General features: G+C 55.5%; 90 protein-coding genes and 1 tRNA gene (1 of these 91 only partly in view). 49 read left to right on the top strand and 42 right to left on the bottom strand.

Annotation, left to right across the window (positions count from 1 at the left end):
- The 3 genes in view from menB to menE are tightly spaced (each overlapping or abutting the next) and all read left to right on the top strand, a layout consistent with a single transcriptional unit that may run on beyond the window.
- On the top strand, window positions 1–852 hold the 3' portion of the coding sequence (gene menB, locus GYRE_RS14940; RefSeq protein WP_006820932.1) for a 1,4-dihydroxy-2-naphthoyl-CoA synthase. 6 nt of this gene lie to the left of the window's left edge; the window shows 852 of its 858 coding nt (coding positions 7–858); its start codon lies beyond the left edge, outside the window; it ends in the stop codon at window positions 850–852.
- Window positions 852–1,817: an o-succinylbenzoate synthase gene (gene menC / locus GYRE_RS14945; protein WP_038256287.1), complete on the top strand. Its 966-nt coding sequence runs from the start codon at window positions 852–854 to the stop codon at window positions 1,815–1,817. Before menB ends, menC begins: the two co-directional genes overlap by 1 nt.
- Window positions 1,814–3,178 carry an o-succinylbenzoate--CoA ligase gene (menE, locus tag GYRE_RS14950; protein WP_038256289.1) on the top strand — a complete coding sequence of 455 codons (1,365 nt, stop codon included), beginning with the start codon at window positions 1,814–1,816 and terminating at the stop codon, window positions 3,176–3,178. The genes menC and menE overlap by 4 nt, the downstream gene beginning before the upstream one ends.
- Here the strand turns inward: menE and GYRE_RS14955 are convergent.
- Genes GYRE_RS14955 through GYRE_RS14965 form a run of 3 tightly spaced genes read right to left on the bottom strand, consistent with a single transcriptional unit; the run spans window position 3,175 to window position 6,123 of the window.
- Complete coding sequence (locus GYRE_RS14955; RefSeq protein ID WP_006820929.1) at window positions 3,175–4,689, bottom strand: tripartite tricarboxylate transporter permease; 1,515 nt, start codon at window positions 4,687–4,689, stop codon at window positions 3,175–3,177. The genes menE and GYRE_RS14955 overlap by 4 nt on opposite strands.
- Window positions 4,690–4,699: 10 nt before the next feature.
- Window positions 4,700–5,134: a tripartite tricarboxylate transporter TctB family protein gene (locus tag GYRE_RS14960; RefSeq protein ID WP_112471367.1), complete on the bottom strand. Its 435-nt coding sequence runs from the start codon at window positions 5,132–5,134 to the stop codon at window positions 4,700–4,702.
- 11 nt (window positions 5,135–5,145) lie between these two features.
- A complete protein-coding gene (locus tag GYRE_RS14965) occupies window positions 5,146–6,123 on the bottom strand; it encodes a Bug family tripartite tricarboxylate transporter substrate binding protein (protein WP_038256292.1) in 978 nt (325 codons plus the stop codon).
- A gap of 153 nt (window positions 6,124–6,276) precedes the next feature.
- Between GYRE_RS14965 and tctD the strand changes: the two genes are divergently transcribed.
- The 4 genes from tctD (at window position 6,277) to GYRE_RS14985 (ending at window position 10,328) form a co-directional block, all read left to right on the top strand.
- Window positions 6,277–6,951, top strand: coding sequence for a transcriptional regulator TctD (gene tctD / locus GYRE_RS14970; protein WP_006820926.1), 675 nt, complete (start codon window positions 6,277–6,279; stop codon window positions 6,949–6,951).
- Window positions 6,938–8,359 carry a sensor histidine kinase gene (locus tag GYRE_RS14975; RefSeq protein ID WP_038256294.1) on the top strand — a complete coding sequence of 474 codons (1,422 nt, stop codon included), beginning with the start codon at window positions 6,938–6,940 and terminating at the stop codon, window positions 8,357–8,359. The genes tctD and GYRE_RS14975 overlap by 14 nt, the downstream gene beginning before the upstream one ends.
- Window positions 8,360–8,499: 140 nt before the next feature.
- Window positions 8,500–9,042 (top strand): YfaZ family outer membrane protein, encoded by a 543-nt coding sequence (locus GYRE_RS14980; protein WP_038256296.1) that lies wholly within the window; start codon window positions 8,500–8,502, stop codon window positions 9,040–9,042.
- Window positions 9,043–9,128: 86 nt separating this feature from the next.
- On the top strand, window positions 9,129–10,328 hold the full coding sequence (locus GYRE_RS14985; RefSeq protein WP_038256298.1) for a nicotinamide mononucleotide deamidase-related protein YfaY: 1,200 nt from the start codon (window positions 9,129–9,131) through the stop codon (window positions 10,326–10,328).
- On the opposite strand, the gene glpC is transcribed toward GYRE_RS14985, so the two are convergent.
- The 3 genes from glpC to glpA are packed head-to-tail and all read right to left on the bottom strand — an operon-like array spanning window position 10,314 to window position 14,378.
- The gene (gene glpC, locus GYRE_RS14990; protein ID WP_038256300.1) at window positions 10,314–11,510 is read right to left on the bottom strand and encodes an anaerobic glycerol-3-phosphate dehydrogenase subunit GlpC; all 1,197 of its coding nucleotides are present in this window, start codon (window positions 11,508–11,510) and stop codon (window positions 10,314–10,316) included. The genes GYRE_RS14985 and glpC overlap by 15 nt on opposite strands.
- Window positions 11,507–12,766, bottom strand: coding sequence for a glycerol-3-phosphate dehydrogenase subunit GlpB (glpB, locus tag GYRE_RS14995; RefSeq protein ID WP_038256302.1), 1,260 nt, complete (start codon window positions 12,764–12,766; stop codon window positions 11,507–11,509). The genes glpC and glpB overlap by 4 nt, the downstream gene beginning before the upstream one ends.
- Window positions 12,756–14,378, bottom strand: a complete 1,623-nt coding sequence (glpA, locus tag GYRE_RS15000; protein WP_087943314.1) for an anaerobic glycerol-3-phosphate dehydrogenase subunit A — start codon at window positions 14,376–14,378, stop codon at window positions 12,756–12,758. The genes glpB and glpA overlap by 11 nt, the downstream gene beginning before the upstream one ends.
- A 276-nt stretch (window positions 14,379–14,654) precedes the next feature.
- Between glpA and glpT the strand changes: the two genes are divergently transcribed.
- Both glpT and glpQ read left to right on the top strand, forming a co-directional pair.
- Window positions 14,655–16,007, top strand: a complete 1,353-nt coding sequence (gene glpT / locus GYRE_RS15005) for a glycerol-3-phosphate transporter (protein WP_038256305.1) — start codon at window positions 14,655–14,657, stop codon at window positions 16,005–16,007.
- A gap of 12 nt (window positions 16,008–16,019) precedes the next feature.
- On the top strand, window positions 16,020–17,093 hold the full coding sequence (gene glpQ, locus GYRE_RS15010) for a glycerophosphodiester phosphodiesterase (RefSeq protein WP_038256307.1): 1,074 nt from the start codon (window positions 16,020–16,022) through the stop codon (window positions 17,091–17,093).
- A 28-nt stretch (window positions 17,094–17,121) separates the two neighbouring features.
- On the opposite strand, the gene yfaE is transcribed toward glpQ, so the two are convergent.
- The 4 genes from yfaE to ubiG form a co-directional block, all read right to left on the bottom strand.
- Entirely contained in the window at window positions 17,122–17,376 is a 255-nt protein-coding gene (yfaE, locus tag GYRE_RS15015) for a class I ribonucleotide reductase maintenance protein YfaE (protein WP_038256309.1), read from the bottom strand.
- Window positions 17,376–18,506 carry a class Ia ribonucleoside-diphosphate reductase subunit beta gene (gene nrdB / locus GYRE_RS15020; protein WP_006820915.1) on the bottom strand — a complete coding sequence of 377 codons (1,131 nt, stop codon included), beginning with the start codon at window positions 18,504–18,506 and terminating at the stop codon, window positions 17,376–17,378. Before nrdB ends, yfaE begins: the two co-directional genes overlap by 1 nt.
- A 120-nt stretch (window positions 18,507–18,626) precedes the next feature.
- Window positions 18,627–20,912 carry a class 1a ribonucleoside-diphosphate reductase subunit alpha gene (nrdA, locus tag GYRE_RS15025; protein WP_006820914.1) on the bottom strand — a complete coding sequence of 762 codons (2,286 nt, stop codon included), beginning with the start codon at window positions 20,910–20,912 and terminating at the stop codon, window positions 18,627–18,629.
- A gap of 347 nt (window positions 20,913–21,259) precedes the next feature.
- Complete coding sequence (gene ubiG / locus GYRE_RS15030; RefSeq protein ID WP_038256312.1) at window positions 21,260–21,988, bottom strand: bifunctional 2-polyprenyl-6-hydroxyphenol methylase/3-demethylubiquinol 3-O-methyltransferase UbiG; 729 nt, start codon at window positions 21,986–21,988, stop codon at window positions 21,260–21,262.
- A 147-nt stretch (window positions 21,989–22,135) separates the two neighbouring features.
- Here ubiG and gyrA point away from each other — a divergent pair, with 147 nt between their 5' ends.
- The 6 genes from gyrA to rcsC all read left to right on the top strand — a co-directional run bounded on the left by gyrA (window position 22,136) and on the right by rcsC (window position 33,189).
- A complete protein-coding gene (gene gyrA, locus GYRE_RS15035) occupies window positions 22,136–24,775 on the top strand; it encodes a DNA topoisomerase (ATP-hydrolyzing) subunit A (protein ID WP_006820912.1) in 2,640 nt (879 codons plus the stop codon).
- A gap of 262 nt (window positions 24,776–25,037) precedes the next feature.
- On the top strand, window positions 25,038–25,757 hold the full coding sequence (locus tag GYRE_RS15040) for a fimbria/pilus periplasmic chaperone (protein WP_038256399.1): 720 nt from the start codon (window positions 25,038–25,040) through the stop codon (window positions 25,755–25,757).
- A gap of 115 nt (window positions 25,758–25,872) precedes the next feature.
- Window positions 25,873–26,391, top strand: coding sequence for a CS1 type fimbrial major subunit (locus GYRE_RS15045; protein WP_038256314.1), 519 nt, complete (start codon window positions 25,873–25,875; stop codon window positions 26,389–26,391).
- Between the two features lie 71 nt (window positions 26,392–26,462).
- Window positions 26,463–29,135 (top strand): TcfC E-set like domain-containing protein, encoded by a 2,673-nt coding sequence (locus tag GYRE_RS15050; protein WP_038256316.1) that lies wholly within the window; start codon window positions 26,463–26,465, stop codon window positions 29,133–29,135.
- The gene (locus tag GYRE_RS15055; RefSeq protein WP_038256317.1) at window positions 29,135–30,250 is read left to right on the top strand and encodes a CblD like pilus biogenesis initiator family protein; all 1,116 of its coding nucleotides are present in this window, start codon (window positions 29,135–29,137) and stop codon (window positions 30,248–30,250) included. Before GYRE_RS15050 ends, GYRE_RS15055 begins: the two co-directional genes overlap by 1 nt.
- An 89-nt stretch (window positions 30,251–30,339) precedes the next feature.
- On the top strand, window positions 30,340–33,189 hold the full coding sequence (rcsC, locus tag GYRE_RS15060) for a two-component system sensor histidine kinase RcsC (RefSeq protein WP_038256401.1): 2,850 nt from the start codon (window positions 30,340–30,342) through the stop codon (window positions 33,187–33,189).
- A gap of 32 nt (window positions 33,190–33,221) precedes the next feature.
- Here the strand turns inward: rcsC and rcsB are convergent, their stop codons facing one another.
- Window positions 33,222–33,872 (bottom strand): response regulator transcription factor RcsB, encoded by a 651-nt coding sequence (gene rcsB / locus GYRE_RS15065; RefSeq protein WP_006820905.1) that lies wholly within the window; start codon window positions 33,870–33,872, stop codon window positions 33,222–33,224.
- A gap of 16 nt (window positions 33,873–33,888) precedes the next feature.
- Entirely contained in the window at window positions 33,889–36,561 is a 2,673-nt protein-coding gene (gene rcsD, locus GYRE_RS15070; protein WP_081874660.1) for a phosphotransferase RcsD, read from the bottom strand.
- 741 nt (window positions 36,562–37,302) lie between these two features.
- Between rcsD and ompC the strand changes: the two genes are divergently transcribed.
- From ompC to mgtE, 6 genes are all read left to right on the top strand, one after another.
- Window positions 37,303–38,445: a porin OmpC gene (gene ompC / locus GYRE_RS15080; RefSeq protein WP_038256320.1), complete on the top strand. Its 1,143-nt coding sequence runs from the start codon at window positions 37,303–37,305 to the stop codon at window positions 38,443–38,445.
- 104 nt (window positions 38,446–38,549) lie between these two features.
- Entirely contained in the window at window positions 38,550–39,605 is a 1,056-nt protein-coding gene (apbE, locus tag GYRE_RS15085; protein WP_038256322.1) for an FAD:protein FMN transferase ApbE, read from the top strand.
- Window positions 39,606–39,677: 72 nt separating this feature from the next.
- Window positions 39,678–40,742 (top strand): bifunctional DNA-binding transcriptional regulator/O6-methylguanine-DNA methyltransferase Ada, encoded by a 1,065-nt coding sequence (ada, locus tag GYRE_RS15090; protein WP_038256324.1) that lies wholly within the window; start codon window positions 39,678–39,680, stop codon window positions 40,740–40,742.
- Window positions 40,742–41,392, top strand: coding sequence for a DNA oxidative demethylase AlkB (gene alkB / locus GYRE_RS15095; protein ID WP_038256326.1), 651 nt, complete (start codon window positions 40,742–40,744; stop codon window positions 41,390–41,392). The genes ada and alkB overlap by 1 nt, the downstream gene beginning before the upstream one ends.
- Window positions 41,393–41,466: 74 nt before the next feature.
- Entirely contained in the window at window positions 41,467–43,110 is a 1,644-nt protein-coding gene (locus tag GYRE_RS15100; protein WP_038256328.1) for a multidrug ABC transporter permease/ATP-binding protein, read from the top strand.
- A 32-nt stretch (window positions 43,111–43,142) separates the two neighbouring features.
- The gene (mgtE, locus tag GYRE_RS15105) at window positions 43,143–44,579 is read left to right on the top strand and encodes a magnesium transporter (RefSeq protein WP_006820897.1); all 1,437 of its coding nucleotides are present in this window, start codon (window positions 43,143–43,145) and stop codon (window positions 44,577–44,579) included.
- On the opposite strand, the gene GYRE_RS15110 is transcribed toward mgtE, so the two are convergent.
- Window positions 44,542–45,783 carry a SulP family inorganic anion transporter gene (locus tag GYRE_RS15110; protein WP_038256330.1) on the bottom strand — a complete coding sequence of 414 codons (1,242 nt, stop codon included), beginning with the start codon at window positions 45,781–45,783 and terminating at the stop codon, window positions 44,542–44,544. The two genes, mgtE and GYRE_RS15110, sit on opposite strands and share 38 nt — an antisense overlap.
- Window positions 45,784–46,055: 272 nt before the next feature.
- Between GYRE_RS15110 and mqo the strand changes: the two genes are divergently transcribed.
- Complete coding sequence (mqo, locus tag GYRE_RS15115; protein WP_038256332.1) at window positions 46,056–47,708, top strand: malate dehydrogenase (quinone); 1,653 nt, start codon at window positions 46,056–46,058, stop codon at window positions 47,706–47,708.
- Between the two features lie 36 nt (window positions 47,709–47,744).
- Here mqo and eco read toward each other — a convergent pair whose 3' ends face one another.
- The 5 genes from eco to GYRE_RS15140 form a co-directional block, all read right to left on the bottom strand.
- Window positions 47,745–48,236: a serine protease inhibitor ecotin gene (gene eco, locus GYRE_RS15120; protein WP_072009078.1), complete on the bottom strand. Its 492-nt coding sequence runs from the start codon at window positions 48,234–48,236 to the stop codon at window positions 47,745–47,747.
- A gap of 150 nt (window positions 48,237–48,386) precedes the next feature.
- Window positions 48,387–49,433: an L-asparaginase 2 gene (gene ansB, locus GYRE_RS15125; RefSeq protein ID WP_038256334.1), complete on the bottom strand. Its 1,047-nt coding sequence runs from the start codon at window positions 49,431–49,433 to the stop codon at window positions 48,387–48,389.
- A 199-nt stretch (window positions 49,434–49,632) separates the two neighbouring features.
- Window positions 49,633–49,709, bottom strand: a tRNA-Pro gene (locus tag GYRE_RS15130).
- Window positions 49,710–49,780: 71 nt separating this feature from the next.
- The gene (gene yejM, locus GYRE_RS15135; RefSeq protein ID WP_006820892.1) at window positions 49,781–51,541 is read right to left on the bottom strand and encodes an LPS biosynthesis-modulating metalloenzyme YejM; all 1,761 of its coding nucleotides are present in this window, start codon (window positions 51,539–51,541) and stop codon (window positions 49,781–49,783) included.
- Between the two features lie 19 nt (window positions 51,542–51,560).
- A complete protein-coding gene (locus GYRE_RS15140; RefSeq protein ID WP_006820891.1) occupies window positions 51,561–51,788 on the bottom strand; it encodes a YejL family protein in 228 nt (75 codons plus the stop codon).
- Window positions 51,789–51,921: 133 nt separating this feature from the next.
- Between GYRE_RS15140 and yejK the strand changes: the two genes are divergently transcribed.
- Complete coding sequence (gene yejK / locus GYRE_RS15145; protein WP_006820890.1) at window positions 51,922–52,929, top strand: nucleoid-associated protein YejK; 1,008 nt, start codon at window positions 51,922–51,924, stop codon at window positions 52,927–52,929.
- Between the two features lie 52 nt (window positions 52,930–52,981).
- Here yejK and rplY read toward each other — a convergent pair whose 3' ends face one another.
- The gene (gene rplY, locus GYRE_RS15150) at window positions 52,982–53,266 is read right to left on the bottom strand and encodes a 50S ribosomal protein L25 (protein ID WP_006820889.1); all 285 of its coding nucleotides are present in this window, start codon (window positions 53,264–53,266) and stop codon (window positions 52,982–52,984) included.
- A 136-nt stretch (window positions 53,267–53,402) separates the two neighbouring features.
- Window positions 53,403–55,160, bottom strand: a complete 1,758-nt coding sequence (gene radD / locus GYRE_RS15155) for a DNA repair helicase RadD (RefSeq protein WP_038256336.1) — start codon at window positions 55,158–55,160, stop codon at window positions 53,403–53,405.
- A 151-nt stretch (window positions 55,161–55,311) separates the two neighbouring features.
- On the opposite strand from radD, the gene rsuA reads away from it, so the two are divergent.
- The 3 genes from rsuA (at window position 55,312) to GYRE_RS15170 (ending at window position 57,919) form a co-directional block, all read left to right on the top strand.
- On the top strand, window positions 55,312–56,019 hold the full coding sequence (rsuA, locus tag GYRE_RS15160) for a 16S rRNA pseudouridine(516) synthase RsuA (RefSeq protein ID WP_006820885.1): 708 nt from the start codon (window positions 55,312–55,314) through the stop codon (window positions 56,017–56,019).
- A 15-nt stretch (window positions 56,020–56,034) separates the two neighbouring features.
- Window positions 56,035–57,228: a Bcr/CflA family multidrug efflux MFS transporter gene (locus tag GYRE_RS15165; RefSeq protein WP_006820884.1), complete on the top strand. Its 1,194-nt coding sequence runs from the start codon at window positions 56,035–56,037 to the stop codon at window positions 57,226–57,228.
- A 346-nt stretch (window positions 57,229–57,574) separates the two neighbouring features.
- A complete protein-coding gene (locus GYRE_RS15170) occupies window positions 57,575–57,919 on the top strand; it encodes a YejG family protein (RefSeq protein ID WP_006820883.1) in 345 nt (114 codons plus the stop codon).
- Window positions 57,920–57,922: 3 nt separating this feature from the next.
- Here GYRE_RS15170 and yejF read toward each other — a convergent pair whose 3' ends face one another.
- From yejF to GYRE_RS15215, 9 genes are all read right to left on the bottom strand, one after another.
- Window positions 57,923–59,512, bottom strand: a complete 1,590-nt coding sequence (yejF, locus tag GYRE_RS15175) for a microcin C ABC transporter ATP-binding protein YejF (RefSeq protein WP_038256339.1) — start codon at window positions 59,510–59,512, stop codon at window positions 57,923–57,925.
- Window position 59,513: 1 nt separating this feature from the next.
- Entirely contained in the window at window positions 59,514–60,539 is a 1,026-nt protein-coding gene (locus GYRE_RS15180) for a microcin C ABC transporter permease (protein ID WP_038256341.1), read from the bottom strand.
- Window positions 60,539–61,633 carry a microcin C ABC transporter permease YejB gene (locus tag GYRE_RS15185; RefSeq protein ID WP_006820880.1) on the bottom strand — a complete coding sequence of 365 codons (1,095 nt, stop codon included), beginning with the start codon at window positions 61,631–61,633 and terminating at the stop codon, window positions 60,539–60,541. The genes GYRE_RS15180 and GYRE_RS15185 overlap by 1 nt, the downstream gene beginning before the upstream one ends.
- 8 nt (window positions 61,634–61,641) lie before the next feature.
- Window positions 61,642–63,447 carry an extracellular solute-binding protein gene (locus GYRE_RS15190; RefSeq protein ID WP_038256342.1) on the bottom strand — a complete coding sequence of 602 codons (1,806 nt, stop codon included), beginning with the start codon at window positions 63,445–63,447 and terminating at the stop codon, window positions 61,642–61,644.
- Window positions 63,448–63,508: 61 nt separating this feature from the next.
- Window positions 63,509–65,071 carry a cyclic di-GMP phosphodiesterase gene (locus GYRE_RS15195; RefSeq protein WP_038256343.1) on the bottom strand — a complete coding sequence of 521 codons (1,563 nt, stop codon included), beginning with the start codon at window positions 65,069–65,071 and terminating at the stop codon, window positions 63,509–63,511.
- A gap of 160 nt (window positions 65,072–65,231) precedes the next feature.
- A complete protein-coding gene (mepS, locus tag GYRE_RS15200) occupies window positions 65,232–65,801 on the bottom strand; it encodes a bifunctional murein DD-endopeptidase/murein LD-carboxypeptidase (RefSeq protein ID WP_006820876.1) in 570 nt (189 codons plus the stop codon).
- A 418-nt stretch (window positions 65,802–66,219) separates the two neighbouring features.
- A complete protein-coding gene (locus GYRE_RS15205) occupies window positions 66,220–66,933 on the bottom strand; it encodes a phosphatase PAP2 family protein (protein ID WP_038256345.1) in 714 nt (237 codons plus the stop codon).
- A gap of 34 nt (window positions 66,934–66,967) precedes the next feature.
- The gene (locus GYRE_RS15210) at window positions 66,968–67,945 is read right to left on the bottom strand and encodes a CobW family GTP-binding protein (RefSeq protein ID WP_038256346.1); all 978 of its coding nucleotides are present in this window, start codon (window positions 67,943–67,945) and stop codon (window positions 66,968–66,970) included.
- A 120-nt stretch (window positions 67,946–68,065) separates the two neighbouring features.
- Window positions 68,066–69,532: a mannitol dehydrogenase family protein gene (locus GYRE_RS15215; protein WP_038256348.1), complete on the bottom strand. Its 1,467-nt coding sequence runs from the start codon at window positions 69,530–69,532 to the stop codon at window positions 68,066–68,068.
- 206 nt (window positions 69,533–69,738) lie between these two features.
- Here GYRE_RS15215 and uxuA point away from each other — a divergent pair, with 206 nt between their 5' ends.
- Window positions 69,739–70,929 carry a mannonate dehydratase gene (gene uxuA / locus GYRE_RS15220; RefSeq protein WP_038256350.1) on the top strand — a complete coding sequence of 397 codons (1,191 nt, stop codon included), beginning with the start codon at window positions 69,739–69,741 and terminating at the stop codon, window positions 70,927–70,929.
- A gap of 45 nt (window positions 70,930–70,974) precedes the next feature.
- Here the strand turns inward: uxuA and yeiP are convergent, their stop codons facing one another.
- Entirely contained in the window at window positions 70,975–71,547 is a 573-nt protein-coding gene (gene yeiP, locus GYRE_RS15225) for an elongation factor P-like protein YeiP (protein WP_006820871.1), read from the bottom strand.
- Between the two features lie 135 nt (window positions 71,548–71,682).
- On the opposite strand from yeiP, the gene GYRE_RS23875 reads away from it, so the two are divergent.
- The 3 genes from GYRE_RS23875 to GYRE_RS15235 all read left to right on the top strand — a co-directional run bounded on the left by GYRE_RS23875 (window position 71,683) and on the right by GYRE_RS15235 (window position 73,814).
- On the top strand, window positions 71,683–71,934 hold the full coding sequence (locus tag GYRE_RS23875) for a YkgJ family cysteine cluster protein (RefSeq protein ID WP_006820870.1): 252 nt from the start codon (window positions 71,683–71,685) through the stop codon (window positions 71,932–71,934).
- 255 nt (window positions 71,935–72,189) lie between these two features.
- On the top strand, window positions 72,190–73,332 hold the full coding sequence (gene cfa / locus GYRE_RS15230; RefSeq protein WP_038256352.1) for a cyclopropane fatty acyl phospholipid synthase: 1,143 nt from the start codon (window positions 72,190–72,192) through the stop codon (window positions 73,330–73,332).
- A 53-nt stretch (window positions 73,333–73,385) separates the two neighbouring features.
- Window positions 73,386–73,814, top strand: coding sequence for a helix-turn-helix domain-containing protein (locus GYRE_RS15235; RefSeq protein WP_038256354.1), 429 nt, complete (start codon window positions 73,386–73,388; stop codon window positions 73,812–73,814).
- 24 nt (window positions 73,815–73,838) lie between these two features.
- Here the strand turns inward: GYRE_RS15235 and setB are convergent, their stop codons facing one another.
- Entirely contained in the window at window positions 73,839–75,020 is a 1,182-nt protein-coding gene (gene setB / locus GYRE_RS15240) for a sugar efflux transporter SetB (RefSeq protein WP_006820867.1), read from the bottom strand.
- 360 nt (window positions 75,021–75,380) lie between these two features.
- Between setB and fruB the strand changes: the two genes are divergently transcribed.
- Genes fruB through fruA form a run of 3 tightly spaced genes read left to right on the top strand, consistent with a single transcriptional unit; the run spans window position 75,381 to window position 79,151 of the window.
- Entirely contained in the window at window positions 75,381–76,511 is a 1,131-nt protein-coding gene (fruB, locus tag GYRE_RS15245; protein ID WP_038256356.1) for a fused PTS fructose transporter subunit IIA/HPr protein, read from the top strand.
- Window positions 76,511–77,449, top strand: coding sequence for a 1-phosphofructokinase (gene fruK, locus GYRE_RS15250; RefSeq protein ID WP_006820865.1), 939 nt, complete (start codon window positions 76,511–76,513; stop codon window positions 77,447–77,449). The genes fruB and fruK overlap by 1 nt, the downstream gene beginning before the upstream one ends.
- Window positions 77,450–77,465: 16 nt before the next feature.
- The gene (gene fruA, locus GYRE_RS15255; RefSeq protein ID WP_038256358.1) at window positions 77,466–79,151 is read left to right on the top strand and encodes a PTS fructose transporter subunit IIBC; all 1,686 of its coding nucleotides are present in this window, start codon (window positions 77,466–77,468) and stop codon (window positions 79,149–79,151) included.
- 65 nt (window positions 79,152–79,216) lie between these two features.
- Here the strand turns inward: fruA and nfo are convergent, their stop codons facing one another.
- Together nfo and GYRE_RS15270 are read right to left on the bottom strand one after the other, a co-directional pair.
- On the bottom strand, window positions 79,217–80,074 hold the full coding sequence (gene nfo / locus GYRE_RS15260) for a deoxyribonuclease IV (protein ID WP_006820863.1): 858 nt from the start codon (window positions 80,072–80,074) through the stop codon (window positions 79,217–79,219).
- Window positions 80,075–80,474: 400 nt separating this feature from the next.
- Window positions 80,475–81,527, bottom strand: a complete 1,053-nt coding sequence (locus GYRE_RS15270) for a YeiH family protein (protein ID WP_038256363.1) — start codon at window positions 81,525–81,527, stop codon at window positions 80,475–80,477.
- A gap of 116 nt (window positions 81,528–81,643) precedes the next feature.
- On the opposite strand from GYRE_RS15270, the gene yieE reads away from it, so the two are divergent.
- From yieE to cirA, 3 genes are all read left to right on the top strand, one after another.
- The gene (gene yieE / locus GYRE_RS15275; RefSeq protein WP_006820859.1) at window positions 81,644–82,525 is read left to right on the top strand and encodes a DNA-binding transcriptional regulator YeiE; all 882 of its coding nucleotides are present in this window, start codon (window positions 81,644–81,646) and stop codon (window positions 82,523–82,525) included.
- 133 nt (window positions 82,526–82,658) lie between these two features.
- Window positions 82,659–84,128, top strand: a complete 1,470-nt coding sequence (locus GYRE_RS15280) for an amino acid permease (protein ID WP_006820858.1) — start codon at window positions 82,659–82,661, stop codon at window positions 84,126–84,128.
- 281 nt (window positions 84,129–84,409) lie between these two features.
- Window positions 84,410–86,392 carry a catecholate siderophore receptor CirA gene (cirA, locus tag GYRE_RS15285; protein WP_038256365.1) on the top strand — a complete coding sequence of 661 codons (1,983 nt, stop codon included), beginning with the start codon at window positions 84,410–84,412 and terminating at the stop codon, window positions 86,390–86,392.
- 48 nt (window positions 86,393–86,440) lie between these two features.
- Here the strand turns inward: cirA and fghA are convergent, their stop codons facing one another.
- Window positions 86,441–87,277 carry an S-formylglutathione hydrolase gene (fghA, locus tag GYRE_RS15290; RefSeq protein ID WP_038256367.1) on the bottom strand — a complete coding sequence of 279 codons (837 nt, stop codon included), beginning with the start codon at window positions 87,275–87,277 and terminating at the stop codon, window positions 86,441–86,443.
- 142 nt (window positions 87,278–87,419) lie between these two features.
- Between fghA and GYRE_RS15295 the strand changes: the two genes are divergently transcribed.
- The 7 genes from GYRE_RS15295 (at window position 87,420) to mglC (ending at window position 95,632) form a co-directional block, all read left to right on the top strand.
- Window positions 87,420–88,547: a YbfB/YjiJ family MFS transporter gene (locus GYRE_RS15295; protein WP_038256368.1), complete on the top strand. Its 1,128-nt coding sequence runs from the start codon at window positions 87,420–87,422 to the stop codon at window positions 88,545–88,547.
- 124 nt (window positions 88,548–88,671) lie between these two features.
- Entirely contained in the window at window positions 88,672–89,340 is a 669-nt protein-coding gene (gene folE, locus GYRE_RS15300) for a GTP cyclohydrolase I FolE (protein WP_006820852.1), read from the top strand.
- 19 nt (window positions 89,341–89,359) lie between these two features.
- Window positions 89,360–90,517: a DUF418 domain-containing protein YeiB gene (gene yeiB, locus GYRE_RS15305; RefSeq protein WP_006820851.1), complete on the top strand. Its 1,158-nt coding sequence runs from the start codon at window positions 89,360–89,362 to the stop codon at window positions 90,515–90,517.
- A 154-nt stretch (window positions 90,518–90,671) separates the two neighbouring features.
- On the top strand, window positions 90,672–91,697 hold the full coding sequence (galS, locus tag GYRE_RS15310; RefSeq protein WP_006820850.1) for an HTH-type transcriptional regulator GalS: 1,026 nt from the start codon (window positions 90,672–90,674) through the stop codon (window positions 91,695–91,697).
- A 287-nt stretch (window positions 91,698–91,984) separates the two neighbouring features.
- Window positions 91,985–92,983: a galactose/glucose ABC transporter substrate-binding protein MglB gene (gene mglB, locus GYRE_RS15315; protein WP_006820848.1), complete on the top strand. Its 999-nt coding sequence runs from the start codon at window positions 91,985–91,987 to the stop codon at window positions 92,981–92,983.
- A 102-nt stretch (window positions 92,984–93,085) separates the two neighbouring features.
- Complete coding sequence (gene mglA, locus GYRE_RS15320) at window positions 93,086–94,606, top strand: galactose/methyl galactoside ABC transporter ATP-binding protein MglA (RefSeq protein WP_006820847.1); 1,521 nt, start codon at window positions 93,086–93,088, stop codon at window positions 94,604–94,606.
- 15 nt (window positions 94,607–94,621) lie between these two features.
- A complete protein-coding gene (gene mglC, locus GYRE_RS15325; protein ID WP_006820846.1) occupies window positions 94,622–95,632 on the top strand; it encodes a galactose/methyl galactoside ABC transporter permease MglC in 1,011 nt (336 codons plus the stop codon).
- Between the two features lie 47 nt (window positions 95,633–95,679).
- Here mglC and sanA read toward each other — a convergent pair whose 3' ends face one another.
- From sanA to GYRE_RS15345, 4 genes are all read right to left on the bottom strand, one after another.
- Window positions 95,680–96,393, bottom strand: a complete 714-nt coding sequence (gene sanA, locus GYRE_RS15330) for an outer membrane permeability protein SanA (RefSeq protein WP_006820845.1) — start codon at window positions 96,391–96,393, stop codon at window positions 95,680–95,682.
- 122 nt (window positions 96,394–96,515) lie between these two features.
- Complete coding sequence (cdd, locus tag GYRE_RS15335) at window positions 96,516–97,400, bottom strand: cytidine deaminase (protein ID WP_006820844.1); 885 nt, start codon at window positions 97,398–97,400, stop codon at window positions 96,516–96,518.
- Between the two features lie 127 nt (window positions 97,401–97,527).
- Window positions 97,528–98,223 carry a CidB/LrgB family autolysis modulator gene (locus GYRE_RS15340; RefSeq protein WP_006820843.1) on the bottom strand — a complete coding sequence of 232 codons (696 nt, stop codon included), beginning with the start codon at window positions 98,221–98,223 and terminating at the stop codon, window positions 97,528–97,530.
- On the bottom strand, window positions 98,220–98,621 hold the full coding sequence (locus GYRE_RS15345) for a CidA/LrgA family protein (protein WP_006820842.1): 402 nt from the start codon (window positions 98,619–98,621) through the stop codon (window positions 98,220–98,222). Before GYRE_RS15345 ends, GYRE_RS15340 begins: the two co-directional genes overlap by 4 nt.
- 229 nt (window positions 98,622–98,850) lie before the next feature.
- Between GYRE_RS15345 and dusC the strand changes: the two genes are divergently transcribed.
- Window positions 98,851–99,798, top strand: a complete 948-nt coding sequence (gene dusC, locus GYRE_RS15350; protein ID WP_038256371.1) for a tRNA dihydrouridine(16) synthase DusC — start codon at window positions 98,851–98,853, stop codon at window positions 99,796–99,798.
- A 52-nt stretch (window positions 99,799–99,850) separates the two neighbouring features.
- Here dusC and GYRE_RS15355 read toward each other — a convergent pair whose 3' ends face one another.
- On the bottom strand, window positions 99,851–100,585 hold the full coding sequence (locus GYRE_RS15355; RefSeq protein WP_038256373.1) for a class I SAM-dependent methyltransferase: 735 nt from the start codon (window positions 100,583–100,585) through the stop codon (window positions 99,851–99,853).
- Window positions 100,586–100,807: 222 nt separating this feature from the next.
- Here GYRE_RS15355 and mdtQ point away from each other — a divergent pair, with 222 nt between their 5' ends.
- Window positions 100,808–102,247: a multidrug resistance outer membrane protein MdtQ gene (gene mdtQ, locus GYRE_RS15360; RefSeq protein ID WP_038256375.1), complete on the top strand. Its 1,440-nt coding sequence runs from the start codon at window positions 100,808–100,810 to the stop codon at window positions 102,245–102,247.
- Window positions 102,248–102,276: 29 nt separating this feature from the next.
- On the opposite strand, the gene GYRE_RS15365 is transcribed toward mdtQ, so the two are convergent.
- The gene (locus GYRE_RS15365) at window positions 102,277–102,873 is read right to left on the bottom strand and encodes a DedA family protein (RefSeq protein ID WP_006820837.1); all 597 of its coding nucleotides are present in this window, start codon (window positions 102,871–102,873) and stop codon (window positions 102,277–102,279) included.
- Between the two features lie 154 nt (window positions 102,874–103,027).
- Between GYRE_RS15365 and GYRE_RS15370 the strand changes: the two genes are divergently transcribed.
- Together GYRE_RS15370 and pbpG are read left to right on the top strand one after the other, a co-directional pair.
- Window positions 103,028–103,615: a Yip1 family protein gene (locus GYRE_RS15370; RefSeq protein WP_006820836.1), complete on the top strand. Its 588-nt coding sequence runs from the start codon at window positions 103,028–103,030 to the stop codon at window positions 103,613–103,615.
- 150 nt (window positions 103,616–103,765) lie between these two features.
- On the top strand, window positions 103,766–104,713 hold the full coding sequence (gene pbpG, locus GYRE_RS15375; RefSeq protein ID WP_038256377.1) for a D-alanyl-D-alanine endopeptidase: 948 nt from the start codon (window positions 103,766–103,768) through the stop codon (window positions 104,711–104,713).
- Between the two features lies 1 nt (window position 104,714).
- On the opposite strand, the gene GYRE_RS15380 is transcribed toward pbpG, so the two are convergent.
- A complete protein-coding gene (locus tag GYRE_RS15380) occupies window positions 104,715–105,269 on the bottom strand; it encodes a GNAT family N-acetyltransferase (protein ID WP_006820833.1) in 555 nt (184 codons plus the stop codon).
- A 132-nt stretch (window positions 105,270–105,401) separates the two neighbouring features.
- Complete coding sequence (dld, locus tag GYRE_RS15385; protein ID WP_006820832.1) at window positions 105,402–107,126, bottom strand: D-lactate dehydrogenase; 1,725 nt, start codon at window positions 107,124–107,126, stop codon at window positions 105,402–105,404.
- A 197-nt stretch (window positions 107,127–107,323) separates the two neighbouring features.
- Between dld and bglX the strand changes: the two genes are divergently transcribed.
- Window positions 107,324–109,621, top strand: a complete 2,298-nt coding sequence (gene bglX / locus GYRE_RS15390) for a beta-glucosidase BglX (protein ID WP_038256379.1) — start codon at window positions 107,324–107,326, stop codon at window positions 109,619–109,621.
- Between the two features lie 168 nt (window positions 109,622–109,789).
- The coding region (locus GYRE_RS15395; protein ID WP_038256381.1) for an Hcp family type VI secretion system effector at window positions 109,790–111,474 on the top strand (1,685 nt) is incomplete at its 3' end.

A 111,474-nucleotide genomic window follows, 5' to 3' on the forward strand; every position in this document is an offset into this window, starting at 1 on the left:
TACCCTGATGAAACCATGCTTTACGCGCCGGTTGAATGGCAAGACTGCTCTGAAGGCTTCACCGACATTCGTTATCAGAAGTCGGCAGACGGCATCGCTAAAATCACCATCAACCGTCCGCAGGTGCGCAACGCCTTTCGTCCACTGACGGTTAAAGAGATGATTCAGGCGCTGGCAGACGCGCGCTACGACGATAACATCGGCGTTATCGTACTGACCGGGGAAGGCGATAAAGCATTCTGCGCCGGCGGCGATCAGAAAGTGCGCGGCGACTACGGCGGCTACCAGGACGACTCCGGCGTTCACCACCTCAACGTGCTGGACTTCCAGCGCCAGATCCGCACCTGCCCGAAACCGGTTGTGGCGATGGTGGCGGGTTACTCCATCGGCGGCGGCCACGTGCTGCACATGATGTGTGACCTGACCATTGCGGCAGAAAACGCCATCTTCGGCCAGACCGGCCCGAAAGTGGGCTCCTTCGACGGCGGCTGGGGAGCTTCTTACATGGCGCGCATCGTCGGGCAGAAGAAAGCGCGTGAAATCTGGTTCCTGTGCCGTCAGTACGATGCGAAACAGGCGCTGGATATGGGCCTCGTTAACACCGTGGTTCCGCTGGCCTCTCTGGAAAAAGAAACCATCCGCTGGTGTCGCGAAATGCTGCAAAACAGCCCGATGGCGCTGCGTTGTCTGAAAGCTGCGCTGAACGCCGACTGCGACGGTCAGGCGGGTCTGCAGGAGCTTGCCGGTAACGCCACCATGCTGTTCTACATGACCGAAGAAGGCCAGGAAGGGCGCAACGCGTTTAACGAAAAACGCCAGCCTGACTTCAGCAAATACAAACGGAATCCGTAATGCGTAGCGCACAGGTTTATCGCTGGCAGATCCCGATGGATGCGGGCGTGGTGCTGCGCGAGCGGCGCCTCAAAACCCGCGACGGGCTGTTTGTGCGCTTAACGGATGCCGGGCGCGAAGGCTGGGGGGAGATCTCCCCCTTGCCGGGCTTCAGTCTCGAGTCGCTGGACGAGGCGCAGGCTGAAACCCTTGCCTGGGTGAACGCCTGGCGCGATGGCGCGGATTTACCGCTTCCGGGAATTCCATCAGTGGCGTTTGGCCTGAGCTGTGCGCTGGCAGAACTTTCCGGTGAACTGCCGGAGGCGGCGGACTACCGTGCGGCTCCGCTGTGTACCGGCGATCCGGACGATCTGGTGCTGAAGCTGGCTGACATGCCTGGCGAGAAAGTGGCGAAGGTGAAGGTTGGGCTGTATGAAGCGGTTCGCGACGGAATGGTGGTGAACCTGCTGCTGGAGGCTATCCCGGAGCTTAAGCTGCGTCTTGACGCTAACCGCGCCTGGACGCCGCTTAAGGCGCAGCAGTTCGCGAAGTACGTTAACCCGGACTACCGCTCGCGTATTGCCTTCCTCGAAGAGCCCTGTAAAACCCGCGACGACTCACGCGCGTTCGCTCTTGAGACCGGCATTGCCATCGCCTGGGACGAAAGCCTGCGCGAAGCCGATTTCGCCTTTGTGGCGGAAGAAGGCGTTACGGCGGTGGTTATCAAGCCGACGCTCACCGGCAGTCTTGCTAAGGTGAAAGCGCAGGTCGCTGCCGCGCAGCAGCTGGGGCTCACCGTGGTTATCAGCTCGTCAATCGAATCCAGTCTGGGGTTGACCCAGCTGGCGCGGATTGCCGCGTGGCTGACTCCCGAGACCATCCCGGGCCTCGACACGCTGAGCCTGATGCAGACCCAGCTGCTTCGCTGCTGGCCGGGCAGTGAACTACCGTGCCTTGATAACAGCATGCTCGAGCCGCTGCTGTGAGGTTCACCCAGTGGCCGTGGCAGCACTGGCGTGATGTTCGGGGCGATGCCCCGGCATTGCGTCTGGATGACGCGACGTTGAGCTGGAGCGGGCTGTGCCAGCGGGTTGAACGTCTGGCCTGCGGATTTGCCGCTCAGGGTGTCAATGCGGGTGATGGTGTGATGCTGCGTGGTCGTAACAGCGGTTCGCTGCTGCTGGCCTGGCTTGCGCTACTGCAGTGCGGTGCCCGGGTGCTGCCGGTAAACCCGAAGCTGCCGCAGGCGCTGCTGGCTCAACTTATCCCGGGCCTGACCCTGCGTTTTCAACTGGATTTGCAGGGCGATGGCGCGGCGTTCTCGCTGATCCCGCTCGAACTGAGTGAAGCCGACGGGCAACCGACGCTTGCCTGGGATCCCGCCCGTCTGGCGTCGATGACGCTCACCTCCGGATCTACCGGCCTGCCGAAAGCGGCGGTGCATACCTGTGCCGCCCATCTGGCCAGCGCCGAAGGCGTACTGGCGCTGATGCCTTTCCATTCTGCTGACAGTTGGCTGCTGTCGCTGCCGCTGTTTCATGTTTCCGGCCAGGGGATCCTCTGGCGCTGGCTGTTAGCCGGAGCGCGGTTAGCGGTAAGCGATCGTCCCCTGGCGGATGCTCTGCAGGGGTGTACCCACGCCTCGCTGGTGCCTACCCAACTGTGGCGGTTGTTGAACGAGGATATTCCGTTGACGCTGAGCGCGGTGCTGCTTGGCGGCGCGGCGATCCCGGTTGAACTCACCCGGCAGGCGCAGACGAAAGGTATTCGTACCTTTTGCGGCTACGGGCTCACCGAATTTGCCTCCACGGTATGCGCCAAAGCCGCCGATGGGGCGGCAGACGTTGGAGTTCCACTACCCGGGCGCGAAGTGCGCATCGTTGATGGCGAAGTGTGGCTGCGGGCAGAAAGCATGGCTGCAGGCTACTGGCGCGACGGTAAACTGCTGCCGCTGGTAAACGACGAGGGCTGGTTTGCCACCCGCGATCGCGGCGAATGGCACGGCGGCAGGCTGACCATTGTTGGTCGTCTGGATAACCTCTTTTTCAGCGGTGGGGAAGGGATCCAGCCTGAAGACGTCGAGCGGGTTATCGCCGCCCATCCGCAGGTTCACCAGGTATTTGTGGTCCCGCTGAAAGACGCCGAGTTTGGTCATCGTCCGGTGGCGGTCGTGGACTGCGAAAATGACACCGCATTAGCGCAATTAGCGGAATGGGTGAAGGGGCGACTGGCCGGTTTCCAGCAACCAAAACACTGGCTGGCGCTGCCGGAAGAAGTGAAAAACGGCGGGATAAAAATCTCCCGCCGTGCGTTACAGACCTGGGTTAACCAACAGCTGAACCCTTAACCGACATCCACCTGCGGTTTGCTGCTGCGTTTACGGATGATGCGCAGCAGCGGTGGGATGATAATCACCGCCGCAGCCATCACCAGCAATCCTTTGGCGACCCCGCTTTCCCACAGAATCGACATGCTGCCGTTACTGATAGAGAGCGCGCGGCGCAGGTTTTGCTCCAGCATTTCACCGAGGACAAAACCGAGGATCAGCGGCGACATCGGGAAGTGCATTTTGCGCAGGATATAGCCCAGCACCCCAAGCCCCACCATCAGCACCAGGTCAAAGGTGGTGCTGTGCACCGCGTAGACGCCTACCGCCGATACTGCCGCAATCGCCGGGACAAGGAACCACAGGGGAATGGTCAGCATACGGGTGAACAGACCAATCAGCGGAATGTTCATCACCAGCAGCATGACGTTGGCGATAAGCAAAGCGGCAATCAGTCCCCAGACGATGTCCGGCTGCTCGGTGAACATCGTCGGGCCTGGGGTGATGTTATAGAGCGTCAGTGCGCCCATCATCACCGCAGTGGTGCCAGAGCCTGGTACGCCAAGCGTCAACATCGGGATGAACGAGCCGCACGCCGAGGCGTTGTTTGCCGCCTCCGGTGCCGCGACGCCGCGAATATCCCCTTTACCAAAGCTGTCGCTGTTGCCGCTGATTTTCTTCTCGGTCATGTAGGTGATAGCGCTGGCAATGGTTGCCCCCGCCCCCGGTAACACGCCGACAAAAAAGCCGATAACCGACGAGCGCAGCGTCGCGCCGATGCACTGGACCCCCTCTTTAGCGTTAAACATCATTCGCCCGGTTTTGCGCACCAGAACCTGACCGCTGCTGGTATGTTCCAGCATTAACAGGATCTCTGAGACAGAAAACAGGCCGATCACCACGACGATAAACTGCACGCCGTCGGAGAGATGTACGCTGTCGAAGGTAAAACGGTAAACCCCGGTGTTGGCATCAACGCCGACGGTCGCAAGGCCAAGACCGATCAGCGCTGCCAGAAACGATTTCAGCGGATTTTGCGCCATCATGCTGCCCAGACAGGCGATGGCAAAAACCATTAATGCGAAGTACTCTGCCGGACCAAACGCCAGCGACCACTGCGCCAGCGCCGGAGCAAACAAAATGACCCCGCCGAGGGCGATGAGCGAGCCGAAGAAGGAGCTGACGGCAGAAATAGACAGCGCCACGCCGCCGCGTCCTTGCTGGGCCATCGGATAGCCGTCGAGGGCGGTCATGATAGCCGCCGCGTCGCCCGGTACGTTCAGCAGAATCGACGAGATCCTGCCGCCGTACTCACAGCCGATGTAGACCGTAGCCAGCAGGATCAGCGCCGACTCTGCCGGCAGGTGCAGGGCAAACGCCAGCGGCAGCAGAATAGCCACGCCGTTGATCGGCCCAAGCCCCGGCAGCAGGCCAACAATGGTGCCGACGAAGCAACCAATCAGGGCGATAACCAGGTTTTCCGGCGTCATCGCCACCGCAAAACCCTGAGAGAGATAAATCCAGGTATCCATCGTAGCTCCGTTAACCCAGCCAGGTGCCGAGCGGTAAGGTGACATCCAGCAGGCGGTCGAAGGCGTACCACAGCAAAATACCGAGTACGGCGCCGGAGATGCCCGCAGCCGGAATCGTGGCGCCAAACAACATACCAATCACCAGAGTGAGAATAGCGGTGGCGATGGGGAAGCCCAGCCATTCAAAGCCCCAGGCGTACATCAGTAGCACAATCACCATCGTTAACAGCTTTTGCAGCACCCGACGATGCGGCCACTCGACAACGTCCGGGCGGCGCAGCAGCAGGGCCACGGCGCACAGCAGCATCAGGCCAATAATTCCCAGTGGAAAGGGGCGTGGGCCAACCGGTTCATAGCTGTATTCGCTGTGCAACTGCCAGGCGACGAACAGTCCCCCGATGCACAACAGCAGCCAGATCCCGGCAAAAATACGATCGCTCATCATCGCCTCCGCGCTTACTTCGCCAGACCGAAGGATTTCGCCTGTTCGCGATAGTCGGTGACCTGTTTCTTGACGTACTCGTCGAGCTGCTTGCCGGTCATATTGAACTCAAACAGACCGCGCAACTCGCGCTGCTTTTTGAAGGCGTCGGTTTGCTGAAGCTTATTGAAGGTTTCAACCCACCACTGATAGTCGGCGTCGCTGACTTTTGGTCCGACGTAGAAGCCGCGAATGATCGGCCACACCAGGTCATAACCCTGTTCTTTGGCGGTGGGGACATTGGCGAGCTGGCCCGGCAGTCGCTCACCCGAGAAGACCGCCAGCACGCGGATTTTATCGCCGGTGAGGTAGGGCACCATCTCGCTGAGATCGCCCGACACGGCCTGAACGTGATTCCCTAAGAGCGCGGTAACTGGCTCACCGCCGCCCTCGAACGCCACGTAGCGCATCTTGTGCGGGTCGACTTTCGCTTGCTGAGCCAGCAGCGCCGCTTTCATCCAGTCCTGACTGCCGATGGAGGCTCCCGCGCCAATCACCACGCTGTTAGGATCTTTCTCCATCGCCGTCAGCAGATCTTTGAGCGATTTCCACGGGGAGTCGGCGCGCACCGCAATCATGCCGTAATCGGTGCCGACGCTGGCGAGCCAGCGCACGTCGTCTACTCCGTAGCGGCCAAACTTGCCCTGCGACAGGTTCAGCAGCGAGCCGCCGGAGAAGGCCACCACGGTGCCGGGTTCTCCCGGGCGCTGGGCGACAATGGCGTTATAGGCCACCGCGCCGACGCCGCCGGGCATATAGGTGACGCGCATCGGTTTTTCGATAGCGCCGGTTTCCATCATGCTCACCTGAATCAGCTTACAGGTGAGGTCGAAGCCGCCGCCGGGTTTGGCGGGGGCAATACATTCGGTACGAGATGGGGCCTGCTCAGCCAGTACAGAGGTATTCATCAGTAAAATGCTTGCAGCAAGGGTACAAAGTAATTGTTTTTTCATTGTTTATCCTCACGCCGGATAACCGGTATTTCAGGTTCGGAACAACTTTTTTGTGATTATGTGAACCACCTTGTAGCAGTTCAGTTGCGTGATTGTTAAAACGTTAACCTTTCATTTCCCTTTCAACACCGCAGAAATTTTACAGGATGTGATATGCGTCTCTTATTAGCGGAAGATAACCGTGAGCTGGCTCACTGGCTGGAAAAAGCGCTGGTGCAAAACGGTTTTGCGGTGGATTGCGTCTCCGACGGGCTGGCGGCCGATCACCTGCTGCACAGCGAAAACTACGCGCTGGCGGTGCTTGATATCAGCATGCCGGGGCTGGATGGGCTCGACGTCGTCCAGCGGCTGCGTAAGCGCGGACAAACGCTGCCGGTACTGCTGCTGACGGCGCGTAGCGCGGTGGCAGATCGGGTGAAAGGGCTGAACGCCGGGGCAGACGACTATCTGCCAAAGCCCTTTGAGCTTGAAGAACTGGACGCCAGGCTGCGGGCGCTGCTGCGGCGTAGCGCAGGCCAGGTGCAGGAGCTACAGCAGCTTGGGGCACTGACGTTCCACGACGAAGGCTACTTTCTGCTGCACGGGCAGCCGCTGGCGTTAACCCCGCGTGAACAGGCGCTGCTGACGGTGCTGATGTACCGCCGTTCGCGCCCGGTACCGCGCCAGCAGCTGTTCGAACAGGTTTTTAGCCTCAGCGATGAGGTCAGCCCGGAGAGTATTGAACTCTATATTCACCGGCTACGAAAAAAATTGCAGGGAAGCGATGTGCGGATCACCACGCTGCGCGGGCTCGGCTACGTGCTGGAGTACTGCGATGAAGGGACTTAAACCGCAGTCGTTATACTTTCAACTGCTGTTGTTTCTCGGCCTGCCGCTGCTCCTGCTGTGGGGGCTTTCGGCATTCAATAGCTACGTCAGCGCGCTCCAGGCGGCAACCCAGGCTTACGATCGCACGCTGCTTTCGTCGGCAAGAACGGTGTCGGAGCGGCTGGAAGTCCGCAAAGGCAAGCTTGAGGTTAACGTCCCCTGGGTGGTGCTCGACAGCTTCGAGCTCAACATGAACGATCGCCTGTATTACAAGGTGGTCGACCCGGCGGGGAGGGTTATCTCAGGCTACGACGACCTGCCGGCGATGCCGCCTTCCACTTCCCGTACCACGCTCTATCCGGCGCTGGCGTGGTTTTACCACACGCAATATCGCGGTGAAGCTATTCGCGTAGCAAGGCTCCTGCAGCCGGTGAATGAAGGCGGGATTGTCGGCATGGCGGAGATCTACGTCGCTGAAACCCTGCAGTCGCGGCGCTATCTTGCCGGTCAGTTGTTGTTCTCGTCGTGGGTTTCTCAAGGGCTGCTGGTGCTGCTGACGCTTATCCTTACCGGATGGCTGCTGCGCCGGGTGCTGACCCCGATGCGCCAGCTCTCAACGCTGATGGTTCGTCGCGAACCGGGTCTGCTGACGCCGTTGCCGGAGCTGCTGCCGTGGTCGGAAACCCGGCTGCTTATCGTGGCTTTCAACCGTTATCTTGACCGCCTGCGTGGGCTGATTGCCCGCCAGGAGCGCTTTAGTGCCGACGCTTCACATCAGTTGAAAACCCCGCTGGCGGTGCTGAAAACGCAGGCCTCGGTGGCGCTGGCGAGCGACTCTCCTGCGCAGTGGCATGAAAGCCTGCGGGCGATGAGCACGACGATTGATAACACGATTCTGCTCACCGAGCGGCTGTTGCAGCTCTCCGCGGTGAAGCGTCGGGAGCAGAACGAAAGACAGTTTGTGCCAGTAAACCTTTTCGACGTCGTGCAGCAGAGCTGTTTCACCCGGCTTGCCGAAGCGCGCAGCAAAGCTATCGATCTCGGCTATGAAGGCGAACAGCAGGCGCTGTGGGTGGAGGGCGATGCGCTGCTGCTCGGCGAACTGTGCGGCAATCTGCTGGATAATGCGCTGAAGTACACCCCCACGGGCGGCATGGTGACGGCAAGTCTGGTTCGCGACGGTGAGGCCGTGGTGCTGACGGTAGAAGACAGCGGGCCGGGAATCGAAAGCGAACAAGTTCACCAGGCGCTACAGCCTTTTCATCGTCTCGATAACGTCAGTAACGTCGCCGGAGCAGGCATTGGTCTTGCGCTGGTGAATGACATTGCCCGCCTGCACCGCTCAATGCCCCAGCTCGCCCGCAGCGACACGCTGGGTGGGTTACGGGTACAGCTACGATTGTTGCTAACGCTGCCGCCGCAATCATGATAAGTGGCATGATTTTGTAGCATTAAGTAACAACTGCGCAATTTTTTCGCTTTTTTAGTGCCTTGATTCTTCGTGCTCTGGCGGTACAATCCTGCCGTTAACGGGACGTTTACTTTTAAATTTTGCTGGAATTGTCAAAAATGAATAAAAGCGCTTTAGTTGGGCTTGCGGGATTAATGCTGGTTTCTGCATCAGCAAATGCTATCAGCATCAGTGGTCAGGCGGGTAAAGATTACACTAACGTGGGAGTCGGCTTCGGGACTGAAAGCACCGGGCTTGCGTTAACCGGTAACTGGGCTCATAACGATGACGACGGCGACGTCGCAGGTCTCGGCCTCGGTCTGAACGTGCCGCTGGGCCCGTTCCTCGCCACCGTTGGCGGTAAAGGTATCTACACCAACCCGAAATCCGGCAGCGAAGGTTATGCTGCGGCCGTGGGCGGCGGGCTGCAGTGGAAAATTACCGACAGTATTGGTCTGTTTGGTGAGTACTACTACTCTCCGGATTCGCTCTCCAGCGGTATCGACAGCTATCAGGAAGCGAACGCCGGTGCGCGCTGGACCATTATGCGTCCGATTACCATCGAGGCGGGCTACCGCTATCTGAACCTGGCAGGCAAAGACGGCCACCGCGATAACACCATCGCTGATGGTCCATACGTGGGTGCCAGCGTCGGTTTCTAATCCTCGCGGCGCAGCTTTCCGCTGCGCCCGTTCTTCAGTCAGCCGTCTGCGCTATAGTTAATCGTCCTCTTGTTGTGGAGATAATAATGATCAACGTGGAGATGCTGTCCACCGGCGATGAAGTTCTGCACGGGCAAATTGTTGATACCAACGCCGCCTGGCTTGCCGATTTCTTTTTTGAACAAGGATTACCGCTGTCGCGCCGCAATACCGTGGGCGACAATCTTGATGCGCTGGTCGCCATTCTGCGCGAGCGTAGTGAACATACCGATGTGCTTATCGTCAACGGTGGCCTGGGGCCAACCAGCGACGATCTCAGTGCGCTGGCCGCCGCCACCGCCAAAGGAGAAGGGCTGGTGCTGCACGAAGCGTGGCTAGTGCAGATGGAAAAATTCTTTAGCGACCGCGGGCGGATAATGGCGCCGAGCAACCGCAAGCAGGCAGAGATCCCGGCAAGCGCTGAGCTGGTTGATAACCCGGTTGGCACCGCCTGTGGCTTTGCTTTAACACTCAATCGCTGCCTGATGTTCTTTACCCCTGGCGTTCCCTCTGAATTTAAAGTGATGGTAGAGCAGCAAATTCTGCCGCGCATCCGCCAGCGATTCACGCTGCCGGAGCCGCCGCTGTGCCTGCGTTTAACAACCTTTGGCCGCTCCGAAAGCGACCTGGCTCAGGCTCTGGATCCGCTGGTGCTGCCGGAGGGTGTGACGATGGGCTATCGCTCCTCGATGCCGATTATTGAACTCAAGCTGACCGGGCCTGCCAGCGCGCAGGATGCGATGCGGGCGCTGTGGCCGCAGGTGCGGAGTGTCGCCGGTGAGAGCCTGATTTTCGAAGGTACCGAAGGGTTGCCCGCGCAGCTGGTACGCAAGCTCCAGGAGAGGCAGCTTAGCTTAACGCTGAGCGAGCAGTTTACCGGTGGGCTTATCGCGCTACAGCTCTCAAGGGCTGATGCGCCGCTGCTGGCAAGTGAAGTGGTACCGCCTCAGCAGGAAACGCTCGCGCAAACCGCCCACTGGATAGCAGAGCGTCGGGTGAAGCACTTTGCCGGTCTTGCGCTCGCGGTAGGGGGGCTTGAGGAGAGCCATCTCAACGTTGCGCTGGCAACCCCGGATGGCACTCACGCGCTGCGGGTGAAGTTCAGCACCTCTCGCCACGGCCTGCAGACTCGCCAGGAAGTGTGCGCAATGATGGCGCTGAACATGCTGCGTCGCTGGCTGGACGGTAAGGACGTTGCCAGCGAGCACGGTTGGATCCACGTGACCGAGTCGTTATACCTCGCCTAATGCTTTTGCCAGCAACGAAATCGGGTGTTCACAGCGCTTGCTCGTGGACATCTCGATTTGCCATTTGCAGGTTTCGCAGTCGGTGATAACCAGGGAGGCTCCGCTCTCCTCAATCTGGCGGAACAGCGGGGCGCCAATGGCCTGTGAGGTCGGGTAGTTTTCCGATTTAAAGCCGTAGGTACCCGCAATCCCGCAGCACTGCGAATCCAGCACTATTAGCTCCAGTCCCGGGATCATCCGCAGCAGTTCCAGCGTGTACAGCGACCAGCCCATTTTCTCCATATGACACGGCGTGTGATAAACCACTTTCAGCGGCAGTGGCTTCAGCGGCAACGTCTGACCGGCATCGAGCTTGCGCCAGATCCAGCGGGTGGCAAGCTCGATGTGTTCCCGAAGCCCGGTATTGTCTACGTCCAGCACGTGCGGGTACTCATCGCGCAGCGTGAAGGTACAGGTGGAAGAAGTGGCAATCACCGGCAGATGCTTATCGACAATCGCCTCTTTCAGCGAGTTGACGTTGCTGACCGCCTGTTTACGCGCTTTATCGGTAAAGCCGTTGGCAATCAGCGGAACGCCGCAGCACTTCTCTTTACTCAGCAACTGCACCCCGGTGCCCATGGCGTTGAGTACGCGGATCATGTCTTTGCCAAGCTGCGGATGGTTGTAGTTCACGTAGCAGCCGTGGAAAAAGGCCACCTGATCGGCAAAGCGTTTTTGTTCAGCCGCGACGCTGCGATACCAACGGCGGAAGGTGCCGAAGCTGTATTTCGGCAACTGTCGGCGATGATCGATTTTTAAGGCGGTGTCCAGCAGCTGGCGCACCGGTTTCATCCCGGTGGTGGCGTTAATGATCGGGGCAAACGGCGTAGAGAGCGAGCCCATGAGATCGGTATAGCTCAGAATAGCATCGCGCAGTTTGGGCTTTTGCTGGCTGTACTGGGCGCGGGCGCGCTGAATGATGTCGCCAATTTTGACATCCGACGGGCAGGCCACCTCGCAACGTTTACAGTTGATGCAATATTTCAGCGCATCGTCGTACAGCGCGCCGTCTTTCAGGCGTAAACGCTCGCCGTCCGGCCCGGCCTGTTTTGGCCCCGGGTAGCGCGGATTCACCCGGCTAACCGGGCAGGCGGTGGTGCAGACGGTGCATTTAATGCAGCTTTCGAATCCGGTATCGTTCATGACTGGCCTCCTGCCAGAGCAAGGATCTGTCGGGCGACATGCTGGGCGGTGATGGCGCATACGCCACCGCCGCAGCCGAGTTGAATGGCGTCAAAACCACCAATCAGTGAGCCAATAGCGAAGAGATTGTTGAACGGAACCTGCTGGTGCGACGGGCGAAGCTGGTTGTCGGTCACCAGGCCAAAGCGCTGCCAGGGCTGGGAGGCGAAGAAATCCTGCTGATACCAGTCGCGACGGGACGCCAGCTGCGCCACGTCCAGCCCCATAATCGGTTCACGCACGCCGGTGCGCTCGGCGACCAGCCCGTTGCTGAAGAAGCTGCCGCTAGCCAGCACGGCAAAGCGCGGGCGCAGTGGAATATCACCATGATTGCGGGTCCAGATGGCGCTGATATTCCCCTCTTCATGACTGACGCGAACCACCTCATCCCCGGCAAGCCAGGTGCCGCCGCTGCGGATAAACTGACGCTGCATAGCCGCGTGCAGACGCATGCCCGGCACCGATGGTGGCAGGGTTGGCAGCAAACACACCGGGCAGGGGAGCTGCGCGTTCAGCCACTGCCACAAGCCTGCGTTTTGTAAACCGAAGCAGGCGGGCATCAGCAGCAGATCGTGGTTTTCCGCCAGCGGTTGCAGAGCCGCCAGCAGTTTCGGCCACTGGGCTTCGTCGTCCAGCACCCGGGCGATGTTCGCGGCACGGAATTCGGTCGGGTTTTCCCGCAGAACGTCGAGCTCCGGCAGATCGATTTCCAGCGTTTGCGTGTGCATGCCGTGGCGGCTTAGCGAGGCGGCGGCAAGATGCGGCTGGAAGTCGAGAAAACCGCTAATACCAATCACGCCGATACGCTTGCCAGGCAGCGGCATCACCGGCACCTCCGCCGGGCTTAGCCAGGCGCTGCGCGTGGTACCAAGCGGTGTGATACGTTGATGGGCGCGCGTCGCGCTGCCGTGCATCTCGATACCGCATTCGGCGAGAAGCTGTTCAGTAGCATGGGCATACTGCATCACCGCTTCAGCGCCGAGGCGGGTGTAAGGGTGATCCGGCATCTGAATGGCGAGCTCAGCAAGCCCGGCGGCAGTATCGGTGACCGTTTCGCCATCCGGCAATGCGGTCAGTAAATCGAGCGAGCCAGAAGAGAAGTGCAGCGCGCTCTGCCCACGGCTGACGATAGCGGTGCGCAGGCCTTGCTGGTTAAGGGTTAGCCCGCAGAGCAACCCGGCGAGGCCGCCGCCGATAATGACCGTGTCAAATTTCATCCTGATGTTCCTTCTGCAGGCCGCATAAACCGAGATATACCCAGCGAGTAAATTCGCTTTCGCGCAGCGCATCGCCCCAGGCGACCGGCTGCACACCTTTCCAGCGTTCGTTGAGGAATTGCGAAAGCTGCGTCAGCGACTGTGCGGGCGTGGTGACGTTAAAACGCTGAAGCAGCCCCGCCGCACGGCAGGCGCAGAGCTCACCCTGGCAGGTGCCCATCCCCACGCGGGTGCGGCGACGCAGGTCGATAAGGTTATTCACCGCCAGATTTTCCACCGCGTACTGCACTTCACCGGCGGTTACCGCTTCGCACTCGCAGACAACGCTGCGGGTCTGGCGGGTATTCCCCAGCCATGCCGGGGTACGATCGCCATGGCGGTATACCGCCGATCCGCGAAGTGGCGTAGGCAGCGAGATAATTTTCTTCAGCGTGGCTTCCGCCGGCTCCTGGGAGCCGGGCAGCGGACGCTCGGCGGTGGTGCAGGCGGCGGTATTACCCAGCTTGCGGCTGATGGCGTCCGTGGCCCACTCGGCCATCAGACGATAGGTCATCAGTTTGCCGCCGGTGATGGTGATGAAACCCTCCATGCCGTCACGTTTTGCGTGATCGAGCAGGACAATGCCACGGCTGACGTTACGGCCGCTTGGGTCGTCATCGCTTGCCACCAGCGGACGCACGCCGGAATAGGCGCGCAGTACGCGGGTTTGCCCCATCACAGGTGCCAGCTTCTCGCCTTCGCGCAGCAGAATATCAACCTCTTCCGGTGATACCCGGTTATCGTCGATATCTTTGTAATCAATGTGCAGTGAGGTGGTGCCGATGAGCGAGATGGTATCGCCGGGCACCAGAATATCGGCGTCGGCGGGCTTACGGCAGCGGTTGATGACGTGCTGGTTAATACGATGGTCAAGGATCAGCAGCGAGCCTTTCGCCGGGAACATGCGGATGCTGAGGTCGGCATATTCGGCGATGCGCTGTCCCCAGATCCCGGCGGCGTTAACCACCACCGCCGCGCGCAGGGTGAGCTTCTCTCCGGAGTGGTGGTTCCACAGGTGCACGCCGCACACGCGGTCGCCTTCGCGTATCAGACCAGTCACTTCGCAGCCGGTGAGGATGGTGGCGCCGTGCTCGCGGGCATCCAGCATGTTGGCGGCGGTGAGGCGGAAAGGATCGACGGTGCCATCAGGCACTTTCACCGCGCCGATGAGCGCCGGGTTCACCGCCGGTTCAATGCGGCGGGCTTCGGCCGGAGACAGCGCCTGGGCATCGATCCCGGCTTCCCGGCAGGCGTTGATGAAGGTGCTTTGAAAGGCGAGGTCATCTTCCGGCAGGGTGATAAACAGACCGTTGGTCGGCTCAACGCAGTGGCGGGCGATGCGTTTGAGGATCTGGTTTTCGGCAATACATTCGCGGGCAGATTCGTTATCGGTCACCGCGTAACGGGCACCGCTGTGCAGCAGGCCGTGGTTACGTCCGGTCGCCCCCGTGGCGATATCGAAACGCTCTACCAGCACGGCACGTAAGCCGCGCAGCGCGCAGTCGCGAGCAATCCCCGCCCCGGTGGCTCCCCCGCCAATAATAATGACATCGTTTTCACACGTCATGGGCATCATCATCGTCCTTCACCATTTTCGTTTTAGCCATTTAGCCACATAAAAAATATGGATTGTTTGATTTCGAGCATATTCGAGCAAAAAACGAAAACGGAACGTGATTTCATGCGCATTTAGGAACTTATTGTCATAATTCTGTAACAATATGTGCGATGTTTCACAGTAACGACATCGTATTTCTCATACCATCGCCGCCACAAAATAAGCCCTCTTAAATTTCCTTTTCTATTAGAGGGTTATCACGTCAGACAAAGTATGGCCACGGAGGCTAGTATGTTGAGCATTTTTAAACCCGCACCGCATAAAGCGCGAGTACCGGATGCACAGGTCGACCCGCTTTATCGCCGCATGCGTTGGCAAATTTTCCTGGGAATATTTTTTGGTTATGCCGCGTACTATCTGGTGCGCAAGAATTTTGCCCTTGCTATGCCGTACCTGGTCGAGCAAGGCTTTTCTCGTGGCGATCTCGGTTTTGCACTCTCCGGTATCTCCATTGCTTACGGATTTTCGAAATTCATCATGGGGTCGGTCTCTGACCGCTCGAATCCGCGCATTTTCCTGCCAGCGGGTCTGATTCTGGCCGCGCTGGTGATGCTGGTGATGGGCTTTGTGCCCTGGGCAACTTCCAGCATCATGATTATGTTTGCTTTACTGTTCCTCTGTGGTTGGTTCCAGGGAATGGGGTGGCCGCCGTGCGGACGTACCATGGTTCACTGGTGGTCGCAGAAGGAGCGTGGTGGGATTGTTTCGGTCTGGAACTGCGCGCACAACGTCGGTGGTGGTATTCCGCCGCTGCTGTTCCTGCTCGGTATGGCGTGGTTTAACGACTGGAAAGCGGCGCTGTACATGCCGGCCTTCGGTGCCATTCTGGTGGCGATTATTGCCTTTGCGCTGATGCGTGATACCCCGCAGTCCTGCGGTCTGCCGCCAATCGAAGAGTACAAAAACGACTACCCGGATGACTACAGCGACAAAAATGAAGAAGAACTGACCGCAAAACAGATCTTCATGCAGTACATCCTGCCGAACAAACTGCTGTGGTACATCGCGGTGGCGAACGTGTTCGTTTATCTGCTGCGTTACGGCATCCTCGACTGGTCACCGACCTACCTGAAAGAAGTGAAGCACTTCGCGCTGGATAAATCCTCCTGGGCCTATTTCCTGTATGAATATGCCGGGATCCCGGGGACGCTGCTCTGCGGCTGGATGTCGGACAAAGTGTTTAAAGGTAACCGTGGTGCCACCGGTGTGTTCTTCATGACCCTGGTGACGATTGCTACCGTGGTGTACTGGCTGAACCCGCCGGGTAATCCGAACGTCGACATGATTTGTATGATTGTGATTGGCTTCCTGATTTATGGCCCTGTCATGCTTATCGGTCTGCATGCGCTTGAACTGGCACCGAAGAAAGCGGCGGGGACAGCGGCGGGCTTTACCGGTCTGTTTGGTTATCTCGGTGGCTCGGTCGCGGCCAGCGCCATCGTGGGTTACACCGTTGACTTCTTCGGCTGGGACGGCGGTTTCATGGTGATGATTGGTGGTAGCGTACTGGCTGTTCTGCTGCTGATTGTGGTCATGCTGGGTGAAAAACGTCATCACGCTGAAATGCAGGCTAAACGCGCATAACAAGGAAAATAAATGAAAACAACGATTAGCGTATTAACCGCCAGCCTGTTGCTGGCGGGGGCTGCCGCGAGTTTCAACGCGGTAGCCGCGGAAAAAATTGTCATTGCCCACCGTGGCGCCAGCGGCTACCTGCCGGAGCATACGCTCCCGGCGAAAGCGATGGCCTACGCGCAGGGTGCTGACTACCTTGAGCAGGATCTGGTCATGACCAAGGATGACCATCTGGTGGTGCTGCATGATCACTACCTGGATCGCGTGACCGATGTTGCTGAACGTTTTCCGAATCGCGCCCGTAAGGACGGGCGTTACTACGCTATCGACTTCACGCTTGCGGAAATCAAATCGCTGAAGTTCACCGAAGGTTTCGATATCGTTGACGGTAAAAAAGTGCAGACCTATCCGGGACGTTTCCCGATGGGGAAATCTGACTTCCGCGTGCACACCTTCGAAGAAGAGATCGAATTTGTGCAGGGGCTGAACCACTCTACCGGCAAAAATATTGGTATCTACCCGGAAATTAAAGCGCCGTGGTTCCACCACCAGGAAGGCAAAGACATCGCTGCTAAAACCCTGGAAGTGCTGAAGAAATACGGTTACACCAGCAAGCAGGATAAAGTATATCTGCAGTGTTTTGATGCCGACGAACTCAAACGCATCAAGAACGAGCTGGAGCCGAAGATGGGCATGAACCTGAACCTGGTTCAGCTGATTGCCTATACCGACTGGAAAGAGACGCAGCAAAAACAGCCGGACGGTAAGTGGGTGAACTACGATTACGACTGGATGTTCAAGCCTGGCGCGATGCAGAAAATTGCGGCTTACGCTGACGGGATTGGTCCTGACTACCACATGCTGGTGGCAGAAGGTTCTAAAACCGGGAACATCAAGCTGACCGCGATGGTGAAGGACGCACACGCCAGCCACATGCAGGTGCATCCATATACCGTACGTGCAGACCAGTTGCCGGAGTACGCCACCAACGTTAACCAGCTGTACGACATTCTGTACAACAAGGCGGGCGTTGACGGGCTGTTCACCGACTTCCCGGACAAAGCCGTACAGTTTTTAAGTAAAGAACCGAAGTAAAACAAAAGGGCCGTAAGGCCCTTTTTTGTTACATCTCTATCTCGATATCTCCCTGCGCTTTACAGCAACAGGGTAGGATCTCACCGTCCTGAATAAACGCCAGCGGCTGTGTAACCCAGGTGACATCACCGGATAGCAAACGGCAGCGGCAGGAGCCGCAGTAACCTTCACGACACTGATACTCGACTTCCACCCGATGCGACTCGAGGGTAACCAGCAGAGTAGGGTGTTCTTCCTGACACACCAGCTGCGTGCCAGAACGGCTCAGGGTAATACGGCTCATCAGAGCTGGAAGCTGCTCAGATCGTCAGTGTCCACTTCAGAGTCAATCTGACCCACCAGATACGAACTCACTTCCACTTCCTGCGGTGCCACCTGAACGTTGTCGGAAACCAGCCAGGTATTGATCCACGGGATCGGGTTGGAGCGGGTCTGGAACGGCAGAGAGAGACCGACCGCCTGCATACGGATGTTGGTAATGTACTCAACATACTGGCAGAGGATATCTTTGTTGAGGCCAATCATCGAGCCGTCGCGGAACAGGTAGTCTGCCCACTCTTTCTCCTGCTGGGCCGCTTCAACAAACAGATCGTAGCACTGCTGTTTGCACTCTTCGGCAATTTCGGCCATCTCCGGATCGTCAACGCCTGAACGCAGCAGGTTCAGCATGTGCTGGGTGCCGGTCAGGTGCAGCGCTTCGTCACGGGCGATAAGGCGGATAATTTTGGCATTACCTTCCATCAGCTCGCGCTCAGCAAAGGCGAACGAGCAGGCGAAGCTAACGTAGAAACGGATGGCTTCCAGCGCGTTAACGCTCATCAGGCACAGGTACAGCTGCTTTTTCAGCGCGCGCAGGCTAACGGTCACGGTTTTACCGTTGATGGTATGCGTGCCTTCACCCAGCAGATGCCAGTAGTTGGTCATCTCGATCAGATCGTCGTAGTAGCAGGAGATGCCCTCGGCGCGCTTTTTGATCTGCTCGTTAGTCACGATATCGTCAAACACAATCGCCGGATCGTTGACGATGTTGCGGATGATATGGGTGTAGGAGCGCGAGTGAATGGTTTCGGAAAACGCCCAGGTTTCGACCCAGGTTTCCAGCTCAGGAATCGAGATGAGCGGCAGCAGCGCCACGTTCGGGCTACGGCCCTGAATGGAGTCCAGCAGCGTCTGATACTTCAGGTTGCTGATGAAGATATGTTTTTCGTGCTCCGGCAGCGCCTGGTAATCGATGCGATCGCGGGAAACGTCAACCTCTTCCGGGCGCCAGAAGAAGGACAGCTGCTTTTCGATGAGCTTTTCGAAAATGTCGTATTTTTGCTGATCGTAGCGGGCCACGTTAACCGGCTGACCAAAGAACATCGGTTCCAGAAGCTGGTCATTTTTCGTCTGTGAAAAAGTGGTGTATGCCATGAATATCTATCCTGTCAGGGGTGTAATGCCGGATGCGCTTCGCTTATCCAGCCTACAATATCGTCTCGAATGGAGCCGTAGGCCGGATAAGGCGTTTTACGCCGCATCCGGCATCATTCATCAAATCTTACATGCGCCGCTTTCGCAGCCATCATCCTGAATAGATGGCGCCAGATCGTCCTGCGCATCTTCCGCACCGTCGCGAGTGTTCTGATAGTACAGCGTTTTCACGCCAAATTTATAGGCGGTGAGCAGGTCTTTCAGCAACTGCTGCATCGGCACTTTACCTGACGGGAAGCGCGTCGGGTCGTAGTTGGTGTTGGCAGAAATAGACTGATCGATGAACTTCTGCATGATACCGACGAGCTGCAGATAGCCATCGTTGTTCGGCATTTCCCACAGTAGTTCGTAGTTGTTTTTCAGATGCTCATAGTCCGGCACGACCTGACGCAGAATACCGTCTTTAGACGCTTTGATGCTGACGTGACCGCGCGGTGGCTCGATACCGTTGGTGGCGTTCGAGATCTGCGAAGAGGTCTCAGACGGCATCAGGGCAGAGAGCGTGGAGTTACGCAGACCGTGAGTCTTAATAGACTCGCGAAGCGCTTCCCAGTCAAAGTGCAGCGGCTCGCTGGTGATAGCATCCAGGTCTTTCTTATAAGTGTCGATCGGCAGAATGCCCTGCGAATAGGTGGTTTCGTTGAACCACGGGCAGGCGCCTTGCTCAATCGCCAGCTCGTTAGACGCCTTCAGCAGGTAGTACTGAATCGCTTCGAAAGTTTTGTGCGTCAGGTTGTTGGCGCTGCCGTCGGAGTAGCGCTTACCGTTTTTCGCGAGCCAGTAGGCGAAGTTAATCACGCCGATGCCGAGGGTACGACGACCCATTGCGCCACGATGCGCGGCCTTAATCGGGTAATCCTGGTAGTCGAGCAGGGCGTCGAGTGCACGCACCGCCAGTACGGCCAGCTCTTCCAGTTCGCTCAGGTTCTCGATCGCACCGAGGTTGAACGCCGACAGCGTACACAGAGCGATTTCACCGTTTTCATCGTTAACGTCGTCCAGCGGTTTGGTCGGCAGGGCGATTTCCAGGCACAGGTTAGACTGGCGCACCGGAGCAACCACCGGGTCAAACGGGCTGTGGGTGTTGCAGTGGTCAACGTTCTGGATGTAAATACGGCCGGTAGAGGCACGTTCCTGCATCATCAGCGAGAACAGTTCAACCGCTTTCACGCGCTGTTTGCGGATGCTGTCGTCTTTCTCGTATTTGGTGTACAGACGCTCAAACTCGTCCTGATCGGCGAAGAAGGCGTCGTACAGGCCCGGGACGTCGGACGGGCTGAACAGGGTGATGTCTTCACCTTTCAGCAGACGGGTGTACATCAGTTTGTTGATCTGTACGCCGTAGTCCATGTGACGTACGCGGTTGCCTTCCACGCCACGGTTGTTTTTCAGCACCAGCAGGCTTTCAACTTCCAGATGCCACATCGGGTAGAACAGCGTCGCTGCACCACCGCGAACGCCGCCCTGGGAGCAGGATTTTACCGCAGTCTGGAAGTGCTTATAGAACGGGATACAGCCGGTGTGGAACGCTTCGCCACCACGGATCGGGCTACCCAGCGCGCGGATGCGACCGGCGTTAATACCGATACCGGCGCGCTGGGAAACGTATTTCACAATTGCGCTGGAGGTGGCGTTGATGGAGTCCAGGCTATCGCCACACTCAATCAGTACGCAGGAGCTGAACTGACGGGTAGGGGTGCGCACGCCGGACATAATCGGTGTTGGCAGAGAAATTTTAAAGGTAGAGACCGCGTCGTAGAAGCGCTTCACGTAGCTGAGACGCGTGTCACGCGGGTAGTTTGAGAACAGGCACGCCGCGACCAGAATGTACAGGAACTGGGCGCTCTCGTAGATTTCACCGGTAACGCGGTTCTGCACCAGGTATTTACCTTCCAGCTGCTTCACGGCAGCGTAGGAGAAATTCATGTCACGCCAGTGGTCGATAAAACCGTCCATCTGCTTGAACTCTTCTTCCGTGTAGTCTTCCAGCAGATGAGTGTCGTATTTGCCAAGCTCAACCATCTTCACCACGTGGTCGTACAGCGCCGGCGGCTCAAACTGACCGTAGGCTTTCTTACGCAGATGGAAAATGGCCAGGCGTGCGGCCAGGTACTGGTAATCCGGTGCTTCGCGGGAGATCAGGTCCGCTGCCGCTTTGATGATGGTCTCATGGATGTCGGCGGTTTTGATCCCGTCGTAAAACTGGATATGAGAGCGCAGTTCCACCTGAGAAATAGAGACGTTATTCAGCCCTTCTGCCGCCCAATCCAGCACTCGATGCAGTTTGTCGAGGTCGATGCGCTCAGTACGGCCATCACGCTTTGTCACCAGCAGACTCTGATTCATGTGGTTTTTACCTGTCCGTGAAATGAAAAATATCCCCCGTTTATCCACAGAGCTCCGTTGTGACTAACTCTGTGGATAAATACAAGATATAGGGGTTGTTCGATAAGATTAACGCTATATGGTGAGTATTCTAGTAAGGATTCTTTTGAGTACAAGGGTTGATTTTGACGTTAAATTGAGGTTGCGAAAGGGTAATAAACGCTAAGTCCTCGTACTGTAAGGCCTGGCGGTCATGTCAATATTTCGCAAAAAAAAATGAAAATTTGATCGAGTGCTGATTTCTTCAACGAGAAGGAAAAATTGCGCAAACCAGGCTTGCGCAATTTTAAGAAGATTATCTTATGACGTTAGTCATTTTTGGCCGTTGTGTGCAACATATAGTTAACATCTACGCCGGGGGCCAGCTTAAAGGAGTTCAGCAGCGGGTTGTAGTGCAGACCGGTCATGTGCTTCTCCTGCAGGCAGGTGTTATCCACCCAGCTTAACAGCTCCGCAGGCTTAATGAATTTTTTCACGTCGTGCGTCCCCTTCGGTACCATGCGCATCACGTATTCCGCGCCGACCACCGCCATCAGCCAGGCTTTACCGTTACGGTTGATGGTTGAGAAGAAAACGTGCCCGCCCGGTTTCACCAGCTGTGCACAAGCACGAACCACCGACTGCGGGTCCGGAACATGCTCGAGCATTTCCATGCAGGTCACCACGTCGTACTGCTGCGGGTTCTGTGCCGCGTGCTCTTCGACGGTTTTCTGGATGTACTCGACTTCAATACCGCTTTCCAGGGCATGCAGACGTGCCACCTGCAGCGGCTCAAATCCCATATCCAGCCCGGTTACCGTTGCGCCTTCCCGCGCCATGCTTTCCGCCAGAATGCCACCGCCGCAGCCGACGTCGAGCACCTTCTTGCCGAACAGACCACCGGCACGCTCGGCGATATAGCCCAGACGCAGCGGATTGATGCGGTGCAGGGGTTTAAACTCACCCTCAAGATCCCACCAGCGGGATGCCACGGCTTCAAACTTGGCGATCTCTTCATGGTCAACGTTGTGTATCACCGACGATTTTTCGGCATTCATGGGTGCATTTACTCCTTTTTTATCCATGCCCGCGAGTATATCAGGTGGTGAGCGTGAATAAAGCGTATAGGTTTACCTGTCTTTACGTGGTTGTGTTATAATTTGCGACCTTTGAACCCGGGACACAAGTAGAGGGAAAGCGGTTAGATGAGCGACCTTGCGAGAGAAATTACACCGGTTAACATCGAGGAAGAGTTAAAGAACTCTTATCTGGATTATGCGATGTCGGTGATTGTTGGCCGTGCGCTGCCGGATGTCCGCGATGGCCTTAAGCCGGTACACCGTCGCGTGCTTTACGCCATGAACGTATTGGGCAATGACTGGAACAAAGCCTATAAAAAATCTGCCCGTGTCGTTGGGGACGTTATCGGTAAATACCACCCCCACGGCGACTCTGCGGTATACGACACCATCGTGCGTATGGCCCAGCCGTTCTCACTACGCTACATGTTGGTAGATGGCCAGGGTAACTTCGGTTCTGTTGATGGCGACTCCGCGGCGGCGATGCGTTATACGGAAATCCGTATGTCGAAAATCGCGCATGAGCTGATGGCCGACCTTGAAAAAGAGACGGTAGATTTCGTAGACAACTATGACGGGACGGAAAAAATTCCGGACGTCATGCCAACCAAAATTCCTAACCTGCTGGTGAACGGTTCATCCGGTATCGCCGTAGGTATGGCGACCAACATTCCGCCGCATAACCTGACGGAAGTGATCAACGGCTGCCTGGCGTACATTGACGATGAAAACATCACCGTCGAAGGGCTGATGGAACACATCCCGGGGCCGGACTTCCCGACTGCGGCGATCATCAACGGTCGTCGTGGCATTGAAGAGGCCTATCGCACCGGTCGCGGTAAAATCTACATCCGCGCCCGCGCTGAAGTAGAAGCCGATGCGAAAACCGGTCGCGAAACCATCATCGTGCATGAAATTCCGTATCAGGTGAACAAAGCTCGCCTGATCGAGAAAATCGCCGAGCTGGTAAAAGACAAACGCGTGGAAGGTATCAGCGCGCTGCGTGATGAATCCGATAAAGACGGTATGCGTATCGTCATCGAGATCAAACGTGACGCGGTGGGCGAGGTTGTACTGAACAATCTGTACTCCCAGACCCAGCTGCAGGTCTCCTTCGGTATCAACATGGTGGCACTGCATCACGGCCAGCCGAAGATCCTGAACCTGAAAGAGATCCTGGAAGCCTTCGTTCGCCATCGCCGTGAAGTGGTGACTCGTCGTACCATCTTCGAACTGCGTAAAGCGCGCGATCGTGCCCATATCCTCGAAGCGCTGGCGGTTGCGCTGGCTAACATCGACCCGATCATCGAGCTTATTCGCCGTGCGCCGACGCCGGCTGAAGCGAAAGCAGGCCTGATTGCCCGCTCATGGGAGCTCGGTAACGTCGCTGCCATGCTGGAGCGTGCCGGTGATGATGCCGCGCGTCCGGAGTGGCTGGAGCCAGAGTTTGGCGTGCGCGATGGTCAGTACTACCTGACCGAGCAGCAGGCCCAGGCGATTCTGGATCTGCGTCTGCAGAAACTGACCGGCCTTGAGCACGAAAAACTGCTCGACGAGTACAAAGAGCTGCTGGAGCAGATTGCTGAGCTGCTGCACATCCTCGGCAGCGCCGAGCGTCTGATGGAAGTGATCCGTGAAGAGCTGGAGCTGGTCCGCGATCAGTTTGGCGATGAGCGTCGCACTGAAATCACCGCTAACAGCTCTGATATCAACATTGAAGATCTGATCAACCGCGAAGATGTGGTGGTTACCCTGTCTCACCAGGGCTATGTGAAGTATCAGCCGCTGACCGACTACGAAGCACAACGTCGTGGTGGTAAAGGCAAATCTGCAGCACGTATTAAAGAAGAAGACTTTATTGACCGCCTGCTGGTGGCCAACACCCACGATACGATCCTCTGCTTCTCCAGCCGTGGTCGTCTGTACTGGATGAAGGTTTATCAGCTGCCGGAAGCGAGCCGTGGCGCACGTGGACGTCCAATCGTCAACCTGCTGCCGCTGGAAGCGAACGAACGTATTACCGCGATCCTGCCGGTTCGTGAGTACGAAGAGGGCGTAAACGTCTTCATGGCGACCGCCAGCGGTACCGTGAAGAAAACCGCGCTGACCGAGTTCAGCCGTCCGCGTTCTGCGGGCATCATCGCCGTTAACCTCAACGAGGGTGACGAGCTGATTGGTGTGGATCTGACCTCTGGTAACGACGAAGTCATGCTGTTCTCTGCGGCCGGTAAAGTGGTGCGCTTTAAAGAGAACGCCGTCCGTGCGATGGGCCGTACCGCCACTGGCGTGCGCGGTATCAAGCTTGCGGGCGAAGACAGCGTGGTGTCGCTTATCGTTCCACGCGGTGAAGGGGCAATCCTGACCGTGACCCAGAACGGCTACGGCAAACGTACCGCCGAAACTGAGTACCCGACCAAATCTCGTGGTACCCAGGGCGTTATCTCCATCAAGGTGACCGAGCGTAACGGTTCCGTGGTGGGCGCGGTGCAGGTAGACGACTGCGATCAGATTATGATGATCACCGATGCCGGTACGCTGGTGCGTACTCGCGTGTCTGAGATTAGCGTTGTCGGTCGTAATACCCAGGGCGTGATCCTCATTCGTACCGCGGAAGATGAGAACGTAGTGGGCCTGCAGCGTGTGGCTGAGCCGGTAGACGACGAAGAGCTCGACTCTATCGACGGCAGCGCCGCAGAAGGCGACGACGACATCGCGCCGGAAACGGAAGCCGATGACGACGCTTCTGAAGACGAAGCCGACGAATAATTAACGCGATACGTTAGTAAAAAGGGGATACCGCAAGGTGTCCCCTTTTTTATTTGTTTTGTGAATCTAAATTTATTCTGAAATATGAGCAAGCTTATTGGCAGGCCTGGTTGTTATCGCTAACCTCACGCAAAATAAGAAAAGTCATTGAGATTTATTATGCTGAGACAAACTTAATTCTTGTTTTAGATAATCTAATTTTATCCCACTCCTCGCTGTATGTATTATTTGCTACATAAACATTACATTGAATAACATTATTATGAAAACACTTATTAAGAAGGTACTGCCGGTAAGCCTGGCATGTTTCTTTATCCCGGCTGCATTTGCCAATATGACCGTCTATCCGATGGCAGTCAGTATGGGCGCCAACGGTGAAGGGAGTGTCCGTGTTATTTCAAAAAGTAATGACGTGCAGTACGTCAGAACGAAAGTATTTAAAATCACGAACCCGGCAACGCCTGAAGAAAAAGAGGTCGAGGTTAGCGGGAACGATGGTACCGGCCTGGTCGTGATGCCGCCATTGTTTGCCCTTCCGGGTGGCGCCAGTAAATTAGTGCGTATGGAAGCGATGGACCCGGATCAGAAAGAGGCTATCTATCGGGTGATGTTCCAGAGCGTGCCGTCTCTTGATGACGCCAGCACGGCGAACACCAGCGCGATTTCATCAAAGCTCTCGGTTAACCTGGTCTGGGGGGTTCTGGTTTCCGTCCCACCGCAGCAGCCGGTGATTAAACTGACGCTGTCCGGCGATAAGCACCAGCTGCTTAATCAGGGAACCCAGCGCGTCAAAATTACGGATATCGCACTTTGTCGTGCGGGTCAGTCGGGGAAAAACTGTCAGCATAAAACGGATAACCGGAATATTTTCCCCGATGGTCAGTATCAGCTGCCTTCGCTTTCCGGTATTCAGCATATTGAAATTACTTACAAGGACTGGATTGCTAAAAAAAATGGAAGCCAGTCGTTTGTCGTCAATTAATCAACATGATTCTGTTTTTAGTTTTCTGCCTATAAGAATTTTACTTCCGTAATGGAAACCTCACTCATGCTCTCATAGTGAAAGCTGAGCATGCTATTAAATTAAGGAAAGACGTATGAAATTCATTATTAAACCCCTCGTGGCATTATGTTTAGTGGCCGCTGCCGGTACCTCTTTTGCTGTACAGAAAGATATTACGGTAACCGCCAACGTCGATGCTTCCCTCGACATGACCCAGGCTGACGGTAGCGCCTTACCGAAAGCGGTTGAAATGCAGTATATCCCGGGAAGCGGCCTCAGCCCGTACAGCGTCCAGAGTAAAATCTGGTCTAACGATGTGTCCTCAACCTCCGGCGACATCCACATGAAGCTGGTCTCAACGGCGCAGCTGGTCAACACCACCGGCGCCGAGGGTACCGCCGTTCCGCTGACGGTTTCCTGGGGTGATGATGCGCTGGCGACAGATAAGGATGTGGATCTCGCCGTGTCTGACATTTTCCCCGGCGGTGACAGCACTACCGGCTCCGTGGCGCGCGCGCTGACTATCGCTCAGACCACCAAGGGTGCGCTGGACAGCGGTAACTACCAGGGGGTGGTGAGCATCTATCTGTATCAGGACGCGGCTACCCAGTAAGTCATTTCCTCCCTTGTATTCACCCGCATCGTCTGATGCGGGTTTCTATCCGCCTGCAGCGATAAATAATCATGAAAAAAAGTCTGCTTTGTTTATTGATCCTGACGTCTTTTGCGTCGTATTGCGCGCCGACGGTGCCCAAAGGTTTTGAGATCCTTGCGGAAGGCGTTGAAGAGCGGGTGGACGTGGTGCTTGCCGGAAAACATGTGGGTCTGTTCGATGCGACCGTCAGCCTGGAAAGCGTCCGGTTTGATAATCCTGAAAACGTGCTGGCGGCGCTGGAGCTTCCGGTGAAGCCAGACAGCGCAGATTATCAGTCCATTCTCCAGGCGCTTTCCAAACCGCTGGCGCGCAACGGCGCGCTGGCCTGTGGTTCGAATGGCGCTCAGTCCGGATGCGGATACCTGAAAACGGACGGCGTGGCAGGGATTTATGACGACAGCGACTCGAGCATGACGCTTTTTTTCCGCGACGGCTGGATGCCGGTAGATAACCAGCAATCGATGTACCGGGCGGCGGATACCAACAGCGTTGAAAATGCGCTGGTTCATCAGCAGGATCTCAACGTTCTGAAACAGGATGATTACAGCAGCCTGTTTTTGCAGGGAGCGGACGCGCTGGGCATCAGCGATAACAGCTACATTGGCAGCAACTGGTCGCTCACCGCCTCGAAAAACGACGATGACAGCGATAACAACGTTGACGTCAGTAACCTGTATTACCGTTACGACATCGCCCGTCGCTACTATTTTCAGGCCGGAAGGATGGATAACCGCACCCTGTTCAATACGCAGGGCGGTAACTTCAGCTTTAGCTTCCTGCCGCTGGGTGCCATTGATGGCGCGCGTATGGGGAGCACCATGAGCTACCTCAACCCCGAACGTGCAGGCCAGGGTACCCCGGTGATGGTGCTGCTGACCCGCAGCTCGCGTATTGACGCCTACCGGGGCAACCAGCTCCTCGGCTCTTTCTATCTGCCTGCGGGCAACCAGTCTCTTGATACCTCTCAGTTTCCCGACGGCAGCTATACCGTGACCCTGCGTGTCTATGAAAGCAATCAGCTGGCGCGCACCGAAAGCACCTCATTTACCAAAAACGGTGGCATGAGCGATGGGCGTATTCACTGGTTTGTGCAGGGCGGGCAGATAAGCGGTGAGGATAGCGAGGCCTATCAGGCCGGTATTCGGCTTCCGCTGTTGACTATGCTTTCGCTCACCGGCGGGGCCGCCGTAGCCGACGGCATTCGCTCAGTGGAAGGCGGCATCGATTTCTCGCCGGATTTTGGCGCCGCCGGGCGACCGACCCTTTCCGCTAACCTTTACCACGATGATGCCGGCGGCCGGGGTGACAGCGAACAGCTGAGCTGGTCAGTACCCGATTTGCCGTCATTGAGCCTCTACCGCTCTTCTTCGCGCGGGCAGGAGTGTAATGACGACGCCGATGACGACCTCAGCTACAACCAGATTGGCTGTTATGAAAATATGAACGCCTCGCTGACCGCCAGCTTCTGGGGCTGGAACAACGTGCTGAGCTTCATTCGTACTGAGAATCATGATGACCACAGCACCTGGGACGATGAGCGATCGTTCAGCGATAACCTTGGTAGCCAGACCACCGCCAACGCGGTTTCCCGCACGCTGCAGCTCAGCAGCTCACGCTCCTGGAGCATCGGCAACTGGATGCTCAGCAGCACCCTGGGGGCGTTTACCCGCAACGACCAGGGCTATGACGACCGCGACAACGGTATCTATCTCTCGCTCTCGCTGTATGAAACGCCGAAGCCGGATGAGCATTTCCGCAGTCAGTCCACACGGCTTAGTGCCGATTACCGCGACAGCAAGCATGGCAATTCACAAACTTCCTACCAGGTAGAGCACGACTGGTACTGGGACGACAGCGCCCATAAAGAGCTGACGGTGCAGGCGGGCGGGATCAATACCGACACGCTGGATACCTCAGTGACCGGGCGCTACGACGGCCGCTACGGGGACATGAGTGCAACGCTCTCCGACAGCTACGACAACCAGAGTAATGAGCACACCACCGCGGCGACCGGCTCGTGGAGCACCTCGTTTGCGCTTTCCCGCCAGGGGCTGGACTGGGGCGGAGCAGGGACCAGCGATCCGGCTGCGGCGTTGCTGGTGAAGGTTGACGACGTTGACGGTTTTGAGGGCGACAGCGCGGCGCTGGTGGATGCCAGGGTCAGCGGCAACCGCCCGGTGGCGTTAAAAACCGGCAGCAAAGCGCTGTTCCCGCTGTCACCGTATGCATCTTCGCATGTTGAAATCGCCGATAGCCGGATGGCGAGTGAAGGCGCGACCACGGCGATAGTCAACGGTGCGGGCAGCAGCGACGTGATGCTGCTGCCGGGTAAAGTGCGGATGAAAACCATCACCGCCGAGCAGCGTTTTGGCTACGTCGGTACCCTCGAACTGCCCGCCGGAGCGCGCAGCAACCCGGTTATTGGCCTCAATACTCGTATGCTGCTGCTGGCGGAAGACGGCGGTTTTACCGCCCAGCTGCCGGGCAAAGCGAAGATGCTCTACCTGACCTCGGGCACGCACTACTACCAGTGTCCATTGACTGTGCAAAAACAGCGTGGCGTGGTGCGTTACGTAGGCAAGACGCTGTGCCAGAGCATTACCCCGGAGGCGCTGCCGGACAGCGTCAATAAAGATCTGCTGGCAAAACGCCGCCGCGAGCAGCAGAACCTGCAAACCTCCCAGAACCGGAACGATGAATAATGAAAATGCTATCTGCACTGTTACTCCTGCTGGCGACCGGCAGCGCCCTGGCGGGGGATGACCTGACGTTAACCCGCACCTTCGATCGTATGTCGCCGCCCGGGGCGGATATCTGGCTGTGGAATGGCGTTAACCAGGGGGTTGATAGTGATGGACACAATGCCTACGGAAATAACACCGTTGCGTGTAAAAGCTCCTCCGACTCTGTGACCGGGGCCTGCCCGACGGGCAGAAACACCTCAACGGGTTCGACGCCGACACCCATAAAACTGAGATTCACAGAAAAACGCTCTGCATTGACGGTGGATTTAACGCTACAGGGGTACAGAGTTGCATATATAAAGAATGACAGTCATTGCGCTAATCATATGACGGCACAATTCACGTTAAGCAATTTTGCTAACGTAACCTGTGCGGGGGTATATCGTGATACCTCCGATCTGTACGTCTATGTTCCGGCGGCAGAGCTGGCGAAACTCCCCGTCGGTGGTCTCTGGACTGCCCACCTTAAGTTGGTGTCTTATTGGGGGGGAGGCCCCAATAGTTCTACCGCCTGGAACGCCGACATCACTCTCAAGGTGACCGACCCGTCGCACGTTGATATCTACTTCCCGGAGTTCGGTACCGCCAGCCCGCGCGTCGATCTTGACCTGCATCCGCACGGTTCGCCGAATGAGAACCCGTGGGCGGCAGATACGGTTTCGCTCGACATGTGTCTGTACGACGGCTACAACGCCAACAGCACTCAGTACGACGTCCTGCTACATGATGAGCAAAAAGCGCACGACGGCAGAAGCGACGGCGATTTCTCCATCTACCGGGTCGGCGGCGACGCCAGCGAGACTCGCGATCGGGTGGATTATCACGTTCGTATGTATAACCCGGAAAACGACAGCATGCTGGACGTGGTCAACAATCAACAGCTCACCTGGACCCAGATAAACCAGGGGAGAGTCCGCCCGGTCAGATTACCGGCTATCCCTACGCCGGTGCTGTGTTCGCCCACGCCGTTAAAGCTTAGTGTGGCAAAATTCAGCATTGCCGATAAAAACGCGGGTTACTACCAGGGGACGCTCACCGTCGTCTTTACCCCAACTACGCCGACCGTCGATTAGCGCGGGTGCTTTTCAGCCTTGTGTACATTGCGGCAAACGTCGTTTGCCGCTACCTTAAGCACATCTTTCTGTACGCACACGGCCAAACGTTGAAATACCTTGTCTCTTTCCGCACCACTCTGAAAGTCTCCCGTTACCTGTTTCGGGCGCTGGCGCTGTTAATCTGGCTGCTGATTGCCTTCTCGTCGGTGTTCTACATCGTGAACGCCCTGCACACGAAAGAGTCAGAGATCCGCCAGGAATTTAACCTGAGCTCCGATCAGGCGCAGCGCTATATTCAGCGCACATCAGACGTGATGAAAGAGCTGAAGTACATTGCGGAAAACCGACTCACCGCCACTAACGGCGTGCTCGCATCGCGGGGAAGCAGCCAGGACACCGACGTACCGGAGTTTGTCCCGCTGTTTGACGACTCAGACTGCACCGCAACCGGCAGCAGCTGGCGCGGTTCGCTCGAGTCACTGGCGTGGTTTCTGCGCTACTGGCGCGATAATTTCTCCGCTGCCTACGATCTCAACCGTATCTTCCTGATCAGCAGCGATAATCTGTGCATGGCTAATTTCGGCCTGCGGGATATTCCCGTCGAGCGCGATCAGGCCCTGAAACTGCTGCACGAACGCATTATGAAATACCGCGATGCTCCGCAGGATGAGCGCGGTAACAACCTGTACTGGATTAGCCAGGGGCCACGCCCGGGCGTAGGGAATTTCTATGCTTTAACCCCGGTATATCTGGCTAATCGTCTGCAGGGACTGCTTGGCGTCGAGCAGACGGTACGGATGGAAAACTTTTTCACCCCGGGTAATTTACCGATGGGGGTGACGATTCTCGACGAAAACGGCCAGTCGCTGATTTCGCTCGCCGGGCCGGAGAGCAAAATTAAGGTTGAGCCACACTGGATGCAGGAACGCTCGTGGTTTGGTTACACCTCAGGCTTCCGCGAGCTGGTGCTGAAAAAAAACCTGCCGCCGTCGTCGCTCAGCGTGGTCTATTCCGTACCGGTCGATCTGGTGCTGGAACGTATTCGCATGCTGATCCTCAATGCCATTCTGCTGAACGTGCTGGTGGGCGCGGCGCTGTTTATGCTCGCGCGGATGTACGAGCGGCGGATCTTTATTCCGGCGGAAAGCGATGCCCAGCGGCTGGAGGAGCATGAGCAGTTCAACCGCAAAATTGTTGCCTCGGCGCCGGTTGGGATCTGTATTTTGCGTACTCAGGATGGCACTAACATTCTGAGCAACGAGCTCGCACACAACTACCTCAACATGCTGACCCATGAAGACCGTCAGCGGTTGACGCAAATTATCTGCGGGCAGCAGGTCAACTTTGTTGACGTACTGACCAGCAACAACACGAACTTGCAGATAAGTTTTGTGCACTCTCGCTACCGCAACGAGAACGTGGCTATCTGCGTGCTGGTTGACGTCAGCTCGCGTGTCAAAATGGAAGAGTCATTGCAGGAGATGGCGCAGGCGGCCGAGCAGGCGAGCCAGTCGAAATCGATGTTCCTCGCCACCGTCAGCCACGAGCTGCGCACCCCGCTCTACGGTATTATCGGTAACCTCGATTTGTTGCAAACTAAAGAGCTGCCGAAAGGGGTGGATCGTCTGGTGACGGCGATGAACAACTCCTCCAGCCTGCTTTTAAAAATCATCAGCGACATTCTCGATTTCTCGAAAATTGAGTCTGAGCAGTTGAAGATAGAACCGCGCGAGTTCTCCCCACGTGAGGTGATGAACCATATCACCGCAAACTATCTGCCGCTGGTCGTCCGCAAACAGCTGGGGCTGTACTGCTTTATCGAGCCAGACGTGCCGCAGCAGATGATGGGTGACCCGATGCGTCTGCAGCAGGTTATTTCAAACCTGCTGAGCAACGCGATTAAATTTACCGATATCGGCTGTATCGTGCTGCACGTGCGCGCCGTCGGGGATTATCTCAGCATCAGCGTGCGCGATACCGGCGTCGGTATTCCGGCGAAAGAAGTGGTGCGTCTGTTTGATCCATTCTTCCAGGTCGGCACCGGCGTACAGCGCAACTTCCAGGGGACCGGCCTTGGGCTTGCTATCTGCGAAAAGCTTATCAGCATGATGGATGGTGATATCTCCGTAGACACCGAGCCGGGCATGGGTAGCCAGTTTACTATCCGTATTCCGCTGTATGGCGCGCAGAATCTGCTGGCGCTTTCAAACGATGGGCTGATGCACAAACGCTGCTGGCTGGCGGTGAATAATGATTTCCTCTGCCAGTATCTTGAATCGTTGCTCGCCCTGCGGGGGATTGAGGTCCGACGCTATGAAGGGCAGCAGCCGGGAGTCGACGATACGCTGATCACCGATGGCGAGCTAACGACACCATGGGCAGGACGGGCGGCGGTGGTCTTCTGTCGTCGCCATATCGGGATCCCGGTTGAACGCTCGCCCGGCGTCTGGCTGCAAAGCGTGGCAACGCCTCATGAGCTGGTGGCGCTGCTCGGTCGCATCTACATGCTTGAATCGGAAAATGCCGATGCGCCTGACACCGCGGCCTCAGCGGATTCGGCCGCGATGAACGACGACATGATGATCCTGGTTGTGGACGATCACCCGATAAACCGTCGGCTGCTTGCCGATCAGCTCGGATCGCTTGGTTATCAGTGTAAAACGGCCAACGACGGCGTTGATGCGCTGAGCGTGCTCAGTAAGAATCACATTGATATCGTGCTGAGCGATGTGAACATGCCTAACATGGATGGTTATCGCCTGACGCAGCGGATCCGCCAGCTGGGGCTGACGCTCCCGGTAGTAGGGGTGACCGCGAACGCGCTGGCGGAAGAGAAGCAGCGCTGCCTTGAATCCGGCATGGACAGTTGTCTGTCGAAACCCGTGGTGCTGGACGTGTTGAAACAGACGCTGGCGTTCTACGTCGCGCAAGTCAGAAAGGCAAGGGATACAGCCTGATTTCCCCCCGGGGCTACCGGGGGAAGCGGGGATTAATCTTTGTCGGCGGAGCTCAGGGTGACCGAGGAGAGGTAGTTCAGCAGGGCGATGTCGTTTTCGACACCCAGCTTCATCATTGCCGATTTCTTCTGGCTGCTGATGGTCTTAATGCTGCGGTTGAGTTTCTTGGCAATCTCGGTAACCAGGAAACCTTCGGCAAACAGACGCAGCACTTCGCTCTCTTTCGGTGACAGGCGTTTGTCGCCATAACCGCCTGCGCTGATTTTTTCCAGCAGACGAGACACGCTTTCTGGCGTGAATTTTTTGCCTTTCTGCAGGGCGGCCAGTGCTTTTGGCAGGTCAGTAGGTGCGCCTTGCTTCAGGACAATCCCTTCGATATCAAGATCCAGCACCGCGCTCAGGATCGCCGGGTTATTGTTCATGGTCAGAACGATGATCGACAGCGTCGGGAAGTGACGCTTGATGTATTTAATCAGCGTAATGCCGTCACCGTATTTGTCTCCCGGCATGGAGAGATCGGTGATGAGGACGTGGGCATCCAGTTTCGGCAGATTGTTAATCAGTGCGGTGGAGTCTTCAAATTCGCCAACAACATTCACCCACTCGATTTGCTCAAGTGATTTGCGAATACCGAACAGTACAATCGGATGGTCATCGGCAATAATTACGTTCATATTGTTCATGTATAAGGCTACCTTGCTACAGCAAGCTCTTGACGTAAGCGTCAATGTCGCTGATATATTTTTCTATTCCTGGAGCATCTTTCTCACGGATCAGATGTTCCAGCGTTTCACATAACTGCTTGCCGGGTACCAGATTTAGCATGGCAAACACCCCTTTAAGTCGGTGTGCTGTCTGCGCCAGCGCGGCAAAATCATGCGCTGATGATTCAGTATACAACCTCTTAACATCGTCGGGTACCGTATCGACAAACAGCGCGTAATAGCCGCTGGCGTGGAGCTCGGCGTTTTCATTCACGCCTGTAGACGGCGCTTCCACGATCTCGTCCTGAGCCAGTTGCTCTTCGATCAGCTGCAGTACAGCTTCCTGCATTGCGTTGCTGATATTAAAGTTGACGCGCAGTTGGCCTGGGCCAATTTTGCGGATACCAGACTCATCATCGCTTAAAAGCAAGCCCGAGGCAGTAAGATTAGACGGATTATCCGTTAAAAAGAGATCATATTCTTGACTTGTTAGCCTTTCATCCGGGGAAATGCAGGTCGCCCCCCAGTTTTCAAGCAGCCGTACCACGATAGTGCGGATTTCGTTTGACGTCACATCAATCATTGCCACCACGTCATCCAGCAGACGCTCTTCGGCCTCGCTATCCTGAGCGCGGGCGGCCATTTTCACGTGCAGCGAGTAGCGGGTGCCAAGGGTATCTCGTGCTTTGATGTTGAGATGTCCACCGAGTTTGCGCGCCAGCTGATCGCACAGCCAGAAGGTCAGGGCGTTAGCTTTACCGTAGCGGTCGCCCTGAGTGTCGTTCAGGAACGGGAAATGCAGATTGTCGATTTCGCTGTTGCTGACGCCATTACCCGTATCCAGGATGCGCAGCGTCAGGCGGTCGTCGGCTGACTCATCGGTATTCACCTCAAGGGTGATTTTGCCAATTTGCGTGGTGGTGACGGCGTACTGAATCAGCAGCAGCAGGACCCGACGCAGCGCATCGCGGTCGCCGTGACGTTCATCACCCGCCGGTAGACGGTTGTTAATCAGCAGCTGCAGCCCCTTACGTTTGATAACGGGCAAAACCTCCGGCACTACCTCATCGATCAGATCCTGAATCGAGAACAGAGTAGAGGTGCCTTTCCAGCTGTCATTTTCCAGCATGTTGGCCAGTTGAATTTCATCGATCAGGCGTACCAGTACGTCGGCATTGGCGGCGAGCTTTTTCGCCTCATCGCCGCCGACATGAGCGGCTTCTTCGGCCAGCATACGAACCGGCTGCTTCAGTGCTTCACCGATATTCTGCATAAAGGCGGCGCGACCCTGCTGGTTTTTCTCATACAGCCGCTGGGCCTGCTTGAGCTTTTTATTCACCAGCACTTCCCGGTCCTGATCGCGAATGATGAAGATTTGAGTTCGCGGTGCCGCCTGGCTGCGGAACTGGCGAATTTCATACAGCTCATTGTTAATGGTGGCCTGAATAACGCCCTGATGCTGGTCGGCCATGCTGGTGATGTTCTGCAGATTCAAATGCGGCAACAGATGGTCGGCAATTTTATTGCTGAGTATCGTGCGGTTAGATTCCTGATCGTGAACCAGCAGGCCCAGCGGCAACACCGAGACGATTTCTTCATTGATGGCCCGCAGCGCACGAATTTCATTGCTCACCGCCGTTGGTGAAACTGAATCGCTCTGGTTACGGCCTGGTTGATGGCGGAAGGTGGTGTAGCCAAACAGCGCCAGCGCCAGTAAGCCAATGTTTAACAGCAACGGCAGCAGGATGTTTTGCAGCGTATCGAGCAGCAGGGTGCCAAACGGGACCTGCCACACCAGACGCATGCCGGTGCTGTTAATAGAAGAAGAGATTTCGATGCGCGAGCTGTTGAAGTTGATGCTGACGCTGTCCGCCGCCTCTTTCTCGGATGGACGCACGGCGTTTGGCGATGTGTCCTGTTCCAGACGGAAGCTATCAAGCGACATGCCCGGTGGAATAAGGTCGTTAATCGGTAAATCGAAAGCCACAACCGTCGCCAGATGGCCCGGCTGATTGAAGGTGGTGCGCAGCGTAAAGTAGTGACCATTTTGCCAGGCAAGCTTACGCAGCGACGAGAAGGTTTCACGCTCATCCAGCGTGTTGGCCTGCTGGAGCATCTCTGCGCGGCGCGAATCAACGATAGAGCCGATAGTCGATTCTTTAAAGCCGGAAGAGAGATCCTTCAGCGGCAGCGTGGAGATCAAAATCAGGCTGTTATCCTGGCCGTTCAGATAATACATCGACCACGGCACGGTTTCCGCGCCCCACAGCGTGTCGAGGTAGGTCGACATCTTCTGGGTCATGTCCAGCGTCGCACTGTCGTGAGAACCGAAAATCAGCGCTTCCGTTTTGCGTCTTGGTTTTTCCAGATAGTAGACATCTTGCTTGACTCGCGTTTCCTGCAGTCCTTCGCCGCTGGTACCCGCAGAAGCCGCAATATTGTCGTAAATCTGCCAGGTCGCGTAGCGCCAGGTATCAATACGCTTATGCAGGGCATGCGTCACATCCACTATCTGATAGCTACGATCTTTCAGCCACGCGTTGACCGCGCTTTGTACCAGAACACCCAGGGTTACCAGCAGCACCACGATCATCAGCAGGAAGAAGCGTGTGATGTTGCCTGGTATTAAGGAGAATTTGTTTGGGATCATCGTGGCAGAATGACTCATTGTCGTATCAAACAGGTAATGGCGAAGGCGCCGTATGCTGCTGGCAGTATAAAGGCTGACGCGGCAAATTCCAGACTCGAACGACGATTCCCGCCGATTTTCCTCCTTATTCCTGGTGCACAGTCTCATTTGACTAAAAGTGTACAGTTCCTGAACGGTTGTACAAATATCTGTGTCCTGGGGCAAAGGAATAGCACAAAATATCAAGAGAATATTTTCTGTATGTCTCTAAGAAAACACTGATAGTTACGGGTTGATTAGTTAATAATCGTTATCATTTCCCGCTGGTAGCACAAGAAAATTCAGCTTGCGTAAAGAAAGGTAAAAAAAACCGAATGCAGGGCATCCGGTTGAAATAGGGGTAAACAGACATTCAGAACTGAATGACGGTAATAAATAAAGTTAATGATGATAGCGTCGAGTATTTTAGTTGCGGGTGAAGGTTTTGTTTTGTCATTCAGTGCTATCACTTGTTTTGCGGTTAACTTGTTGTTTATTAATGTAGAAAATGGTTTTTTTGATTATTTGTGCTTTATTTGTTAGCTAATCGTGGCGAAAAAAAGTTCCCTAAAATTTACAAAATGAAACATCTTGTGGGCAATTTGAAACACCTTAAAAGTTTTAGTATCATATTCTTGTTGGATTATTCTGCATTTTGCAGCAAAATGAACTAGCCGACTGATTAGAACGTTAATCAGTAAGCAGTGGCATAAAAAAGGCATATAACAGAGGGTTAATAACATGAAAGTTAAAGCACTGTCCCTCCTGGTACCAGCACTGCTGGTAGCGGGCGCAGCGAATGCGGCTGAAATTTATAACAAAGACGGCAACAAATTAGATCTGTACGGTAAAGTTGATGGCCTGCACTATTTCTCTAGTGATGACGGCGCCAACGGTGACCAGTCCTACGTTCGTTTCGGCTTCAAAGGCGAAACTCAGATCAACGACCAGCTGACCGGTTACGGCCAGTGGGAATACAACGTTCAAGCGAACAACACCGAAAACTCCAGCGGCAACGCATGGACTCGTCTGGCATTCGCTGGTGTTAAATTCGGCGACTACGGCTCATTCGACTACGGTCGTAACTACGGCGTTCTGTACGACGTAGAAGGCTGGACCGATATGCTGCCAGAGTTCGGTGGCGACTCCTACACCAAGTCTGACAACTTCATGACTGGTCGTACTAACGGTGTTGCAACTTACCGTAACAACGACTTCTTCGGTCTGGTTGACGGCCTGAAGTTCGCTCTGCAGTATCAGGGTAAAAACGAGAACCCAGGTTCTGGCGAAGGTACCAACAACGGTAACCGTAGCTTCCGTAACGCTAACGGCGACGGCTTCGGTGTTTCTTCTACCTATGACATCGGCGAAGGCTTCAGCGTAGGTGCGGGTTACACCACTTCTAACCGTACCAACGATCAGAAAAACGCTAACCTGGCTAACCAGCAGTACACTGGTGGTAACAAAGCTGAAGCGTGGACTGCTGGTGCTAAGTACGACGCGAACAACGTCTACATTGCTACCATGTATGCTGAAACCCGCAACATGACTCCGTACGGCAGCACTGATAGCCTGAACGGCGGCGGTATCGCTGACAAAACTCAGAACTTCGAAATCACTGCTCAGTACCAGTTCGATTTCGGTCTGCGTCCGGCGATCTCTTACCTGCAGTCTAAAGGTAAAGGCCTGAACACCTTCGGCGGCGACTCCGACAAAGATCTGGTTAAATACGTAGATCTGGGTGCGACCTACTACTTCAACAAGAACATGTCCACCTACGTTGATTACAAAATCAACCTGCTGGACGGTAACGACGACTTCTACAAAAACAACGGTATCGGTACCGACAACGTTGTTGCACTGGGTCTGGTTTACCAGTTCTAATCTCACTGCATAGTGATACAAAGGGGCCTCTGGCCCCTTTTTTAATGTCTCAACTTGCTGAAACTGGTGTACCCTTGCGCCTTCAGCAAGAGGATAACAACGACATGGACATGACTTTTTTACGCACAGCTTTCCTGACAACCTGTGTGCTCCTGTCTGGCTGCGATTCAGCCAGCAAAACCCCGGAAGTGACAAAACCTGCCGCCACGGTGCTGGAAGGAAAAACCATGGGGACCTACTGGCGTGTCAGCGCCATCGATTTGAATGCCGCTCAGCAAAAATCTTTACGTGAAAGGGTACAGGCGCAGCTCGACGCAGACGATCAGCTGCTGACGACCTGGAAAAGTGACTCCGCGCTGATGCGTTTCAATCATTCTCAGAGCACGACACTCTGGCCAGTGACGGAAGCGATGGCCGATATCGTTACCGAGTCGCTGCGGATTGGCGCAAAAACCTACGGGGCGATGGATATTACCGTCGGGCCGTTAGTCAATCTTTGGGGTTTTGGTCCGGACAAACAACCAGTGAAAACGCCAACCCAGGCGCAGATTGACGCCGCGAAGGCGCGCACCGGTCTGCAGCATCTGACGGTGGTAAACCAGTCGGGCAAGCAATTCTTGCAGAAAGACATTCCGGATCTTTATGTCGATCTTTCGACGGTAGGTGAAGGCTATGCCGCGGATCATCTGGCACGACTGATGGAGCAGGAAGGGATCTCCCGTTACCTGGTCTCCGTGGGCGGCGCGCTGGTCAGCCGCGGGATGAACGCCGAGGGTAAGCCGTGGCGCGTGGCTATCCAGAAACCGACCGATCGTGAAAACGCGGTGCAGGCTATCGTTGATATCAACGGCCACGGGATCAGTACCTCGGGTAGCTACCGCAACTACTACGAGCTGGATGGAAAACGCATCTCTCACGTTATCGATCCGCAGAGCGGGCAACCGATTCAGCACAATCTGGTGTCGGTGACGGTGATTGCGCCGACCGCGCTGGAAGCCGACGGTTGGGACACCGGGCTGATGGTGCTGGGGCCGGAGAAAGCCAAAGAAGTGGTGCGGGAACAGGGGCTGGCGGTTTACATGATCACCAAAGAAGGTGAAAACTTTAAGACCTGGATGTCGCCGCAGTTCGCCGGATTCCTCGTCAGCGGCAAAAATTAAAAAGCAAGATTGCGGGTTTTTTCTCACCGACTGTACGGCAAAGTAGGGCTAACCTTAACCAAGGAGGCCATGATGAAACAGAACACGCTGACAACCGAAGCATCCCGCTGGCAGGCGGTGCTGAATCGCGACCCGCAGGCGGATGGTATGTTCGTGTTTGCCGTACAGACCACCGGTATTTTTTGTCGCCCATCCTGTCGTGCACGCCATGCGTTGCGCCAGAATGTGCAGTTCTTCCCGGACGCCCAGGCCGCGCTGGCGGCGGGATTCCGTGCCTGCAAACGCTGCCAGCCTGATAAGCAGGATCCCGGGCAGCAGCGGGTAGAGAAAATTGCCAAAGCCTGTCGCCTGCTGGAGCAGGACACCCCGCTCACGCTGGATGAACTGGCCGTAGCGGTTGGGATAAGCGCGTTTCACCTCCACCGTTTGTTCAAAGCCACTACCGGAATGACGCCAAAAGCCTGGCAGCAGGCCTGGCGCGCCCGTCGGCTGCGCGAGTCGTTAACGCAGGGGGAGAAAGTCACCACCTCAATGCTGGACGCCGGGTTCCCCACCAGCAGCAGCTACTATCGCAGCGCCGATGCGGTTTTGGGGATGACCGCGCGGCAGTATCGTGAGGGCGGGAAGAATACCGATATTCATTATGCGTTGGGCAATAGCGCCACTGGATTATGCCTGGTTGCCGAGAGCGAGCGGGGCGTCTGTGCGGTGCTGCTTGGCGACAGCGACAGCGTGCTGGTGGCCGAACTGCAGCAGATTTTCCCGCAGGCGAACATTCAGCCGGGCGATGACGCACTGGTGCAGCGCCTTGGCAAAGTGATTGTCTGCCTCGATGCGCAGCACGTACCTTCAACGCTGCCGCTGGATATTCGCGGTACCGCGTTCCAGCAGCGCGTCTGGCAGGCGCTGCGTGAGATCCCGGTCGGGGAAACCCGCAGCTATCGACAAATTGCGGAACATATCGGCCAGCCCAAAGCGGTGCGCGCCGTGGCGGGAGCCTGCGCGGCGAACAAGCTGGCGCTGGTGATCCCGTGTCACCGGGTGGTGCGCGATGACGGTACCCTGTCGGGGTATCGCTGGGGTGTAGCGCGTAAAGCCGAGCTTTTGCGGCGTGAAGCGAAAAGCGGAGAGGTGTAATGCTTGATCTGTTCGCCGATGAGGAACCCTGGCAGGAGGCGCTTGCCGACGGCGCGGTGATCCTGCGCCGCTTTGCCTGCGCCGAGGCCGGGGAACTTTTCACTGCCATCAGCGCGGTGGCGAGCGTATCGCCGTTTCGCCAGATGGTAACGCCCGGCGGGTATACCATGTCGGTGGCGATGACCAATTGTGGCGCGCGGGGCTGGGCCACCGATCGGCACGGCTATCTGTACGCCACGCAGGATCCGCAAACCGGCAGCCCGTGGCCTGCTATGCCTGCGCTATTTCGCGCTTTTGCTGTGCGGGCCGCGCTGGCGGCCGGTTATCCCGATTTTTGCCCGGATGCCTGTCTTATCAACCGCTACGCCCCGGCGACGAAGCTCTCGCTCCATCAGGACAAAGACGAGGCCACGCTGCTGGCGCCTATCGTTTCGGTCTCGCTTGGGCTTCCGGCCATCTTCCAGTTTGGCGGACTACGGCGCAATGATCCGTTGAAGCGGGTATTGCTGGAGCACGGTGACGTAGTGGTGTGGGGTGGAGCGTCGCGGCTTTTCTATCACGGTATTCAACCGCTCAAAGAGGGGCATCACCCGCTTACTGATGCGTTTCGCTATAACCTGACCTTCCGTACCACCGGACTTAGTGAATAAAAATAAGAATTATTCTTGATGTAGCCTGACAGCAGTTTAAACTGCTGGCTGCTTTTTCTCGTCCGGGTTGTGTTATGGAACTTCTCCTGCTTGTCTGGCGCCAGTACCGCTGGCCATTTATCGCTGTGATGGCGTTGAGTCTGCTGAGCGCCGCGCTTGGCATTGGGCTGATTGCTTACATCAATATGCGCCTTATCACCGTCGTTGATACCTCGTTAAGCGTTCTGCCGGAGTTCCTGGGCTTACTGCTGCTGTTGATGGCGGTCACGCTCGGCTCTCAGCTGGCGTTAACCGTGCTGGGACATCACTTCGTTTATCGCCTGCGTAGCGAATTCATCAAACGTATCCTCGACACGCAGATAGAACGCATTGAGAAGCTCGGTAGCGCCTCGCTGCTGGCGGGGTTAACCAGCGACGTGCGCAATATCACTATCGCTTTCGTGCGCCTGCCGGAGCTGGTACAGGGCATTATTCTGACCTTTGGCTCTGCGGCCTATCTGGCGTGGTTGTCCAGCAAAATGCTGCTGGTCACGGCGGTGTGGGTGGCGATAACTATCTGGGTCGGCTTTATTCTGGTGGCGCGGGTGTACGCGCACATGGCGACCCTGCGTGAAACCGAAGACAAGCTCTATCAGGACTACCAGACGGTGCTGGAAGGGCGTAAAGAGCTGACCCTCAACCGTGAACGCGCCGAATACATCTACAACCAGCTGTATATTCCGGATGCCCGCGAGTACCGCCACCATATTATCCGTTCCGATACCTTCCACCTGAGCGCGGTAAACTGGTCGAACATTATGATGCTTGGCGCTATCGGGCTGGTGTTCTGGATGGCGAACGGCCTCGGTTGGGCGAATACCAGCGTGGCGGCCACTTATTCTCTGACGCTATTGTTCCTGCGCACGCCGCTGCTGTCGGCGGTGGGGGCATTGCCGACGCTGCTCAGCGCCCAGGTAGCATTCAGGAAGCTGAAACAATTTGAACTGGCGCCTTACCGACCGGAGTTCCCGGTGCCGGAAGCGAACCGTCAGTGGCAGACCCTTGAGCTGCGCGACGTCACGTTCCACTATCAGGATCAGAAGTTTGCCGTCGGGCCAATTAACCTGACGCTGAACCGCGGCGAAATGGTGTTCCTGATTGGCGGTAACGGCAGTGGAAAATCGACTCTGGCGATGCTGCTGACGGGGTTGTATCAACCGATTTCCGGGCAAATCCTGCTTGACGGCGAACCGCTGGCAGCGGAAAAACCGGAAGATTATCGCAAGCTCTTTTCTGCCGTGTTTACCGACGTCTGGCTGTTCGACAGGCTGCTTGGCCCCGAGGGGCAACAGGCCTCCCCTGAGCTGGTGGAGAAGTGGCTGCAGCAGCTGAAAATGGCGCATAAGCTTGAGCTGGAAAACGGTAAAATCCTTAACCTGCAGCTGTCGAAAGGACAGAAAAAACGCGTGGCGCTGCTGCTGGCGCTGGCAGAAGAGCGTGACATTATTCTGCTCGATGAGTGGGCCGCGGATCAGGATCCGCATTTCCGCCGCGAGTTTTACCAGGTCCTGCTACCGCTTATTCAACAGATGGGCAAAACGGTGTTTGCGATAAGCCACGATGACCACTATTTTATTCATGCAGACCGTCTGCTGGAAATGCGCAACGGCCAGTTAAGCGAGCTCGTCGGAGAAGAGCGTGATGCCGCCTCACGAGATGCGGTGGCGCGAACCGCCTGATGATTTTTACCCTTTTCAAGGATTGCTGACAGATGTCCGTAATAAGTAGTAACAGCGCCCAGCTGCGTGACCAGGAACGTGCGCGTCTGATATGGATGTTAACCACCGACAAGACGATAACGGCGGCCCTGCTCGGTAAAATCCCTCCAGAACAACAGTACGATACCGGCACGTTAGCGCGGGATATCGCCGAAGTAGGTGCGCTCACCGCGCACCTGCCCGCACCGGATCTCGCGGATACCCTGGAAGCGCTGCCTACTGATGAACGCCATGCCCTGTGGAATGTGGTGGAGGACGACAAGCGCGGTAAGGTTCTGCTGGAAGCCTCAGAAAACGTCTGGGAAGACCTGATTGAAGGCATGAGCGACCGCGCGCTACTCGATGCCCTTGAAACCCTCGATATCGACGAACAGATTTATCTCGTCCAGCACCTGCCGCGTAACCTGACCGGCCGTCTGGTTGCCTCGCTACCGGCGGAAGAGCGGGCGCGTGTACGACAAGTGATTAATTACGCCCGCAACAGCGTCGGCGCGATCATGGAGTTCGAGATAATCACCATTCGCCCGGACGTGACGCTCGGGGTGGTGCAACGTTTTCTGCGCATTCGCGGCAAAATGCCGGAGAACACCGATAAGCTGTTCGTGATTTCCCGCGACAAGCATCTGCTCGGCGAACTGGAGCTGAAAACTATTCTGCTGAACCCGGCGCATCGTATGGTGGCCGAAGTGATGGAAGCAGAACCGGTGACCTTCCACCCGGAAGAAGACGCCGAGAAGGTGGCACGCACCTTCGAACGTGACAACCTGGTCAGTGCCGCGGTGGTTGATGCCGACGGCAAGCTGATGGGGCGTTTGACCATCGATGAAATTGTTGATGTGGTTTACGAAGAGACCGACAACGATATTCGTCAGATGAGCGGTCTTAGCAACGACGAGGACGTTTTTGCCCCGGTCAGCAAAGCGATAAAAACCCGCTGGGCCTGGCTTGCTATCAATTTATGCACCGCGTTTATTGCTTCGCGAGTGATTGACGGCTTTGAGCACACGATTTCTCAACTGGTGGCGCTGGCTTCACTGATGCCGATTGTCGCCGGTATTGGCGGGAACACGGGTAACCAGACGATTACGATGATTGTGCGGGCGCTTGCCCTGCAGCACATCCAGCCAGGTAACTTCTCGTTCCTGATCCTGCGCGAAATGGGCGTGGCGCTGATTAACGGCCTGGTGTGGGGCGGGATTATGGGGGGCGTCACCTGGTGGCTGTATGACGATCCTCAGCTCGGCGGCGTAATGATGCTGGCAATGGTGCTGAACCTGCTGGTTGCTTCGCTGATGGGGGTGTTGATCCCGATGATTATGACTCGTCTGGGGCGTGACCCGGCTATCGGTTCTAGCGTGATGATAACCGCTATCACCGACACCGGCGGATTCTTTATTTTCCTCGGTCTGGCGACGCTGTTTCTGACTTAACGTCGTGCTTCTGGCGAAGGTGGCGCGGAATGAGCCACATCGCCACCATCCCCGCTAACACACCTACTGCCAGATTGCTGGTGGTAAGTGTTCCCACAACGGTTATTACCATCACGAGGGTGGCAGACCACGGTGTGGTTTTAAGCGTTGCCGGCTGAATGCTGTGCCAACTGACGGTTTTCACCGCCACAATCACCATGATCCCGGCAAGCACTGACATCGGTATTTTTGCCATCACTTCGCTGAGTATGGTCACCAACAGCAGCAGGACAAGCGCTGCGGCAAGTGTGGATATCCGGCTGCGACCTTTGCCCATCTCCACGTTGACAATCGTCTGACCTATCATCGCGCAACCGCCAATGCCGCCGTAGCTGGCTGCGAGGATATTGGCGATGCCGAGCCCGGTGCTTTCCCGCGATTTACTGGAAGGCGTTGCGGTAATGTCATCGACCAGCCGTGCGGTTAAAAGCGATTCGAGCAGGCCAACAAACGCCACACTTAGCGCACAGGGCCAGATGATGGCCAGCGTTTCGAGATTCAGCGGCACCTGCAGTTGCGTAAAGCCCGGAAGCCCTTTGCTCATTTCGCCTGCATCGCCGACGGTAGGCAGTATTTGACCGGTGGTGACGGTAAACAGGGTGAGCAGCACGATGGCGATAAGTGGGGAAGGGATGCTTTTGATGACTTTCGGCGCCCACAGCACAATAAGGAGCGTGGCAACAAACAGTGCGACAATGAGCGGGCTACGGCTCCAGAAATGCGGCACCTGGGCAAAGAAAATCAGCACTCCCAGCGCGTTGACAAAGCCGGTCATCACCGATGATGGAACATGGCGCATCAGCTTTGCCATACCAAACATACCGAACAGGATTTGGATGAATCCGGCCAGGATAACCGCGGGCAGAATGTAGCCTACGCCGTACTGGTGCACCATAGGGCCAATCACCAGCGCGACAGAGCCTGCGGCGGCGGTCACCATGGCAGGACGTCCACCCAGCACCGACATCGCCAGACAGAGCACCACAGAGGCAATCAGGCTGACCTTAGGGTCGACGCCGGCAATCACCGAAAATGAGATAACCTCCGGGATTAACGCAAGGGCGGTTATCACCCCGGCCAGGGTTTCACGGGTGAGCAGTGCGGGAGAGCGCAGTATGTGCTTAATAGTCGCCTGATGTGGCGCAGAGATCTGAGATTCGGGCATAAGTTTTCGCACGTGAGAATGATGATAGTACAGACGCTGGCTTCCGTGCGCTTCATCACAAAACGGGTGATAATAGCGCGCCAGCTCACACTCTGCCAGCCCTAATCATCAGTTTGGTGATACATTTTTTTAGCAATTTTCTAACAGATCTCAAAACTAAACTTAAAGTTTAAACAATATTTAAATTTTTCATCGTCAGTGATAACTTGAACTTACCGAATCGTTTCACCTGCGCTAAAAACAAACGCGAGTTCATGTAAGGCTCTAATACGATGAAAAAAACGTTGGCCGTACCCAGCTCACAGGTGTCTGTTCCCGATGCAGCCGCAACTGCCGCCCGAACCCACACCCGCACTGAGCAAGAGACGGATGTATTGCTGATTGGCGGTGGCATTATGAGCGCGACGCTCGGCACCTGGCTTCAGGAGCTGGAGCCAGACTGGTCAATCACCATGGTTGAACAGATGGACGGCGTGGCACAAGAGAGTTCTAACGGCTGGAATAATGCGGGGACCGGTCACGCCGCACTGATGGAGCTCAACTACACGCCACAAAAAGCTGATGGCACTATCAACATCGACAAAGCTATCGCGATTAACGAATCTTTCCAGATATCCCGCCAGTTCTGGGCCCATCAGGTTATCCGTGGCGCGCTGCGTCAGCCAAAATCCTTTATCAACACCGTACCGCACATGAGCTTTGTCTGGGGCAACGACAACGTGAATTTCCTGCGCGCGCGTTATCGTGCGCTGCAGCAGTGCGATCTGTTCCGTGGTATGCGCTACTCAGAGGATCACGAGCAGATCAAAGCCTGGGCGCCGCTGGTGATGGAGGGACGCCATCCGGGCCAGAAGGTTGCCGCAACGCGCACCGAAGTGGGTACCGACGTCAATTACGGTGAAATCACCCGTCAGCTGATTAAATCTCTGCAGCGCCAGGAGAACTTCTCCCTGCAGGTCGGAACGGTAGTGCAGCGTTTTAAACGCAACACGGATAACAGCTGGACGGTGACGGTGTGCGACGCTAAACAGCGCCATGCCAGACGTACCATCAGGGCGAAATTTATCTTTATTGGTGCCGGCGGGGCTGCGCTCAAGCTTTTGCAAAAAACCGGGATCCCGCAGGCAGCCGATTACGCTGGCTTCCCGGTCGGTGGGCAGTTCCTGGTGACCGAGAATCCGGAGGTGGTGAACCAGCATCTGGCAAAAGTGTACGGCCAGGCTTCTGTTGGTGCACCGCCAATGTCGGTGCCGCATATTGATACCCGCATCATCGACGGTAAACGCGTGCTGCTGTTCGGGCCGTTTGCCACGTTCTCGACAAAGTTTCTCAAGAACGGATCGCTCTGGGATCTGCTGGCCTCGACCAACACGTCCAATATTCTGCCGATGATCAATGTCGGGCTGGATAATTTTGATCTGATCAAATACCTGATAAGCCAGGTGATGCAGAAAGAGGGCGATCGCTATGCGGCGCTGGCTGATTACTACCCGCAGGCGGAGAAAGGCGACTGGCGGCTATGGCAGGCCGGTCAGCGGGTGCAGATAATCAAACGTTCTGCCAGCAAAGGCGGCGAACTACGCCTGGGAACGGAGGTGGTCTGCGATGATGAAGGCACCGTTGCCGCACTGCTTGGCGCATCACCCGGGGCTTCTACCGCCGCACCTGAGATGCTCAAACTGCTGGAACGTGTCTTCAAAGCGCGAGTGCAAACGCCTTCCTGGCAGGCAAAGATCAAGGAAATCACCCCGACGTGGGGCATGAAGCTTAAGGATAATCCGGCGCTCATCGAGCAGGCGCTGGCCTATACCAGTGATGTGCTTGAGCTACATTACGAGCCGCAGGCCGGTTTCGATCCGGTACCGAAGGCGCAGCCGGTTGTGCAGGATACTACGGTGAAAGAGATGGCGGATATCGCGCTCTGAAGCAAAAACCCCCGGCTCATCACCGGGGGGGTTGTTTTAGCGAACAACCGCGTTGTTGACGGTCTCTTCGGCTTTCCAGATACGGTATTTCACGTCGACGTTATCCGGTGTGTAAATCACGATTGGCAGTTTACTGTTATAACGGATCATGCCGTTATCACCCAGGCCTGCGGTAATGAATTTCTTCTCTTTCTTACCGTCCGGGCAGGCCATCATGGTGGACATCGGTCCGTTCACTTTATCGAAGACATAGTAGTCGTAGCCCCAGCCTTCCAGCGTTTTGCTTTCAAGCTCACCGCCCAGACGGTGCTGGTTGCAGTCAACTTCCAGGGTTTTGCCGATCAACAGCTCGACTTTGTAATCGCCTTCATTCTTCTGCTCTGGCAGCTGAATGACCTGGCGCTTCATGCCTTTCTCCGCTTTCGGATAAGGGGCAACTTTTTCCAGTGGTTGCTCGCCGGCGAAGGCGCTGCCGGAGACGCAGGCAGCAGCCAGCATGGATGCGATGAGTAAACGAGAATTTTTCACTGTTAATCCTTTTTATCAGTTTAATACCGGAATAGCGTAGCACTGATACGGCTAATGATAAGCGGAATTTACTGATTTTTTCATTTCATCCAGCTATATGTGCTAAAAAGCCAGCCGAATGGCTGGCTTGAATGCTGGCAGGAAAAACGATCAATACTCGTTAAAGTACTGCTGAATCTTCTGCGGATCGCGGGTTTGCGTCAGCGCCAGCTGCAGCAGTATGCGCGCTTTTTGCGGGTTCAACGTACCTGAGGCGACAAACCCGTAGCGAGCGTCGTCTACTTCGGCGTCACGGGTGGTCGCGCCGGTTGGTACGCGGGAAGAACGCACGACTACCACCCCTTTTTCGGCTGCGGTGGCAAGGGTATCAAAGATGGTTTTATAGAGGTTCCCGTTACCCACCCCGGCGCTGATGATGCCCTGATAACCATCCTGAATCAGCGCCTTCGCCGGTAAATCGGAGGCGTTGGCGTAGTTGTACACGATACCCACTTTTGGCAGCGTGGTCAGATTGCTGACGTCGAACGGTGTGGCGGTGGTGTGCTTCAGGGCAGGAGAGCGCTGGTACTCGATTTTGCCGTTATGAATATACCCGAGCGGACCGTAGTTCACCGCTTTAAAGGTGGCGACGTCGGTCGTATTGGTTTTCGCAACGTCGCGGGCATCCATCACCGTATCGTTCATGGTGACTAAGACGCCGCGGCGGGCCGATGCCGGATCGGCGGCAGTCACCACGGCGTTATACAGGTTGAAAGGGCCATCGGCACTCATGGCGGTGGAAGGACGCATGGCCCCGGTCAGCACCACGGGCTTATCGCATTTTACCGTCAGGTCGAGGAAATAGGCGGTTTCCTCCATGGTGTCTGTCCCGTGGGTAATGACAAAACCGTCGGTTTTACTGCATTCAGCGTTGATCTTTTTAGCAAGCGTCAGCCATACCGCATCGTTCATATCCTGCGAACCGATATTCACTACCTGCTCGCCTTTGATGACCGCAATGTCCTTGAGCTGCGGAACGGCTTTTACCAGGCTTTCAACCCCGACTTTACCGGCAGTGTAGGAGGACTGTGTGGCGGATTCCCCCCCTCCGGCAATGGTACCGCCGGTGGCGAGAATCGTGACCTGAGGGAGCGCCATTGCCGTGCTGCTGCAGCCAAGAACGAGCAATGCGACTGCTGAGAGTGTCAAACGGGACATGCGTCAATCTCCTTATGAATGAGTTGCTGGGATTATCCTTATACCCACATGAAAAACAGTGACTTATTCCATGTTTACGCAATGACCTGAGCGGTTACAGCCGGTTATTTTTGGATTTTGCTATAGAGATATTCGAAGGATGTTCTTTGTTGCAGGCATAAAAAAACCAACCGCGAGGGTTGGTTTTCTTTGGGAATTTTGGTCGGCACGAGAGGATTTGAACCTCCGACCCCTGACACCCCATGACAGTGCGCTACCAGGCTGCGCTACGTGCCGATACGTGGGCTAATACTACCCGTTTCTGTTTTGAATGCAAGCAAGCCCTCTGCTAACTGATTCATAATTAATCAGTTAGCGATGAAGCGCTTCTCATCCGTCAGAACCTGCAGCAGCAGACTGAGCTGCGGTTTCTGATCCTTCAGCTTGTCACCTTTTCGATCCCAGGTGGTGTATCTACCGTTGTTTTCGAGCACGACGGTGATTTCCGGCGCGGTGATGGCAAGGGTATTGGTATCCGCCGAGGTCACCCAATACTGGCGGCGAGTGGCGCTGAACAGATCCTGACCCTGAGAATATTCATTCGCCGGGGTGCTGACATGTAGCAGACGCTGCATCAGCGTGGTCATCACGTCTTTGTGACCGGTCAGCGTATTAATGCGTTGCGCTGGCGTGCCCGGCCAGTGGATAACCAACGGCACCTGCAGGGCAGGGCGTGACCAGTCGAAACCATTACGCTGAGCGTCCAGCGGAATACCGTGGGCCGCCGTGATGATAACCACCGTGCTGTCCATCTTGCCTGAAGCCTGCAGCGCGTTCAGCACGCGGCCAATTTGTGCATCAACGTCGCCTGCTGCCTGGCTGTAACGGCGGGTAAAGCTCTGCTGCTGGCCGTCATCGATAGTGGTACCGTTCAGTGCCACCCACGAGAACCAGCGGTTATCGTTCTCAGCGTCGTGCTCGAGCCAGTTAATCCACTGGCTGGCAGTTTGTTCATCGCTCTGATCTTTTGCCGGTGGCAATGAGAAATCGGAGAGCAACGCCTGGCGATACATCGGGCTCTGGAAACCATCAGACGAGAACAGCCCCAGCTGGTAACCCTGCTGATTTAGCGCCGTCACCAGCGCCGCTGGCGTGCGCGTCGACAGAATGCCGTCCATGTAGCCTGCGGAAACACCGTAGAACAGGCCGAAGATGCCGCCATCGACGGTGTTACCAGAGCTCATGTGCTGGGTGAAGGTCACGTTTTTCTGCGCGAAGCTTGCCAGTTCCGGCATCAGCTTCTCGTAGCGCGAGTAATTCAGCCCATCAACCGTAATAAGCAGGACGTTCTGGCCCGGCCCCATATCACGGAAGTGCAGATCGCTCAGCGGATACTGAACGGAAACGGCTTCCGGGTCGCCTTGCTCAATCAAACGACGCTGGAAGTCCTGCGCATCAAGCAGACCATGCTTCTCCAGAAACCGACGGGCGGTCATGGGGTAGGAGAGGGGCAGGTTGGCGCGCTGCATGGTGATCGGCCGATAGAAATTGGCATCCGCCCAGATGTACATCAAATGGGAGGAGATAAAGGAGATAAAGAACAACCACGCGACCGGCACCGCATAGCGGCGGCGACGGGTAAGGCTGCGCAGCTTTTGCCAGCTCCAGGTGGCGAACAGCATCTCAAGCAGCAAAATAACCGGTACGCTGATAAACATCAGCTGCCAGTCTCGCGCGACTTCGTTCTGGTCCGGGTTAATCACCAGTTCCCAGACGAAGGGATTAAGATGGAGGTGGAAGCGGGTAAAGACTTCGGTGTCGATGAGCAGGAGCGTCATTCCGGCGGTGGCGAGGATCGCCGACAGGAAGCGCATCAACCGCTGCGACATGACGATAAACGTCAGTGGAAACAGGATCAGTACGTAGGTGGTAAACACCAGAAAGCTAAAGTGCCCGACAACACTCACCCAGGAGTAAAGTCTCCCGGCAAGCGTTGTCGGCCAGTCGGCGACAAAAAGATAGCGGCTACCGAGAACCATGGCCAACAGCATGTTGAACAGGGCGAACCAGTGCCCCCAGCTAACCATCTGGGAGACTTTTTCTCGGTAAGACTGACGGTAAGTCACCATATGCTGTTGTACGTGTTCCTTAGTGAGCCTTGTCGTCGCTGACGGAAGACTGAAGCGCCTGGGCGAACGAACGGGCAATCGCCTGACGCTGGGCCGGAGCGACGCTGGTATTAATCAGGTTAGTCACCATATTACCCAGCACCATCAGCGACAGGTCGGTCGGCGACTTATGTTTTTCCAGTACGTTGAGCAGTTCACTCAGCAGTTGTTCAACGTGTTCATCACTATAGCGGGAGAGTTGCGGCATAAATCAAAATCTGTTTGTTCATGAAAGGGCAACATATTAACGTAGCACCAGCTTTTTTTCCGCTTTTTTTCTACTCTTGCACAGTCGCGCCGGGGGTGATTGAATACCGCCCGGTCTAAAAGGAGAGTTTAACATGAGTCTGGACATCAACCAGATTGCCCTGCACCAGCTTATCAAGCGTGATGAACAGAACCTTGAGCTGGTGTTGCGCGATACCCTGCTGGAGCCGACGGCAACCGTCGAAGAGATGATGGCGGAGCTGCATCGCGTCTACAGCGCCAAAAATAAAGCTTACGGCATGTTCAATGACGACAGCGAGCTGGCACAAACCCTGCGCCTGAATCGTCAGGGCGAAGAGGACTTTCTGGCGTTCAGCCGCGCGGCCACCGGTCGCCTGCGCGATGAGCTGGCGAAATACCCGTTTGCCGAAGGCGGCATTGTCCTGTTCTGCCATTACCGCTACCTGGCGGTAGAGTACCTGCTGGTTGCAGTGCTGAATAACCTGAACAGCATGCGCGTGAATGAACAGCTGGATATCAGCGCGACGCATTATCTGGATATTAATCACGCCGACATCGTGGCGCGTATCGATCTCACCGAGTGGGAAACCAATCCGGACTCTTCCCGCTACCTGACATTCCTGAAAGGGCGCGTGGGTCGCAAAGTGGCCGATTTCTTTATGGATTTCCTCGGCGCCAGCGAAGGGTTGAATGCGAAAGCGCAAAACCGTGGTCTGCTGCAGGCGGTAGACGACTTTACGGCAGAAGCGCAGCTCGATAAGTCCGAGCGTCAGAATGTGCGCCAGCAGGTCTACACCTACTGCAACGAACAACTGCAGGCGGGAGAAGAGATTGAGCTGGAATCACTCTCTAAGGAGCTTGCGGGCGTTAGCGAAGTGAGTTTCCAGGAATTCACCGCGGAGAAAGGCTATGAGCTGGAAGAGAGTTTCCCGGCGGACCGCAGTACCCTGCGCCAGCTGACTAAATATGCCGGCAGCGGCGGCGGCCTGACGATTAATTTCGATGCCATGCTGCTCGGGGAACGGATCTTCTGGGATCCGGCAACCGATACGCTGACCATCAAAGGTACACCGCCGAACCTGCGTGACCAGCTGCAGCGCCGTACTTCCGGCGGTAAATGACAGCCATAAAAAAACCCCGCAATGCGGGGTTTTTTTGACTTGTCAGCGACGATTACGCGCGAACGAAGTCCATGTGAGACAGTTTGGCTTTGAACGCGTGACGCTGTACAGCCTGAACCTTCACTTTTTCTTCTTTGCCGTCGACAACCAGAGTCAGAACTTCGCTGTAGAATTCAGGTTTGTTCTGCATGTTCCACAGTTTGTCGTGATCCAGTTCGATTGCAACCGGAGCAGCTTCGCCACCATAGATGATAGCCGGGAACTTGTTAGCTGCGCGCAGGCGGCGGCTCGCACCCTTACCCTGCTCTTTACGTGCTTCTACGTTGATAGTAAACATTGATATCTCTCTTACTTAATGTAATTCCTGCTACAGGCGACCCAGCAGCAGGTAAGTGATCTGCTTTGCATATGGAATGCAAAAGCGGGCGGCATTATAGCCGCGAAAGCATTTCGCATCAATGGAAAAGCGACATTCAGCGCAACTCATTGGCCCGACGGAAGCGTCCCTCGTAGTCGAAGACCTTTTCACGGACCTGCCAGAACTGGCCTTTCTTACGCGCCACAACGAAATCGGGATGGCGCAGCAGAGGTTCCTGCGCCACGATATCAGCGGCCGTTATCCAGCGCAGTGGAATGCCTGGCGTGCGGGTGTGCGGGCGGATAAATAGCTGTTCGAACGCTGTACGCTGGGCAGGGGTGTGCAGACGAAAACGCTCGCTCACGTCCGCACCGTCTTCGTCGAAATAGGTGATTTTCAGCCATTCGCCTTTCTCATCCGCCCCGTGCTGCAGCTGCATGCCGCTGCAGCGTAACACCAGCGCGTCTTTGAGCTTCAGCGCCGCTTTCAGCATATCGTCCGGGTCAACCAGCACGGTATCGCACTCGCGGCAGCGGCGGGCGGCAATATCGTTTTCGGCATTACATTGTGGGCAGTTTTTAAAGCGGAAGCGATAATCGCACTGTTCGCGGTTGCCGTCGTCATCCTCAAGCCACCCCTGGCAGCGACGACCGAAGTGTTCAATCAGCGTACCGTCGGCGGTAGTTTTCCCCCAGAAGGTATTGGCAAAGCCGCATCCTGGGCAGAAAACCTGTACCGGGACGTTGTCACTTTTTCCTTTTGGTGCCCCCACTTCCGGGGTGTAAAGGTCGTGTGGATTACCGGCATAGTCGAGGATCAGGCAGTCGGTCTTCCCCGGGGAGAGGCGCAGTCCACGCCCCACAATCTGCTGATACAGGCTAACGGACTCGGTCGGGCGCAGAATCGCAATCAGGTCGATATGCGGAGCATCAAATCCGGTGGTTAGTACCGCGACGTTGACCAGAAAACGAAACTGCTGCGCTTTGAAGGCGGTTATCAGCTCATCGCGCTGCGGGCCCGGGGTTTCGCCGGTAATCAGGGCCGCATCGTCTGCGGGCAGCAGGCCGGTGATTTCCCGAGCGTGTTCGACGGTGGCGGCAAAAATCATCACCCCTTTGCGCGCTTCGGCGAACTCAATTATCTGGCTGATGATGTGCGGCGTCACGCGTTGCTGTTTTTTCAGCTCGCGGTTGAGGTCTGCCTCACTGAAAAGACCATTGCTCTGCGCCTGCAGACGGCTGAAATCGTACTGCACCACCGGCATATCGAGCCGCTCCGGCGGCGTCAGATAACCGTGCTTTATCATATAGCGCAGCGGGAGCTCATAGATGCAGTCGCGAAACAGGGCTTTCTCGGTACCGCGCACCATGCCGTGGTAGTGGAATTGATAGATCCAGCCTTTACCCAGACGAAAAGGCGTAGCAGTGAGCCCGAGCAGACGCAGGTGAGGGTTTACCCCGGTCAGATGATTAAGGATTTGCTGGTACTGGCTCTCTTCGTCGTCGCCAATGCGGTGGCATTCATCGACAATCAGCAGCGAAAACTCGGCCTGGAAATGGTCAAGATTACGGGCGACCGATTGAACGCTGCCAAACACGACTTTGCCGTGGCTCTCTTTGCGCTTAAGCCCGGCGGCGTAGATATCGGCATCGAGGCCAAGGGCACAATATTTAGCATGGTTCTGCGCGACCAGCTCTTTGACATGCGCCAGTACAAGCACGCGGCCACGCGCGAGCCTTGCCAGCTCGGCAATGACGAGGCTTTTTCCGGCACCGGTGGGCAGCACTATCACTGCCGGTTCGCGGTGACGACGAAAGTGGGCGAGGGTGGCGTCGACGGCTTCCTGCTGGTAGGGACGAAGGGTAAAAGTCATAACTCAATGATATCCATTAACAGCCACATAGTATGCCACGAATCTTTTTCCTTGAGTGCCGGAAGGAGCCCGTTATACTGGTTTCTGTTATTACTTCTTTTTTCGGGATCTGTGCCCGACCTCCGGCATTATTACAGGCTAAAAAAACCTCATGCGACTTGATAAGTTTATCGCTCAGCAACTCGGCGTCAGCCGTGCTATTGCCGGGCGCGAGATCCGCGGCAGCCGCGTTACCGTGGATGGCGACATTGTTAAAAACACCGCGTTTAAACTCGAGCCAGAGCACCATGTTGAATACGATGGTAACGCGCTGACTCAGCAGAACGGGCCACGCTACTTCATGCTTAATAAGCCGCAGGGCTACGTGTGCTCCACTGATGATCCGGATCATCCAACGGTGCTGTACTTCCTTGATGAACCTGTTGCACACAAACTGCATGCAGCGGGGCGTCTGGATATTGACACCACGGGGCTGGTACTGATGACCGACGACGGTCAGTGGTCGCACCGTATTACGTCGCCAAAACACCACTGCGAAAAAACCTATCTGGTGAACCTGGAATCGCCGGTAAGCGACGATACCGCTGAACAGTTTGAGAAAGGCGTTCAGCTGCACAATGAAAAATCGCTGACCAAACCGGCGGTGCTTGAAGTGATTACGCCAACGGAAGTGCGCCTGACGATTAGCGAAGGTCGTTATCATCAGGTCAAACGTATGTTTGCAGCGGTGGGGAATCGCGTTGTCGGACTGCATCGTGAGCGCATTGGCGATATCACGCTCGACCCGAGCCTTGAGCCCGGAGAATACCGCCCGTTGACGGCAGAAGAGATTGCCTCCGTCGGTGCGCCGTCCAGTTAACTTCAGGAGTGATGCGTGACGACCAGGAAACACTCTTCGCTGGGCATTATTTTGATCCTTGGCCTGCTGGCCATGCTGATGCCGCTGTCTATCGATATGTACTTGCCTGCGCTGCCGGTTATCTCCGCGCAGTTTGGCGTACCGGCAGGCAGTGCGCAGATGACCCTGAGTACCTATATTCTGGGCTTTGCGGTCGGGCAGCTGTTGTATGGCCCGATGGCCGACAGTATCGGGCGTAAACCCGTTATCCTCGGCGGTACGCTGGTGTTCGCGGCGGCGGCGGTGGCCTGTGCGCTGTCGCAGACTATCGATCAGCTGATTATCATGCGCTTCTTCCATGGCCTGGCGGCCGCGGCGGCGAGCGTGGTGATCAACGCCCTGATGCGCGATATTTATCCGAAGGAAGAGTTCTCCCGCATGATGTCCTTCGTCATGCTGGTGACGACCATTGCGCCGCTGGTGGCACCGATGGTGGGGGGCGCGGTGCTGGTGTGGTTTAGCTGGCACACCATCTTCTGGATCCTCGCCGTTGCCGCGCTGCTCGCCTCAACGATGATCTTCTTTTTCATCAGCGAGACGCTGCCGGTGGAGCGGCGACAGAAGTTCCACATTCGTACCACGCTGGGCAACTTTGCTACGCTGTTCCGTCATAAGCGGGTGCTGAGCTACATGCTGGCAAGCGGTTTCAGCTTTGCCGGGATGTTCTCCTTCTTAAGCGCCGGGCCGTTTGTTTACATCGAGCTTAACCACGTGGCGCCGCAGCACTTTGGCTATTATTTTGCGCTGAACATCGTCTTTTTGTTCATTATGACGATTATTAATAGCCGCTTTGTGCGGCGCATCGGGGCGCTCAACATGTTCCGCGCCGGGCTTTGGATCCAGTTCGCGATGGCGATATGGATGGTGGTGTGCGGTCTGCTGGGCGTTGGCTTCTGGTCGCTGGTGATCGGCGTGGCGGCATTTGTTGGCTGTATCTCGATGATTTCGTCAAACGCGATGGCGGTGATCCTTGATGAGTTTCCGCACATGGCGGGAACCGCATCGTCGCTTGCCGGGACATTCCGTTTTGGTATTGGGGCAATCGTGGGGGCACTGCTGTCGCTGGCGACCTTTACTTCCGCCTGGCCGATGCTGATTTCTATCGCGCTCTGCGCAACGCTTTCGATCCTTTTCTACCTTTACGCCAGCCGTCCGCGCAAAGCTGGGTAAAAATTCAGCATTTATCATTAAAAACAGGGGCTAAATCAGCCCCTTTTTTGACGCATATCAACGGAAATCCGCTTCTGATTAGAGATATATGTTTCCTCTATGTAAAATCAATTTATGTAAAAAGTCACATCGTTGTAGACAAAAAGGTTGTTTTAGATCACAGAAACGGGTACATATAGCGCCAAAATGCATTCGTGAACGTTTTGTAAAACACAAGATAATAAGTCGTTAAGCCGCACCGGGTGCGGGTTTCCGTGTTTCTGTTTGGTATGCAGGACTAAATGTCAACGATGTGTTAAAATGGATGTGAATAAATTGTGAAGCATTTTGCTTCCGGGGAAATATCGTGAATACTATCCAGCTTTCTATTGTCCACCGCCTACCCCAGAGCTATCGCTGGTCGGCCGGTTTTGCAGGTTCCAGAGTTGAACCGATTCCGCAAAACGGCCCACAGAACGATAACTGCCTGGTCGGCCTGAAATTGCTGAGTCCGGATGGCGAAAAAGCCTGGCCGGTAATGCATACGCTCAGCCAGGCGCTGACCGATATCGAAGTCGCCTGTTCCGTACTGGAGTGCGAGGGTGAGCCGTGCCTGTTCGTCGAACGACAGGACGAATTTGCTGCCACCTGCCGACTGAAGAATTTTGGCGTGGCTATCGCCGAACCTTTTTCTGGCAACAACCCGTTCTGAACGTCAGCTAAGCGACAATAGCTGGCGGGTATATTCCTGCTGCGGTGCGGCAAATACGCGCTGACATTCTCCCTGCTCCACGACTTCTCCCTGACGCAATACAATCACCTGATGGCACAGTGAACGCACTACGTGCAGATCGTGGCTGATAAAAATATACGCCAGACGATACTTCTCCTGCAGTGCTTTCAGCAGGGTGAGGATTTGCGCCTGTACGGTTCTGTCGAGCGACGACGTCGGCTCATCCAGCACGATAAGCTCTGGTTTTAAGATAAGCGCACGGGCAATGGCGATACGCTGCCGTTGGCCACCGGAAAAGGCGGCCGGATAACGCAAGCGGCTGTCAGGCTCTAATCCCACCTCCTGCATCACCCGGATCACTTCCTGCTCACGCTGTTCTGCGCTGAGGGTGGGCTGGTGAACGCGTAAACCTTCCTCGATGATCTGCTGGACGTTAAAACGCGGGTTAAGCGATGAATTCGGATCCTGAAACACCACCTGAATCCGATGGCGCAGCGGTAAGAGCTGTTTGCGGTTGCGCCCCTGAAGCGCCTGGCCGTCAAAGACGATGTTGCCTTCAGAGGCGATAAGACGCAGCAGCGCCAGCCCGGTGGTGCTTTTCCCGGAGCCCGATTCCCCCACCAGTCCCAGCGTTTCTCCGGCGTGCAGCGTAAAGCTTACGTTGCGCACCACCTGATTGTTATCCACCACCTTGCGCAGAATGCCTTTTCGCACCGGGAAAGCCACGCTGAGGTTCTCAACGCTGAGCAGCGGGCGGTTTTCTTCCCGCAGCGGCACCGGGTTACCGGAAGGCTCGCTGTTGAGCAACCGGCGGGTGTAGGGGTGTTGAGGCGCGAGGAAAAGGGCCGCGGCACGGTTTTGCTCGACGCAGCGACCGTTTTGCATCACCGCGACGTTATCCGCCAGTTTACGCACAATGCTCAGGTTGTGGGTGATGAACAGCAGACCCATATTGAGCTCGTTGCGCAGTTCGCGCAGCAGTTGCAGAATTTGCGCCTGAACGGAGACGTCGAGCGCGGTAGTGGGCTCGTCGGCAATCAGCAGCTCAGGTTTGGTGAGTAACGCCATGGCAATCATCACCCGCTGGCGTTCACCGCCGGAGAGCTGATGCGGGTAGTCGGCAAGGCGTTTTGCGGCGTTGCGAATACCGACTCTGTCGAGACAGTCGAGGATCTCGGCGCGCGCCGGGATTTTGCGCATCCCGCGATGCAGCGAAAGCACCTCATACAGCTGTTTCTCGAGAGTATGCAGCGGGTTGAGCGAGACCATCGGCTCCTGGAATATCATCGCGATACGGTTACCGCGTACTCCGCGCAGGGTGCGCTCGTCGGCATGCAGCAGCGACTGGTTGTGAAACAGGATGTCACCGGTGGGGTAGCTTACCGGCGGCTGGGGCAGCAGGCGCAGTACCGACAGCGCCGAGACGCTTTTTCCGGAACCGGATTCCCCGACCAGCGCCAGCGTTTCACCGGCCGCTATCTGCAGCGATAACTCGCTGACCACCGTGCGGCTTTTTCCTCTGTCGGTGAAGGCGATGGAGAGATTATCAATCTGTAGTAAGGGCGCACTCATGCTACACCGCCTTGTTCGGGTCGAAGGCATCGCGCACGGCTTCGCCTATAAAAATCAGCAGTGATAGCAGCACTGCCACCGAGAGAAACGCGGTGATACCGAGCCACGGTGCCTGCAGGTTGTTTTTGCCCTGTAGCAACAGCTCGCCAAGCGACGGCGAACCCAGCGGCAGACCAAAGCCAAGGAAATCCAGCGAGGTCAGCGTGGTGATAGAGCTGCACAAAATAAAGGGCAGGAAGGTGAGGGTGGCCACCATCGCGTTTGGCAGCATATGGCGAAAGATAATGCCGCGATCGTTAACGCCCATTGCCTGGGCGGCGCGGATATAGTCAAAGTTACGCGTGCGCAGAAACTCCGCGCGCACAACGCCTACCAGCGCCATCCAGCCAAAAATAACGGTAATGGCCAGCAGCCACCAGAAGTTGGGTTGCACAACGCTTGAGAGCAGGATGATGAGAAACAGCGTCGGCATTCCTGACCACACTTCGATAAAACGCTGGCACCACAGGTCAATCTTACCGCCGTAATAACCCTGAATCGCCCCGGCAAATACGCCCATTACGCTTGAGCACAGCGTCAGCATCAGGCCGAACAGCACCGAAATACGCGTGCCGTAGAGAATGCGCGCCAGCACGTCACTCCCGTTGGCATCGGTACCCAGCCAGTTGGTGGCCGACGGCGGGGAAGGGAAGGGCTGATCGGTGGCAAAGTTAATACTGCTGGCGCCAAAGCGAATCGGTGCCCAGATAACCCAGCCGTTCTCTGTTAACTGCTTTTGCAGCCAGGGATCCTGGTAATCGGCGTTGGTCGCGAAATCACCGCCAAACTGGGCTTCGGTGTAGTCTTTAATAAACGGTACATACAGGCTACCGCGGTATTCGACCAGCAGCGGCTTGTCGTTTGCCAGCAGTTCGGAGAACAGGCTGCAGGTAAACAGGATGAGGAACAGCCATAGCGACCAGTAACCGCGACGGTTGTGGCGAAAGCGAGCCCAGCGGGCTTCGTTGACGGGGTTTAAACGCAACATCAGCGGCCCTCGAAATCAATGCGCGGATCCACCAGCGTATAGCTGATGTCGCTCAGAATGTTCAGCAGCAGGCCAATCAGGGTGAAGATATACAGCGTGCCGAACATCACCGGGTAGTCGCGCGAGATAGTGGCTTCATAGCCCAAAAGCCCCAGGCCGTTAAGTGAGAACATCACTTCAATCAACAGCGAGCCGGTAAAAAACATACTGATGAAGGTAGCGGGGAACCCGGCGATAACCAGCAGCATGGCGTTACGAAAGATATGCTTCCACAGAATGTTCTTCTCACTGACGCCTTTGGCCCTGGCGGTCACTACGTACTGTTTACGGATCTCATCGAGAAATGAGTTTTTGGTCAGCATTGTCAGTGCCGCAAAACCCCCTATCACCGTCGCCAGCACCGGCAGGGTGATATGCCACAGGTAGTCCGTCACCTGTTTATACCAGGGCAGGCTATCGAAATTCGCGGAGGTCAGCCCGCGCAGCGGGAAAAGATCGTACCAGGTGCCGCCCGCGAAAATCACAATCAGCAGAATGGCGAACAGAAAGGCTGGAATGGCGTAGCCGATGATGATGAACGCGCTGCTCCAGGTATCAAAACGGCTGCCGTTATGCACCGCTTTACGGATCCCAAGCGGGATCGACACCAGATAGATAATGAGCGTACTCCACAGCCCCAGTGATGCAGAGACCGGCAGGCTCTCTTTGATGAGCTGTAGCACCGAGGCGCTGCGGAACAGGCTGTTACCGAAATCGAAACGCAGATAGTCGCCTAGCATCTTGAAATAGCGTTCGTGAATAGGCTTATCGAAGCCGTAGCGATGGGTTATCTCGGCAATGACTTCAGGATCCAGGCCGCGGCCACCGCGATAGTGGCTGTCGCTAATGTTGCTCACCCCGGTACGGGCATGGCTTGCCCCCATTCCCTCGCCGCCGCCGCCCGGCATCGCGCCGCGATCGCCAAACTGAATGGCGGCAATCGCCTGATCTACAGGGCCACCTGGAGCAATCTGTACAATGAAAAAATTAATGGTGATGATGGCCCACAGCGTGGGGATCACCAGCAATAATCGGCGGATCAGATACGCACCCATACTACTCCTTAACGTCGGTCCGCAGGCAGCTTCGCCGCTTTGTTAACGTCATACCACCAGGTGTCGAACCCGAGGGAATATACCGGACGCACCGCCGGATGAGAGAATTTATCCCAGTAGGCTATTCGGTCTTCAGCCATATACCACATCGGTAACTGGTAGTAGTTCCACGTCAGTACACGATCCAGGGCTCTGCCCAGCGGCAGGAGCTTTTGCTTATTGCCCTGCCAGCGGATGATGTCGGCGATAAGTTTATCGACGACCGGGTTTTTGACGCCCGGCGCATTGTAGGTGGAATCAATGTACTCCGAGGCCCAGGCAATCCGCAGGCTGGAGCTCGGCCAGGGGGTTGCCTGCCAGAGTACCGGCATCATGTCATAGTCGCGGCTGCGCAGACGGTTATTCAACTGGGCGTTATCAATCTGGCGGATATCCAGCGTCACCCCGATACGGCTGAGACTGTGCTGGAACGGCAGCACCCACTGGTTGTTGCCTCCGGCGCTCAGCAGCAGCTCAAAGCGCAGGGGTTGGCCGGTTTGTGCATTCACGCGCTGCTTGCCTTTCAGCGGCCAGCCTGCGGCATCCAGCAGCTGGTTGGCCTTCAGCAGATTTTCACGGTCGAAGCCATCGCCGTTTGAAACCGGTGGTTGATAAATCGAGGTAAACACCTCCGGCGGCAGCTCATTTTTCATCGGCGCCAGCAGGGTGAGCTCGTCGGCATCCGGGTAGTTGCGCGCCGCGTATTCGGTATTCTGGAAATAGCTGTTTGCCCGACTGTAGGCCGAGTAAAACAACGCTTTATTCATCCATTCAAAGTCAAAGGCGAGCGTCACCGCCTCACGCACGCGGCGGTCGGCAAACACCGGACGCTGAATATTAAAGGCCAGCCAGCGGGTATCCTGAGCCGAGGTATTCTTCTGTTCATCCTTCACAATGTTGTGATTGGCGAAGTTCTTGCCGATGTAGCGGGTTGCCCAGTTTTTGGCGCTGCTCTCCACGCGCATATCGAAGGCCCCGGCTTTGAAGGCTTCGAACGCGACGTTGTCATCAAGGTAATAATCGTAGCGGATGGTGTCGAAATTCCAGCGTCCACGGTTTACCGGCAGGTTTGCCGCCCAGTAGTCTTTCACCCGCGAGTAAACAATATACTGGCCCATTTTCCACTGGGTTATTTTGTAGGGACCGCTTGCCGGAGGTGGGGTAGAGAGCGGATCGCTGAGCTTATGGTTGCGCCAGAAATTCTCCGGCATGATGGGCAAAGAGAGCAGGCTGAGCATGTTTTCTTTGTCGGGCTTGGCAAGCTCAATGCGTACGGTCAGCGGTGCAATGGCCTTAACCGTGGTGCCCTTATAAATCAGGCGGAACTGTGGCACCCCTTCGGTCATAAATTTGTTGAAGGTGGAGGCCACATCCTTAGCGGTGATGGGGGAGCCGTCGTGATAGCGCGCGCGGGGATTAATGGTAATTTCAGCCCACGAGAAGTCAGCAGCGTAGCGGGCCATGTCGGCAACCAGCGGATAGTAGCTTCCCGGTTCGTCATCGGAGGTGGTAAACAGGGTGTCGTACAGCGATTCGGTGCGCACGCCTGCTTTGCCGCGCAGGGCATAACGGTTGAAGTTATCGAAGGTGCCGAGCTCGGCGAGGGTAACGGAACCCCCTTTTGGGGCCGCCGGATTAACGTAGTCAAAATGATGAAAATCAACGGCATACTTCGGTTCACCAATGACGGAAAACGCGTAGCTTTCTTTTATAGCCTGGGCGTGGCTCTGTATGCAGAACAGGGTCAACATCAGGATTAACAGGCGTACAATCATCACCAGACGGCGTCCTCCCAGGTTAGCTAACGTTCTGTCTCAGAAGAATAATAAGAGACCCTTAGTCGGTTGTGAAATAATTTGCAGGGAGTGAGTGCGCCTTGACGAACTGCTCTAAGGTTAGCGGCCGGCTAATCCAGTACCCCTGCAGGAAATTCACCCCATGATCGCGCAGCCAGTGCGCCTGTTCCTGCGTCTCCACGCCTTCGGCAACCGTGACCAGTTTCATCTTTCTGGCAAGCGTCAGCACGGTATCAAGCACCGGTGAGGTGACGGTCTCCGTCCCGATAGCGTTAATAAAGCCGCGATCGATTTTCAGGTAGTCAAAAGCGTAGCGCTCGAGATAAATCAGCGCGCTGTGGCCGGTACCAAAATCGTCGATAGCCACCTCAAAGCCCTCGTGGTGTAGCCATTCAAAGGCCTGCATCGCATTTTTATGGTGCAGCGTATCGCGCTCGGTAATTTCCAGTACCACCTGGAAGTAGTTCGGCGGCAGCGAGGCGCTAAAGGTGCGCATATCGTCGCGGAAGCTCTCGGCATGAAGATGGCCCGGCGCAATATTTATTCCAAGCTTTGCCCCCGGTGGCAGCAGTTTTTGCAGCGTGGCGGCGTCGTCGGCAATGAGCTCAAACAGATGGCGGGTGAGGGGGACGATAAGCTGCTGCGCTTCAGCAAAATTAATGAACGCGTCCGGTGGGATCTCGCCTGCCACCGGATGATTCCAGCGCATCAGTACTTCGACCCCACGAATTTTCATATCTTCGGTGGAGACTACCGGCTGGTAAACCACATAGAACTGGTTACGTTTAATCGCCGAGAGGATCTCTTTACCGGGGCTGATGCGAATACTGAGAATGTAGTAACACAAGAGGCCAGTCACCAGGCCTACCACCAGCAGCAGCAGCAGGGCGTATTGTACATCATCCCGGGTCCAGAACTGTCCATAGAGGTAAATTTGCACCGGTAAATCGTTGAGGCTGGCGGTCCGCACCGGTTTCTGCGGCAGGGTAGCCGGGTCTATCAGATGTTGAGTGAAGGAGGTCAGCGCCAGGTGATTGACCACCAGTGCGATGCCGGAGAAGTTGTTCTGTTCACCAGAGTAGAGAATAAACGGCGTCAGGTTGGCATTAACAGAGGCAAAGACCCCACGGTTTTTCATTAACGGGCTACGTACCCACAGCGCAAAGGCTGGGCTTGACGGCAGCATCGGGGTACCAGGCAGGATAGTCATATCCATCGCTTTACTGAGATCGATCTGCGGGACCAGCTCTTCGAAGGGGGCGTTCATGGGCCCGGTGGCCGACGAGCACACGGCGCGCTTATCCGTCACCAGTAAAAAGGCCCGAACGTTAACGCTAAAAGCGGCACGGGCGGTAAGCTCTTGCTGGATCTGTTCGCAAGGGCTCATCGTTAGTGGTTGCAGGTAATCGACGGTGCTGCGTAGATCGGAGAAGTAGCCGTTCAGGTAGTTTTGCAGGTCCTTAATGACCGTATCGAACTGCTCGGAACGTTTGTGGTGGATCACCGAAAACTGAATACCTCCGGCCAGTATAGCGGCAACCAGTCCAACCAGAATACTGGTGAACAGGATCTTACGGCCAACGGAGAAGTAGCGGGTGAACATAGATGGACATTATCCCTGAGCGTAAAGCGTGATGATATGATATTGGCCGCTTGCCGCATCCGTGTCATGGCGAGGGCGCAAAAAAGCAAAAAAAAACACTGCCGCAGCAGTGTTTTCCTGTTCATGCCTGCCGGCCAAGGGTAACCGACATGCAGAGAATTTACGAACGGCTCAGAACCCGGCGCGCTTCGTTGTAGCGTTTATTCCAGTATGGCTCGTTCATGCTGGAGATAGTTACGCCGCTGCTGGTGGAGGCGTGAACAAACTGGTTGTTGCCGATATAAATCCCGACATGACGACCCGTTGAGCCTGCACGGAACAGAACTAAATCACCGGTACGCAGCTGATTGCGCTTAATTGATTTACCGGTTTCCTGTTGCTCCCAGGTGGAGCGAGGTAACTCGAGGCCGAACTGCTCGCGGAATGTACGCTGTACAAAGGACGAACAATCTACGCCACGTTTGGTTTCGCCACCCAGACGGTAACGAACACCTTTCCAGCTTGCGTATTGATCCATCAGACGGGTTTTCACGTCGAGGTTACGCACCATGGTTTCAAATTCATCCTGAGAGGCTTGCAGTGACGAGGCATCTTCTATGCCCACAGCACGCGTCTCAGGATGCATATTCTTGGCGGTATTACTGGTACTACATGCGGAGAGAAGGACCGCGACTGCTACGGCGGGGATAGCCCGCAACACATATCTCAAAATCGGCTGAGATTTGACCATTTCGTTTATTTTCCCTTGAAGTCCTTAACGAAAAAATCGTTATAAAAAATGCCAAACGTGTCGAGACTAAATACCTGCCGGCAATGAGACAATTCTTTATCTACAAAACTGTGGGCTACCGCACAAAATTATTCAAAATGTGAATAATTGAGGTCTGTACAGCAAAACGAGATTGAGGTTACCTCATCAGGGTGACCATTGCGAGCGCTTTTGCCGCTTTTTTTATAAGAAAATGTGATACAGAAAGTGACAAAATAGCATAGCGCAAAATAGCAGCAATTTCGGATAAAAATTATCCAATTCGCTCATTTATAAGCGCTTTATTGTGACGAGAAGATGACAAAATTGAATAAAAAAACGGCAGTCAATTATCAAGGATCGAAAACGATCCTTGATAATGAGCGTTAATTAATTCGGATTAGTGATGGCTATTTTGCGGTGGCCATGTGGGTAAATAACGTTCAAAAAAGCCAACGACCTTGTCGCTGAGCGGAGTCATCAGTACCCAGGGCAGGCCAATCAGAACGGCAGAAAGCGATCCGACGGCAATATCGCTGAACCAGTGGGCGCCAATCATGACGCGTGGGAAGGCAAAAACCACGGTAATTATCAGGGAAATTAACAATGCTTTCACACCGAAATAACGCCACATAAAACCGCTGAATATGAGCAGCATCATCCCATGATCGCCGGGAAAACTGGCTTTTGAGGCATCTTTGGTGGGGAAAGATATTATGTCACTGACCCGATAAATATCCTTAAACCACAGCGTTGGGCTCATGCGCTTAACCGGTAGCAGATGCTGTGCCAGCTGGTTAATAGTCACTGCCGCCAACAGCATGGTCAGCCCGATGGCGATAATGCGGCGTTTGCCGTGGGCATCGCTTGAAAACCAGTAGCAGAGCATCAGGCAACCCATCGCCAGCAGGGAGCAGGCGTCAAAGGCGCGGGTATTGGTGATGGCAAGGAACCAGGCCCAGGTGCGGCTGGCACCCAGACCCTGGTTAAAGAAGTGGAAAATGGTGGAGTCCAGCGGTAACCAGTAGCCATGACTGACCGGCAGGTACCAGGATAAAAACAGCGCCGCACCTGCAGCGCTTAAGAGTAGATTCAAAGAAAGTCGGGTATTCATCACTGTACTATTTAAAACGAGAAGCAAAACGTCGCTAACGGATACGGAGCTTTAAAAGCGCACTCTGGAGGCTGTTCCAGTCGGCGTCTGACTCATTGATAAGCTCAATGCGGCTATCGGGAGGTGCTACGCTCTGCGTTTCAATATGCAGATCCAGCCCTTGGCGGTTGATACGCACCAGACCCTCCGGGATACGCATTACCCCTTTTACGCGGGTGACCGGGGCGAGCCGCGCCCACTCCAGTAAACCAATGGTATCAAACTCGGTGTCAGGGTCAAAAATCCAGCCGCAGGCGTGGTAACCCTGACCGCTGTTCGCACTGCGCCGCCAGCGCTGGTTCTCCGGCAAACTCAGGGCGGCAAGCCCTTTGCGTGAGGCGTGACTGTGAGCATGCTCGGCGCTCTCCGGCAGCGGGGTAAGGTTGCTACGCGGGAGATCCAGCAATCTTTGCGGCAGATTGCCCTGAGTGGCGATATAGCGCTCTCGGCCTTCGCCGTGTTGTTGCCACCACTGCTCCAGGGCCTGCTGGCTCTCAACGGTTGCGCGGTCAGCTTTGTTAGCGATAACCACGTCCGCCGCCGCCAGCTGGTCGCGGAAGTTTTCGTTGTTCAGCACTTTGTCGTCCAGGAGCTGACGAGGGTCAAGCAGGCACAGGGTGGCGCGCAAATCTATCCACGGCTCATAAACCGGAGCGGTCAGAATATCGAGGATTTGTTTTGGGTGCCCAAGGCCGGTGGGCTCAATAAGCAGGCGGTCGGGTTTTCCTTGTCGCAGCAGCGTGTTCAACCCCACCTGCATCGGCAGACCGTTGACGCAGCACATGCAGCCACCAGGGATCTCTTTTAACAGCGCACCGCTATCAGCGAGCAGGGCGCCATCTATACCCACTTCGCCAAATTCGTTAACCAGTACGGCCCACTTTTCGTCAGCGGGCTTATTCGCCAGCAGGTGCAGAATAGACGTGGTTTTGCCGCTACCGAGAAACCCGGTAATGAGGTTTGTTTTCGTCACGTTCGCTCCAGGAGGTCACTATTGTAATGTTGTAACAGTTCTATCCTGACGAAAAAAAGGCGAAAAGAGAAGGTTTGCGGCGGGCAGATTGCCTCTCTGCCCGCTAAATAGCAGAAACTGTTAAAGATTCAGGGTGGAAATGAGCGCCTGACGAGCACCGAGAGTACAGAGTTTTTGCCAGGTGTGATCCACGGCGGCGACAAACTGAGTATTTCGCGGCAGGTCTGCACCAAAAATTTCGCTGAGGGTCAGCAGTGCCGAAACGCGGTCTGATTCGGTGGAGTTGTCCACCAGAGTACGAATTTTATCCGCCAGCGGATCGCGCACGTCGATAGCCTGCCCCGCGTCGTCCGTCCCGCTGACGTAGCGCATCCAGCCGGCAACGCCCAGCGCCAGCAGCGGCCAGTTGGTGTGGCGGGCCAGATGAATGCGGATACCGTCGAGCATCCGCTGCGGTAGTTTCTGACTGCCGTCCATCGCTATCTGCCAGGTGCGGTGCTTCAGCGCCGGATTACTAAAACGTTCTGTCAGGCTGTCGGCATAGGCATTCAGATCAACGCCGGTGATGCTGAGCGTAGGGGCTTGCTCTTCAAGCATCAGGCGTCTGGCGGCATGACGATATGCCTCATCCTGCATGCAGTCGCTGATGTGCTGAAAACCGGCGAGATAACCCAGCCAGGCGAGGAACGAGTGGCTGCCGTTGAGCATCCTGAGCTTCATCTGTTCCCAGGGGAGTACGTTTTCCACCATCTGCACGCCCGCGGCTTCCCACTCCGGACGACCGGCAACAAAATTATCCTCCACCACCCACTGGATAAACGGTTCGCAGCTAATGGCGCAAGGATCGGCCACCCCGAGCACCACCTCGATTTCGGCGAGCGATTCATCGGTTGCCGCAGGCACGATGCGGTCTACCATCGTACCGGGGAAACTCACGTTGTCTGCAATCCAGGTTGCCAGTTCAGGTGAGCGCTTGCTGGCCATCCCGAGGACCGCGTGCTTCACCACGTGGCCATTGTCGGGAATATTGTCACATGACAGCACCGTGAAAGGAGAGAGACCACGCTCGCGGCGGCGGTGGAGCGCTTCCACCAGAATGCCCGGCGCTGAGTGCGGTTCCGTCGGATTTTCCAGGTCGTGAATGATACGCGGTTGGTTGACGTCAAGGCTGCCGGTTGCCGGGTCGATGCAGTAACCCTTCTCGGTGATGGTCAATGAAACAATCGCCACCTGCGGCTCGCAGAATTTCTCGATAATCGCGGCCAGTGAATCGAGACGCGCGTTAAGACACTCGTGTACCGCGCCAACAACAATGGCCTGATTGCCCTCAGCGCCTTTCTCCAGCACCGTAAACAGGTGATCCTGCTCGCGAAGCTGTGCCATCAGAACGTCGCCGCTGAACAGGCTTATTTCGCAAATACCCCAGTCACCACCGCGGGCGTTAAGCACCCGGTCAGTCAGTAACGCCTGGTGTGCCCGGTGGAAGGCACCAAAGCCAAAGTGCACGATCCGCGAGCGCAGAGCCTGCCGGTCATAGGTGGGGAGCTGCACGCTGTCAGGCAGGGCGGCGGTGGCGATGTTCTTCATTATATATACACCTGGATAACTAATGGTTAACAATTGCCAGTGTAAAGTTATATGACAGCAATTGAAATTGGTGTGCCGTATTTCTCTGTGGATTGTGAGCTGGATCAATCAACCTGGCGCGTTATGTTGATCATTTTGCTTAAGCCTGTATGGTAGTCGTCATTCAGCTTTCCATTATTGGTATAACAACTTGAGAGGGTGAGACAATGGAGCAAACCTGGCGTTGGTATGGACCGAACGATCCGGTATCGCTTGATGATGTGCGCCAGGCGGGCGCCACCGGTGTTGTGACCGCACTGCACCACATTCCGAATGGCCAGGTCTGGCCGATTGAAGATATTCAGAAGCGTCAGGCGATGCTGGCTGAAAAAGGACTGACCTGGTCGGTGGTTGAGAGCATCCCGGTCCACGAAGATATCAAAACCCACAGCGGCGAATACGCGACCTGGATTGCTAACTATCAGCAGAGCATCCGTAACCTCGCGGCCTGCGGTATTGATACCGTCTGCTACAACTTCATGCCTATCCTCGACTGGACCCGTACCGACCTCGAGTATCAGCTGCCGGACGGCTCCCGTGCTCTGCGTTTTGACCAGATTGCTTTCGCTGCCTTTGAACTGCATATCCTCAAACGTGAAGGCGCGCAAGCGGACTACAGCGAAGAAGAGCAGCGCCAGGCGCAAGCCTACTTCAACGCGATGAGTGCTGCAGAAATTGAAAAACTAACCCGCAATATTATCGCGGGGCTGCCGGGCGCCGAAGAGGGCTATACCCTCGATCAGTTCCGCGCACGTCTGGCGGAGTATGACAACATCAGCAAAGCTCAGCTGCGTGACAATATGGCCGTGTTCCTGCGGGCGATTGTGCCGGTAGCGGAAGAGGTGGGCGTACGTCTGGCGGTTCACCCTGACGATCCGCCGCGCCCGATCCTCGGTCTGCCGCGCATTGTTTCCACTATTGAAGATATGCAGTGGCTGAAAGAGACCGTCGACAGCATCAACAACGGCTTCACCATGTGTACCGGCTCTTATGGCGTGCGCGCCGATAACGACCTGGTGAAGATGATTGAAACCTTTGGCGATCGTATCCACTTCACCCACCTGCGTTCCACCTGCCGGGAAGAGAACCCAAAAACCTTCCACGAAGCGGCGCATTTGCACGGCGACGTCAATATGGTGGCGGTCGTTGATGCGATTCTGGGCGAAGAGCAGCGACGTAAGAAAGCGGGCGATCTGCGACCAATCCCGTTCCGTCCGGACCACGGGCACCAGATGCTTGACGATCTGAAGAAGAAAACCAACCCTGGCTATTCGGCGATTGGTCGACTGAAGGGGATGGCGGAAGTACGCGGCGTTGAGCTGGCGCTGAAGATGACCAAATATCCTGACCTGCTGTAAGCGCAGGGAAAATAAAAAAGGACGGTCGTTACCGTCCTTTTTTTATCAGTCCGCGCGACCCATGTAGCGCTTCTCTTCGATATGGATTCGGATTTTCTCACCGGTGGTGAGATATTCCGGAACCTGTACCACCAGACCGGTAGTCAACGTCGCAGGCTTGGTGCGAGAGCTCGCGGAAGCCCCTTTGATGCCCGGCGCCGTCTCAACGATTTCCAGATCGACAGTCTGCGGCAGCTCCAGCGCCAGCAGTTGGCCGTCCCAGGTCAGCACCTGCATATCCGGCATACCGCCTTCCGGAATGAACAGCAGCTCTTCTTCAATCTGATCTTTGGTAAAGGTATATGGGGTATAGTCTTCTTTATCCATGAACACGTATTCGTTGCCGTCGACGTAGGAGAAATCGACGAAGCGACGGGTCAGGGTCACGGTATCCAGAATGTCATCACCTTTAAAACGCTCTTCTACTTTAAGACCGGTACGGACGTCAGAAAAACGCATTTTGTACAGCGTTGCGGCGCCGCGGGCGCTCGGTGACTGAATGTCAATATCTTTTACAATCAGCAGCTTGCCGTTGTAGTTCAGCACCATACCTTTCTTAATCTCATTCGCTCTTGGCATTGCAGTAATCCTGTGTACAAGGGTGTCGAAAATATCGCGTCAAAGTACTCGCGCCGGGGCTTCCAGGCAAGCGGAATTCGCGGGTTTTGTGAAAAGGTGATAAGGTGCGCAACCTGACGCCCGAGAGACGCCATTATGGAATGCCGCCCCGACTGCGGTGCCTGCTGTACGGCACCTTCAATATCAAGCCCGATCCCCGGAATGCCTGGCGGCAAGCCGGCGAATACCCGCTGCGTACAGCTCTCCGACGAGAACCTGTGCAATATCTTTGGTTCGAGCCTGCGCCCGAAAGTATGTAGTAGTTTAAAACCTTCCGTTGAGATGTGTTGTACCAATCGTGAGGAAGCGATGACGTACCTGCTGTATCTGGAAGAGAGTACTTCGTAAACAGCGTGACGAGGCTCTCAACAGTTATTCCTTCAGGGAATGACTGGCATGATTATTGTTCATTTTTGGAATCCCCTACGTTTGCTATACTGCTTTCCGGATTCGCGGCTTATTAACGTTTCGTCGCTAATTTAAAAAAATAATATATTAAATAATTTTCTGTATTTCACTGTGCCCCGCAACAGGGATTTCACTCGCCAATATTATTTAAAGCGCAAAGAAATAATAATTTTCGGATTTTAGCAAGGTAAGCAAATGAACCAGAATAGTATCACTCCGGACACCCAGGATGCCTGGTATAAAATTAGTTATAAATTGTTACAGGAAGCAGGGGTAAAAATAAATGGTGATCGTCCCTGGGATATTCAGGTTAAAAACAATAAATTCTACAAGCGCGTTCTTCAGCAGGGCTCATTAGGTCTGGGTGAAAGCTATATGGATGGCTGGTGGGAATGTGAAAGACCCGATGAGTTTATTAGACGGTTATTAGAAGCTGACCTTGAATCCGTTATGACGAAACGATTTAAAGATCTGGTGAGAGTCGCAGGCGCACGGCTAATTAATTTGCAATCGAAAAAGCGTGCCTGGATTGTGGGCAAAGAACACTACGATTTGGGCAATGATCTCTTTACTCGTATGCTCGATCCGTGGATGCAATACTCCTGCGGTTACTGGCGTCATGCTACAGATCTCTTCACCGCGCAGCAGGACAAACTGCGGCTCATTTGTGAGAAGCTGCAGCTAAAAGAGGGCATGACGCTGCTCGATATTGGCTGCGGCTGGGGCGGGCTCGCCGCGTTTGCCGCGGAAAATTACGGTGTGAAAGTCACCGGAATTACCATCTCGGCGGAGCAGCAGAAGCTGGCGCAGCAGCGCTGCGAAAAGCTGGATGTCACCATCCTGTTGCAGGACTATCGGGACCTGGAGATGCAGTTTGATAGAATTGTTTCAGTGGGAATGTTTGAGCACGTTGGTCCAAAAAACTATGCGACATACTTTGAGGTGGTGAATAAAAACCTTAAGCCGAACGGCCTGTTCCTGCTGCACACCATCGGTTCGAATCAAACCGATATCAACGTTGATCCGTGGATCAATAAATACATTTTCCCCAATGGTTGTCTGCCTTCTGTTGCACACATTGCCACCGCCAGTGAACCCTGGTTTGTGATTGAGGACTTGCATAATTTCGGCCCTGATTATGACCGCACCCTGATGGCATGGTATGAGCGCTTTCTGGCAACCTGGCCTGAAATAGATAGTAACTATTCTACACGTTTTAAACGTATGTTTACCTATTACCTTAATGCCTGCGCTGGCGCATTTCGCGCCCGTAATATTCAATTATGGCAACTTGTACTGACTCGTGGAGTAAATGGCGGCCTTCAGGTACCGCGTTAACGACAATCTTTTAATAATACCGTGCAGTATTGTTATTATTTACAGGCTTGATTATGGCAAGACAATCTCAGGTGGTTAACGACAGCCTCCTCTCAGTGATTGATGGCGTATTGTGCTGGGTGGAGAATAATATAGACAATAAATTATCTGTGGACGATATAGCCCGTAAATCGGGCTACTCTCGATGGTATTTTCAACGTAAGTTTACGCTCGTGACGGGGTACACGTTAGCGAACTATATTTCCCGGCGTAAAATGACGATAGCGGCAGAGATATTGCTGAGCACCACATTATCGGCATTCAGCGTGGCGGTTTTACTGGGCTATGAGGATCAATCGACATTTAGTCGGGCGTTCCGTCGTCATTACGGGGTGCCCCCGAGCGTCTATCGACATCATGTCGATTCCTCCCCGGAACGGTTGCAGCTTCCTATTCATCTGCCGCTGGCAGAAGGGGAAGCGCTGGAGCAAATGCACCGGTAAGCCATAAGGCGAGCAGCGCTCGCCTTAGACATCCTTCACTTTAATCAGGCAGCCGACGGCAAGGATGCACATCACCAGTGCAATCCAGAAAACGGCGTGATAGCTCCAGATTTCAGCCACCACCCCGGCGAGTGAACCGGCAATGATCCAGCCCACGCGGGTGGTGTTGGTATAAAGCGTGGTGGCAGAACCGGCCTGTCCTGGCATCAGATCCTGGAAATACAGCATACCGATCCCGGCGAGAATACCGATATAGATGGCGTTCAGCAGCTGCATCGCCAGCAATAATACCGGGGAGTGAAAGGTGAGCATGCCGAGATAAAAGAGGAGCCCCGCGACGACGGCCACGCGCATCAGGAAACGCTTACCAAAGCGTCTGGCGTAATAGCCGGCAATCAACATGGTGGGGATTTCCAGCCCGGCGGCGGTGCCCATCATGACGCCGGCGAGCTTCTCCGGTAAATGCAGCTCATTGATGATATAGAGCGGCATATTAATAATATAAAGGCTGTTGGTGCCCCACATCAGCGTACAAATGGTGAATAACAGCAGCGCATCGCGGCGATTGCGGCGCGGTGCTTCCATGTGTCCGGCGGCGGCTTTTGGCTCTTTACGCATGGAGGGCAGGAAAATCATCACCATAATCCCGCACACAATAAAGGCGACCGCCGCACTCAGGTACATAACGGTGAAGCCAAAACCCATCGCCAGTGCGTAAGCCAGCGGCGGGCCAATCACCCACGCCAGCGACACCTGCGCACGCAGGATTGAGCTAAACATCACCGCTTCACGCCCTGTTTTATCCGCATGTTCGCGGGCGAGGGCAAACATCTGAGGGTTAGCCGTGGAGCCAAAGCTGCTCAGGAATACCCCGACAAAGAGCAAAATGAAGTAGTTGCGGTTCCACGCAAACAGCACGCACGCCAGCACACCTAATACGCAGCAAAAGACGATAAGGCTTTTACGGTCTCCTTTGCGATCGGAACGACCGGCAAGGAACTGGCTGACCAGAATGCCAATCACCGCGCTACCGGTGAAGAAGAACCCCACCATCGCCGGGCGCACATGGACTTCATTGGTCAGAAACAGACTGAGCGTCGGCGTTTGCAGCGCCCCGGCGATGCCGGTCAGGAAAGCAACAATAAGGAAAGACGACGACGTCACGTCGAACCCACGTCGGGGCGTAGCGGCGGTGCTGTTATGCATGAGCTATTTTTAATCAGATAAGAGACGCGCGAGTGTACGCCGGGCTTCAGCAAATAAACAGCGGCTTAAATCAAATTCAGCACAAAAAAATCAAAAAGGCATTTCACATTAAATTTGTGTGTTGCTGAACGGTGCTGAAGATCGTTGTCAGCACGACGTTTTGCTTCAGCAAATGCGAGTGAAATGTGCAGTACCTCTAAATTTTGCTATCTCATCAGCGAGAATACTTGCAGGAAACCATGGAAGGGGACAGACTCCTTGAAACGTTTCAGCGTCATCGGCCCGATGCCAGCGTCTCAAGATGGCGCCTTTTTTCTCATAAAAGCTGAAACGATTCAATTTCAGCAGGAGAGGAGAATCATGTTCCAGTTATCTGTTCAGAATATCCATCCCGGCCAACAGGCTGGCGATAAAACGGATGCCATCCGTCAGGTGGCTTCCGCTCTGGTCAGCGCAGGCAACGTCGCCGACGGTTATGTCGACGGTATGCTGGCGCGCGAGCAGCAGACGTCCACTTTCCTCGGCAACGGCATTGCTATTCCGCATGGCACTACCGACACCCGCTCGCAGGTGCTGAAAACCGGTGTTCAGGTTTATCAGTTCCCACAGGGGGTTGCCTGGGGGGAAGGGCAGACGGCGTATGTGGCTATCGGTATTGCCGCAAGCTCCGATGAACACCTTGGCCTGCTGCGTCAGCTGACGCACGTGCTGAGCGATGACAGCGTTGCTGAACAGCTGAAATCAGCAACCACCGCTGAAGAGCTGCGGGCGTTGCTGATGGGTGAGAAGCAAAGTGAAGGGCTGAAGCTTGATCTGGAAACGCTGACGCTCGACGTAGCGGCAAGCGATCTGGTCACTCTGCAGGCGCTGAACGCCGGTCGGCTGAAAGAAGTCGGTGCAGTAGACGCGGGTTTTGTGGCTCATGCGGTGAACGACAAGCCGCTGAACCTCGGGCAGGGCGTCTGGCTGAACGACAGTGCTGAAGGCAATCTGAAAAGTGCTGTCGCCGTCAGCCGCGCGGCAAACCGTTTTGAAAGTGAAGGTCAGCCTGTCTCTCTGCTGCTGACCGTCGCGATGGTTGATGAACAGCCGACGGCGGTGCTGAGTCGTTTAAGTCAGCTGCTGCTGGAGAATAAAGCTGAACGTCTGCTGAACGCAGATGCCGCGACGCTGCTGGCGATGCTTACCAGCGACGATGCGCTGGCTGAAGATGTGCTGAATGCTGAATTTGTAGTGCGCAACGAGCATGGCTTGCATGCGCGTCCTGGAACCATGCTGGTGAATACCATTAAACAGTTTAAAAGTGAAATTACCGTGACCAATCTGGATGGCAGTGGCAAACCGGCGAATGGCCGTAGTCTGATGAAAGTTGTGGCGCTGGGCGTGAAGAAGGGCCATCGCCTGCGCTTTACCGCACAGGGTGAAGATGCGCAGCTCGCGCTTAACGCCATTGGTGATGCTATCGCTTCCGGTCTTGGGGAGGGCGCGTAATGAGCAGACGTGTTGCTACCATTACATTAAACCCGGCTTACGATCTGGTGGGGTTTACCCCGGATATTGAACGTGGCGAAGTGAACCTTGTGCGCACCACCGGTCTGCACGCCGCGGGCAAAGGCATCAACGTAGCGAAAGTGCTGAAAGATCTGGGTATCGACGTCACCGTGGGCGGTTTCCTTGGTAAAGACAACCAGGATGGATTTCAGCAGTTGTTCAGCGAACTGGGGATTGCGAACCGTTTCCAGGTGGTGCAGGGCCGAACCCGCATCAACGTGAAACTGACAGAAAAAGACGGTGAAGTGACCGACTTCAACTTCTCCGGCTTTGAAGTAACGCCAGCGGACTGGGAGCGTTTCGTCAACGATTCGTTAACCTGGCTTGGGCAGTTTGACATGGTTTGCGTCAGCGGCAGTCTGCCGAGCGGCGTTAGTCCGGAAGCCTTCACCGACTGGATGACGCGTCTGCGCAGCCAGTGCCCGTGCATTATCTTCGACAGCAGCCGTGAAGCGCTTGTGGCGGGGCTGAAAGCCGCACCGTGGCTGGTGAAGCCGAACCGTCGCGAGCTTGAGATTTGGGCGGGCCGTAAACTGCCGGAAATGAAAGATGTAATTGAAGCGGCCCATGCGCTGCGCGAACAGGGAATTGCCCACGTGGTTATTTCTCTGGGCGCGGAAGGTGCGCTGTGGGTTAACGCCTCCGGGGAGTGGATTGCCAAACCGCCGTCAGTTGAGGTGGTGAGCACCGTAGGGGCAGGGGATTCGATGGTGGGCGGCCTGATTTATGGCCTGCTGATGCGCGAATCCAGTGAGCATACTTTACGTCTGGCAACGGCCGTGGCAGCACTGGCGGTGAGTCAGAGTAACGTTGGTATTACCGATCGTACCCAGTTGGCCGCGATGATGGCGCGAGTTGACTTACAACCCTTTAGTTAACAGCAGGAGAGGCATAATGAGAACGCTGCTGATTATTGATGCTGGACTCGGACAGGCCCGCGCCTATATGGCGAAAACCCTACTGCGTGCGGCAGCGCAAAAAGCGCATCTGGAATTTATCGATAACCCCAACGATGCTGAACTGGTCATTGTGCTTGGTAGCGCATTGCCTGCTGACAGCGCGCTGAACGGAAAACAGGTGTTCCTCGGCGATGTCAATCGTGCGGTGGCTCACCCGGAGCTGTTCCTCGGCGAAGCCAAAGGGCATGCAAAACCGTACAGCGCACCGACAACGGTTGCTCCTGCTGCGACGGCGGGTATGAAGCGCGTTGTCGCGGTCACCGCCTGTCCAACCGGCGTGGCGCACACCTTTATGGCGGCTGAAGCCATTGAAACCGAAGCGAAAAAACGCGGCTGGTGGGTGAAGGTTGAAACTCGTGGATCCGTGGGTGCCGGTAATGCCATTACCCCGGAAGAGGTGGCCGAGGCGGATCTGGTTATCGTGGCGGCGGATATCGAAGTGGATCTGGCGAAGTTCGCCGGTAAGCCGATGTATCGCACTTCCACCGGACTGGCGCTGAAGAAAACTGCGCAGGAGTTAGATAACGCACTGGTCCAGGCCAAACCGTATCAGCCTGCGGGTAACGCGTCTGCGGCGAAAGAAGGCAAGAAAGAGGGGGCGGGTCCATATCGTCACCTGCTGACCGGGGTTTCTTACATGCTGCCGATGGTGGTGGCAGGCGGTCTGTGTATTGCGCTTTCCTTCGCCTTCGGTATCACTGCCTTTAAAGAGGAAGGTACGCTTGCCGCTGCGCTGATGCAGATTGGCGGCGGATCCGCCTTCGCCCTGATGGTGCCGGTACTGGCAGGTTATATTGCATTCTCCATCGCTGACCGTCCGGGTCTTACACCGGGTCTGATTGGCGGTATGCTGGCCGTCAGCACCGGAGCTGGGTTCATCGGCGGTATCATCGCGGGTTTCCTCGCCGGTTACGTGGCGCGAGCCATCAGTACCAAACTGAAGCTGCCGCCGAGCATGGAAGCGCTGAAGCCGATTCTGATAATCCCGCTGTTCTCCAGCCTGATCGTGGGTCTGGCGATGATTTATCTTATCGGTAAACCGGTTGCTGGCATCCTGGCGGGTCTGACCCACTGGCTGCAGACCATGGGCACCGCGAACGCGGTTCTGCTGGGCGCGATTCTTGGTGGCATGATGTGTACCGACATGGGCGGCCCGGTGAACAAAGCGGCTTATGCTTTCGGCGTTGGCCTGCTGAGTACCCAGACTTATGCACCTATGGCAGCCATTATGGCGGCGGGTATGGTACCACCGCTGGCGCTTGGCCTTGCGACTATCGTTGCTCGTCGTAAGTTCGATAAAGCACAGCAGGAAGGCGGTAAAGCGGCGCTGGTACTGGGCCTGTGCTTCATCACCGAAGGTGCGATTCCGTTTGCGGCCCGCGATCCGATGCGTGTTCTGCCATGCTGTATCGTTGGCGGCGCGGTGACCGGGGCAATCTCGATGGCCATTGGTGCAAAACTGATGGCACCACATGGTGGCCTGTTCGTACTGCTTATCCCTGGTGCTATCACACCGGTGCTGGGTTACCTGATGGCGATTATCGCCGGTACTCTGGTAGCAGGGCTCTCTTACGCGGTGCTGAAACGCCCGGAAGCTGAAGCGGTAGCGAAAACGGCGTAAGGTTGAAAGGCCAGATATGGCCGATAACACCTGAAAATAAAAAACCGGGGCTTTCCCCGGTTTTTTTATGCCACCGCTTCGGCGACCTGCTGCGCTTTCAGCCACGCAATCTCTTCTGCCCAGATATCCGGATTTACGGTTTCCAGAATCAGCGGAATGCCGTCAAAACGGTTGTCCTGCATTATCCAGCGAAACGCATCGTGACCAATGTTGCCTTCACCGAGGCTGTGGTGGCGGTCAACGCGGCTGCCGAAAGTGCTCTTGGCGTCGTTCAGATGCATCCCACGCAGATACTTAAAGCCGACGATGCGATCGAATTCAGCAAACGTTTCTTCACAGGCTTCTGTGGTGCGCAGGTCGTACCCGGCAGCAAAGGCATGGCAGGTATCGATACAGACGCCGACGCGGGATTTATCTTCGACTCCGTCGATGATGGCTGCCAGGTGTTCAAATTTAAAACCGAGGTTGCTGCCCTGACCGGCGGTGTTTTCAATGACCGCAGTGACGCCTTCGGTTTGTGCCAGCGCAATGTTGATGGATTGTGCAATCCGCGCCAGGCACTCTTCCTCCGGGATCTGCATCAGGTGGCTACCGGGGTGGAAGTTCAGCAACGTCAGCCCCAGCTGCTGGCAGCGGTAGAGCTCATCGATAAACGCTTCGCGGGATTTCTCCAGCGCTTCGGTAACCGGGTGACCCAGGTTAATCAGGTAGCTGTCGTGAGGGAGGATCTGGCCTGGCCCAAACTGGTATTTTTCACAGGCGGCTTTGAACTCGCTGATGACATCGTCAGTAAGGGGGGCAGCACGCCACTGGCGCTGGTTCTTGGTAAACAGGGCGAATGCGGTCGCTCCAATTTCTGCGGCGCGGATTGCGGCGTTAGCCACACCGCCTGAAGCACTCACGTGCGCTCCAATGTATTTCATGAGGGACTCCTGTTAAACCCTGGAGGAAAACCTCTATCATAGCGGGTTAACAGGCGTTTGACGTTATCTGAAATAGGGGTAGCGTAACCAAAATCCGTCGGGGACGGGAAGAGAAGCATGTCTGACAGTCATCTCAACCTGCCACTCTGAATCAGGAATGATGGCATCGTAGGCGTTCATGGAGAGGGTGTTATACGATTTTGATAGCCTATTGAGTTCTTTCAAAGTGTCGATGGTGTTTTGACAGGAGGCAAGGTTTTGCATCTCACAAAAATTGCTACTCACTTTCAATCTCCTTATTTGAAAGTGAGTAGCACAACACAACAAATTGGTTATAACTGAGACAGATGATCTAGAAAACACAGATTAGTATTTAATAAATATTCGCTAAATCAATCTATTAACCCATCAGGCTATGAATCACCAGGTTAATCGCGGCGCCGCCGATAATCAGCCAGGCGAACAGCATCAGCGCCATCAGCAGCGGTTTCGCACCGGCTTTTTTCAGGGCGCTGACGTGGGTGGTGAGACCCAGTGCCGCCATCGCCATTGCCAGCAGTACCGTATCAAGCGTTACCAGCGCATCCACCACCGCTTTCGGCAACAGGTGGAATGAATTGAAGATGGCAACCACAATGAACAGGATAGCGAACCACGGAATGGTGATTTTACTTTTCTCACCGTGACCGGCCGGGGCCAGCTGTTTAACGCGGGCAGCCATAAACAGCAGGAACGGTGCCAGCATCATGACGCGCAGCATTTTGGCAATCACCGCGGCGTTTTCAGCATCCGGGCTGATGGCGTGACCGGCAGCAACAACTTGCGCGACTTCATGCACCGTAGAGCCGATATAAATCCCGTAAGCTTCCGGGCTGAACCAGTGTGCTACCAGCGGATAAATGGCCGGGTAAAGGAAGATGGCGATGGTCCCGAAGATAACCACCGTAGCCACCGCAACGGTGACCTTGCTGGCTTCTGCTTTGACTACCGGCTCCGTTGCAAGTACCGCGGCAGCGCCGCAAATACTGCTACCAGCACCAATTAACCAGCTGGTGTGACGGTCAAGACCGAACACTTTCTGCCCAAGGAAGCAGGCAATCATAAAGGTACTGGTCAGCGTTAAAACGTCGATGACGATACCACCGATGCCGACGTCAGCAATCTGCGAGAACGTCAGGCGGAAACCGTAGAGGATTATCCCAAGACGTAACAGATGTTGTTTGGCAAACAGCACCCCGCCGTCACAGGGTTTCCAGATTTTTGGGTAGATCGTGTTACCGAGCAGCATGCCGAACAGGATGGCCAGTGTCAGAGCGCTGAACCCGGCGCCGGCGATGGCCGGAATGCTCCCGCCCCACAGGGCAACAGCGGTGATTGCAGCACTAAGCGCCAGCCCAGGAATGAAATGCCAGAGTGGGCGGCGGCGATGAGTATTTAAGGTGAGTTCAGTCATTTACTTCTCCTTTATCTGGCTCGAAGTGTATGCCTCACTGGTTTAAAAATAAAATTGATTATATATTTATAATCAATCGGAATATGCGATAAGCAACGTTTAATACAGGTATCCCTATGCACATCACGCTACGGCAGCTGGAAGTTTTTGCTGAGGTGCTGAAAAGCGGCTCAACGACGCAGGCGTCACAGATGCTGGCGTTATCACAGTCAGCGGTCAGCGCCGCGCTCACCGATCTGGAGGGTCAGCTTGGCGTTCAGCTCTTCGACAGGGTCGGGAAACGGCTGGTGGTCAACGAGCATGGTCGCCTGTTGTACCCGCGCGCGCTGGCGTTGCTCGAGCAGGCAACCGAGATTGAGCAGCTGTTTCGTGAAGATAATGGTGCTATCCGGGTGTATGCGAGCAGCACCATCGGTAACTATATTTTGCCGGAGGTGATTGCTCTCTACCGCCGCGATTTCCCTGAACTGCCGCTCGAGCTGAGCGTGGGCAACAGCCAGGATGTGATTAATGCGGTAGCGGATTTCCGGGTGGATATTGGTCTTATCGAAGGGCCATGCCACGCGGCGGAAATGGTGGCGGAACCCTGGCTTGAAGATGAGCTGGTGGTGTTTGCTGCGCCGGATTCACCGCTGCATAACGGTAAAGCCACTCTGGCGCAGCTGGCCGCCACGCCGTGGATCCTGCGCGAAAAGGGGTCTGGTACCCGGGAAATTGTCGACTATCTGCTGTTGTCGCATTTACCGGAATTCCATATGGGGATGGAGCTTGGTAATTCCGAGGCCATCAAACACGCGGTGCGTCATGGTCTGGGCATCAGTTGTCTCTCGCGCCGGGTGATTGCCGAACAGCTGGAAAACGGCACGCTGGCGGAGGTCAAAGTGCCGCTGCCGCCGCTTAAACGCACGCTCTGGCGCATTCATCACCGACAAAAGCACATCTCTAACGCGCTAAGCCGCTTTCTTAGCTACTGCGAGAAGATAAAAGAGCTGGATTAACGGTATCATTAGGACTTAACTTATAATTCGCGGCCCATCATGAAGGTCTCTTATAACTGCGCATTTCTGCCGGAAGGAAGCCATTTCCTCTGTTACAATCGCGCCTCATTTTTTGGATGGATAGTATTTTCACATGGTTTCTGAAACTAAAACCACAGAAGCGCCCGCGCTACGCCGCGATCTGAAGGCGCGTCACTTGACCATGATCGCCATTGGCGGTTCCATCGGTACAGGATTATTTGTTGCCTCCGGGGCAACCATTTCGCAGGCAGGCCCAGGCGGCGCGCTGCTTTCTTATATTCTTATCGGTCTGATGGTGTACTTCCTGATGACCAGTCTGGGCGAGCTGGCGGCTTATATGCCGGTTTCTGGCTCTTTTGCGACCTATGGTCAGAACTATGTGGAAGAGGGCTTCGGCTTCGCGCTGGGCTGGAACTACTGGTACAACTGGGCGGTGACTATCGCCGTTGACCTCGTGGCCGCACAGCTGGTGATGAACTACTGGTTCCCGGAAACTCCTGGTTGGATCTGGAGTGCGCTGTTCCTCGGTATCATGTTCCTGCTGAACTGGATCTCGGTGAAGGGCTTTGGTGAAGCAGAGTACTGGTTCTCGCTGATTAAAGTCGCCACCGTCATTATCTTTATCATCGTCGGTGTGATGATGATTGTCGGCATCTTCAAAGGCTCGCAGCCGGTGGGCTGGAGCAACTGGACAACCGGCGATGCGCCGTTTGCCGGGGGCTTTGCGGCGATGATCGGCGTCGCGATGATTGTTGGCTTCTCCTTCCAGGGTACTGAACTTATCGGTATCGCGGCAGGGGAGTCTGAGAACCCGGAGAAGAACATTCCGCGCGCGGTGCGTCAGGTGTTCTGGCGTATCCTGCTGTTCTATGTATTCGCTATCCTGATAATCAGCCTGATTATTCCGTATACCGACCCGAGCCTGCTGCGTAACGATGTGAAAGACATCAGCGTAAGCCCGTTCACCCTGGTATTCCAGCATGCTGGTCTGCTGTCTGCGGCGGCTATCATGAACGCCGTTATCCTGACGGCGGTGCTGTCGGCGGGTAACTCCGGCATGTACGCGTCCACCCGTATGCTCTATACCCTGGCGCTGGACGGTAAAGCACCGCGTATCTTCGCGAAGCTGTCCCGTGGCGGTGTACCGCGTAACGCACTGTATGCGACAACCGTGATTGCGGCGCTGTGCTTCCTGACCTCGATGTTTGGTAACCAGACCGTGTACCTGTGGCTGCTGAATACCTCCGGGATGACCGGCTTCATCGCCTGGCTGGGGATTGCCATCAGCCACTATCGTTTCCGTCGCGGCTACGTGATGCAGGGGAATGATATTAACGATCTGCCTTATCGCTCTGGCTTCTTCCCGCTGGGTCCGATCTTCGCTTTCGTGCTGTGTCTTATTATCACGCTGGGTCAGAACTATGAGGCCTTCCTGAAAGACACCATCGACTGGGGCGGCGTTGCGGCAACCTATATCGGTATCCCGCTGTTCCTGGTTATCTGGTTCGGTTATAAGCTGGCGAAAGGGACTCGTTTTGTAAGCTATAGCGAAATGCATTTCCCAAAAATCCCCAAAAAATAAGCCTCTTCTGATTAAAGCCCCCTCCATGCCGAGGGGGCTTTTTTTTGCCCATTCGGCAACGTCCTGAAATAATTGTTAACAATGCAATTGATAATCGTAATCATTATCTTTATTATCTTCGCAAAATTTCAGGATGAAGCCACTCCCCATCTCCCACCGAGGAATACCACGGTAAACGGGTGACCAGCCACATCTGCCAATAAAACGCCTCTGCCGGTCAGAGCAGAGCGCGATGTGAGTTACCCCTTTTTCGTTTGTTGTTGACCTCATGGAGATATGTAATGGTTAGGTTGAATCCTGGCGTGCGAGCCGGGCTCTGCGCCTCTGCGCTGTCCTTTGCTTTACCGGTTGTTGCTGCATCAGCTGATGAAAATGAAACGCTGGTGGTGACTGCATCAGCCACCGAACAGAGCGTGAAAGACGCCCCCGCCAGCATCAGCGTGATTACCGAGGAAGATCTGCAGCGTCGCCCGGTGAATAACCTGAAAGACGTGCTGAAAGATGTCCCGGGCGTGCAGCTGACTAACGAAGGGGATAACCGTAAAGGCGTCAGCCTGCGCGGTCTCGACAGCAGCTATACCCTGATTCTGGTCGACGGAAAGCGGGTTAACTCCCGTAACGTCGTCTTCCGTCACAACGACTTCGATCTCAACTGGATCCCGGTTGATGCTATCGAACGCATCGAAGTCGTGCGCGGCCCGATGTCCTCCCTGTACGGCTCTGATGCTCTCGGCGGCGTGGTGAACATCATCACCAAAAAAGTGGGCACCAAATGGACCAGCACCCTCAGCGCAGATACCACCATTCAGGAACATCGCGATCGCGGTGACACCTGGAACGGCCAGTTCTACACCAGTGGGCCGCTGGTTGATGGTCTGCTCGGTATGAAAGCCTACGGTAGCTTCAGCAAACGCGGTAAAGACGACCAGCAGTTGAGTAACAGCGGCACCGAAACACCGCGTATCGAAGGCTTCACCAGCCGCGACGGCAACGTCGAGTTCGCCTGGACGCCGAATGAGAACAACGACATTACCGCAGGTTATGGTTTTGACCGCCAGGACAGGGATTCTGACTCGCTGGACAAAAACCGTATTGAGCGTCAGAACTACTCTCTCAGCCACAACGGTCGCTGGGACGTGGGTAACAGCGAAATTCGCGTTTACGGCGAAAAAGTCGATAACAAGAACCCGGGCAACAGTGGACAGATCACCTCTGAAAGCAACACTCTTGACGGTAAATATGTGCTGCCGCTGGGCATGATCAACCAGATGGTGACCTTCGGTGGCGAGTGGCGTCACGACAAGCTGAAAGATCCGGTTAATCTCACCAGCAACAGTGGGGGATCTACTTCCGCCAGCCAGTATGCGCTGTTCCTCGAAGATGAGTGGCGGATCTTTGAACCGCTGGCGCTGACCACCGGTATCCGTATGGATGACCACGACACCTACGGCGATCACTGGAGCCCGCGTGCCTATCTGGTGTACACCGCAACCGACACGGTGACCGTGAAAGGTGGCTGGGCGACGGCGTTTAAAGCTCCGTCTCTGTTGCAGCTTAGCCCTGACTGGGCCACGAACTCCTGCCGCGGTAGCTGCCGTATCGTTGGTAGCAAAGATCTGAAACCAGAAACCAGCGAAAGCTTCGAACTGGGGCTTTACTACAGCGGGGAAGAGGGCTGGCTCGAAGGCGTACAGGGCAGCATCACCGCGTTCCAGAACAACGTGGAAGATATGATCAACGTTAACCGGACCTCCGACGCCAGCGAAGCGCCGGGCTATCCGAACTTTGTCGGCTGGTACACGGGGTCTAACGGTAAACGCATCCCGGTCTTCTCCTACTACAACGTTGATAAAGCACGTATCAACGGCGTGGAAACCGAGCTGAAAATTCCGTTGGGCGAAGAGTGGAAGTTGACGACAAACTACACCTATACCGATGGTCGTGACCTGAGCAACGGTGGCAACAAACCGCTGAAAGAGCGTCCGTTCCACACTGCCAACGGTCGCGTGGACTGGAACCCGTGGCAGGACTGGTCGTTCTACGTGGCGGCGAACTACTCCGGTAAGCAGCGTGCGGTCAACGCTTCCTCGAAAACGCCTGGCGGCTACACCACCTGGGATATCGGCGGTGCCTGGCAGGCAACGAAAGACGTGAAGCTGCGCGCGGGCGTACTGAACGTTGGGGACAAAGATCTGCAGCGTGACGATTACAGCTACAACGAAGATGGTCGTCGCTACTTCATGGCGGTCGATTACCGCTTCTGAGTGGTTTAAGCGGGTTTCCCGGTGCGCAGCACGCACCGGGATAATCTACTACGCCATCAGATGCTCCGCATGGAAGCGGAGATGATCCTCAATAAATGACGCAATAAAGTAGTAGCTGTGGTCGTAGCCGGGCTGAATACGCAGCGTTAACGGCCATGCCTTTTGTCGTGCGGCCTCTGCGAGTACCGCAGGCTGCAGCTGATCGGCCAGGAACTGGTCGCTGTCGCCCTGATCGATGAGCGTCGGGATCGCCTTCTCTTTATCGCTTGCCAGCATCAGCGCACAGCTGTCCCATTCCTGCCACGCTTTTTCATCCTGACCCAGGTAGGCGCTGAACGCCTTCTGTCCCCAGGGGACACTTGCCGGGTTAACGATGGGCGCAAATGCCGACACGCTGGTAAATCTGCCCGGATTTTTCAGCGCCATGATAAGCGCCCCGTGTCCGCCCATCGAATGGCCGCTGATGGCGCAGCGCGAGCTGACTTTAAACTGGCTTTGAATCAGAACCGGTAGTTCATCGCGCAGGTAGTCATACATACGATAGTGGGCAGCCCACGGCGCCTGACGGGCGTTGAGGTAGAACCCCGCGCCTTTGCCGAGATCGTAACCGGCGTCGTCGGCAACGTTATCACCGCGCGGGCTGGTATCCGGCATCACCAGCACAATACCGAGCTCGGCGGCGACCCGCTGCGCTCCGGCTTTGGTGGTGAAGTTTTCGTCATTACAGGTCAGGCCCGAGAGCCAGTACAGCACCGGTGGCGGAGCGTCGCTTCGCGTCGGCGGTAGAAAAATGCTGAACGTCATGGCGCAGTTCAGAGTGGTGGAGTCGTGCCGCCAGCGTTGCTGCCAGCCATCGAAACAGCGGTGCTCTTCAAGCATTTCCATGCAGGGCTCCCTGGAGATTTCGCGAAAATGGAGTTATCCATCATACAGATAATTCACCAGTGGTGAGTAACTTTCACTTCCGCATTCTCACCCTATGTTGCATCATAAAAGTAACTTTATTTTAACAATGCAGGAGGCAGGCATGGCACTGCGAATCGCCTTCAGCGGGTTTATCGTTCTGGTTGTCGTCATGGGAATAGGGCGGTTCGCCTTTACGCCGCAGGTTCCACTGATGATAGCTGACGGTCAGCTGACGCTTACCAGCGCCGGGCTGGTGGCGGCGATGAACTATCTCGGCTATCTGCTGGGGGCATGGGATGCAATGCGTACCCACCGGGGCGTTGAGGCGCGTCTGTGGGGCGGGCTGCTCGGCGCGGTGGTGCTAACGCTGCTCTCGGCGTGGCTGGATAACGCCTGGACTCACGGCCTGCTGCGGCTGGTCATAGGCTGCATGAGCGGTTGGGCAATGGTGCTCACCGCCGCGTGGACGAACGAGCGGCTGGCGCACTTTGGCAAACCGGGGCTGAGTGCCGCGGTGTTTGCCGGCCCGGGGGCGGGGATTGCCATCAGTGGACTGCTGGCGGTGTTTATCCAGTCACAGGCCCTGGGTGCTGCTGCTGGCTGGCTGCTGTACGGCCTGCTGGCGCTGCTGCTGGTCGCGCTGGTTGCCCGTTGGTTGCCGCGTCCTGGCGATTTGCATCGATCCGGTGAGAAACCGGCGCCGCTGCACCTGACACCGGCATTAAAACGGCCGGTGTGGAGCTACAGCCTGGCCGGGTTTGGCTACATTCTGCCAGCGACGTTTTTGTCACAAATGGCGGCACACCGTTTCCCCGGGAGCGTGTTCGCCCAGTTTGTCTGGCCGGTCTTTGGCGCAGCGGCAGTGGTGGGGATTGCTGTCAGTATTGCCACGCGCCACCTCGGGCACAGCTATCAGCGGCTGGCTATTGTGCTGTGGCTGCAAGGCGTGGGAGTGCTGGCGGCATGGCTGCTGCCCGGTATCGGCGGGCTGGTGACCGGCGCGTTGCTGGTGGGCGGCGGTTTTCTCTGTGCGGTTCAGCTTTCGCTGCTTTACGGTCGGGAGCTTGCGCCGAACCACACCCGCTATATGGCAGGGCTACTGACCACCGGTTACGCCGTGGGGCAGCTGGTGGGGCCGATGACGTCGGCGCTTTCAACGTGGCTTACCCATCAGCTGGAGCCCGCGCTGGGGGTTGCCGCCGTCGCGCTTCTCATCGCAGGCGTGCTGGTCTGGCGTCCTGCTCGTTGAAAGGCGGCAGCAATTACAATAATTATCGTTACGACTACTGGATTATGTGCGCCGCCTCACGCAAAATGAGGGCGCACTTTACCCCACGAAGGGTAAAGGTTGTCACACCTGCAGGAGAATAAAGATGTCATCACTGAGTAAAGAAGCCGCACTCGTTCATGAAGCGCTGGTAGCTCGTGGGCTGGAAACACCGCTGCGCCCGCCGGTGCACGAGATGGATAACGAAACCCGCAAGCGTCTCATTTCCGGGCATATGACCGAGATTATGCAACTGCTGAATCTTGATCTGAGTGACGACAGCCTGATGGAAACGCCGCATCGCATCGCCAAAATGTACGTCGATGAGATTTTCTCCGGGCTGGACTACGCCAACTTCCCGAAAATCACCGTCATTGAAAACAAAATGAAGGTAGATGAAATGGTGACCGTGCGCGATATCACCCTGACCAGCACCTGTGAGCACCATTTTGTGACCATCGACGGTAAAGCCACCGTGGCCTATATCCCGAAAGATACGGTCATTGGTCTGTCGAAAATCAACCGTATTGTGCAGTTCTTTGCCCAGCGTCCGCAGGTGCAGGAACGTCTGACCCAGCAGATTCTGACCGCGCTGCAGACATTGCTGGGTACTAATAATGTGGCGGTGTCGATTGATGCGGTTCACTACTGTGTGAAAGCGCGCGGCGTGCGTGATGCCACCAGCGCAACCACCACCACCTCACTCGGCGGCCTGTTTAAGTCCAGCCAGAACACTCGCCAGGAGTTCCTGCGCGCTGTGCGTCACCACAACTGATTGATTGACAGGACCGCGTATGGAAAGAAACGTCACGCTCGATTTTGTTCGCGGCGTTGCCATACTCGGGATCCTGCTACTGAATATCAGCGCCTTCGGGCTACCGAAGGCCGCTTACCTGAACCCTGCCTGGTACGGCGAAATCACCCGCAGCGATGCCTGGACGTGGGCGCTGCTCGACCTTTTTGCCCAGGTCAAATTCCTTAACCTGTTTGCGCTGCTCTTCGGTGCCGGGCTGCAGATGCTGCTGCCGCGCGGTAAACGCTGGATCCAGTCACGATTAACGCTGCTGGCGCTGCTCGGTTTTATTCATGCGCTGTTCTTTTGGGACGGCGATATTCTGCTGGCCTATGCGCTGATTGGGCTTATTAGCTGGCGGCTTATTCGCGATGCGCAGCACGTCAAATCACTGTTCAACACCGGTGTGGTGCTGTATCTGATGGGCGTGGGGATCCTGCTGCTGCTCGGCATGATGACCGGCGAGTCGACGAACCGCTCCTGGATCCCGGATGCGGCGAATTTGCAGTATGAACAGTACTGGAAGTTCAAAGGTGGTATGGAGGCCTTCAGCAATCGTAGCGATATGCTGGCAGATAACCTGCTGGCGCTGGGGGCGCAGTACGGCTGGCAGCTGGCGGGCATGATGCTGATGGGCGGGGCGCTGATGCGTAGCGGCTGGCTGAAAGGGCAGTTCAGCCTGCGTCATTATCGCTGTACCGGCGCACTGCTGGTGCTGGCGGGTATGGCGGTGAACCTGCCAGCCATTATCGCCCAGTGGTGGCTACACTGGGATTACCGCTGGTGTGCGTTCCTGCTCCAGGCGCCGCGTGAGCTTGGCGCTCCGCTGCAAACCATCGGCTATGCTGCGCTTATCTGGGGCTTCTGGCCGCAGATTTGTCATTCGCGGCTGGTGGCGGCTATCGTCTGCGTCGGGCGGATGGCCCTCACGAACTATCTACTGCAAACCCTTATCTGCACCACGCTGTTCTATCGATTCGGCTTATTTATGAAATTCGACCGCCTGCAGCTGCTCGGTTTTGTGCTGCCAGTGTGGATGTTTAACCTGCTGTTCTCCGTTTTCTGGCTGCGCTACTTCCGTCAGGGGCCGGTTGAATGGCTGTGGCGACAGCTTACCGCTCGCGCCTCAGGCATCTCATTACGCAAAACATTCAGATAACGATCTGGATCACAATCATTAACAAAACGGATGTAACCGTTTCCATCCTTGTGACATCTCTCACGTAGTCGTAAACCCCGCGCTGACAAAATAGCGTTCTTGCTGAAACAGGGGGTGACCGTGGGTTCCTGCAATTTCCAACAGGGCGGTGTGTATGATCACCATTCGTGACGTTGCCCGCGAGGCTGGCGTGTCGGTGGCGACCGTATCAAGGGTGCTGAACAACAGTCAGCTGGTCAGTAGTGAGACACGTGATGCGGTGATGAAGGCAGTATCGCTGCTTGGGTATCGCCCCAATGCAAATGCCCAGGCGCTGGCGACGCAAAGCAGTGAAACCATTGGCGTGGTAGTGATGGACGTCTCCGACTCCTTCTTCGGCGCGCTGGTGAAAGCGGTGGATACTGTCGCTCAGCAGCATCAGAAATACGTGCTTATCGGTAACAGCTACCACGAGGCGGAAAAAGAGCGTAATGCCATTGAGGTGCTGATCCGCCAGCGCTGTAACGCGCTGATCGTGCATTCCAAAGCGCTTGGTGACGATGAACTCATTGATTTTATGAAACATATTCCCGGGATGGTGGTTATCAACCGTACCGTGCCGGGTTACGCCCATCGCTGCGTCGGGCTCGACAACGTCAGCGGTGCGATGATGGCAACCCGAACGCTGCTGAATAACGGGCATCAGCGTATTGGCTATCTGGCCTCAAGCCATGCGATTGAAGACGACACGCTTCGCCGCGAAGGCTGGCGGCGAGCGCTGCAGGAGCAGGGGATTAATCCGTCCGATGCCTGGATTGGCACCGGCACGCCGGATATGCAGGGCGGGGAGGCGGCGATGGTCGAGCTCCTCGGGCGTAATCTCGGGCTAAGTGCCGTTTTCGCCTACAATGACAGCATGGCTGCCGGGGCGCTGACGGCGCTGAAAGATAACGGCATTGCGGTGCCGCAGCAGCTTTCGCTCATCGGTTTCGATGACATTCCGATAGCTCGTTACACGGACCCGCAGCTGACCACCGTGCGTTACCCGATTGTTTCAATGGCAAAACTGGCGACAGAGCTCGCGCTGATGGGTGCTGAAGGCAAACTGGATGCGTCAGCGACACACTGCTTTATGCCGACCCTGGTGCGCCGCCATTCTGTGGCACAGCGGCAATCTGTGGGGACGATCACTAACTTGTAAACTGCGGTGATGTAACCGTTTTCAATCTGTGAGTAAATTCACAGTATCTTAACATTGCGCTGGCTATGATGGCTGCGTTTGTAAAGCTGAAAGCGCTAGTCACTGTGATTTCTCACTTTTTGCCTGGCAATGCAGCACAAAACAATCAAAAAACGCACTCTGGAGCGTTACCGAACACGGAAGATAGTCATTTTTGATAAATTAACTTCGGCGGTCTGTAACACTCTATTAACGTTGCGCCCGCCTGGTCTATACCCTGCATAAAAGAACCGAGAACCGGAGATACCATGAATAAGAAGGCCCTAACCCTGTCTGTTCTGATGGCAAGCATGTTTTTTGGCGCGGCGGCCCATGCTGCGGACACCCGTATTGGCGTGACCATCTACAAATACGACGACAACTTCATGTCTGTTGTCCGTAAGGCGATTGAGAAAGATGCTAAAGCATCTCCTGACATTCAACTGCTGATGAATGACTCGCAGAACGACCAGTCCAAGCAGAACGACCAGATTGACGTCCTGCTGGCAAAAGGTGTTAAAGCGCTGGCGATCAACCTGGTTGACCCGGCTGCAGCGGGCACCGTGATTGAAAAAGCACGTGGTCAGAACGTGCCGGTGGTCTTCTTCAACAAAGAGCCTTCCCGTAAAGCGCTGGATAGCTACGACAAAGCGTTCTACGTCGGTACCGATTCCAAAGAGTCTGGCATTATTCAGGGCGACCTGATTGCCAAACACTGGAAAGCTAACCCGAACTGGGATCTGAACAAAGACGGTCAGATTCAGTTTGTGCTGCTGAAAGGTGAGCCGGGCCACCCGGATGCTGAAGCACGTACGACCTACGTGATTAAAGAGCTGAACGACAAAGGCATCAAAACTCAGCAGCTGGCGCTGGATACCGCTATGTGGGATACCGCGCAGGCTAAAGACAAGATGGACGCCTGGCTCTCTGGCCCGAACGCAAATAAAATCGAAGTGGTTATCGCCAACAACGATGCAATGGCAATGGGTGCAGTAGAAGCGCTGAAAGCGCACAACAAATCCAGCGTACCGGTATTTGGCGTTGATGCTCTGCCAGAAGCACTGGCACTGGTGAAATCTGGCGCAATGGCCGGTACCGTGCTGAACGATGCTAACAACCAGGCGAAAGCAACGCTGGATCTGGCGAAAAACCTGGCCGCAGGTAAAGAGCCGGCAGCTGGCACCAACTGGAAAATCGAGAACAAAATCGTTCGCGTACCTTATGTTGGTGTGGACCAGGATAACCTCGTTCAGTTCATCGGTAAGTAATTCGATAGTTCGGGCGCAGATTCTGCGCCCACCATGCGATTTCGTTGAAACACGCCCGTGCCGGTTTTCCGGTACGGGTATCACGCGCAGCCAGGGCTAACTATGGTCAGCAATAACGAAAAATCGTCAGGCGAATTCTTGTTGGAAATGAGTCATATCAACAAGTCGTTTCCCGGCGTAAAAGCGCTCGATAATGTGAATTTAAAAGTCCGTCCGCATTCCATTCATGCCTTAATGGGGGAAAACGGTGCGGGAAAATCCACGTTATTAAAATGCCTGTTTGGGATCTATCAAAAAGATTCCGGTAGTATTATTTTTCAGGGTAAAGAGATCGACTTCCATTCAGCAAAAGAAGCGCTGGAAAATGGTATTTCGATGGTTCACCAGGAGCTTAACCTGGTATTACAGCGTTCGGTCATGGATAACATGTGGCTCGGGCGTTATCCTACTAAAGGTATGTTTGTCGATCAGGACAAAATGTACCGCGACACCAAAGATATATTTGACGAACTGGATATTGATATTGATCCGCGCGCTCGCGTGGGCACATTATCCGTTTCACAGATGCAGATGATTGAAATCGCGAAAGCGTTCTCCTACGATGCCAAAATCGTGATTATGGATGAACCCACTTCTTCTCTGACGGAAAAAGAAGTCAATCATCTGTTTAAAATCATCCGCAAGCTGAAAGAGCGCGGCTGTGGAATTGTTTATATTTCGCATAAGATGGAAGAGATCTTCCAGCTGTGCGATGAGATTACTATCCTGCGCGATGGCCAGTGGATTGCCACCCAGCCGCTGGAAGGCCTCGATATGGATAAGATCATCGCCATGATGGTTGGCCGTTCCCTGAACCAGCGATTCCCCGACAAGCAGAACAAACCGGGGGAGGTTATCCTCGAAGTTCGTGGACTCACCTCCTTGCGCCAGCCCTCTATCCGTGATGTTTCCTTTGATTTGCACAAAGGGGAAATTCTCGGAATTGCCGGTCTGGTTGGTGCCAAACGCACCGATATCGTGGAGACGCTGTTCGGTATTCGTGAGAAAGCCTCCGGCACCATTACGCTGCACGGTAAAAAGATCAATAACCACAGCGCTAACGAAGCGATTAACCACGGCTTTGCACTGGTGACCGAAGAGCGTCGTTCAACCGGTATTTACGCTTATCTGGATATTGGCTTTAACTCGCTGATTTCTAATATTCGCAACTACAAAAATAAAGTCGGTTTGCTGGATAACTCACGGATGAAGAGTGATACCCAGTGGGTTATTGACTCAATGCGCGTTAAAACACCGGGTCATCGTACCCAGATTGGTTCGCTGTCTGGTGGTAACCAGCAGAAGGTTGTTATTGGTCGCTGGTTGTTAACTCAGCCAGAAATTTTAATGCTGGATGAACCAACGCGCGGTATTGACGTTGGTGCCAAATTTGAAATTTATCAACTTATTGCTGAGCTGGCGAAAAAGAATAAAGGGATCATTATTATCTCTTCCGAAATGCCGGAGCTGCTGGGAATTACCGACCGTATTCTGGTGATGAGCAATGGGCTGGTCGCCGGAATTGTTGATACGAAAACCACCACGCAAAACGAAATACTCCGTCTTGCGTCTTTGCACCTTTAAGATCAGGGGCTCCTCATGAGTGCGTTAGATAAAAAAAGTTTTCTCACTTATCTGAAAGAAGGCGGTATTTACGTCGTCCTTTTAGTCTTGCTGGCCATTATTATATTCCAGGATCCCACGTTCTTAAGTCTGCTTAACCTGAGTAACATCCTGACGCAGTCCTCGGTGCGTATTATCATCGCTCTTGGCGTTGCCGGGCTTATCGTGACCCAGGGGACGGACCTCTCCGCCGGCCGCCAGGTGGGCCTGGCGGCAGTTATCGCCGCAACGCTTCTGCAGTCAGTTGATAACGCCAACAAGGTGTTCCCGGAAATGGCAACCATGCCGATTCCGCTGGTTATCCTTATCGTCTGCGCTATCGGTGCGGTAATTGGTCTGGTCAACGGGATTATCATTGCCTACCTGAACGTAACACCGTTTATCACCACCCTCGGCACGATGATTATCGTATACGGTATCAACTCGCTGTATTACGACTTCGTGGGGGCTTCGCCGATTTCCGGCTTTGATACGCACTTCTCGACGTTTGCGCAGGGGTTTATCGCGCTCGGTAGTTTCCGACTGTCGTATATCACCTTCTATGCGCTAATTGCCATTGCCTTCGTGTGGGTGCTGTGGAACAAAACCCGCTTCGGTAAGAACATTTTCGCCATCGGTGGTAACCCGGAAGCCGCGAAAGTATCTGGCGTCAATGTGGCGCTGAACCTGCTGATGATCTATGCGCTCTCTGGCGTGTTCTATGCTTTCGGTGGTTTGCTGGAAGCGGGGCGTATCGGTTCTGCGACCAACAACCTCGGCTTTATGTATGAGCTGGATGCTATCGCGGCCTGCGTGGTGGGCGGTGTGTCCTTCTCCGGCGGTGTGGGTACCGTTTTCGGTGTGGTGACCGGTGTGATTATCTTCACCGTCATCAACTACGGCCTGACCTATATCGGGGTTAACCCGTACTGGCAGTACATCATCAAAGGCGCCATCATTATCTTCGCCGTTGCGCTGGATTCACTGAAGTACGCGCGTAAGAAATAGTTTCTCTGTACAAAAGCCCGGAACAGTAACCGCTGTTCCGGGCTTTTTTATTGCTTCTTCTGCAGTTCCAGCAACTGTTCCGGGGTGACGGCAGGGTAACCCTGGGCATCTTCCGGCACTTCATGTTCGGCAGGAATTGGGACCAGCGGGCCTAAGAAGCGGGGCTCACGTTTGAAGATATAGAGGTCTGCCAGCGCACCGAAGCGGGCACCGAACTCACGCAGGCGCACGCTTAACATGTCTTTTGGTGAAGGTACCGCGTAGCACTGGGCCTGAATGCCCATGTGCAGAGCAATAAACAGCGCGCGCTCGCAGTGAAAACGCTGGGTGATGATGATGAAGTCATTGGTATCGAACACTTTTCGCGTACGCACTATTGAATCAAGCGTGCGGAAACCAGCGTAGTCGAGCACGATATCGGCCGGATCGACGCCTGCGGCAATCAAATCTTTACGCATGGTCATCGGTTCGTTGTAGCTCTGCAGTGCGTTATCACCGCTCAGCAGCAGGTAGTTTACCTTACCGCTGTTATAGGCGTTGAGCGCCCCCTGAATGCGGTAGCGGTAATACTGATTGATAACGCCGGTGCGATAATATTTTGCGGTACCAAGGACGACGCCAACCTGGCGGTAGGGGAGATCCTGGAGCTCGTCATAGATGTATGGCGCGGTTTTCCAGCTCATCCAGCGGTCGAGTCCTAATACGGTCAACAGCAGCAGACCGAGAAGGACTAACAGGCTGTATGACACGCGCTTTAACATGGACTTGGCTCGATGGTGGAAACGATGACACTCAGGCTACTGTACTCGCCGGGATAGCGCAATAAACGCCGGGTTAATTGGGGGGAATTTCATCAGTGCGGGCCGAAACCCGCACAAGAACCTTAACCGAGCAGCACCCGGTCAATATTCTGACAGCCCAGTGCGCGCAATGTCGCCGCCGTGGCATCCCACTGGATAAGCGGAGCGTCCGGGCGTTCGGCGAGGAGCGCCCGCTGGATGTCCGCGTAGTCATAACCGTTCAGGCTAAGCAGATTCAGGGCACCCTGCAGCGGTGGCAGCGTCGGGTTGAACGCCGCGTTTTCCGCGTAGCTTCCGCTGAAGATAGTACCGTCACGGCACTCCAGCGCGACTCCTGAAGGAGACTGGCTGTACGGCGTGTGGCTGCGGTTGGCGGCCTTAATCGCTGCCTGTGCCAGCGCATCGCCTTCCAGCGGGTAGCCGTGGTCCTGAGCATCCATCAGCAGAGTTTTGATCTGCAGATCTTTCGGCCCAAAAGCGTCCGGCAGATAGTCTTTCAGCGTGGCAGGCTCGCGGCCCGGCAGGTTGATGCGCAGCTCAAGACCGCTGTTCAGTTCATTCATAAACTGACGGCAGTGGCCGCAGGGGGTGTAGTTGACGGTAATGGCTTTAAGGGCCTTTTCGCCACAGAGCCAGGCGTGGCTGATGGCGCTCTGTTCGGCGTGTACGGTTTGTTGCATCGTCGCGCCGAGGAACTCCATGTTGCCGCCAAGATACCAGGTGCCGCTAATACCGCGGGCAATAGCGCCAACATTGAAATGCGACAGGTCGGCACGCGCGCAGGCCGCCGCTACCGGCAGAAGCGCAAATGCCAGACCGTCTTCGTCAAGCCCGGTCGCGGCTCGCAGCGTGGCGACCTGATGTGCAGTGAACTGTGCCGAAAAATGTTCGTCGGCAAGCATCGGGGCCAGTGCTGACTGCAAATTATCCGCAAGCTGTGCAAAAGCAGAATGAAAACGTGAATGCATGGCTTTGCCTCTTAACAATGTATGGAAGCGTAGTCTACGGGTGCTTTACACCTGTATATGTGATCTAAATCCCACTACTTATGCAACGCGTGTAACTTGCAGTCAAAAATGTGTGATGTGTCGCGTTTTAGCCCACTAACTTCAGCAGCAGCGGGAACAAAAAAGGTGCCAGCAGCGAGGTCATTATCCCGCAAATCACCAGCGCCAGAGAACTGAACGCGCCTTCCTGGTAGTCCAGTTCTGCACAGCGTGAGGTACCCAGCGCGTGCGACGCCGTCCCCATTGCCAGACCACGAGCCGCTTTGGTGTTAATGCGCATCAGGTTGAGCAGGGTGTGGCCAAAGACCGCGCCAAGGATCCCAACAAAAATGACGCAAACCGCGCTGATAGCCGGAATACCGCCAATGCTGCCGCCAACAGCCATGGCGATAGGCGTGGTAACCGATTTCGGCATTACCGAGGCGGCAATCTGCGGCGTTGCTCCCATCAGCAGGGCAATTGTCGTACCGCTGACCATCGCGACCACGGTACCAATAAAGCAGATCAGGATGATGGATTTCCAGCGGGCGCGGATCTGGTGCAACTGCTCGTAGAGCGGAAAGGCCAGCGCCACCACCGCAGGCTGCAGCAGATCGTTTAAGATTTTGCTCCCGGCGAAATAGTGATCGTACGGCGTACCGGTCACCATCAGCAGCGGAATGATCACCACCATCGCCACCAGAAGCGGGTTCAGCAATGGAATTTTAAAACGGGCAGCGAGCCTGCGAGCACCAAAAAACACCAGCAGCGTCAGCGGTAGTGACCACCAGATATAGTGCATCATTTTTCTTCGGCTCCTTTCTGCCCAACCACTTTGCGTTCACCATGAACCAGATGTGAACTCCAGCTCACCACCACTAATACCACCAGCGTACTCACGGCGCAGGAAACCACCACCGGGCCAAACTGCGCGCGCAGCAGGTCGAAATACTGCATCACTCCAACGCCAATCGGCACAAACAGCAGCGCCATGTAGCGGATGAGAATGTAGCAGCCGGGGTTGACCCATTTGGCGGGAAGCACCTGCAGGGCCAATAGCACAAACAGGATCAGCATCCCGATAATGCTGCCGGGAATGGTGATAGGAAGCAGGGAAGCGACAAAAATTCCGGCATACAGGCAGGCGTAAATCAGAACGAATGCGCGCAGGTACTGCCAGAGAGTATTCAATATTTTGCTCATGGTGATTACCTTTGATGGAACGCATTCATCATACAATTAATGCCAAAAATGTGCTACCGATCACATCATGATTTATAAGCATACTCATGATTCCTTTTTGGCACTGCAGGTTCTGCGCATCGCACGAAAAAAAGTTGTGCCTGATAGTGTAGTCGGCAGCGCAGAGAACGGGCTTCAAACCGTCTGCCGATAACGCTAAGATAGCGCCTCTTTTTCTCCGGGTAACGATATGCGTGTATTACTGGCACCGATGGAAGGTGTGCTCGATTCGCTGGTGCGCGAGCTGCTGACTGAGGTAAACGATTATGACCTCTGCATCACCGAATTTTTGCGGGTGGTGGATAAACTGCTGCCGGAAAAGTCGTTCTACCGCATTTGCCCGGAACTTCACAACCAGAGCCGAACCCCCTCGGGGACGCTCGTCAGGGTGCAACTGCTGGGGCAATACCCGCAGTGGCTGGCGGAAAACGCCGCCCGTGCCGTTGAGCTGGGCTCCTGGGGCGTTGACCTCAACTGTGGTTGCCCGTCAAAGGTGGTGAACGGTAGCGGCGGCGGGGCGACGCTCCTGAAAGACCCGGAGCTTATCTATCGCGGGGCGAAAGCCATGCGTGAGGCCGTGCCCGCTCACCTGCCGGTCACGGTAAAAGTAAGACTGGGCTGGGACAGCAGCCAGCGGCAGTTTGAAATTGCCGATGCGGTGCAGCAGGCCGGTGCTACAGAGTTGACCGTTCACGGCCGTACCAAAGAAGACGGCTACAAACCCGAGCGTATCAACTGGCAGGCGATTGGTGAAATTCGAAAGCGGCTGTCGATACCGGTGGTGGCCAACGGCGAAATCTGGGACTGGCAAAGCGCGCAGGAGTGTATGGCAGTGACCGGCTGCGATGCCATTATGATCGGGCGCGGTGCGCTGAACGTGCCGAATCTGAGCCGTGTGGTGAAGGAAAATGCGCTGCGGATGCCGTGGCCTGAAGTCGTGGCGCTGTTGCAAACCTATTCCCGCAAGGAAAAGCAGGGCGATACTGGCCTGTACCACGTGGCGCGAATCAAGCAGTGGCTGGGTTACTTACGTAAAGAGTACGTGGAGGCAGCGGATCTGTTCACCGGTATTCGTACATTACAGGATTCATCAGCGATCGCGGATGCCATTGAAGGCTATGCGGCACGTATGGCCTGAGAAGATGGGGGGAGGTAGCCTCCCCATAATCTGGAATGTAAAAAATTCACGATTAGCGCGCTTTACGGGCGCTGAGTAAAAAGATCATCGGACGTTCTTTCTCTTCATCCAGCGCCGGATTGCTGGCAATCTGCCCGGCAGTGGGTCCCCACTCGTTGAGATGACTTATCTCAAAACCGGCGGCAATCAACGCGTTTATCCACGTAGAAAGCTTTCGGTGCTGCTTCTTCACCCCCTCGGCAAACCAGTTGCTGATGCGCTCTCCTTCCTGCTGATAATGATTCACCGGCCAGCACTTTTCACCGTCGCTACCCTGCATCCAGCCCTGTTTGTGGGTGGCGGTGTAGATGGGATGCTCTGCCGAGAACACCAGCATACCGCCAGGTTTTAGCGCCTGGTGGAGCGTGGCGAACAGCGTATCGATATCCAGCAGATAATGTAGCGCCAGCGAGCTGTAGGCGAGATCGAGACTCTCAGGCTCCAGACTCAGCGTTTCGAGATCGGCACGCTGATAGTGAATGTTCTCCTGCGAAGTCGTCGCGCGCGCGCGCTCCAGCATTTTCTCTGAAACATCAAGCCCAAGCACTTGTGCTGCTCCTGCGTCGCTGGCAAAGCGGCAGAACCACCCGTAGCCGCAGCCAAGGTCGATAACGGTGGCACCACTGAGCGGTGGCAGCATTTTTTGCAGTTCCGGCCATTCCGGTGCACCGTCCAGCCCCTTGACTGAACGATCGAGAGTGGCGTATCCGGCAAAAAACTGCGGATCGTCGTAGATATTTTGCGTCATTTCATCTCCTTTATTCATGTTGTGAATGACATGTGGAGTATATCCAGTTTGTATCAATGATTCGTGGTGCCAGATTAAATAATGAGGTGAAAATCAGCTGGTTGGAATTGTATTTCTGCGTGTACTATCTTGTTTCAAGAGATTTTATGCCACGCGTTACTTAAGCTGCGTTGATGGTTTTCCTCTACGCTTTGCTCTCCTACTTACATACAGAATTCGTTTATGAAACGTTCGTGCGTTGTTCCATCCGTTGCGATTTTGCCTTTGCTGTTGTTGCTGTCAGGTTGTGCCCCATCCCATGATATCGGTGCTGCGCCAAAACAGCAGACGCCAGCGTCCCGCGTTGATACCGCCTTGCCTGCGGCATTACAAAATGGCTGGCCGCAGAGTGAATGGTGGCGCGAGTATCACGATCCACAGCTCGATGCCCTGATTGACCAGGCTCTGCGTCACTCCCCGGATATGCAGGTGGCGCAGCAGCGCATCAAGCTGGCTGAAGCTCAGGCGCGGATGGCGCAGTCGTCTCTGGGTCCAGAAGTCGATTTTTCCGCGAATATTGAACGGCAAAAAATGTCGGCTGAAGGGCTGATGGGGCCGTTTGCGGTAACTGACCCGGCGGCCGGGACGACCGGCCCATGGTACACCAACGGCACGTTCGGCCTGACGGCGGGCTGGGATCTCGACCTGTGGGGCAAAAACCGCGCCGAAGTACAGGCGCGAATTGGTAAAGCGCGGGCAGAAATGGCGGAAATGGCGCAAACCCGTCAACTGCTGGCGAGCAGCGTCAGCCGTCTGTACTGGCAGTGGCAGACCCAGGCGGCAATGGCGCTGGTGCTGGAGCAGGTGAAAAAAGAAGAAAACAGCATCGTGACGGTGGATACCGAACTCTATCAGCACGGTATTACCAGCTCCGTAGAGGGTGTGGAAAACGACATCAACGTCAGCAAGACCGAGCAGCAGATCGCCGAACTGAGCGGTGACATGAAGGAGACCGAGGCGCGCCTGATGGCGCTAACCAACAGCCAGACTTCAGCGCTTAAGCTACGCCCAGTGACGCTCCCGGCCGTGAAGACCAGTATGCCTGCGGTACTGGGCTACGAGCTGCTGGCGCGCCGTCCGGATCTGCAGGAAGCGCACTGGTATATCGCAGCTTCAATGAGTGAAGTGGAGGCGGCGAAGGCGGCATTCTATCCGGATATCAACCTGATGGCCTTTTTACAACAGGATGCGCTGCACCTGAGCGATCTGTTCCGCAATTCGGCGCAGCAGATGGGCGTTACCGCAGGCTTAACGCTGCCTATCTTCGACAGCGGTCGGCTGAATGCCAACCTCGATATCGCCAGCGCTTCCCAGGGGCTGTCGGTTGCCAATTACAACAAAGCGGTGGTGAATGCGGTTAACCAGGTGGCGAAGAGCGCAAGCCAGGTGGAAACCCTCGCGAACAAAAACCAGCAGCAGATGAAGGTTGAACAAGACTCTGCGCGGGTTGTGGCGTTGGCAGAAGCCAGAATGCGGGTTGGGATGATCTCCGGTACCAAGGTGAGCCTTGCGAGGCTTCCGGCGCTGAGGGAGCGGATGGCGGGGATCCAGCTCCACGGGCAGTGGCTGGATGCAAATATCCAGCTCACGTCAGCGCTGGGCGGTGGCTACCACCAGCAGTAGCGGGAGATGTTGCCGGGTGTGGCGAGCGCTCACCCGGCATGCGGATCTTCATCGTCTGACGCTGCATTTTTCCGTTCGCGGCGCTTAAACCACCAGCGGATTGCCAGCACCACGGCAATGGCCAGTGCGAGCCACACCAGATGCTTCAGGTGCTGATCGAGGTGATGTAACCACGGAGCGATGACCTCGCCGCCAAGATAGCCGAGGGTGGTAAACAGCAGTGACCAGATAATAGCGCCAAGAATGTTCAGCGGTAGAAAGATCTTCGGGGGCAACCGACTGGCGCCGATCAGCAGCGGCCCGATGACGCGGAAGCCGTACATAAAACGGGTGCCAATCACGAACAGGTAAGGGCGGCGCTGGATAAGCCGCTGCGCCGAGCGAATTTTAGCTTTATGGCGTCTGAACCGCTTAAGAATGCGATCGCCAAAGTGACGACCCAGCAGATACAGCACCTGATCGCCCATCATCCCGCCCAACGCCACGGAAACCACCACCAGCCAGAATTTGAGCAGACCCTGATGTGCCGCCACGCCGCCGAGCAGCGTTACCGTTTCGCCCTCTGCCAGGCTTCCTACCACCAGCGCAGCGTAACCATACTGGGAAATCAGGCTATTAAAATCCATATCGGCATCCAGGCTCCTGTTTAATTCACACTAATTATCATACACCCTGCGGCTCGTGAATGATCGCGCGGCTTTTTTCGCTGGCTGAAAACTAATCAATCAAGATGAATTATACTTGAAGTGTGGTTGTACGAAGCCGCGACAAGGGGGCCATATGAACCATGTCTGGGGACTGTTCTCTCATCCCGATAGAGAAATGCACGTTATTCGTAGTGAAAACGAAACTGTTTCGCATCACTACACTCACCATGTGCTGATCATGGCCGCCGTGCCGGTTATCTGCGCATTCATCGGTACAACACAACTAGGCTGGAATTTTGGCGATGGCACCGTTGTGAAGCTGTCGCTAATGACCGGTCTCGTTATCGCTGTATTGTTCTACGCCATGATGCTGGCAGGGGTTGCGGTAATGGGGCGAGTCATCTGGTGGATGGCACGTCACTACCCGCAGCGTCCGTCGCTCAGGCATTGCATGGTTTTCGCTGGTTACGTTGCAACACCGCTGTTTTTAAGCGGGATTGTCGCGCTGTATCCGCTGGTATGGCTGTGTGCGCTGGTGGGCACAGTAGCGCTGTTTTATACCGGGTATCTTCTGTACCTCGGTATTCCTACCTTCCTTAATATCAATAAAGAAGAGGGGCTGAGCTTTTCCAGTTCGACGCTCGCCATTGGCGTGCTGGTGCTGGAGGCCCTGCTGGCGATGACCGTTATCCTCTGGGGTTACGGTTTGCGCCTGTTCTGACCGGTTAAATATGCCGCGCCGCCGCAGACACCGACGGCGCAGCATTTCTTCATCATTATCTGCTGGCGAGCCGACGGTAGCGCGGGGTATGATGCGATTTCAGGAAATCCTGAAGTTATCCTTTGCCAAACGACTAACCAGAAACTCACCATGCAGAAATTTCGAGTATCCCTGCTCAGCCTTGCGCTGATGCTGGCAGTGCCCTTTGCGCCACAGGCGAGTGCAAAAACCGTAACGACAGCGACCGCGTCTCAGCCGGAGATCGCCTCCGGAAGCGCCATGATCGTCGATTTGAATACCAACAAAGTGATTTACGCCAGCAACCCGGATCTGGTGCGCCCGATGGCGTCCATTACCAAAGTCATGACGGCCATGGTGGTGCTGGACGCGCACTTACCGCTTGATGAGATGCTGAAAGTAGATATCAGCCATACGCCTGAAATGAAAGGGATTTACTCACGAGTGCGTTTGAACAGTGAAATCAGCCGCAAAAACATGCTGCTGCTGGCGTTGATGTCGTCGGAGAACCGCGCGGCGGCGAGCCTCGCCCACCATTATCCTGGCGGTTACGATGCGTTTATTCGTGCGATGAATGCAAAAGCCAAAGCGCTCGGCATGACGCACACCCGCTACGTCGAGCCAACGGGCTTGTCGATTCATAACGTATCAACGGCGAGAGATTTAACGAAGCTACTGATTGCCAGCAAACAGTATCCGCTGATTGGTCAGTTGAGCACCACCAAAGAAGACACCGCGACCTTCGCAAGCCCGGCCTATACGCTGCCGTTCCGTAACACCAACCACCTGGTGTATCGCGATAACTGGAATATTCAGTTAACCAAAACCGGCTTTACCAATGCGGCAGGGCACTGTCTGATTATGCGCACGGTCATCAACAATAAACCGGTGGCGCTGGTGGTTATGGATGCGTTCGGTAAGTTTACCCACTTTGCTGACGCCAGCCGTCTGCGGACGTGGATAGAAACCGGCAAAGTGATGCCGGTACCGCCAGCCGCGCTGAGCTACAAAAAGCAGCGTGAAGCGCAGATGGCAAACGCCATGCTGAATGGCGAACAAACCACCGCACAGAACGACTGATTTACTCCGGCAGCGTCCAGTCACCTTCGTTGAGTGGGCGCTGCATAATCAACGTATCCCGCCAGTCTCCCAGCTTATAGCCGACGCTTCGCAGTTGGCCTGCCACTTCAAAACCGTGTTTTTTGTGCAAGCGTAACGAACCGGCGTTGTTGAGCCCGTCACCCACAACCGCAATCATTTGCCGCCACGGACCCAGCTCGCAGATATCGATCAAACGCGTCAGCAGGCTGCTGCCGATATTGCGTCCGGTCATGCTGGCATCGACGTAAATTGATTCTTCGAGGGTAAAGCGGTAAGCCGGGCGCGGACGGTAAGGGGTGGCATAGCAGTAGCCGACAATGATGCCGCGATATAAGGCCACCAGCCAGGGTAACCCCTGCTCACGAACCTTTTTCATGCGCTGGCGCATTTCGTCGACGGAAGGAGGGACTTCTTCAAAAGACGCGCGTCCGTTCAGAACATGCCAGGCGTACAGCGCTGCAATCGCATGTGCATCGTCCGGCAGAGCCTCACGGATCTCCACTTCAGTTTTGTGCAGGACTTCGACCGTGGACATAACCAGGCTCCTTCAGGTGGGAGGCCGGAGAAACGTTTCTCCGGCACCTGATCCCACTCTAATACGGAGTTAAGCAGTAATACAGTATTCCCCCTTAAAGTTAAGGGGTGCTTATTAAGTTAACCAAGCGTCTTATTCCGCTTTTTGCCCTTCACCCCAGTATTTTTGCTTGCTGGTCTTGCCAATGCCCGGGTTCATGCTGTTTGTTGGGTCATTTTCGCGATAAAAGTGTTTTAAACTGTCTGCGGCTTCATACAGGTGCCCAACGTTGTGTTCTGCCGGGTATTGCGCTCCACGCGCCCTCAGCAGCGCCAGCATTTTCTCCTTCAGCTCATGTGCATCGACGCCTTTTTTCACGATGTAATCCTGATGGAAAACGTGACACATAAAGTGACCGTAATAGAGCTTGTGTACCAGTTGGCTGTCGATTTCCGGCGGCAGATGCTCAAACCACTCGGTGTCGTTACGGCGCAGGGCGATATCAAGCGCCAGAATGTCTTCCACGTCGTCGGCGTGTACGGCCTGGTAACGGATGGCGGCACCCGCGGCGGCAAAACGATGTAAAAAGGCTTTGCTGCCTTCTTCGCTGGTACAGGTGAAGAAATTACCTTCCGCGCTGCCAAAGAATTCCGTCAGCCAGTTTTTGGCCTCGCTGATGCCATCACCGGCCATCTTCAGCAGCAAATGATGCTCATATTTGTCACGGTACTCTTTCATTCGCGGCGGCAGGTGCCCCGGGAAGATGTGCCCGACTTTTTGCATGAACCGATCGGTAAAGTGGGGTTTAAACAGCGACACTTTCTCGAGCATCGCATCCGCGCGCCCCTTCAGGGTGAAGAAGAACGGCATTTTGTCGGTGCCGAGCTTGTCTATCATCAGGAAGGTGTCTTTGCCGTACTGTTCGGCCACATCGTAGATGTCGCGGTGCATATACTCGCCTGCTACCGGCAAATTAGCGAAGTTAGCCAGAATATGACGGCGGATCTCAGTCAGCACTTCCGGGTGGTTGGTGCCAATGTAAAACACCTGCTGGTTTTTTTCTGCCGGGAAGGTGTCCAGGCGGGCGGCAAAAACCGCCAGTTTCCCGGCGCAGCCGGAAGATTCAAACAGGCGGTCCGGGTCCGCGTTGTAGCGCGCCGGGGTATCGGCATCCACGTCGCGCACGCGGGTGACGTAATCGTGATCGTGGGCATGGCGGCCATCGTGCAGCACGTCGCTGTCCTGTACGCGGTCGTCGTCAAGCTTGCTCAGAATTTGTTCCGGTGTCTCACCCAGCTCAATCCCCAGATGGTTAACCAGCTGTAATTTGCCCTGTTCGTCGATACGTGCAAACAGCGACATTTCGGTATACGCCGGGCCGCGCTGCACCAGCGAGCCACCAGAGTTATTGCATACACCGCCAATCACCGAGGCGCCAATACAGGACGAACCAATGACCGAATGCGGTTCCCGGCCAAACGGCTTAAGCGCTTTTTCCAGCGAATAGAGCGTGGTACCCGGAAACGCCAGGACCTGCTCGCCTTTATCCAGCAGGTGCAGTTTATCGAGGCGCAGGGTGCTGATAATCACGATGTCGCGGTCGTAGTCGTTGCCGCTTGGGGTGGAACCTTCCGTCAGACCGGTATTCGCCGCCTGCATCAGGATAATTTTGTCAGCATTCACGCAGGCATTCAGTACCCGCCAGAGTTCCAGTAGCGAACCGGGGAAGACCACGGCCAGCGCCTCGCCCTGGCCTGAACGGAAGCCTTTACGGTAGCGCTGAGTTTTAGCCGGATCGGTAAGCAGGTGAGCATGGCCTACCAGGCGTGAGAGTTCAGCCAGAAATGCGCTGTTATCGGTTTGAATGTTAGATGACATCTTCCCACTCCTTGTGGTGAGCGAATTTACCGCCCCTAAGCATAGCGCTTTGTATGATAAATTGATGCTGAAATGTTGCGAAAAAAATTAAGAAGATATCCTTTGCATTCTGTTCGCCACACGGCCAGGCTTGTGGCAAACTGCGGTTTTTCAAGTGTTTTCGCCGCTGATCCGGCCTCGAAAAGAGAGTACTAAAAATGAAATGGCTATGTTCTGTAGGCGTTGCCGTTAGCCTGGCGATACAGCCCGCGCTGGCTGACTCCCTGTTTGGTAATCATCCGCTGACGCCGGAGGCCCGCGACGCGTTCGTCACTGAGCTTCTGAAAAAGATGACCGTGGATGAGAAGATTGGTCAGCTGCGCCTGATAAGCGTCGGGCCGGATAACCCGAAAGACGCTATCCGCGAAATGATTAAAGACGGGCAGGTAGGGGCGATTTTTAATACCGTTACCCGCCAGGATATTCGAACCATGCAGGATCAGGTGATGCAGTTGAGCCGCCTGAAAATTCCGCTGTTCTTCGCCTACGATGTGATCCACGGTCAGCGCACCGTCTTCCCGAACAGCCTGGGGCTGGCTTCCTCCTTTAACCTCGACGCGGTGAAAACCGTCGGGCGTGTTTCCGCTTATGAAGCAGCAGACGATGGCCTGAACATGACCTGGGCACCGATGGTCGATGTCTCGCGCGATCCGCGCTGGGGCCGCGTTTCAGAAGGTTTCGGTGAAGATACGTATCTCACCGCTATCATGGGTAAAACCATGGTCGAATCGATGCAGGGTAAGAGCCCGGCAGACCGCTACTCGGTGATGACCAGCGTGAAGCACTTTGCTGCCTACGGGGCCGTAGAAGGTGGTAAAGAGTACAACACCGTCGATATGAGCCCGCAGCGCCTGTTTAACGACTACCTGCCGCCGTACAAAGCGGCGCTTGATGCCGGCAGCGGTGGGGTGATGGTCGCCCTGAACTCGCTCAACGGTACACCGGCGTCTTCGGACTCCTGGCTGCTGAAAGATGTCCTGCGTGACGACTGGGGCTTTAAGGGCATCACTATCTCCGATCACGGGGCGATTAAAGAACTCATCAAGCACGGTACGGCCTCAGATCCGGAAGATGCGGTGCGCATCGCTTTAACCTCCGGCATCAACATGAGTATGAGCGACGAGTACTACAGCAAATATCTGCCGGGGCTGGTGAAGTCTGGCAAGGTCACCATGGCCGAACTGGACGACGCGACTCGCCACGTGCTGAACGTGAAATATGATATGGGTCTGTTCAACGATCCGTACAGCCACCTTGGCGCGAAAGAGACCGATCCGCAGGATACTAACGCGGAAAGCCGTCTGCATCGTAAAGAAGCGCGTGAAGTGGCGCGCGAAAGCCTGGTACTGCTGAAAAACCGTCTGGAGACGCTGCCGCTGAAGAAAAACGCGACCATCGCCGTGGTGGGGCCGCTGGCGGATAGTCAGCGCGACATGATGGGCAGCTGGTCAGCGGCCGGGGTTGCCTCGCAGTCAGTGACGCTGCTCACTGGGATCCAAAACGCGGTGGGAACGGAAGGTAAGGTTCTCTATGCCAAAGGCGCTAACGTCACCAACGACAAAGGTATTGTCGAGTTCCTGAATCAGTATGAACCTGCCGTTGTTGTCGACCCGCGTTCACCGCAGGCGATGATTGATGAAGCGGTGAAAGCCGCGAAGCAGTCTGATGTGGTCGTCGCGGTGGTTGGTGAAGCGCAGGGTATGGCGCATGAAGCCTCCAGCCGCACCGACATTACCATTCCGCAGAGCCAGCGTGATTTGATTAGCGCGCTGAAAGCGACAGGAAAACCGCTGGTGCTGGTGCTGATGAACGGGCGTCCGCTGGCACTGGTGAAAGAAGACCAGCAGGCCGATGCGATTCTGGAAACCTGGTTCGCCGGCACCGAAGGCGGTAACGCCATTGCCGATGTCCTGTTCGGTGATTACAACCCGTCCGGTAAGCTGCCAATGTCCTTCCCGCGTTCTGTCGGGCAGATCCCGGTGTACTACAGCCACCTGAATACCGGCCGTCCGTACAACCCGGAAAAACCGAACAAGTACACTTCACACTACTTCGACGAGGCAAACGGACCGCTGTACCCGTTCGGCTACGGTCTGAGCTACACCACGTTCACCGTTTCAGATGTGAAAATGTCTGCACCGGTGATGAAGCGTGACGGTAAAGTGACCGCCAGCGTTGAGGTGACCAATACCGGCAAACGCGAAGGTGCGACGGTTATCCAGATGTATGTTCAGGACGTGACCGCCTCCATGAGCCGCCCGGTGAAACAGCTGCGCGGTTTCGAGAAGGTCACCCTGAAACCGGGTGAAACCCAGACCGTGAGCTTCCCGATTGACGTGAATGCGCTTAAGTTCTGGAACCAGAGAATGAAGTTCGCCGCAGAGCCGGGCAAGTTTAACGTCTTTATCGGCGTTGACTCCGCCCGCGTGAAGCAGGGCGAATTCGAACTGCAGTAACGTTATATTCCCTCCGGGATAATGGTTGTCCCGGAGGGAATAAACAAAAAAAGCGATCTTTATTTATTTTTATTGTGTCATTGTACATTATCTGTTTTAACTCATTTCAGAATAACGCGAAATAACGGCTGGCGTTATTAGTCGAAATGATTAAATGGACATGTAATAATGAGCGATATTATTTATTTAACCCTGCGCGGCGCGCAGCAGGGAACTATTTCTGCCGGTTGTGGTAGCGCAGAGTCCGTCGGCAATCGCTATCAGCAAAGCCACCCGGATGAGATCTTTGTCTTCAGCCTGCAACAGGAGCAGCGGCACGGTGCGCAGGGGAAGCTCACCTTCTGCAAAACCCTCGATAAAAGCTCGCCGCTGTTGGCTCAGTCGATCAACAATAACGAAAGCCTGAGCCTGAATTTTGATTGCTATCGAATTAACCGCAGCGGCCGCTGGGAAAAATATTATCGTATTGAGCTGAGTGATGCTTCAATTCAACATATTGGTAGTTATATTCGAGAGAATAATATTGAATATGAATATATCACTGTGGTTTATAAATATTATCGCTGCCAGCACCTGACCGGCGGTACGGAACATTCGACGCTGGTAACGCCGGTGAATTATAAACCGCCAGCGCCTGTACAAAAGGCGCTTCCGGAGAAAAGAAAAATCACGCTGACGCTAGGCCTCTTTTTTGATGGTACCGGTAATAACGCGGTGAATACCCGCAACATGCTGGCGGCGGCGACGGCAAGCCATTTTGCAATTGATGACCCTGACGCAATCAGCATTCTTGAGCGCAATGCGAAGCTGCAGTTCGGCCTGACCGGCAGCGATGCCACCAGCTACAAAGGCTACTACACGAATATTCACTGGCTGCATGAGTTGTATACTCAGGTGTTTTCTCAGGACGAAAATAAAGCACAACAGAAGGTGTATATCGAGGGCATTGGTACCCGGGCTGGGGAGGCGGACAGTCAGATAGGGATGGGGCTGGGGATTTCCGATACCGGAGTGATTGCCAAAACCGATGATGCGGTGAAAAAAATTCCCCAAGCCATCAAAGCAGCATTAGAACTGTTGCCGCAGGGAAGTGAAATTGAAGCCCTGCAGTTCGATATCTTCGGCTTCAGCCGCGGAGCCGCCGCTGCCCGTCACTTTGCCAACCGTGTGCAGGAGGAAGACGGTGCCATCATTGCCGCCATTCGTCATGGGATGGGACAAACTCTCTACCACGGCGCTCCGGCGGGGAAAACGCGCTTTATCGGCCTGTTTGATACCGTCGCCGCTATCGGTACTCCAGCGAACGGGCTTAACCCGCACAGCGCCGACACCGGCGAGGTCAATATCCGCCTGCGTCCCGGAGCGGCGAAGGCGGTGTTTCACATCACCGCCGGGCACGAGTGCCGGTTCAACTTTGCCTCCAACAGCGTGCGCCCGGCGTGGCCGGAGCTGATGCTCCCCGGTGCCCATTCGGATATCGGCGGCGGCTATCTGCCGCAGGAGCGGGAGAACCTGTTTCTGACCCGCCCGGAGGTGGAGACGGTGCCCCTCGGCGAGCCCGGCGAGCAGACCCGGGCGTATCGGCGGGCGATGGCGCAACTGCGTTCGCTGGAAGCATCGCCCGCTATCGCGCCCATTATCCGCAACAACGAGATAACCCCGGAGGTGTGGGTGGACGCGCACGGTGCGCCGGACAGCCACGGGCAGCGCCAGCAGCGCAGCTATGCTGCCCTCACGCTGCGTCAGAGGGTGGTGCGTAACGACTGGGCGAAGGTCACCCTGCGGGTGATGCTCGAGGCGGCGAAGGCTTCCGGCGTGGCGTTCAACGATATCAGCTCCAGCAATCTTGGGCT

Source organism: Yokenella regensburgei ATCC 49455, from assembly GCF_000735455.1.
GTDB lineage: Bacteria > Pseudomonadota > Gammaproteobacteria > Enterobacterales > Enterobacteriaceae > Yokenella > Yokenella regensburgei.

What these genes read in the sequence shown, in the direction of transcription:
- menC (WP_038256287.1), top strand. Translation starts at nt 852, where the DNA reads ATGCGTAGCGCACAGGTTTATCGCTGGCAGATCCCGATGGATGCGGGC.
- GYRE_RS14955 (WP_006820929.1), bottom strand. Translation starts at nt 4,689, where the DNA reads ATGGATACCTGGATTTATCTCTCTCAGGGTTTTGCGGTGGCGATGACG.
- GYRE_RS14960 (WP_112471367.1), bottom strand. Translation starts at nt 5,134, where the DNA reads ATGATGAGCGATCGTATTTTTGCCGGGATCTGGCTGCTGTTGTGCATC.
- GYRE_RS14965 (WP_038256292.1), bottom strand. Translation starts at nt 6,123, where the DNA reads ATGAAAAAACAATTACTTTGTACCCTTGCTGCAAGCATTTTACTGATG.
- tctD (WP_006820926.1), top strand. Translation starts at nt 6,277, where the DNA reads ATGCGTCTCTTATTAGCGGAAGATAACCGTGAGCTGGCTCACTGGCTG.
- GYRE_RS14975 (WP_038256294.1), top strand. Translation starts at nt 6,938, where the DNA reads ATGAAGGGACTTAAACCGCAGTCGTTATACTTTCAACTGCTGTTGTTT.
- GYRE_RS14980 (WP_038256296.1), top strand. Translation starts at nt 8,500, where the DNA reads ATGAATAAAAGCGCTTTAGTTGGGCTTGCGGGATTAATGCTGGTTTCT.
- GYRE_RS14985 (WP_038256298.1), top strand. Translation starts at nt 9,129, where the DNA reads ATGATCAACGTGGAGATGCTGTCCACCGGCGATGAAGTTCTGCACGGG.
- glpC (WP_038256300.1), bottom strand. Translation starts at nt 11,510, where the DNA reads ATGAACGATACCGGATTCGAAAGCTGCATTAAATGCACCGTCTGCACC.
- glpB (WP_038256302.1), bottom strand. Translation starts at nt 12,766, where the DNA reads ATGAAATTTGACACGGTCATTATCGGCGGCGGCCTCGCCGGGTTGCTC.
- glpA (WP_087943314.1), bottom strand. Translation starts at nt 14,378, where the DNA reads ATGCCCATGACGTGTGAAAACGATGTCATTATTATTGGCGGGGGAGCC.
- glpT (WP_038256305.1), top strand. Translation starts at nt 14,655, where the DNA reads ATGTTGAGCATTTTTAAACCCGCACCGCATAAAGCGCGAGTACCGGAT.
- glpQ (WP_038256307.1), top strand. Translation starts at nt 16,020, where the DNA reads ATGAAAACAACGATTAGCGTATTAACCGCCAGCCTGTTGCTGGCGGGG.
- yfaE (WP_038256309.1), bottom strand. Translation starts at nt 17,376, where the DNA reads ATGAGCCGTATTACCCTGAGCCGTTCTGGCACGCAGCTGGTGTGTCAG.
- nrdB (WP_006820915.1), bottom strand. Translation starts at nt 18,506, where the DNA reads ATGGCATACACCACTTTTTCACAGACGAAAAATGACCAGCTTCTGGAA.
- nrdA (WP_006820914.1), bottom strand. Translation starts at nt 20,912, where the DNA reads ATGAATCAGAGTCTGCTGGTGACAAAGCGTGATGGCCGTACTGAGCGC.
- ubiG (WP_038256312.1), bottom strand. Translation starts at nt 21,988, where the DNA reads ATGAATGCCGAAAAATCGTCGGTGATACACAACGTTGACCATGAAGAG.
- gyrA (WP_006820912.1), top strand. Translation starts at nt 22,136, where the DNA reads ATGAGCGACCTTGCGAGAGAAATTACACCGGTTAACATCGAGGAAGAG.
- GYRE_RS15040 (WP_038256399.1), top strand. Translation starts at nt 25,038, where the DNA reads ATGAAAACACTTATTAAGAAGGTACTGCCGGTAAGCCTGGCATGTTTC.
- GYRE_RS15045 (WP_038256314.1), top strand. Translation starts at nt 25,873, where the DNA reads ATGAAATTCATTATTAAACCCCTCGTGGCATTATGTTTAGTGGCCGCT.
- GYRE_RS15050 (WP_038256316.1), top strand. Translation starts at nt 26,463, where the DNA reads ATGAAAAAAAGTCTGCTTTGTTTATTGATCCTGACGTCTTTTGCGTCG.
- GYRE_RS15055 (WP_038256317.1), top strand. Translation starts at nt 29,135, where the DNA reads ATGAAAATGCTATCTGCACTGTTACTCCTGCTGGCGACCGGCAGCGCC.
- rcsB (WP_006820905.1), bottom strand. Translation starts at nt 33,872, where the DNA reads ATGAACAATATGAACGTAATTATTGCCGATGACCATCCGATTGTACTG.
- rcsD (WP_081874660.1), bottom strand. Translation starts at nt 36,561, where the DNA reads ATGAGTCATTCTGCCACGATGATCCCAAACAAATTCTCCTTAATACCA.
- ompC (WP_038256320.1), top strand. Translation starts at nt 37,303, where the DNA reads ATGAAAGTTAAAGCACTGTCCCTCCTGGTACCAGCACTGCTGGTAGCG.
- apbE (WP_038256322.1), top strand. Translation starts at nt 38,550, where the DNA reads ATGGACATGACTTTTTTACGCACAGCTTTCCTGACAACCTGTGTGCTC.
- ada (WP_038256324.1), top strand. Translation starts at nt 39,678, where the DNA reads ATGAAACAGAACACGCTGACAACCGAAGCATCCCGCTGGCAGGCGGTG.
- alkB (WP_038256326.1), top strand. Translation starts at nt 40,742, where the DNA reads ATGCTTGATCTGTTCGCCGATGAGGAACCCTGGCAGGAGGCGCTTGCC.
- GYRE_RS15100 (WP_038256328.1), top strand. Translation starts at nt 41,467, where the DNA reads ATGGAACTTCTCCTGCTTGTCTGGCGCCAGTACCGCTGGCCATTTATC.
- mgtE (WP_006820897.1), top strand. Translation starts at nt 43,143, where the DNA reads ATGTCCGTAATAAGTAGTAACAGCGCCCAGCTGCGTGACCAGGAACGT.
- GYRE_RS15110 (WP_038256330.1), bottom strand. Translation starts at nt 45,783, where the DNA reads ATGCCCGAATCTCAGATCTCTGCGCCACATCAGGCGACTATTAAGCAC.
- mqo (WP_038256332.1), top strand. Translation starts at nt 46,056, where the DNA reads ATGAAAAAAACGTTGGCCGTACCCAGCTCACAGGTGTCTGTTCCCGAT.
- ansB (WP_038256334.1), bottom strand. Translation starts at nt 49,433, where the DNA reads ATGTCCCGTTTGACACTCTCAGCAGTCGCATTGCTCGTTCTTGGCTGC.
- yejM (WP_006820892.1), bottom strand. Translation starts at nt 51,541, where the DNA reads ATGGTGACTTACCGTCAGTCTTACCGAGAAAAAGTCTCCCAGATGGTT.
- GYRE_RS15140 (WP_006820891.1), bottom strand. Translation starts at nt 51,788, where the DNA reads ATGCCGCAACTCTCCCGCTATAGTGATGAACACGTTGAACAACTGCTG.
- yejK (WP_006820890.1), top strand. Translation starts at nt 51,922, where the DNA reads ATGAGTCTGGACATCAACCAGATTGCCCTGCACCAGCTTATCAAGCGT.
- rplY (WP_006820889.1), bottom strand. Translation starts at nt 53,266, where the DNA reads ATGTTTACTATCAACGTAGAAGCACGTAAAGAGCAGGGTAAGGGTGCG.
- radD (WP_038256336.1), bottom strand. Translation starts at nt 55,160, where the DNA reads ATGACTTTTACCCTTCGTCCCTACCAGCAGGAAGCCGTCGACGCCACC.
- rsuA (WP_006820885.1), top strand. Translation starts at nt 55,312, where the DNA reads ATGCGACTTGATAAGTTTATCGCTCAGCAACTCGGCGTCAGCCGTGCT.
- yejF (WP_038256339.1), bottom strand. Translation starts at nt 59,512, where the DNA reads ATGAGTGCGCCCTTACTACAGATTGATAATCTCTCCATCGCCTTCACC.
- GYRE_RS15180 (WP_038256341.1), bottom strand. Translation starts at nt 60,539, where the DNA reads ATGTTGCGTTTAAACCCCGTCAACGAAGCCCGCTGGGCTCGCTTTCGC.
- GYRE_RS15185 (WP_006820880.1), bottom strand. Translation starts at nt 61,633, where the DNA reads ATGGGTGCGTATCTGATCCGCCGATTATTGCTGGTGATCCCCACGCTG.
- GYRE_RS15190 (WP_038256342.1), bottom strand. Translation starts at nt 63,447, where the DNA reads ATGATTGTACGCCTGTTAATCCTGATGTTGACCCTGTTCTGCATACAG.
- GYRE_RS15195 (WP_038256343.1), bottom strand. Translation starts at nt 65,071, where the DNA reads ATGTTCACCCGCTACTTCTCCGTTGGCCGTAAGATCCTGTTCACCAGT.
- mepS (WP_006820876.1), bottom strand. Translation starts at nt 65,801, where the DNA reads ATGGTCAAATCTCAGCCGATTTTGAGATATGTGTTGCGGGCTATCCCC.
- GYRE_RS15205 (WP_038256345.1), bottom strand. Translation starts at nt 66,933, where the DNA reads ATGAATACCCGACTTTCTTTGAATCTACTCTTAAGCGCTGCAGGTGCG.
- GYRE_RS15215 (WP_038256348.1), bottom strand. Translation starts at nt 69,532, where the DNA reads ATGAAGAACATCGCCACCGCCGCCCTGCCTGACAGCGTGCAGCTCCCC.
- uxuA (WP_038256350.1), top strand. Translation starts at nt 69,739, where the DNA reads ATGGAGCAAACCTGGCGTTGGTATGGACCGAACGATCCGGTATCGCTT.
- yeiP (WP_006820871.1), bottom strand. Translation starts at nt 71,547, where the DNA reads ATGCCAAGAGCGAATGAGATTAAGAAAGGTATGGTGCTGAACTACAAC.
- GYRE_RS23875 (WP_006820870.1), top strand. Translation starts at nt 71,683, where the DNA reads ATGGAATGCCGCCCCGACTGCGGTGCCTGCTGTACGGCACCTTCAATA.
- cfa (WP_038256352.1), top strand. Translation starts at nt 72,190, where the DNA reads ATGAACCAGAATAGTATCACTCCGGACACCCAGGATGCCTGGTATAAA.
- GYRE_RS15235 (WP_038256354.1), top strand. Translation starts at nt 73,386, where the DNA reads ATGGCAAGACAATCTCAGGTGGTTAACGACAGCCTCCTCTCAGTGATT.
- setB (WP_006820867.1), bottom strand. Translation starts at nt 75,020, where the DNA reads ATGCATAACAGCACCGCCGCTACGCCCCGACGTGGGTTCGACGTGACG.
- fruB (WP_038256356.1), top strand. Translation starts at nt 75,381, where the DNA reads ATGTTCCAGTTATCTGTTCAGAATATCCATCCCGGCCAACAGGCTGGC.
- fruK (WP_006820865.1), top strand. Translation starts at nt 76,511, where the DNA reads ATGAGCAGACGTGTTGCTACCATTACATTAAACCCGGCTTACGATCTG.
- fruA (WP_038256358.1), top strand. Translation starts at nt 77,466, where the DNA reads ATGAGAACGCTGCTGATTATTGATGCTGGACTCGGACAGGCCCGCGCC.
- nfo (WP_006820863.1), bottom strand. Translation starts at nt 80,074, where the DNA reads ATGAAATACATTGGAGCGCACGTGAGTGCTTCAGGCGGTGTGGCTAAC.
- GYRE_RS15270 (WP_038256363.1), bottom strand. Translation starts at nt 81,527, where the DNA reads ATGACTGAACTCACCTTAAATACTCATCGCCGCCGCCCACTCTGGCAT.
- yieE (WP_006820859.1), top strand. Translation starts at nt 81,644, where the DNA reads ATGCACATCACGCTACGGCAGCTGGAAGTTTTTGCTGAGGTGCTGAAA.
- GYRE_RS15280 (WP_006820858.1), top strand. Translation starts at nt 82,659, where the DNA reads ATGGTTTCTGAAACTAAAACCACAGAAGCGCCCGCGCTACGCCGCGAT.
- cirA (WP_038256365.1), top strand. Translation starts at nt 84,410, where the DNA reads ATGGTTAGGTTGAATCCTGGCGTGCGAGCCGGGCTCTGCGCCTCTGCG.
- fghA (WP_038256367.1), bottom strand. Translation starts at nt 87,277, where the DNA reads ATGGAAATGCTTGAAGAGCACCGCTGTTTCGATGGCTGGCAGCAACGC.
- GYRE_RS15295 (WP_038256368.1), top strand. Translation starts at nt 87,420, where the DNA reads ATGGCACTGCGAATCGCCTTCAGCGGGTTTATCGTTCTGGTTGTCGTC.
- folE (WP_006820852.1), top strand. Translation starts at nt 88,672, where the DNA reads ATGTCATCACTGAGTAAAGAAGCCGCACTCGTTCATGAAGCGCTGGTA.
- yeiB (WP_006820851.1), top strand. Translation starts at nt 89,360, where the DNA reads ATGGAAAGAAACGTCACGCTCGATTTTGTTCGCGGCGTTGCCATACTC.
- galS (WP_006820850.1), top strand. Translation starts at nt 90,672, where the DNA reads ATGATCACCATTCGTGACGTTGCCCGCGAGGCTGGCGTGTCGGTGGCG.
- mglB (WP_006820848.1), top strand. Translation starts at nt 91,985, where the DNA reads ATGAATAAGAAGGCCCTAACCCTGTCTGTTCTGATGGCAAGCATGTTT.
- mglA (WP_006820847.1), top strand. Translation starts at nt 93,086, where the DNA reads ATGGTCAGCAATAACGAAAAATCGTCAGGCGAATTCTTGTTGGAAATG.
- mglC (WP_006820846.1), top strand. Translation starts at nt 94,622, where the DNA reads ATGAGTGCGTTAGATAAAAAAAGTTTTCTCACTTATCTGAAAGAAGGC.
- sanA (WP_006820845.1), bottom strand. Translation starts at nt 96,393, where the DNA reads ATGTTAAAGCGCGTGTCATACAGCCTGTTAGTCCTTCTCGGTCTGCTG.
- cdd (WP_006820844.1), bottom strand. Translation starts at nt 97,400, where the DNA reads ATGCATTCACGTTTTCATTCTGCTTTTGCACAGCTTGCGGATAATTTG.
- GYRE_RS15340 (WP_006820843.1), bottom strand. Translation starts at nt 98,223, where the DNA reads ATGATGCACTATATCTGGTGGTCACTACCGCTGACGCTGCTGGTGTTT.
- GYRE_RS15345 (WP_006820842.1), bottom strand. Translation starts at nt 98,621, where the DNA reads ATGAGCAAAATATTGAATACTCTCTGGCAGTACCTGCGCGCATTCGTT.
- dusC (WP_038256371.1), top strand. Translation starts at nt 98,851, where the DNA reads ATGCGTGTATTACTGGCACCGATGGAAGGTGTGCTCGATTCGCTGGTG.
- GYRE_RS15355 (WP_038256373.1), bottom strand. Translation starts at nt 100,585, where the DNA reads ATGACGCAAAATATCTACGACGATCCGCAGTTTTTTGCCGGATACGCC.
- mdtQ (WP_038256375.1), top strand. Translation starts at nt 100,808, where the DNA reads ATGAAACGTTCGTGCGTTGTTCCATCCGTTGCGATTTTGCCTTTGCTG.
- GYRE_RS15365 (WP_006820837.1), bottom strand. Translation starts at nt 102,873, where the DNA reads ATGGATTTTAATAGCCTGATTTCCCAGTATGGTTACGCTGCGCTGGTG.
- GYRE_RS15370 (WP_006820836.1), top strand. Translation starts at nt 103,028, where the DNA reads ATGAACCATGTCTGGGGACTGTTCTCTCATCCCGATAGAGAAATGCAC.
- pbpG (WP_038256377.1), top strand. Translation starts at nt 103,766, where the DNA reads ATGCAGAAATTTCGAGTATCCCTGCTCAGCCTTGCGCTGATGCTGGCA.
- GYRE_RS15380 (WP_006820833.1), bottom strand. Translation starts at nt 105,269, where the DNA reads ATGTCCACGGTCGAAGTCCTGCACAAAACTGAAGTGGAGATCCGTGAG.
- dld (WP_006820832.1), bottom strand. Translation starts at nt 107,126, where the DNA reads ATGTCATCTAACATTCAAACCGATAACAGCGCATTTCTGGCTGAACTC.
- bglX (WP_038256379.1), top strand. Translation starts at nt 107,324, where the DNA reads ATGAAATGGCTATGTTCTGTAGGCGTTGCCGTTAGCCTGGCGATACAG.